Source organism: Amycolatopsis sp. NPDC028719 (assembly GCF_055565395.1).
Map to the genome: position 1 here is coordinate 1 of NZ_JBVHUL010000006.1, position 110,103 is coordinate 110,103.

Sequence of the window (110,103 nt, forward strand, 5' to 3'; positions counted from 1 at the left end):
CGTGGCCAGGGTGCGGGCCGCGGCCCGTCCGAGGCTCAGCGGTGCCTGGTCGGTGTCCACCGGGTCGGTGACAGTCACAGCGAGAACCACCCAATCATCTGTAGGTCAAGACTGGTAACGGGGATTGGTGGCGTGCCAGGTGAAGCCGCCGCCCATCCAGGAACGGACACCCACGAGGAACCGCTGCAGTTCCGGCGACGGCACCGCCATCAGGTCCCGGTGGCCGTCCTCGAACTCGTGGACGATCTTGTTGTGCAGCTCGACGGTGGCCTCGACGGCCTCCTCGACCGAGCAGCCGCGGTCCGCGGCGATCTGCAGCACCATGTTGCAGACCGGCTTCTCGTCGGCGGCGTCCTTGGCCACCGAATGCAGGTCGTTGACCAGCACCGACGCCGTCCCGGCCCGCATCATCGCCTCCCGCACGCGCGAGTCGTAGTAGAACGGGGCGGGCAGCTCGTAGCCGCCGACGGCGTCGACCAGGGTCATCGACGTGTAGAAGCTGTCGTGCTGGCGGGCCGCCAGGTACTCCCACGCGGGTGGGTAGCGGCCGGTGTGGCGCCACGCCGCGTAGGCGTCCCAGCTGACGAACATTGCGAACGTCGCGTAGCAGACCCGCTGGACCAGCACGGGGGAGCCGTGCCGGCCCAGGTGGCCGATCGCCGAGTGCAGCCCGACGAGGATCGGGTCCGCCCGCAGGGCTTCGTCGAGGGGCGCCGAGAACTCCCCGGCCGGCGCGACCGGGTCCATGGCCGCCATGACGAGCGCCAGGCGTGGCGGCAGCTCGGTCGGCGCCGCGCCCAGCGTGCTGTCGTCGGCGTAGTAGTCGTCGGCCGCCCACCACGTCGCGTTCAGCTGCGCCGCGACGAGCAGCCGGTCCGGGTCGTCGCAGTCGGGGTGGGCGAGCATCACCAGCCGGCCGAACCCGGCGTGGGCGATCTGGTCCAGGCCCGCGCCGGTGAACCCGCAGTCCCCGGCCCACGCGACCAGCCGCCGGTCGACCTCCCCGGCGAGGGCGTCGTCGATCCGCCCGGGAACTGGGCAGTACAACGGCGTCGCGCTGCCGTCACCCCACGGCAGGTGGGCGTAGGCCGGATCCTGCCCGGGCGCCGGCGCGAACTGGGTCGCGATCCGCGCCGCGGCCGTGCCGAGGCCGAACGGGCCCGCGAGCAGGCTCGCGGCGCCCCCGGTGGCCCACTGTGGACACGTGGTCCCGGTCGTCATGGTGCTCTCCCTCGGCACGCCCGCCTCAGACGCGGTCGGCGGCGATGAGCAGGTAGTGGAAGCTGCCTTCGCGGTAGGCGGTCAGGAACGGCTTCTCGACGCCGGTGGCGACCGAGGACCGCTCCCGCAGCTCCCAGTACGGGATCGTCGCGGCCGTCAGGTCGACGACGGTGATCGGGACGAACCCGTTGTCCGACAACGCCTTGAAGTAGTCGCCGCGGGCGTGGATGTTGCAGATGTAGTGCTGGTCGATCTGGCTCACCGCGCGCGACCGGCCGCCGGTGACGTCGTTGTAGCACCCGGTGATCGTCACGTACCGGCCGCCGGGCTTGAGCTGCCGCGCGTGCTCGGCGAACAGGTCGTGCAGGTCGACGTACATCGTGCTCTCGTTGTTCCAGATGCCCTGGAACACGCCGGACTCGAAGCCGGTGTCGAGCATGTTGCGCAGGTGGTAGCGCACCGAACCGTCGATCCCGCGCCGGCGGACGTGCTCGTTGGCGAAGCCGACCTGCTGCTCGGAGATGGAGATCCCGTCGACCTGGCAGCCGAAGCGCTGGTGGGCCATGACGCTGGTGCCGCCGCGGCCGCAGCCGGCGTCGAGCAGCCGGTCACCCGGGCCAATCGGGCCGAGGTGGTCGAGGAGGACGTCGGCCTGCGCGGTCTCGAGCCGGTGCATCTCGGCGATGATCGCCTGGTCGCGCTGGTCTTCCGGGGCGTCGAGGACGGCCGGGTCGTAGTCGCCGAGGCCGTAGTGGTGGTGGTACAGACCGTCGACATCGCCCAGCCGGAGGTTCACCGGGTCCTTTTCCGCGTTCCAGTAGTCGGCGACCGACTGCTGGTACGCGGTGCGGGTCACGGGCTGGTCGAGAGCCGTCATCGAGAAACTCCTCGTTCGTTTTTCCTTGGCGGGCAAGGAAACGGTCCGGACGCCCGGCATCGTCCCCTCCCCACCGACGCTAGCGAGGAAGGATTCGCGGGGACAAGGAGCTTCACTCGCGCTCGCCGGGCGTTGCCCGTCTGGCCCAGCGACACCCGTGCGCGGGGTGGCCTGACGCTTTCCCCCGCGCCCCGTTCGAGATCGGGGACAACTCGTTGGGATGACGTGGTGCGACAGTGGGTCGTCACCGCGGGTTCAGGGGAGGGGCGCGCGGCTCTCGTCGAGGCCGGCGAGCAGATCACCATACTCTTCGACGCGGTCCAGGACCTCGTCGGCGGTGAACGTCAGGTGGTTCACGTGGCGGCAGGCGCGGACCTCGTCCCACGTGACCGGCGTCGACACGGTCGGGTGGTCACGGCCGCGCAGGGAGTACGGCGCGACCGTCGTCTTGGCCGGGTTGTTCTGGCTCCAGTCGATGAAGACCCGCCCGCCGCGCTGCGCCTTGGCCATCACCGCGGTCACCGAATCGGGCGTCTCCCGGGCGAGCTGCTGCGCGAGCCGCTTGGCGTAGGCCGACGGCGCCGACGCGTCCTCGGTCCGGATGCCGCAGTACAGCTGCATTCCCTTCGACCCGGAGGTCTTCGCGTACGGCGTCAGCCCGTCGGCGGTCAGGACGTCGTGGAGGCGTTCGGCGACGCGGGCGCAGTCGACGACCGAGGTCCCCGGTCCGGGATCCAGGTCGAACACCAGGCGGTCGGGTGGTTGCCTGGTCTCCGCCTCGACGGTCCACTGTGGAACGTGGAGCTCGAGCGCCGCCATGTTCGCCGACCAGACCAGCGCCGGGAGGTCGTCGAGGAGCGGGTAGTCGATGGTGTCGCCGCTGCCGCGGGAACCCGTGCTCGGCAGCCGGACCGTGCGCAGCCACGACGGCGCGCCGTGGGCGACGTTCTTCTCGAACCACTTCTCGCCGTCGACCCCGTCGGGGTAGCGGATGAACGTCACCGGCCGGCCGGCGAGGTGCGGCAGCAGGATAGGCGCGATCCGCGAGTAGTAGTTGATCACCTCGCCCTTGGTGAACCCGTCCGCCGGGTACAGCACTTTGTCCAGATTGGACAGAGTGAGCTGCCGGTTCCCGGCCCGCACGGTGATCTTCCGGCCGATCGGCTCGGGAGGCGGCGGCGCGGCCGGCTCCGGAGTGCCGGCGCGGGGAGCGACGACGTCGTCGGGTTTCTTGTCCGCCCGCAGGCCGCGCCACGCGGTGTGGCGGACGCGCCCGGCCCGGGTGAACTGGCGGTAGACGATCTCGCCGACGAGCCGCGGCTCGACCCAGCGGGCGCGGACGGTGTCCTCGCGCGGCGGCGTCGTCGCGAACGGGTGGGTGCGACGTTCGAGCGGCTGGAGCTGCGCCACCAGGTCGGCGCGGGCGGCCTGGCTGAAGCCGGTGCCGACGTCGCCGATGTAGACGAGGGCGCCGGTGGCGGGGTCGTGCGCGCCGAGCAGGAGGCCGCCGAGGGTGCCGGTGAAGCTGCGCTGCCCGGGGCGCCAGCCGCAGACGATGACCTCCTGGGTGCGGATCAGCGGGTGCTTGAGCCAGGAGTCCGGCCGTTGCCCGGGCAGGTAGGCGGAGCTGCGCAGCTTCGCGACGACGCCTTCGTAGCCCGCGGCCGCGGCGTGGGCCAGGAAGTCCGCCGGCGTGCGGCGGTCGGCGGCGAGCTCGTCGAAGGTGACGGCGCGGACCACCGAAACGCGGTAGGGATCGGGCATCGGCAGGGCGGCCAGCAGGCGGCGGCGTTCGTCGTACGGCTCCTTCAGCAGGTCGCGCTCGCCCAGCCGCAGCAGGTCGAAGGCGAGGAACCGGACCGGGATGTCGTCGAAGAGCATGCCCTTGGGCGCGCTCTGGTGGCGGACCCAGCGGCCGCGGCGTTCCTGCATGAGCTCGAAGTCGATCCGGCCGTCGTCGCCGTAGACGACGACCTCGCCGTCGAGGTGGGCGGCCTGCCCGCCGAGGTCGAGGACTCCGGCCAGGTCGGCGAACTCGGCGGTGAAGTCGATGTTGTTGCGGCTGGTGAGGACGGTGGTGCCGTCCGGGGCGATCCGCATGGCGGCGCGGTAGCCGTCCAGTTTGTACTCGTAGGCCCACTCGGCGCCGCTGCGCAGCCGGCCGCCGTCGGCCTTGGCCAGCATCGGCTCGATCCACGCCGGAACGCGCGACGCGTCGTGAGCAGCCATGCCGGACCTCCGTCTGTGCTTCCTCGACGGTAACCCGTTCGGCCTAGTTCCGCTGGGTCTTCGCAGGTGAAAGCTGTTTGAACGCCTGTTCCCAGTCACCCGCGAGCGGCGCGCCCGGTGCGGTCGCCCAGCAGGCCGCGAGCAGGTCGTAGCCGAGGTGGACGAGCTTCGCGTGCGCGGGCCAGTGCCGCCGCGTCCAGGCGGGGTCGTTGTGGGCCGAGTCGATCGCGGCCCGGGTCGTGCCTTCCAGCTCGAACTGCAGGTCGCGCCGGTGAACGGGGGCCGCCGGGCCGTGCGCGAGCAGGGTCCGGGCCGTGGCGCGGACGCGGGCTTCGGTCCAGTGGAACGTCCCGCGGTGCGCCTTCGGGGCGAGCAGGTACTGCGACAGCACCGCGAGCGCGACACCGATCAGGGTCTCCACCAGGCGGTCGCGGATCACCGGGCCGACCGCGCCGGTCACCGCGGCGCCGCCGGCCAGCAGCGCCACCGGCGTGATGAACACGACGGCCACCGCGTAGTTGCGCGGGACGAACAGCTCGATGCAGAACTGGAGCCCGGCGATCGCGGCGACCAGGGCGAGGCCGGTGGGTTCGAGCAGGGACAGCCCGGCGAACACGCCGAGGCCGACGGCGGTCCCGGCGAAGCGCTGCAGGCCGCGCACGTTCGCGCGGACGCGGTCGGTGCCCTGCTGCAGGACGACCAGCGCGCTGAGGATCGCCCAGTGCGGGCGCGTCAGCCCGAGGGAGGCGCTGAGGCTCCCGGCGAGCGCGCAGGTGGCGCCCACGCGCAGCGCCGTCACCGTGGCGTGGGAGCGCAGCGACGCCGACCGCCGCAGCCGGTAGCCGACGCTGGGGCGGGGAAGGGGCAGCACGCCGGTTTCGCCGCCGGTCGCGTCCGCGAACCGCCGGTGGGCGGCGATGAGCGTCTTCGCCAGGTCGGAGTCCGGGCCTTGGCGGGCGTCGTGGACCGCGTTCCAGGCCGCGGAGATCGCCGAGCCCGCGGCGTGGCGGGCTTCCACGCCGGCGTCTTCGGTCACCGCGTCGACCGCCTTGACCGCCTTCTGCACGGCGATGCGCTCCGGCTTGCTCCGGCCGGCCATCGACACGATGACGGAGGACGTGCAGCCGAGCGCGGTGCAGCCGAGCAGGGTCACGGGGTCGGCGCCGGCTTCGGTCGCCACCAGCGCGCCGCCGCAGACGAGCGCGAAGAACAGCGCGCCGGGCGGCCCGAGGCGCAGGGCGTCGACGGTGTAGACGGCGAGGACGGCGACCGCGGTGACCACGACGATGATGGCCGCTGGGGACTTGATGCCGCCGACGGCCGTGCCGAGTCCCGCCGCGAGCAAGAGCAGGGCGGAGGCGGTGAGGACGACCCGGGTCCGGACGCGGTAGGGGCGGCCTTCGCCGTAGAGGACGGCGAAGGCGCCGAAGGTGACGAAGAGGGCGACGTCGGCGTGTCCGGCGAGGACGGTGCCGGCGCCGGGAATCGCGACCGCGGCCGCGGCCCGGAGCCCGGCACTCCACCGGCGTCCGGCGGCGGGCAGGGCGAAGAGCAGGGCCCGTGGCCGGACGGTGCGGGGAAGCGGGTCTTCGGGCGGCACGGCTTCATTCCAGCACGGGCGGAGGTGGTGGCCCGGGTGGGGAAGCGCGGGAGTGAGTTCGGTCGCCTCGGGACGGAGAGGCCACGGCTGCCCCCCAGGCCGTGTCGCTTCCGCCGGCTCAGGCGGGGAAGAAGTCCTCGACCGCGCGCCGGAGCGTGGCCCGCACCGTCTTCGCGTCGTCCAGTTCTCCGCCGTGGAGGGCGCCGTCGCGGAGGAGGACCAGGACCCGGGCCGCGTGGTCGGGTTCCGGGTGGCCCAGTGCCGCCGCCTCGTCGCGGAGGACCTCGAAGAACCACTGGCGGTGGTCGTCGATCACCTGACGGACCCGGGACTCGGCGTCGGGGTACTCCGCCGCCGCGTTGAGGAACTGGCAGCCGCGGAAATCCTCGCCGCACGTCGCTTCGCCCACCACCGCCAGCGCCGACGCCAGCGCTTCGCGAGGCGGCTTGCCCGCGCGGGCCTCGTCGACCGCCGCGCGGATCTGCCGGCTCGTCTCGGCGAGGTACGCCGCCACCAGGTCGTCCTTGGTGGGGTAGTGCCGGTAGAACGTCGCCCGCGTCACCGCCGCCTCGCTGACCAGGCGCTCGACGCCGACCGCGTGGATGCCCTCGGCGTAGAAGAGCCGGGACGCGGTGGCCAGCAACCGGTCCTTCGGGTGCACCTCGGCAGACCTCATCTCGCGAGCATAGAGAAAGACTGGTCGTTCTGCCAGATCGGCTACGTCACATTGCCACGGCGGTCCCGGGCGGCCAGAGTATGCAGACAGAAAGACCAGTCGTTCTCTCTGAGGAGCCAGCCATGAGCAAGCCCACCATCGTCCTGGTCCACGGCGCTTTCGCCGACTCGTCGAGCTGGACCGGCGTCGTCGCGAAGCTGCGGGAGCAGGGCTTCCCGGTCGTCGCGGTGGCCAACCCGCTGCGCGGCGTCGAGTCCGACGCGGCCTACGTCGCGGACGTCGTCAAGAACGTCGAAGGCCCGGTGGTCCTCGCCGGCCACTCCTACGGCGGAGCGCTGATCACCCGCGCGGCCACCGAGACGCCGAACGTCCGCGCCCTGGTCTACATCGCCGCGTTCCAGCCCGACGCGGGCGAGAGCGTCTTCGAGCTGTCCGGCCGTTACCCGGGCGCCAAGCTCGGCCCGGACACCACGAACGTCCTGGTCCACGGCGACGCGCCGGAGCTGTCGATCAAGCTGGAGGACTTCGCCGAGGTCTTCGCGGCCGACGTCCCGGCGGAGACCGCCGCGATCCTGGCGGTCACCCAGAGGCCGGTCGCGCAGCAGGCACTGGCGGCGCCGTTCGAGGGCACGCCCGCGTGGACGAAGCTCCCGTCGTGGACGCTGATCGCCAACCAGGACAACGCGATCCCGGCGGCGGCGCAGGAGTTCATGGCCGAGCGCGCGTCCTCGACGGTCCGCCGGATCGACGCGTCGCACGCGGTCGCGGTCTCCCAGCCGGCCACGGTGGCCGAGGTGATCACGGCGGCGGCCGACGCCACGGAGTGAGTTCGGCCGCCGTGCGGACCGGGACCGCCCCGGTCCGCACGGCGAAGCCGCGGCGGGCGCCGGCGCCCGCGTGCGTCAGGCTGCTTCGATGCCGTGCGACTCCAGTTCGGCCCGCAGGTCAGGACCCAGGAACTCCGCATTCACCACCCGGCGCAGACGGGGAACCAGAGCCAGGTCCGCCAGCGACGTGATGTCGAACAGGTCGTCCTCGCCATCCCACACCGGGGCGCACTCGTGGTACACCTGCAGACCGCCGTCGAGGACCAGCTCGTCGACGGTCGCGAGCAGCTCCGGGCTGATGTCCAGTGCCTCGAAGTACGCACGGGCCTCGGGTTGCACCTGGTAGGCGAGCCCGCGGTCGTACACGTACTGCCAGGCGTCGCCCGGAACCAGGTCGGCGAAGCGGAACGCCGGCGTCAGCACCTGGTCGTCGTACATCAGCTTTTCGACGACGACCAGCTTGAAGTTGAAGTCTCGGAACACCCCGGCAACCTAGCCGACCGGCGGGAGGCCGGCGCGGGCTTCCCCGTACTCCCGCACGATCCCGGCCACGATCCCGGCCGCCGGGAGCACCGCGTCGATCAAGCCCGCCGACTGCCCCGCCTCGAGCTTGCCCTCCGCGACGTCACCGTGGAGGGCCGCGTCCTTCAACGAAGACGCCTGGAAAGTCTTGCGCCGCAACGGCTCGTCCGCGCCGGACGCCTCCAGGGACAGCATCCGGGTGGTGAAGTCGTTGTCCAGGGCCCGGATGACGCCCAGGCCCTGGCCGACCGTCCGCGTGCCGTCGACGCCGGCCGAGAGCACCGCGTCCTTGTACGCCGGGTGCACCGACGCCTCCGTGCTGGCCAGGAACCGCGTGCCGAACTGGGCGGCGTCCGCGCCCAGGGCCAGCATCGCCGCCAATCCGAAACCGTCGGCGATGCCGCCGGAAGCGATCAGCGGCACGGAAACCGCCCGGGCCACCGCCCGCACCAAAACCGAAGTCGCGACCATCGCGGGCGGGGGGTGCCCGCCCGCCTCGGCGCCGACCACCACCAGCCCGTCCACGCCGGCGGCGGCCGCCTTCACCGCATGGTCCACTCCGGCCACCACGTGCAGGCAGCGCGTCCCGAGGTCGTGGAACCGGGCCAGGTACCGCCGCGGCCCGCCCTGCGACGCGATCAGGACCGGCGGCCGGTGGCGCAGCACCAGGTCGATCACCTCGTCGGCGCCGGCGCGGTACAGCGGGAGGTTCACCGCCCACGGCTTGTCCGTGCCCGCCGTCATTTCCTCCAGCACGCGGTCCAAATCGGGCAGCCGCATCGGGCCCGCCGCCACCACGCCGAGGCCGCCCGCGTTCGACACGGCCAGGGGCAACGCCGAACTCGACGACGCCCACGACATCCCGGCCTGCACGATCGGCAGGTCGATGCCCAGCAACCGGGTCACTGCGGTGGAAATCACGCCTCCTCCAGCAGGGAACGCGCGTGCGCGGCCAGCCGGTTCTTCTGCACCTTCGAGCTCGCCGTCATCCCGATGCCCTCGAAACCGTCGACGATCCGCAGGTGCCGCGGCACCTTGAACCCCGCCATCCGCGCCCGCGCCCAGCCCAGCAGCTCGGCCTCGGTGATCTCGGGCGACGTCAGCACGACGAACGCGAACGGCACCTCCACCAGCCGCGCGTCCGGGACGCCGACCACCGCCGCCTGCCGGACCAGCGGGTGCCGGTGCAGGGTGTCCTCGATGTCCGCGGGCGCCACGTTCTCGCCGCCGACGCGGATGATGTCCTTCGTCCGGCCGGTGAAGTGGAACCGCCCGGACTCGTCGAGCAGGCCGACGTCGCCGGTGGACAGCCAGCCGTCCGCGTCGATCGTCTCGGCCGTCTTCACCGGGTCGTCGAGGTAGCCCGCCATCACGTTCCAGCCGCGCACCAGCACCGCGCCCGGCTCGCCCGGGCCGCAGTCACGGTCGGCGTCGAACGCGCGGATCCGCACCTCGATCCCCGGCTGCACGGCCATCGCCCCGGAGGCGCGGATCTCCGGGGGCTCCCACCACGCCGACTGCGCGACGTTCGGCGACGCCTCGGAAAGCCCGTACCCCGCAACGCATTCGTGCGCGCCCAGCTCGTCGATGACCCGCCGGATCACGGTCGGCGACGCCGCCACCCACGCGCCGCGCAGCGACAACCGGCGCTGCGCGCGCGAGGGGTGGTTGAGCAGCAGCAGCGCGATGGTGTCGTTGCCGGAGAAATGCGTGCAGCGCTCGGTTTCCAGCAGCCGCAACGCTTCTTCCGGCTCGAACTTCGGCATCGTCACCAGCGTCGTCGCGTGCTGGGCCGACGCGAGCACCGACAGCGTGCTGCCGGCGACGTGGAAGAACGGCCGCGCCGAGTGGAACCGGTCGCCGGGGCGCAGTCCCATCCGCGCGCCGGAGAAGAACGCGTCCGCGCACATGCTGCGGTGGGTAAGCAGGACGCCCTTCGGCCGCGACGTCGTCCCGGAGGTGTACTGCACCAGCAGGAGGTCGTCCGGAGAACCGGCCGGCGCGGGAGCCTCCGAAGGAACGGAAAGGAACTCGTCCCACGAAGAAGCGAAAGCAGGTACATCGTCGCCGAGCACCACGACCTTCTCCAAGGAAGGAAGCGACTCGACGCCGATCTCCCGCAGCATCCCGGCGAAGTCCACATTGAGCACCCGGGAAGCGACGAACAGCGTGCGCACCCGCGCGTGCTCGAGCGTGTACCGCACCTCGTCGGCGGTGAACCGCGTGTTGACCGGCACGGCGACCGCGCCCGCCGCGCCGATCGCGTGGAACAGCGCCACCCAGTCCGGGCCGTTGCCGAGGCAGAGGCCGACGCGGTCGCCGCGGCCGATCCCGGCGGCGGCCAGCCCGGCCCGGATCCGGGTGACCCGGGCGGCCAGCTCGCCGTAGGTGATCCGCTCCGAAGCCGTGACGACGGCTTCGACGTCCGGTGCGAGCAGGGCCGCGCGGGCGAGGACCTCGTGGGTGGTGAGCGGGCAGGCGGTGCGCAGGTCGGTCATCGCGGTTCTCCGTTCCCGGCGGTGAAGCGGGCGACGCCGTCGCGCCAGCCGCCGTCGGCGAGGCACTGTTCGATGGCCGCCATTTCGATCCGGATCCCGCGGTCGAGGTCGGTTTCCGAGCCGAGGTCGACCGCTCGCTTGGTGAGCGAGATGGCCAGCGGCGGTGCCTTCGCGATGCTCGCGGCCGTCTCGTCCCCGGCCGCGCGCAACTCGTCACCCGGCACGACACGGGTGACGACGCCGAGGTCGGCGGCCTCTTCGGCGTCGAGCGCGCGGTTGGTGAACAGCAGCTCCTTGGCCCGGCGCTTGCCGATGGCGCGCTGCAGGCGCTGGGTCGCGCCGACGGTACCCCAGTGTGGCTCCGGGAACCGGAAGACGGTTCCCGAAGCGGCCAGCGCGAAGTCGGCGGCGAGGGTGATCTCGCCGCCCGAGCCGACGACCGCGCCCTGCACGAGAGCCACGACCGGCACCCGGCACTGCTCGATCGCCGAGTACGCGGCGAAGGAGGCGACGCGGCGGCGTCGGACCCAGGCGGCGTCCTTGCCGGCGCGTTCCTTGAGGTCGGCGCCCGCGCAGAACACCGGCCCGCGGCCGCTCAGCAGCACCACCCGGACGTCGTCGTCGAGCGACTCGAACGCCTCCCGCAGCTGGTGGCACATCGGCAGGTCGAGGGCGTTGCGGGCCTCGGGCCGGGCCAGCTCGACCCGGGCGATGCCGTCTTCGGAGGAGACGCACACGCGCTCGGTCATCCGATCACCCCGTCGGTCCGCAGGTCCTCGATTTCGGCAGGGGCGAGCCCCAGCTCCGCCAGGACGTCGTCGGTGTCGGCGCCGAGCAGCGGGGGCACGCCCGGCACCGGAGCCTCTCCCGCAGTCTCGCGCAACGGCGTCCGCAGCGCCGGGAACGTCCCCTCCGACGGGTGGGTGAACTCGCCGACGACCCCGCGCGCGAGGGCGTGCGGATCGGCGAGGGCTTCCCGCACCGAGCGGACCGCGCCGGCCGGGACGTCGGCCGCGCGCAGCTCCTTCACGAGCGGGTCCCGGTCGTGCTGGGCGATGGCGCCGCGCAGCGCCTTCATGACCCGCGCGCGCTGCTCGACCCGGCCGGAGTTGCCGCGCAGCGCGGGATCCGCGGCGAGGTCGTCGAGGCCGAGGACCGTGCACAGTGGACCCCAGTGCTGGTCGCTGCCGCTGATGTGCAGCCATTCGCCGTCACCGGCCTGGAACGCGGCCGACGGCACGCGGCCGGGGTGCTCGGTGCCGGTCCGCACCGGGTCCTCGCCGAGCGCGAAGAGCCGGGCGGCGTTGAGGGCGTGCAGGCTCAGCTGCACGTCCATCATGGACACGTCCAGGTGGCGGCCCCGGCTCGATGTCGTGCGCCCGGCCAGCCCGGACAGCACCGCGATGACCACCCAGAGCCCGGACGTCAGGTCCGCCACCGGGATCCCGGTCTTCGACGGCGGCCCGGCCGGCTCGCCGGTCATCGCCATCACGCCGGACAGCGCCTGGAAGACCGTGTCGTAGCCCTTGCGGTCGCGGTCCGGGCCGGTCTGCCCGAACCCGGTGGCCGAGACGTAGACCAGCCCGGGGTTCGCGGCGGAGAGGTCCGCGTACCCGAGGCCGAGACGGTCCATCGCGCCGGGCAGGAAGTTCTCGACGACGACGTCGGCGCGTGAAGCCAGCTTTCGCGCGACTTCTTGGCCGCGAGGGTTCTTGAGGTCGAGCGTCACGGACTTCTTGCCGCGGTTGAACGCGAAGAAGTACGCGCTTTCGCCGTGGGGCAGCCGAGGTTCGAAGCCGCGGGTCTCGTCGCCGGACCCCGGCCGCTCGACCTTGATCACGGTGGCGCCCAGCTCGGCGAGGACCTGGGTCGCCAGGGGAGCGGCGAGGACGCGGGAGAAGTCCAGCACGGTGATGCCGGACAGCGGGCCGGTCATGCGCGGAACCCCCGCATCAGCGCGTTGACGTCCTGGCCGGCGCGCATCGCGGCGTCGGTCGGCAGGTCGGCGACGCGGTAGAGCAGGTCCTTCGCGGCTGCGATGGCCCGCGGCTCGACCTTGGCCCACTGCTCGGCGATCTCCAGCGCGGCGGGCAGTACCTCGTCCGGTGCGACGACGCGGTTGACCAGGCCGTGCTCGAAGGCTTCGGCCGCGGTGAGCAGGCGGCCGGTGCTGACCAGCTCGAACGCGAGCTTGCGGCCCAGGTGCTGGACGAGCCCGGTCATCACCAGCGCGGGAACGATCGAGTGCTTGAGCTCGGGGTAGCCGAACTTCAGGTCGGTGCCGGCGACGACCATGTCCGCGCCGATGGCCAGCCCCGCGCCGCCGCCGACCGCGGCCCCGCGCACGGCCGCCACGACCGGGACGCGCAGTTGCCGCGCCTGGACCTGCAACTTCGCGGTGAGCGCGGCGCGCTCGAGGACGGCGTCGGCGTGCTCGGGCGTCAGGGATGAGAACTCGCCGAGGTCGGCTCCGGCGCAGAAGCCGCGGCCGGCGCCGGTGAGCACGACCGCGCGGACGTCCCGGTCGGCGTCGGCGGCGGTGAACGCTGCGCTGAGCGAGCGGGTCAGCGCCGTGTCGAGCGCGTTGAGCTTTTCGGGCCGGTTCAGGGTCAGGACGCGGACGGGTCCGTGGTCCTCGACGATGACGGTCACGGGGTCTCCTGGTTCGGGGTCGGGGTGAAGCCGGCGCGGGCCACCATGCTGTGCAGGGGACGGCCGAGCGCGTCTTCGCAGGCGGCTGACGCCTTGGCCAGCAGGTCGAGGTCGAGGCCGGTGTCGACGCCCATCGCGGCGAACAGGCTGACGAGATCTTCGGTGCAGACGTTGCCGGTGAGCCCGGCGCCGTACCGGATCGTCGACGGGTGACCGCCGACGCCGCCCATCGCGGTGTCGAAGTTCCGGCAGCCGGCCTCGAGGGCCGCGACGGCGTTGGCGATGCCGGTGCCGCGGGTGTTGTGGAAGTGCGCGACCACGGGCGGCCCGGCGTTCAGCCGGGCGAACAACGCGCGTACGGACGCCGGAGTCGCGACGCCGGTCGTGTCGCCCAGGGTGACCAGGTCGGCGCCGAGGCCGGCGAAGCGGGCGACGTCCTCGGCGACGCGGCCGGGATCGACGGCGCCCTCGAACGGGCAGCCGAACGCCACCGAGACCACGCCGACCAGCTTGAACCGGCCCCCGGCCAGCTCGACCATCTCTTCGACCCGCTCCCACTGCCCGGCTCTGGACGTGCGGAGGTTGCGCTCGGTGTGGCTTTCGCTGGCCGAGACCAGCAGGCTCAGCTCTTCGGCGCCGTGGCCGGCGTCGAGGTCGTCGAGGGCGCGCCGCACCGCGCGCGGGTTCGGGCAGGTCGCCTTGAAGGCGACGCCGGGGCGACGCCGGATCTTCGCCAAGACCTCGGAAGCGTCCGCGAAGCCGGGAACGCGGGCAGGGTGGCTGTAGCTGGTCGCCTCGATGCGCCGGAACCCCGCGTCCGCGAAGGAGTCCAGCAGCGCGACCTTCGTTGCGGTCGGCACGAACTCCGGCTCGTGCTGCAGCCCGTCGCGGGCGAAGCACTCGCAGATCGTGACGGCGTCGGGCATCGGGCCACCTCCTGTTCGGTGGCTCCAGAACTACGCGGCTCTGTTGATAAAGTCAACAGTCGACGCCGGAGGCGTGGGCGCGCTCACGGTCCTCGACGGCCAGGGCCAGGTCGGCCAGCTTGTCCAGCGCGCCGCTCAGGGTCGCCGCCTCTTCGGGGGTCAGCGCGGCGAGGAACTCCGCGTCGCGCTCGTTCGCCGCGGCGATCAGGCCCCGGTAGACGCGCGTGCCCTCGGCGGTGAGGGCGAGCTGGGACGTGCGGCCCGAGCCGGTCGTCCGGTCGACCAGCCCGCGTTCGGTCAGGCGGCTGACCACCCGGCTCATCTGCGCTTTGTCCAGCCCGGCCCGGCGGGCTAAGCGGTTGAGGGTCAGGGTGGGGTCGGCGGCGATGAGCGAGATCGCCCGCCATTCGCCGAGGCTGACGTCGAACTCCCGCCGGTAGCGCAGCGCGGCGCTGCGCGACATCGCCGACGACGTGCGGGAGAGCCGGTAGGAGAGGAGTCCGGAGATGGGCACCAGGTCCCGGCCGTCCGCGCGTTCCGCCATGGCGGTCATCGTAGCCGTTGCCGATCAGGTGTTGACAAACACAACACCGGATGCCGAGACTGGCGCCGCACGCCCCGCCTGACGAAGGAGTCGAGTAGCCGTGGCCGAACACCCCGCCGTCACCGGACGGCCACCAGCAGTCGGCGACGCCGGCCGCGCGTCCACCTACCGGACCATCGCCCTGCGGGTCATGCCGCTGCTCGTCGTCTGTTACGTCGTCAGCTTCATCGACCGGACGAACATCGGCATCGCGCAGCAGGGGCTCAAGCGCGACCTCGGCTTCGGGTCGGCGGTCTACGGGCTCGGCGTCACGCTGTTCTTCGTCGGCTTCATCCTCTTCGAAGTCCCCAGCAACGCCCTGCTGGCGAAGATCGGTGCCCGCAAGACGCTGGTCCGGATCATGGCGACCTGGGGCGTCGTCACGATCGTGACGTTGTTCGTGCGCGACGAAACCACGTTCTACATCGCCCGGTTCCTGCTCGGCGTCGCCGAAGCGGGCTTCTTCCCCGGCGCGCTCTACCTGCTGTCGCGGTGGTTCCCGTCCGCGCGCCGGACGCGGATGACCGCGGTGTTCTTCATCGGCGTCCCGGTGTCGGGCGTGCTCGGCTCGCTCGTCTCCGGCTGGATCATGCACGCGCTCGGCGGCGTCGCCGGCCTGGCCGACTGGCAGTGGCTGTTCCTCATCGAAGGGATCCCGCCGATCCTGCTCGCCGTGCTGGTGGCGTTCTTCCTCGTCGACGAGCCGGAGCAGGCGAAGTGGCTGACGCAGGCGCAGAAGGCTCTGGTCCGGGCCGACCTGGAGGCCGAGCGGCTCTCGAAGGAGGAGCCCGTCGCCCAGCACGGCGGCATGCTTTCGGCGCTGCGCGACCCGAAGGTCTGGATCCTCGGCCTGTGCGCGTGCGGGGCCTACACGCTGGCCAACGCCGTTTCGTACTGGACGCCGCGGATCATCGCCGAGGCCGGCGTCGGCGACGTGCTGAACCTCGGGTTCTTCTCGGCGATCCCGCCGCTGCTCGGCATCGCCGTGATGCTGGTGGTCGGCCGCCACTCCGACCGGACGCTCGAGCGGCGTTGGCACGCGGCGGTGAGCTGGCTGGTGGCCGCGGCGGCGATGCTGGCGCTGGCGTTCGCCGGCGGCAGTGTGCTGGTGGTGGTCATCCTGCTCGCGGTGATGGCGGCGGCGCACTATTCCGGCCTGACGGTGTTCTATTCGATCCCGTCGATCTACCTGAGCGAGCGCGCCGCGGCGACGGGGATCGCGGTGGTGACGTCGATGGGCTCGTTCGCGGCGGCGTCACCGTCGTTGCTGGGGTTCATCCAGGCGTCGACCGGCAGCCTGTCGCTGGGGCTGGTGATCAGCGCGGGGATCGTGCTGCTGGCGGTGGCGGTGCTGCTGGTGGGGGTGAAAGCCGGGGACCTCAGGGAGAAACATCACTAGCGGCGCAAGGGGGTTTCTTCGTCCAAACGCGACAGCTTCTCCGGGTTGCGCACCGCGTACAGGCCCGTGACGAGGCCGTCGTCGATGCGCAGCGCCAGGACCGTGTCGACCTCGCCGTCGCGGCGGAGGACCAGCGCCGGGTGGCCGTTGACCTGGGCCGCCGTCAGCGAGCCGCGCGCGAAGCCGGCGAGGCCGGCGGTGAGCAGGCGGGCCACCGCCGGGGAGCCGACCACCGGTTCCGGAAGGGCCGGGACCACTCCGCCGCCGTCGCCGAGGAACACCACGTCCGGGGCGAGGATGTCCAGCAGGTGCTGCAGATCGCCCGTCTCGACCGCGCGCTGGAACGCCGCCAGCGCGTCGCGGGACTCGTGGGGGAGACGGCGCCGCGCGGCCGGCGGGCGGCCACGTGGGACCGCGCGCGGTGGGCGATCTGGCGGACCGCGGCCGGGGTCTTGCCGACGGCGTCGGCGATCTCGTCGTAGCCCAGGTCGAACACCTCGCGCAGCACGAACACCGCGCGCTCGGCCGGCGTCAGCGTCTCCAGCACCAGCAGCATCGCCATCGACACGCTGTCGGCCAGCTCGACGTCCTCGGCGACGTCGGGCGCGGTCAGCAGCGGCTCGGGCAGCCACGGGCCGACGTAGGACTCCCGGCGCCGGGCACGCGTCCGCAGCCGCATCAGCGCCAGGCGCGTGGTGATCCGGACCAGGTACGCGCGCTCGTCGCGCACCGCGGCCCGGTCCACGCCCACCCAGCGCAGCCAGGTCTCCTGCAGGACGTCCTCGGCGTCGGCCGCCGAGCCGAGCATCTGGTAGGCGACGGTGAACAGCAAGTTCCGGTGGGCGAGGAACACCTCGGTGGCGGGGTCGGCCATGGTGGCTCCTCTTTCGGTCTCGCGGAGTTTCCCACCAGATGCCGGCCGCGGCCGCCGTGTGACCGTGACCGTCGTCACTGTCACGGGCCGGGGGTGGGCCGGCATCTCGTGGTCGTCCGTGCCACGAACCCGGAAGAGGAACCATGGAACCCCGTTTCAGCCTGACCGGCACCGAAGTCGGCGCCAAGTTCGCCAAGCGGTTCGGCACCGCGAGCCTGGCCGTCATCCAGTCGCCGCTGCCGAAGGTCACCCAGGAGCTGGTGTCGCTGCGCGTCAGCCAGATCAACGGCTGCGGCTGGTGCGTCGACATCCACAGCAAGGAGCTCGCCGCGGCCGGGGAGCCCGCGGTGCGGATCAACCTGGTCGCCGCCTGGCGCGAGGCCACGGTGTTCAGCGAGGCCGAGCGGGCCGCGCTGGCGCTCGCCGAAGAAGGCACGCGGATCGCCGACTCCCACCCCGGCGTCTCCGACGACACCTGGGACCGCGTGCGGAAGCACTACGACGAAGAACCGACCGCCGCGCTGGTCGCGCTCGTGGCCCAGATGAACTCGGCCAACCGGCTCGCGGTGATCCTGCACCAGAAGGGTGGCTCGTACGAGCCGGGCATGTTCGGCTGACCGCCCCCGGCCCGGGAACGCGCGCTCCCGGGCCGGTTCGTGCTTCGCTGAGGGCATGACGAAGGCGGAGCGGTGGAACCGCTACTGGGACCGCAAGTCGGCGACCTACGACGCCGAGATGGGCGTCTGGGACCGCCGCCTCTTCGGCGACTCGCGGGAGTGGGCCTGCGGGCAGGCCACCGGCGAGGTGCTGGAAGTCGCCGTCGGGACCGGGCTCAACCTGGCCTGCTACCCCGCGGAGGTGACGCTCACCGGGCTCGACCTGAGTTCCGGGATGCTCGAGCTCGCGCGGTCCCGGGCCCGCGACCTCGGCCGCGCGGTGACCTTGCGGCAGGGCAGCGCGCACGAGCTGCCGTTCGCCGAAGCGTCGTTCGACACGGTCGTGTGCACGTTCGGGCTGTGCGCGATCCCGGACCCCGCGGCGGCCGTGCGCGAGATGCGCCGCGTCCTGCGTCCCGGCGGGCGGCTGATCCTGGTCGACCACGTGGCGTCGTCGTCGGGGGTGGTGCGGGCGATGCAGTGGCTGGTGGAGCTGGCCAGCGTCCCGCTGGCGGGCGAGCACTTCCGGCGCCGCCCGCTGAAGCTGGTGGAGGCGCTCGGGCTGCCGATCGAGCGGCGCGAGCGGTTCAAGCTGGGGCTGGTCGAGCGGCTGGTGGCCCGCAAGATCAGCTGACCAGCTTGGCCAGCGGGCTCTGCTCGAGGTCGGCGAACAGCGCCGCGACGTCGTCATAGGTCGCGATGGCGCCTGCCTCTTCCAGTTCCGCCGCGCTGACCCCGCCCGACAGCACGCCGATCGTGCGCACGCCGGCCTTCGTGGCGGCTCGCACGTCCCAGACGGCGTCGCCGACGAAGATCGTGTCCTCCGGCGCCGTGCCGGCCTTCTCCAGCGCCACGAGCACCGGTTCCGGGTCGGGCTTCGTCTCTTCGACGTCGGCGCCGGCGACGATGTCCCGCACCAGGTCGTCCACGCCGAGGACGCGACGCAGCTCGTCCAGCTCGTCGGGCCCCGCCGACGTCGCCAGCACGACCCGCACGTCTTTCGCGGCCAGCGCCCGGATCAGGTCCCGGGCGTGGTCGAACGGCCGCAGCAGCTCGGCCGTCTCCAGGTAGAACCGGCTGTGCAGCTCCTTGACCTCGTCCCCGACGCGCTCGGCGTCGGCGTCACCCAGCAGGGTGCTCAGCAGCTTCCCGGAGCCCTTGCCGATCGCGCGGTGCACGCGCCACGAGTCGACGGGGCGGTCGAGCTGGTGGAACGCCCGTCCCCAGGCGTGGACGTGGAGGTAGTTGGAGTCGACGAGCGTGCCGTCGACGTCGAACAGGACCGCGGTGGCGATGGTGGGCTCCTTGGGTTTCGGCGCGCTCGGCGCGGGTATCGCCGTGGCGAGTACCCGAGCCGGAAGGGAAGTACACATGTCGACGCCGGACGACCGCGACGCCACCACCGAGCTGGACCGCGAGCTCGGCGGCACCGGTGACCTCGACCCGGACGAGCAGCGCGAAGCGGCCGAGCGCGAAGCGACCGAAGACCGTTGACCGGCCTGGTGACGGCGGGTTTCCGCGGACTGGCCGCCCTGCGCCGCGCCCGGGCCTTCCACCCCGCCGGGCTGGTGCGGCGCGGCGAGCTCCGGCCGCTCGCGGACGACCTGCCGTGGCCGTCCCGGCCCACGGCGGTCATCGCGCGGCTGTCGAAGGGCGCGGGCACGCCGGGACGGCTGCCGGACGCGCTCGGCCTCGCGGTGCGGATCCCCGGCGCGGGCCGGGACGGCGGGCCGTGGGACCTCACCCTGACGACGGCCGGCCGCGGGCACCTGGGCCGGATGCTGCCGCGCCCGGCGGCTTCCTGGACCGGCGGCGCGTACACCAGCCTGGTGCCCTACCGCCGCGCCGACCGGCTGATCTGGCTGGCGGCGTGGGCGGTGGCGCCGCGGATCGACGCGTCGCTCGAGGCGGTCGCCGCGGCGGACGACCTGCGGTTCGTGCTGCGCACCGGCCGGCAGGACGGACGCTGGTGCGACAGCGCGGAGCTCATCCTGGGGGAGACCGGCGGCGACGCGCCGGCGTTCGACCCGATGCTCAACCGCCCGGACTGCCTCGAGCCGGCCCCGGAATGGCTGGCGAGACTGCGGGAACGGGCGTACGCGGGGAGCCGGGCCGGCCGGCCGTGACGCCCTCGCCCGTTTCGCCCGCCGGTGGCCGGGTACGCCCCGGTTTCGCCCGATCGGAGGAAGTCATGAGCACTCCCGAAATCGACCCGGTGACCGCCGAGAGCATGGAACAGGACGCGGACATCGGCAGCGAGCACACCGAGCCGACGTTCCACGACCAGGAACCCCACCCGGAGGCCACCGACGAGGAAGACCCCGACCACGGCGGAATGCCCACCGGGTGAGCCGGAACCGCTCTCCGGCGTCGGTGTCGCACCCGGCATTCAGGGTGCGGACCGGAACTGAACGCAGTGAATGACTCATTCCTGGCGCCGGACGCCAGGAATGAGTCATTCACTGCACCGGAAGCGACCCGCCGTGGGTGGGCGACCGCCCTTGCCGCGGCCCTGTCGTCCGAAACCGTCGCCGGAAGCCGCCACCCGCCCGGCCGTCGTCAAGACCGGGCGCGCGGGTACGTCCGGCGTTCCCCGATCCGCCCGTCCTTCGTGTGGATGAAATGGGCCGTGCCGCGCTTGATGGCCAGCTTCCGGCCCGCGGCGACCGCGTCGGACTTCTTTTCGGCGCTGCCGGACGCCCGCGCGTTGCCGACCACCTTGTTCTTCCACGTCGAGCCGTCGTAGAAGGTCTCCACGTCGCCCTCCGCCGGCTCGAGCCCCGGTGCCTCCTCGGCGGCGTAGGTGCCGTAGAGCGCCGGGTCCGGCTTCGGCGCGGTGCCCGGGCCGCCCAGCGGTTCGGGGTCCATCAGGTAGTCGAGTTCAGTGGTCCAAGCGGTCCCCTTGGCGCCGTCGGGACCGTCGGAGAGGTGCCAGATGGTCTTGTTGTGCACCTGGTCTTCTTCGTCGAACAACGCGGTCGGGGCGATCCGGCCCTCCAGGCCGTCGGCTTCGAGTTCTTCGATCGCGGCGAGCCATTGCTTCTGGTGGACGGTGTCGCGGGCGAGGTTGAACTTGAGCATGGCTTTGACGCCGGGGTCGTCGGTCATGTTGTAGAGGCGGGCGGTCTGCAGGCGGCCTTGGGCTTCGGCGGCGGCGTTGGCGCGGAAGTCGGCGAGCAGGTTGCCGGAGGCGACGATGTACTTGCCGTTCCAGGGGTAGCCGTTGGAGTCGGCGGGCAGGGCGCCGCCGCCGGCGACGATGGCCTGTTGCGGGTCCATGCCGCCGATGACGGCGGCCATGACGGGGTCTTTGACGGCTTCGGCGGTCATGGTGGCGGGGGCGCCTTCGAGGAGGCGGGCGACCATGGTGGCGAGCATTTCGACGTGGCCGATTTCTTCGGTGGCGGTGTCCATGATGAGGTCTTTGTACTTGCCTTCGATGCGGCAGTTCCAGCCTTGGAACAGGTACTGCATCGTCACGGTCATCTCGCCGTAGGCGCCGCCGATGAGTTCTTGGAGCTTGTGGGCGTAGACGGGGTCGGGCTTTTCGGGCTTGGCTTCGAACTGCAGGAGCTTGGTGTGACGGAACAAGGTCGTCTCCCTTCCGGTCCGCGCCGGTTTCCCCCGATCGGCCCCGGCAACCGGAAATCCGTCGTTTGAGTGCTTCGCCACCGGATATCCGATCGCGAGATCCCCAGCAGGAGGTGACCCCCGGTGCTCGCCCGGCACAACTCGGTGTGGCTGGTCCCCCGGTACGGCACGACCGAGACGGTTTCCGTCGTCGGCGTGCTGGACGCGATGACCTATCCGCGGCTGCGCGACAGCCTGCTCGAATTCGCCGCCGAGTCCGAGCACGGCGTGCTCGTCGACATCGAACGCCTGGCGCTGCGCGATCGGGCGCTGGTCAAGGTGTTCTCGCTGGTCGCCCTGCGGGTCCGCGACTGGCCGGCCGTGCCCTTCGCCCTCGTCACCGGCCGGCCCGAGCAGCGCGCGGTGCTGGCCGCGAGCGCGGTCGGCCGGACCGTGCCCGTGTACGGCGAGGCCGCGGCGGCCGAAGCCGCGCTGGAGCGCCCCGCCCGGAAGCAGGCCGGGCGCCTGCTGGTCCGGTCTTCGCGCACCTCGTCGTGCGCCCGCGAGTTCGTCCGGGAGACCTGCGCCGGCTGGCGGGTGCCCGAGCTGGCCGAGGACGCCCAGCTGGTCGCGAACGAGCTCGTCGAAAACGTCCTGCGCCACACGGATTCGCCGCCCCGCCTGCGGATGGAGCTGCGGCGCGGACGGCTGGCGGTCGAGGTGGCCGACGAAAGCCCGTACCCCGCGGTCCTCCGCGAAGGGCTGGACCTGACCGAGACGGGGCTCGGCCTGCGGATGGTCGCCCAGGTCGCGAAGACCTGGGGGAGCACCCGGGGCCGCTCCGGCGGCAAGACCGTGTGGGCCGTGCTGCCCCGGCGCTGAGGTCCGGCGGGCGGTCTTCGTCTACTGTGGACGCCGCGACCGGTAGTCGCGGGCGGTTTCGACGTCGCCCTCGGGAGTGTGGACGAAGTGCCCGACGTGCCGCTTCTTCGCGATCAGCCGGCCGGACAGCACGGCGTCGGTCCGGCGCGGTGACGTGTTGGACGCCCGGCGCCCGCCTTCGACGCGGTTCTTCCAGAGCCCGTCTTCGAAGTAGGTGTGCACATCACCCTCGGCCACGCCCGTCACCTCCCGGAGAGTTCCCCGGGCGGGTGCCCGGGGACGGACCGGACAAACGTTCAGCTCAGGCCGAGCACCCGGATGGCGTTGTCCTTGAGGATCAACGGCCGCACCTCCTCCTTGAGGTCGAGGGTGGCGAAGTCGGCGAGCCAGCGGTCCGGGGTGATCACCGGGAAGTCCGAGCCGAACAGCACCTTGCGCTTGAGCAGCGAGTTCGCCGCGCGGACCAGTTGCGGCGGGAAGTACTTCGGCGACCAGCCGGACAGGTCGATGTACACGTTCGCCTTGTGCGTCGCGACCGAGATCGCCTCGTCCTGCCACGGCACCGACGGGTGCGCCAGGATGATCGTCAGCCCCGGGAAGTCCGCCGCGACGTCGTCGAGCAGCATCGGGTTCGAATAACGCAGCTTGATGCCGTGCCCACCCGGCAATCCGGCGCCGATCCCGGTCTGCCCGGTGTGGAACAGCGCCGGCACGCCCAGCTCCTGGATGGCCTCGTACAGCGGGTAGTGGCGGACGTCGTTCGGTTCGAACGCCTGCAGGCTGGGGTGGAACTTGAAGCCGCGGACGCCGTGCTCGGCGACCAGCGCCCGCGCGCGGCGCACGGCGGCCTTGCCGGCGTGCGGGTCGACCGAGCCGAACGGGATGAGCACGTCCGGGTGCTCGGCGGCGGCGTCGGCGATCTCCTCGCTCGAGAGCGCGGGGTGCCCGGTGGCGGCCGGCGCTTCGACGGTGAAGACGACGGCGGCCATGTTCCGCGCCCGGTAGTGCTCGGCGATCGCGGTCACCGTCGGCGTGCGGTCCTGATCGGCGCGGAAGTACTTCGCCGACGCGTCCAGGAGCTCCTGGTCGAGGGCGAAGCAGCCGTGACCGTCCTGCTCGACGTGGGTGTGGACGTCGATGGCGGTCAGTGCGGAAAGGTCCACGGGAGCTCCAGGTTCAGGGCAGGTCGGGCTGCGCGGCCTTGGCGGCCAGCAGGCGGTGCAGGACGGCGTCGCGGGCGGCGACGAGGGCGCGGTCGTCGGTGCCGGCCCGTTCGGCGTCGACCCCGGCGACGAGCGTTTCGGCCAGCTCCGGGGTCAGGTGGACGCGGCCGAGGTCGCGCCACCACTGTTCGGTGGGCGGGCCGAGGTGCGCCAGGACGTGCGCGAGGCCGCCCGCGCCGCCGGAGAGGTGCTGGTTGAGGAACGGGCCGAGCACGGCCCACCGCAGCCCGGGCCCGTAGGCGATCGCCGTGTCGATGTCGGCGACCGTCGCGACGCCGCGCTCGACCAGTGAATACGCCTCCTGCCACAGCGCGGCCTGGAGCCGGTTCGCGACGTGGCCGGGCAGTTCGCGCGACAACCGGATCGGCCGCTTCCCGACCGAGGTGTAGAACGCCACGGCCCGGTCGACGACCTCGGGCGCGGTCTCGCGGCCGGGCACGACCTCGACGAGCGGGATCAGGTGCGGCGGGTTGAACGGGTGCCCGATGACGACCCGCTCGGGATGGCGCGGGCAGCCGCGGGCGATGACGCTGGGCAGCAGCCCGGACGAGCTGCTCGCCAGGATCACGTCCGGCCGCGCGGCCTCGTCGAGGACGGCGAACAGCGCGTGCTTGACGTCCTCCCGCTCAGGACCGTTCTCCTGCACGAAATCCGCAGCCGCGGCCGCTTCGCCCGCGTCGGCGGCGAACCGCAGCCGGGCGATCGCCGCGTCGTCCGGCGGCAGGATGGCGGTGACGTCGGCGCGGAGCCGTTCCTCGGCGCCGGGCGCCGGATCGGTGGCGACGACGTCGAGGCCGTGGGCGAGGAAGTGGGCGGCCCAGCTCGCGCCGATCACGCCGGTGCCGACGACCGCGACGGTGCTCATGCGGACGTCCCGAAATGGTCCAGGGCGGTGGGATCGGCCAGGACGTCCCGGCCGACGACGTCCTCGGCGCGGGCGCCGAGCAGGAGTTTCTTCACGGGTAGCTCCAGCTTCTTCCCGGTGCGGTTCCGGGGGATCACCGGAACGGCGGTGATCGTGTCCGGCACGTGCCGCGGCGACAGCGCGCTCTTCAACGCCGTCGTGATCTTCTCGCGCAGCGGTGCGTCCAGGGCGCCGTCCCGGAGGACGACGTAGAGGCGGAGGTCGCCGTTGCCGCCGGCGGGGTCTTCGAGGTGCACGACGAGGGAGTCGTCGACCTCCGGCAGTTCTTCGACGACGGCGTAGAACTCGGCGGTGCCCAGCCGGACGCCGCCGCGGTTGAGGGTCGCGTCGGAGCGGCCGGCGATGACACAGCTCCCCTCGGGGGAGAACCGGATCCAGTCGCCGTGGCGCCAGACACCCGGATAGGTGTCGAAGTACGTCTCGCGGTAGCGCGAACCCGTGCCGTCGCCCCAGAACCCGACCGGCATGGACGGCATCGGCGCGGTGATGACCAGCTCGCCCAGCTCATCGACCACCGAAGCGCCGTGCTCGTCGAACGCCTTCGCGTCGACCCCCAGGCAGGGCCCGGAGATCTCGCCGGCGACCACGGGCTGCAGCGGGCCGCCCTGGACGATGCCGCTGCAGACGTCGGTGCCGCCGCTGCCGACGTTGAGCAGCACTTCCGGGCCGAAGACGTCCCGCACCCAGTGGTAGCCCTCGGCGGGCAGCGGGCTGCCCGCCGCGCCGATCTGCCGGAGCGCGGTCAGGTCGAACGACGCGGCCGGGTCGAGGCCCGCCTTCCGGCACGCCATCAGGAAGCCCGGGCTCGCGCCCATCAGCGTCGCGCGGGTCTCGGCGGCCAGGCGCCACTGCCACGCCAGGTCCGGGTGCAGCGGGTTGCCGTCTACGAGCACGATCGACGCGCCGGTGAGCAGCCCCGAGACGAGCGCGTTCCACATCATCCAGGCGGTGGTGGAGAACCACAGCAGCCGGTCGCCGGGGCGCAGGTCCCAGCTCAGGCCGTGGTTCTTCAGGTGCTCCAGGAGGATCCCGCCGTGGCCGTGCACGATCGCCTTCGGCTTGCCGGTGGTGCCGGAGGAGAACAGCACGCACAGCGGGTGCGCGAAGCCGACCGGCTCGAACCCCGGCACGCACGCCTCCGGGGGTTCCGGGTGGCTCGGGCCGAAGGCCCGGATGTCACTGCTTTCGGTGAGCAGGTCGCTCCAGGCGAGTGTGTCCGGGAGGTCGTGATCGCCGTAGGGGACGTGGACGACGTGCTCGACGGTGGGCAGGCCGGCCCGGATCTCGGCGACCTCCGCGCGGCGGTCGACGTCCTTGGCGCCGTAGCGGTAACCGGACACCGTCAGCAGCACCCGCGGCTCGATCTGGCCGAACCGGTCGACCACCGAACGCGCGCCGAACTCGGGCGCGCAGGACGCCCAGACCGCGCCGAGGCTCGCGGCCGCCAGGTAGGCGACCACGGTTTCGGGGATGTTCGGCAGGTACGCCACGACGCGGTCGCCCCGCCCGACGCCGAGCCGGGCCAGCCCCGCGCGGGCCCTCGCGACCTGGTCGCGCAGCGCACCCCACGTCAGCTCCGTGCGGTCGCGGGTCTGGGAGTACGCGATGACGGCGACCTCGTCCGCGGGACCGCCGAGGGCGTGCTCGGCGTAGTTGAGGGTCGCGCCGGGGAACCACTCGGTGCCGGGCATCCGCCGGTCCGGCACGACACCCGAAGCGGGGGAGTGGAAGCGGACGCCGAAGAAGTCCTTGACCGACGACCAGAAGCCGTCGAGGTCGGTCACCGACCAGCGGTGGAGCGCGGCGTAGTCGTCGAAGGCGTGGCCGCGCTCGGCCAGCCATCCCAGGAACCGGCCGATTTCGGTGGTTTCGCGGACGTCGGGCGCGACCGGGCGCAGGATCATCGGCCGACCTTCCCGGCGCGCTTGTCCAGGAACGCCCGCATCCGTTCCTTGGCTTCGGCGCTGCCGCCCGCCACGGCGGCCATCAGCGACTCCATGAAGTAGCCCTCGGCCGGGTTGGCCTCGGCGATGCGGGGGAGGGCCTGCAGGACGGCGAAGTTCGTGATCGGGGAGTTCGCGGCGATCTTGCGGGCCAGGCCGAGCGCGTGCTCGAAGCCGTCGTCGGCGCGGTAGTGCGACAGGCCGGCGGCGTGACCTTCGTCGGCGTCGAGGACGCGGCCGGTGAGCATCATGTCGGCCATCCGGTGCACGCCGATCAGCCGTGGCACCCGCACCGACGCCCCGCCGCCGACGAACAGGCCGCGCTGGCCCTCCGGCAGCGCGTAGAACGCCGAGGGCTCGGCGACGCGGATGTGCGCGGCCGCCGCGAGCTCCAGGCCGCCGCCGACGACCGCGCCCCGGAGCACGGCGACGACCGGGACGCGCCCGCGTTCGATCCGCTCGAAGGCGCGGTGCCACATCATCGAGTGCTCCAGGCCTTCGAACGCGTCGCGCTCGGTGAGCTCGGAAAGGTCGAGCCCGGCGGAGAAGTGCTCGCCCACGGCGTCGAGCACGACGGCCTTGATCCCGCGCGGCGGGGCGCCGAAGAACGTTTCGAGGCCGAGCACGGTGGCGTCGTCGAGGGCGTTGCGCTTTTCGGGGCGTGCCAGCCGCAGCACGGCGACGTCGTCGAGCAGCTCCAGGCGCAGCGAAGGGGGAAGGAGGGGGGTTGGGAGGGGGGGTGTCATGCGGGTCCGTTCGGGAAGGACGCGGCGGCTCGCGCGCGGAGCTCGACGCGGCGGATCTTGCCGGTGGCGTTGACCGGCAGGCTTTCGGTGAACTGCACGTGCTTGGGCACCTTGTAGCGGGCGAGGTGCCGTTCGAGGTGGGCGCGGAAGCCGGCTTCGTCGAGCTCGGCGCCGGCGCGGCGGACGACGAAGGCGGCGCCGGCCTCGCCCCAGCGTTCGTCGGGCACGCCCACGACGGCGCACGCGTCGACCTCGTCGAGCCGGACCGCGACCGCCTCGATCTCGGCGGGGTAGACGTTCTCACCACCCGAAATGATCATGTCCTTGACGCGGTCGACGACGTGGGCCCAGCCGTCGTCCTCGACGCGGACGACGTCGCCGGTGCGGAACCAGCCGTCGTCCACGAAGCTCGCCTTCGACTCTTCGGGCCGGTTCCAGTAGCCGCCGAACACGTGCGGGCCGCGGACCAGCAGCTCCGCGGGCGTCTCGCCGAGCGGCTCGGGCGTCAGGTCGGGGCCGAGGCCGGCCACGTCAGTGAAGAAGTGCGGCACGCCCGCGGCGACGGGGTGGTCGAGGGTGCCCTCGTGGGTGGCCATCGAGACGCCGGGCGAGGCTTCGGTCATGCCGTAACCCTGAAGGAGTTTCACCCCGCGGTCGAGCCACGCGCGGGCGACGCGTTCGGCGACCGGCGAGCCGCCGTAGAGCACGCACGTCAGCGAGCTCAGGTCCGTGCGGTCCCAGGACTCGTGGCGGCACAGCATCTCCAGCATGGTGGGGACCGCGGAGAAGCTCGTGATCCCGGCTTCGCCGATCCGGCCGAGGATCACGCCCGGGTCGAACTTCGCCACCGGTTCCACGCTGCCGCCCTTGAACAGGGTCGGCAGCGTGATCTGGCCCAGCCCGACGCAGTGGAACAGCGGCGCGATGCACAGCGCCTTGTCGGTGCCCAGGACGTCGAGGTGGGCGAGCTGGTTGACGGTGTTCCAGGTGAGGTTCCCGTGGGTGAGCACCGCTGCCTTCGGCCGGCCGGTGGTGCCGGAGGTGTAGAGCAGCAGGCACGGGTCGTCGAGCCGCACTTCGGCCGGCGGCGGGTCGCCGGCGGCGGCGATTTCGGTCTCGTAGCCGAGCCCGCCCGCCGGGCACGACGCCGGGTCCGTCGCGACGACGTGCCGGAGCGTGTCCGGCAGCGGCCCGGTCAGCAGGGCGTCGGTGTCCGGGCTGTGCACCAGCACCGAAGCGCCGCTGTCCGCCAGCATGTAGCGGATCTCGGTGGGGGAGAGCCGGTAGTTGAGCGGCACGAACAGCGCGCCGAGGCGGGCGGTGGCGAAGAGCGTTTCGAAGACGGTGACGTCGTTGACGCCGAGGTAGGCCACGCGGTCGCCCGGGCGCACGCCGAGCCGGGCGAGCGCGCCGGCCAGCCGTTCGACGCGGTCGGCGAGTCCGGCGTAGGTGCGCGTGCGCCCGGGCTGCACGAGCGCGGTGCGGCCGGGGGAGATCCGGGCCCGGCGCGCGGGCCAGCTGCCGAGGCCGAAGTCGGCCGGTCCGTGCGGCGATCGGGTCACGCCGGGTACCTCCGTGCTCGATATCAGGAACCCTGAGACGCTGTCGAGCATGACTGTCACCCGCACGGGCTGTCAAGAGCGCGGGTCCGAGTGCCCGATTTTGGTGCGGACGCCAGGAAGACGCGCTTTTGGCGGACAGTGGGCGACGGGCTTTTCGGCCGTTGGCGGGGTTGCGCCGTTTGGATCAAGTACTAGGCTGCGAGGGTGCGGTTCAGAGCCAGCCGCCCTCCCCCGACTTGCCGGCGTTCGAGCGGGCAGTGGACACCGCTCGGCACGTCATCCGCGACTGAAGGCGTACAGAAGATGTTAGTCGTGCAGCACCCGGCGACCGCGATCCCCATGGCGTCGCCGTCCCCCCTCATCGAACGCAGCCCGTTCGACATCACGGTGATCCGGCCGTACTTCGGCGCGGTCATGGTCCGGATCCGCGGCGCGCTCGACGCGGACAGCGCGGCCGAGCTCGCCTCGGTCCTCAGCACCTGGGCGCACCGCCGGTTCCCGACCCTGGTGCTCGACCTGTCCGAGGTCGACTTCCTGGATTCGGCCGGGCTTTCGGTGCTCGCCGACATCCACGTCCGGACGGTCCGCGAAAGCACCACCCTCCGGATCGTCACCGGCGACAACCGCGTCGTGCGCCGCGCGCTGGCCGGGAGCGGCTTGGACCACGCGCTCAACCTGAGCCCGCTGCCGTCGGGCTGGGAACGGGCGACGGAGATTCCGGGCTAGGTCTTCCCGCACCCGCGTGGTGTCTTGAATGAGTCGTTCAGGACCTCCGAAGACCTGAATGACTCATCCAAGACCTTGCCTGCTGCCGAGCCGCCCGCCGGAACCGGTTCAGGCGCGGAAGTACGCGCGGAACGTCGTGCCGTGGTCGCCGGTGTGCAGGCGGACCAGATCGGCCAGGTAGTTGACCAGCAGCAGCCCGCGGCCCCGGGGCTGCTCCGGCGTCGCGGGGCGGCGGCCGGCGAGCGGGTCCGCCAGCTTGGCGCGGTCGTGGACCTCGCAGACGAACTCGCCGCCTTCGCTCCACAGCCGGACCGTGCCGGTGCCGGCGCCGTGTTCGACGCAGTTGGACAGCAGTTCCGTGACGACCACCTGGACGTCGGCGACCTGGTCGGCGTCCAGCCCGCCGGCGGCCGCGTGGACGGCGGCCATCGCCCGGGCCGCGGCGAGGTCGGTCGTGTCCGCCAGCTCGGCCACGCGATCCGGCGCCGGGGGCAGCGGCCGGTTGTACCGGGCGAGGACGTCGTCGGGGGCGTACGCGGTGCTCGGGCGGCGGCCGGTGCCGTCGATCAGGACGGGATGGGTGGCCTCGGCGTCGGCGAGCGCGGCCGGGTCGAGGCGCACGACGTCGTACGGGCACAGGATCGTCACGTCCCGGCCGGTGAACGCCCGGTTGATGAGCGCTTCGTGCTGCACGCACGCCGGGTACTCGACGGCCGAGCGCTCCGCCCAGATCGGTTCGCCGATGATCCGCACCGGACCACCGGCGTGGGTGTCGGCGAAGGCCCGCAGCACGCGGGGGATGATCCGCCCGGGGTTGCGCCCGGCGTCGGTCATGTCCAGCAGGCGGACCCGGCCGGCGTCCGCGCCGAGCTCCCGGCGCAGCAGCTCGAGGTTCCGCCCGGGCACGGCGACGGCGACCGGCTCGCCGGCGGCGAGCCCGCTCCACACGAACGGCACGGTGCCGGCCAGGTACTCGGCGTCGTCACGGTAGAACAAGGCGGGGTGCACGAACGGTTCCGCGGGCGCGCTCAAGTCGTCTCCTCCAAGGCCGAGGACCCCACCAGTATGCGCGAGCGGCGGCGTCACCGGTTCGGGGGAACCCCGCCGGCCGGGTCGCCGTCGGCCCGGCGCAGCCGTTCCTCCTGGATGCCGCGCAGGAACGCCACCGGGTCGTCGCCCATGCGGTCGAGCGCGCGGTGGCGGATCCCGGCCGCCACGACCGCGCTGCCCACCGCCCACGCGGCGACCACGACGACCACCCCGGGTGCCGGCAGGACCCGGCCCAGGAACGCGAGGCACACCGTGGCCGCCAGCGCCGCGATCCGGGCCGGGCCGGCGTACCAGCGTGGGCTCCCGGGCGCCGAGAACACCCGGGTGCCGGCCAGGTACATCGTCAGGCCGACCGTCGTGAACCACACCGCCGCCTGGGGCGGGGACTCGTGCAGCGAGAGGTTCACGCCGGCCGCGACGAGCAACAGCGCGAAGGCCGGGAAGAGGTGCCCGACGGCGTACAGCGAATACGCGAGCGCGGGGTTGCCGCCGGAGAGGCCGAGCAGGCGCTCGTAGATCCGCGCGGCCGAGGCGAAGTACAGCCACCACAGCGCGCCCGCCATCACCAGACCGGCGACCAGGGACGCCCAGTAGGCGACGTCGTCGGCCGGGCGTTCCAGCGCCGCGGTGCCGACCGTGATCACCAGCTCGCCGAGCAGCAGGATCATGAACAGCCCGAAGCGCTCGGCCAGGTGCGCGGAATCGACCGCCAGGTTCGGGTCGCTCGGCGGCTTCAGCAGCATCCGCCACTGGTCCGCCGGTGAGGGCCGCTGCCGGGACTCGCCGCGACGCCGTCCGTGGCGGTCGCCGAGCAGCAGGAACCCCGCCTCCAGCAGCAGCGCGAACGCCCACAGCACCCACGTGTACGGGAAGACCGTCGAAACGCCGAACAGGACCGCGGAAACCACGTAGCCCCAGCTGATCCGGCTCTGGTCGAGACCCGGGCGCGCCGGCCAGCGGTGCGCGGCCGCCAGGATCAGGCGGACCCCGGCCATGGCCGCCGCGAACACCGCCGGGTGCCCCTCGAAGACGTGGTGCGCCTGGGTGGCGGCGATCCCGCAGGGGATGGTGCCGGCCAGCACGAACAGCCGGTCGGCGGCGCGGTTGTCGTCGCCGCGGCGGTTGTAGAGCACGGCGAAGCCGATCCACGTCCACCACAGCGTCGCGAACAGGCCGAGCGCGGCGGCGGCCCGCAGCCAGTGCGGGTCCGCCACCATGCCGTGCGCCACCTGGCCCACCGCGAAGACGAAGACCAGGTCGAAGTACAGCTCGACCCACCCGACCCGCTTGCCGTGGCCTGCCGTGCTTTCGCCGTCGTCCACATCGGTCACGACGGCGATTCTGCCGCCTCCCCGGACCTGCCTCCCACCCGGGCGGCAGGGGAATTAATAACGAACCATTCGAACAATGGCCGACTTCGCCACGAATTGGTCTTCGCGACTTCTGTGGGTAAATTTGCCGCCAGTGTGGCGGAACTCGTTATTTGCCTCGCGCCAGGCCTCGTAGCTGCGCGAACGCACTTGTACGGTGTACAAGCAGCGACCATCGAGGCACAATGCGTGAACTGTCGGAGCGGGCCGGAAGGAATTCATTCGCCGCGTTCCGAAACGCCGTCCTCAGGGTTGACAAGGATGGCGGGCGTGATGTCTTCTGCTGGTCGGCTCGATCAACGCCAAGTGTTCCCCAGACCCCGGGAGAGCGGCGATCGGCCCTGGGGCCCTCGTCCTGTCCGAGTTCGACGTCAGCCGTCCGCGCGGCTGGGAATCGAGCGATTCCGCCATGCACGAAAGCAGATCCACTCTCCGCCGGGCGGCGGACGCCGCGTGGTGGCCGGCGCACTGGAGCGTGCGCACCAAGATCAGCGTGGTCCTGCTGCTGCCCGTGCTGGTCGCGGTGGCGCTCGCGGAGGTCCGGATCCAGGGCGAGCTCGACCGGGCGACCGCGCTCAGCGCGGCGCGCGACCGGCTGCCGGTGCTGCGCGACACGATCGACCTGACCGCGTCGCTGGGCCAGGAGATGGTCGCGGCGGTGGCGGTCCCGGCGGGGGCGCCGGGCACCCTGACCGCCGCGGTCGACGCGAAGGTGGCCGCCGTTCAGCGCGACACCGGCTTCGCGCCGCTGGCCGCGGACACCGGCCGGGCGCTGAACACCGCGCTGGGCAAGCTCGCCGGGATCCGCGCGGCCGGCGCCGGCGGCGGCGACGTCCGCACGAAGGCCGCCGGCTACAACGACATCATCGCCACCCTCGGCGATCTCGTGCCCGCGTTCGTCCCGGCCGACGCCGGCAGCGCGACGGCCACCGGCGCCGAAACCGCCCGGCTGCTGGTGCACCTGCGGGGCGAGCTGGCCACCGAGGAGACCTACGCGCGGGCGGCGCAGAGCAGCCCGGACGACGCTTCGCTGCGCCCGGCCGTCGTGCAGGCCGCCGCCGAGCAGGAAGTGCTCGGTGAGCAGGCCGAACACCAGCTCTCGGGCGACGCGCTGAACCGGTTCAAGGCGGCGACGAGCTCCGCGGAAGGCCGCCTCGACACGCTGCAGGATTCCGGCAACGGCGCCGCCGCCGCGCTCGTGTCGTTCCTCCCCTCGATCACCGCCGAGACGGCCGGGGTGACGGCCGTGCTGACCGACGTCGCGGCGAAGCTGTCCGCCGACGTCTCGACCGCGGCCGACCGCGCCCGGTCGGACTCGCTGCGCGACACGGCCCTGGTCCTCGGCGCGCTGCTCGGCGCGCTCGCGATCGCCCTGCTGGTGGTGCGCTCGCTCGTCACGCCGGTGCGCCGGCTGCGCGCGGCCGCCCTGCGCGCGGCGAACGAACAGCTCCCGGAGACCGTCCGGCAGGTTCGCGAGGGCCACGACGTCGACTGGCGCGCGGTGCCCGACTCCGGGATCCGGACCGAGGAGGAGATCGGGCAGCTGGCCCGCGCCTTCGACGACATGCACCGCCAGGCGGTCCGGCTCGCCGTCGAACAGGCAGACCTGCGCAAGCAGGTCAGCGAGATGTTCATGACGCTCTCGCGGCGCAGCCAGTCCCTCGTCGAGCAGCAGCTGTCGATCATCGAAGACCTCGAAGCGGACGAGCAGAACCCGCGCCGGCTCGACGAGCTGTTCCGGATCGACCACATCGCGACCCGGCTGCGCCGCAACGGCGAGAACCTGCACGTCCTGGCGGGTGGCCGGCCGGTCCGGCACGGCCGGGAGCCGGTGCCCACGCGTGACCTGCTGCGCGCCGCGACGTCGGAGGTCAAGGACTACCGGCGGGTGGCGATGGGCAGCGCGCCGCGCAGTTCGGTGCAGCCCGAAGCGGCCGCGGACGTGGTGCACATCCTCGCCGAGCTGCTGGAGAACGCGACGCGGTTCTCCCCGCCCGAGCACAAGGTCGCGCTGACGGCCGACCGCGGCGCCGACGGCGGGCTGCTCATCGAGGTCGTCGACCAGGGCCTCGGGATGACCCCGGCGGAGTTCGCGTCGGTGAACGACCGGCTCGCGGCGGCGGGGACCGTCGGCCCGGAGACGACCCGCCGGATGGGGTTGTTCGTGGTCGGCCGGCTCGCCGCGCTGCACGGGGTGACGGTGCGGCTGCGCCCGACCGGGACGGGCGCGCGGCACGCAGGGGTGACGGCGAGCGTCCACGTGCCGGGCGCGCTGGTGATCGCCGACCTGGCCCGCCCGATCGGGGCCGGCCGGCTCGCGACGGCCGGAGCCGGGGTGAACGGCCGCAACGGCCACTCCCGGCCGCCGGTGGTGCCGGCGCAGGCGTCGACGCCGATCTTCGAGCAGGTCGTGACGAGCTGGTTCGTCGAGCCGGTCGCGAAGCCGCTGTCGAGGCGGGACGCGCCCGCGGAGCCGGTGGAGTGGCCGGCCGCGGCGGAAGGTACCGCGGTGGAGTGGCCGCCCGCGGTGCCGAACGGCCGGGCCATCAGGCCCGGGGCCCTGGCGGATCCGGAGCGGGCCGTGCCGGCCGACCCGGCCGACACGGCCGATCGCGTCGGCCGGAACGGAACCACCGGCGCCCACCGGGTGCCGTCGGCCGAGCCGGCTGACGCTGCCGCTGTCCCGGCCGATCGCGCTGGGCGCGACGGGACCACCGCCGCGCACCGGGCGGCGGCGGGCGACCCGGCTGCCGATCGCGCCGGCCGTACCGGGACCACGGCGGCGCACCGGGTGCCGTCGGCCGACGCCGCCGATTCCGCCGCGCAACCGGCTGCCCCGGCCGCGGCGGAAGGCTTGATCCCGGGGGCGGACCGGTCTGCCACGGCCGGAAAGCCCGTGGCCCACCCCGAACCGGCCGCCGCGCCGGTGGGGGAGTGGGAAACCACGGCCGACCGCACGCGCCAAGCCGCCGAAAGCGCTCTCAAGCCCGCGATCGCGCAGCGGCTCACCGACGCGGGGCTGCCGACCCGGCGGCCCGGGGCCCAGCTCGCCCCCGGCGCGGTCGTCGCGCGCGGACGCGAGCAGACCGGCGGCGGCGCGTTCCGCGATGCCGCCGCCGTCCGCACCAGCCTCGCCCGGCACTACCAGGGGATGCGCGCGGCCCGGCGGGAGACCGCGGCGCGCACCGAAGAATCCGGAAAGGACGAAGTGGATCCGCGATGACGGAACTTCCCGACGTGCAGCCTCGACGCTCCGGCGCCCCGCCGGCGGCCCGCGCACTGGGCTTCCCCGGTCCCGCCGCGCCGCCCGAACGGACGGCGACGCTGAACTGGCTGGTCAACGGGTTCGTCCAGGACGTCTCGGGGGTCGCGCACGCCGTGCTCGTCTCCGCCGACGGCCTGCTCGTGGCCGCCGACGAGGCGCTGCCCCGCGAGCGCGCCGACCAGCTGGCGGCCATCGCGGCCGGGCTGTCCAGCCTGTCGCTGGGCACCGCGGAGCTGTTCACCGCCGGGCGGGTGGTGCAGTCGGTGATCGAGATGGAGCAGGGGTTCCTGCTGCTGATGAGCGTGGGCGACGGCTCGAACCTCGTCGTCCTCGCCTCGACCGGCTGCGACATCGGGCTGGTCGGCTACGAGATGACGATGCTGGTCGAGCGGGTCGGGCAGAAGGTCGACGTGCCCGCACGCGAGATACCGGTGGCCCAGGACCACCGGTGATCGACGACCCGCCGCCCGGGCCGTACGGGGAGGAGCCGCGCCGCAGCCCGTCGTTGGCCCGCCCGTACTCCTGGACGGAAGGCCGGACGGCGCCGACGGTCGAGATCGCCGTCGAAGCGCTGGTCGAGTCCACGGCGGCGGGCCGGGCCGAAGGGGCGTACCTGACGTCGAGCGCGCTGGCGGAGGTCATCGAGCTGTGCCTCCGGCCGCGGTCGCTGATGGAGATCGCGGCGCTGCTGGCGCTGCCGCTCGGAGTGGTCCGCGTGCTGGTGTCGGACCTGATGCAGGACAACCTGGTGATCGTCCGCGACACGCTGTCGGACACGTCCACCTGGGACGAGCGCCACGACCTGATGGAACGCGTGCTGCACGGGCTGCGCGACCTCTAGAGAGGATCTTGCGATGGAGCACTTCGCGCTCGGGCACTGGCTGCTCGTGCTCGCGTACCTGACGTCGGTGGTGGGCTGCGCGCTCGGGCTGGCGTGCGCGGTCCAGGCCCGCCACGCGGCGAGCCCCCGCCACCGCATGCGATGGCTGGTCCTGGCGGCGATCTCGATCGGCGGCGTCGGCATCTGGCTGATGCACTTCGTGGCGATGCTCGGCTTCAGCACCCCGGGGATGCCGGTCCGCTACGACGTCTTCCGCACGGTGCTGTCGGCGATCCTGTCGGTGTCGGCGGTGTTCGCCGGTCTCGTGGTGGTGGGCGGCCGCGCGAAGTTCGGCTGGTGGCGCCTCGCGCTCGGCGGCGTCATCACGGGTCTGGCGGTGAACGTCATGCACTACACGGGAATGTCGGCCCTGCGCGTGAAGGGCGACTTCACCTACGACGGCGGCCTGGTCGCGCTGTCGGTGGTGATCGCGGTGGTGGCGGCGACGGCGGCGCTGTGGTTCGCGGTGTTCCTCGACCGGCTGTCCCTGCGGCTGCTGGCGGGGTTCGTGATGGGCGCGGCGGTGACGGGCATGCACTACACGGGCATGGCGGCGGTCCGGATGAACATGGACATGAACGCCGCGGACCCGGCGGGGGCCGAGGTGTTCTCGTTCCTGTTCCCGGTGTTCGTCCTGGCGGCGATCGCGATGGCGGTCCCACTGTGCGCGGTCCTGATGGCGCCGGCGGTTTCTGCCGAGGCTGCTTCCGCTGTCCCGGAAGAAGCCGCCGTCACGGTGTGAGCTGGTCGCGGATGGCGTCGGTGTCGATCAGTGACCAGATCTCGGCGATCTTGCCGTCTTCGTAGCGGTAGAAGACGTGCTCGGCGAAGGAGACGGTCTTGCCTTTGGTCGGCAAGCCACGGAAGTCTTCGGCGGGCGTGCAGTCGAAACGGATGCGGCAGGCGACGTGGTTGCCTTGGACTACGAGTCCTTCGATCGCGTAGCAGAGGTCGGGGATTTCTGTCGCGTCGCGCTTGAGGAGGGCTTGGAAGTCGGCGATGCCCAGGGTGCGGTTGTTGTGGACGACCGGGTCGTGCGCGAAGTTCGGCAGGTCGTCGAAGCGCCGCTCGTTCAGGCAGGTGAGATAGGCGCGGTAGCGCTCTTCGAGATCGGCCATGGTTTCCAGTGTGGCAAACGGCCCGCGGGGAAGCTCCCCGCGGGCCGCTCACCTCACCCCCCTACAGGATGCACAGCAGCGAACACGCCTTCGCCGATGACCATCCCGTGTACGACGGCGGCGTCCCCGCGGGAACGTTCGCCGGCACGTAACTCACCTTCGCCTGGTTCGTGATCGGGAACAGGTTCAGCAACGCGTAAGTCGAGCAGTGCACCTGCTTCGACTGCCCCGCCGCCAACGAGAACGGACCTGTCTGGCAGGACGGCTCCACGCTGTCCACGAGCTGCGCCGACGTGATCCCCACCGGTCCGAGGTTCGTCACCGTGATCCGCCAGTACGCCGTCGCGTTCAGCAGGCCCAGGAGACCCACCCCCGCCTGCTTCGCCCACGGTCCGGCTCCGCCCGGGCCGCACTTCGAAGCCGAGGCGGACGTGCAGATCTCCTTGTCCACCTTGACCTTCGGCGTGCACGACGCGCCCGGGGCCACCTGCAGCGTCACCGTGTTCGACGTGAACGAGCCCGTCGAGTCCGTCCCGGTCGCCGTGTTCGCCACCGACGTCACCGCGCAGTCCGTCGCGATCGTCGTGCGGAAGCACAGCTGCGGCGCGTCACCCGCGTAGTCGACCACCAGCCGGCCGCTGAAGCCGGTTCCGTCGTGCAGCACCAGTGTCGTCGTCACCGTGATCGACGGGTGCGCCGCCACCGGGACGCCGGTCAGGTCGACGGAGCCGTCCGGGGCGAAGCCCGGGGTCGGCACCGTCGCGTTGTCCTGGTCCACCACCGTCACCCGGGACGCCGCGAAGTCGACGTTCGCCGGATCCACGCCCGTCAGCCGCGCCGCCGTGTAGCCCTGGACGTGCGAGCCGCCGTCACAGTAGAAGTCGCCCGGCCGCAGCGTCACTTGGCCGCCCGAACGGACGCACGGCGTGGCCCCCGTCGCCGGGTCCATCGAGAACAGCACACCCGCGTCGCCCAGGCCGATCAGGCAGCCGGACGGCGGGTCGTACGTGTACCCGTAGTCCCGCGTGTTCCCGCCGTTCGCCGACGGGTGCGTGATCACGGCCGGCAGTCCCGCGCACGCCGCCCCCGTCGTCCAGTCGTGGCACAGCGTCGCGCCCACGTAACCACCATTCCAGAAGGGGAGGTAGCTGCGCACGTGGCCGTTCGGATCGGTGACGACCTCGGGGTTGAAGACGTAGATCCCGCCCGTCAGCGCCGCGGCCCCCGGGGGCGCCGGCAAGGCCGACCCGTCGAGCGCGAAGCACGTCGTGACGTTCGTACCGCCGGTCGTCGACGAGCACACGCCCACCGGGGCGCCGGCCGGGTCGAACGCCGTGTACGCGTTGTAGGTGAAGTTGCCGGCCGGTCCCGTCGGCCGCCAGGACGCCCAGCCGGCGCACGCCGAGGCCGTCGCGGGGTCGAAGCAGCCCAGTGACGGCTGCTGCGCGGTGCCGGGGTTCGAGGAAGACGCGAACACCTTGCCCGCCACCACGTCCAGCGCGCCGTAGACGTACGGGTTGCCGCTGATGGGCGGCGCGATCGGCGCGTACGGCTGGCCGCCGCAGGCGCTCTGGGTGGCGATGGTCCAGCAGACCACCGCGCCGGTGGTGAGCAGGCCGTAGAGGTTGCCGCCGCTCTGCACGACCCCCGTCATGCCGCTGACCGCCGGTGAGCCGCCGGTGGTGGCCAGCGGCCAGTACCCGCAGTTGGCCGAAGCGGCCATGTCGAGGCAGCCGACGCCGACCGAGGCCGCCGTGACGGCGGGGTAGTAGACCTTCGCGGGCGCCGCCGGGTCGCGCACGTACTGCTCGACCATGGTGGTGGCGATGTCCCCGGCCCCCAGGGTGCCGAGCGGGCCGGGCGCGGTGTTGAGCACCTTCGGCCACGGGCCGCCCGGGCAGCGCTGCCCGGTGGCGAGGTCGGTGCACACGACCTTCGGCGACGTCGCGCCGAGGTGGTGGTAGATGTTCCAGGCCTGGAACGTGCCGCCCGGGGTGCGGTAGAGGATCGGCGTGAAGCCGTCGCCGCCGGTCGCGGTCGTGACCGCCTGCACGGGCGGGGTGAGCGAGGCGGACAGCGACGTCGCGTCGGGCCCCGCGTCCGGGTTGCTCGCGCGCACGGCGGTGACGCCGGACGCGGGTTCGGTGCCGGTGAAGGTGCTGCCGTCGGTGGACCACGACGGCGTCCACCCGGGCGGCGCGTGCAGCGAACCGGGCTGGAAGGCCTGGCCCGCGCCGACGGCGTCGGTGATGGTGGCGGCGCCGGACGCGGTGGCCTGGTCGTCGTAGCCGATGACCCAGTTCGCGGTGGCCCCGTGATCGGCGGGGGAACCGGTGCCCTGCACGGACTTCGTGAGCCCCGAGACGGCGGCCGCCTCGGCGGTCGTGGGCAGTGCGGCGGAGGTGGCCGCGACGAGCACCAGGGGCAGCACTGCTCCCAGCATGCGTCTTCGCATGAATGGTCCTCGATTCTTTCGCAACGGTGGGTTCCGGAAAATGTTTCCCGGCCGAAGGAAAATCCTATGCCGCACCGGCAGTGCGTTGAAGCGCTCTCACCCGGGCGCCAGAAAGGCGAAGCCAACAGCGCAGTTCGTTACCGATGCGAAACAACGCGCACCTGCTCCGATAAGGGTACTTTTGGTCGCGCGTCACCCGGATGCCGTCACGGCGTCACTCTTTCGGGTAACGAGCAGACGCTAAGAAATCCGTTTCCCGCTACCCGTGAAGATTTATTTTCCGGATACGAATTCAGTGAGGATCTCGTCGAGGACGAGACGCGCGTTCGCGGCTTCCTCGCCGACCCGGGCGCTGGTCACGAGCGCTTTCCACAACGCCCAGCCGCGCCCGCGCGCCCAGGCCGGTTCGTCGACGGACAGCCGCTCGCGGAACGCCCGCCGGCCCTCGGCGGTCAGCAGCGTCCAGGCGATGGCCAGGTCGCACGACGGGTCGCCGACCCCGCACGTCCCGAAGTCGATGACCGCCGCCAGGTCCCCGCCGTCGAGCAGCAGGTTCCCGGGGGCGAGGTCACCGTGGAACCAGACGTCGGCGCCGTCCCAGCGCGCGTCCAGCGCGGTCTCCCAGATCTCGCGGGCCAAGGCGACGTCGATGGTGCCGCCCAGGGCGTCGAGCGCGCGCCGGGTTTGAGCGTCGTAGGTGCGCAGCGTGGCGCCCCGGAACCAGTTGTGCTTCCCCGGCCGGGGACCACCGGCGGCGTCGATGCCGCGCAAGGCGGCCAGGAATCCGGCCAGGTCGAGTGCGAAACGAAGCGGGTCGGCGATCCGGTCCGCGCGAGCCGGCGAACCGGCCAGCCAGGCGTAAACCGACCACGGAAACGGATAGTCCGCGCCGGGGCGCCCCTGCGCGAGCGGTACGGGAATGGGCAGCGGCAGCTGCGGAGCGAGCGCCGGAAGCCACCGTTGTTCCTTCTCCACGGCCAGGGCGTACTCGGCCGCGCTGGGCAGCCGCGCCACCATTTCGTCACCGAGGTGGAAGGTGAAGTTGTCCCAGCCGCTCGCGGACACCGGCCGCACCGGGAGACCGGCCCACCGCGGGAACTGGTCGCCGACCAGCCGGCGCACCTGGCCGGTGTCGACGGTGACGCGCTGGGGGAGGGGACCGAGGTCCGGTGTGCTGCTCAACAGCGTCAGCCCGATTCTGCGTCGAAGCGGAGTTTCGAAGTGATGCGGTACCGGTCGCCGCGGTACACCGAGCGGGTCAGCTCGACGACCTGCCCCGTCGTGTCGCGCGTGAGCCGCTCGATGTGCAGGATCGGGGCGTACACCGCGATCTCGAGCAGCTCGGCCTGCTCCGGGTTCGTCACCGCCGGCTCGATCGTCTGCACCGCGTCCTGCACCACGATCCCGAACCGCTTCCGCAGCAGGCGGTAGAAGTTGCCGGACTCCAGGTCCGCGACGGCGAGCCGGGGGACCAGGGACGCGGGCAACGCCAGCTGCTCGATCGCGATCGGCTCGTCGTCGACGTGCCGGACCCGCGTGACGCGCAGGACCGGTGTGCCCGGCTCGCGTTCCAGGTCGGCCGCCAGCGACCGCGGGGCGGGGGAGATCCCGAACGCAATCACCCGGCTCGTCCAGTGCCCCTCCGCGGGCGGGACGGCGAGGCCCGTGGCCAGCTCCTGGGTCACCTTCTGCGGGCTCGTGAACGTCCCCCGCCCGCGCTGGCGCACCAGCAGCCCGGTGCGGGTCAGCTCGTCGATGGCCGCCCGGACGGTCGGACGGGACACGCCCAGCTCCGCGGCCAGGTCGCGTTCGGACGCCAGCCCGGTGCCGGGGCCGGCGTTCTCGATCACCTTCAGCAGGTGCCGCCGGACGCGGTCGCGCTTCACGGTGGGCGGGCGGTCCGCCGGCTCGCCACCTTCTTTTCGGGGGCTCCGGGTGGCGGAGTCCCCGGCCTGGGGCGAAGCCCCGGATGGCACACCTTCTTTTCGGGGGCTTCGGGTGGCGGAGCCCCCGGCCTGGGGCGAAGCCCCGGATGGCACACCTTCTTTTCGGGGGCTCCGGGTGGCGGAGCCCCCGGCCTGGGGCGAAGCCCCGGATGGCACAGCGGTCAAGGCACCGTCTTCCCGGATACTCCGAGTGCGCCGGCGAACCGGACGCGCTCCTTCGGCAGGGCGTCGAGGGCGCGCAGCCGTTCGAGGTGACCGGGCAGGCGCTCCTGGAAGTCAGCATAACGGCGCTCCGGCGGCGACCACGCGCGCTCGGCCAGCGCGCACAGCCGCGGGAACGCCAGGTGACGCACGTGGTCGGGGGTCGGCGCGTGCTCGGTCCACAGCTGGGCCTGCGTGCCCAGCACCCCGGGCCGGGTGCCGTCGCTGACCGGCAGCCCGCCCGCCAGGGGGTCGAAGCGGTAGACGTCCCGGAGTGTCGTGACGTCGCTCCGTGGCGGCTCGCCGGGCTCTTCGCTCTGCCGGTAGTCGAAGTACGTCGACGTGTGCGGCGCCATGATCACCTGGTGACCGCGGGCCACGGCGAGCGCGCCGTGCGCCGCGTCGCGCCAGGCCGTCACGGCCATCTCCGGCGGCAGCCGGCCCGCGGCGTGGCCGGTCTCGTCCCAGCACACGGCCTGCCGTCCGAGGTCCGCCAGTACGCCGTGCAGCTCGCCCAGGAACCATGGGTGCAGCTCCGCGGTGTCCCGCAACCCTAGGCTCGCCGCCTTTTCCCGCGCGAAGGGGTTCGACGCCCACTGCGTGGTCGGGCACTCGTCACCGCCGATGTGCAGGTGCCGCGCCGGGAAGACGTCCGCCACCTGCCCGAGGACCTCCCGGCAGAACGCGAACGCGCCGTCGTGGACGCCGAGGATGTCCGGGCTGATGCCCCACTCGGTCCACACCGGCAGCGTCACCTCCGGCCGGTTGCCCAGCTCGGGGTAGGCGGCCAGCGCCGAGCGCACGTGCCCGGGCAGGTCGATCTCCGGCACGATCCGCACGCCGCGGTCGGCCGCGAAGCCGACGAGTCCGCGCAGCTCGCGCTGGGTGTAGAAGCCGCCGTGGGGGACGCCGTCGTAGACGCCGCTGCCGGCCGCCCCGACCATCGACTCGGTGCGCCACGCGCCGATCTCGGTGAGCCGCGGCCGTCCGTCGATCTCGATCCGCCAGCCCTGGTCGTCGGTGAGGTGCAGGTGCAGGACGTTGTACTTGTGCAGCGCCAGCAGGTCGACGAACTCGCGGAGGAACTCCAGCGGCAGGAAGTGCCGGGCGACGTCGAGCAGCACGCCGCGCCAGGGCAGCCGGGGCGCGTCGCGGACGTGCAGGCACGGCAGCCGCGGCGGGCCGTGCAACGGGACCAGCTGCCGGAGGGTCTGCACGCCGTTGCGCAGGCCCGCCTCGGTCGACGCCGTGAGGAGCGCGTCCGCCGGCGTGACGTCGAGTTCGTAGCCCTCCAGGCCGTGCTTCGCCGACGGCACGAGGTCGAGGCGGATCGCCGGGCCGTGGTGGATCGACGGGCGCGGCAGGTAGCCGGCCAGCAGCCGGGCCGCGCTCTCGGCGCCGCGGCTCGCGAGCACGCGCAGCCCGCCGGCGGGCGCGAAGGAACCGGCGCGGCGCGTCAGCCGCGTGGGGTGGGGGATGATCATCAGCCCTTCACCGCGCCCGCGGTCATGCCTTCGACCAGGTGGCGCTGCACGAGCGCGAAGAAGACCACGACGGGCAGCGCGAACAGCGTCGACGCGGCGATCAGGCCGCCGTAGTCGGTGCCGGTGCTGGTGCTGAACGACACCAGCCACACCGGCAGCGTGTAGCCGGAGCTGTCTTTCATGATCACGTACGCGAACAGGAAGTCGTTCCAGGCCGTGATGAACGCGAACACGCTGGTCGCGATCAGCCCGGGCAGCACCAGCGGCAGCAGGACCGAGCGCATCACGCGCCCGCGGGTCGCGCCGTCGACCATCGCCGCCTCCTCGAGTTCGACCGGGATGCCGTGCAGGAAGCCGCGCAACGTCCAGATCGTGAACGGCAGGACGAGCGCGACGTAGGTCAGGATCAGCCCGAACAGCGTGTCGAGCAGGTGCGCGCTCTTGAGGCCGAGGAACAGCGGGATGACCAGGGCGGGCACCGGCACCATCTGCAGCACCAGCACGCCGATGAGGAAGCTGCGGCGCCCGAAGAACCGGAAGCGCGTCAACGCGGTCGCGGCCAGGAACGCGACCACTATGGACAGTGCGACGACAGCGACGACGACCACGACGCTGTTGACGAGGTCCTGCACGAACCCCGGCTTGGCGAGCGCGTCGGCGAAGTTGCCCAGGGTGACGTCCACCGGCAGGAACTGCGGCGTGGGTTGCAGGATCTTGCCCGCCGGCTTGAACGCCGTGAGCACCATCCAGTAGACCGGGAAGATCCACACGAGACAGAAGATCGCGGCTGTGGCGTTGCGGCCGATCCGGCGGATCACAGGTCCTCCCCGGAGCGGACGAGGCGGCGCACGTACACGGCCGTCAGGCCGACGAGCAGCGCCACCGAGACGACGGCGATCGCGGCGCCCTGACCGAAGTCGTTGCCGCTGAACGCCTTCGTGAACGTCCAGATCCCGAGCGTCGTCGTACCGCCGCTCGGGCCGCCCTGGGTGAGGATCCAGATCTGGTTGAACACGGTGAAGTCCCAGATCACCGACAGGATGGTGACCAGGCCGAGGATCGGCTGCAGGAACGGGACCGTGATGGTGCGGTGGACCCGCCACGGCCCGGCGCCGTCGAGTGCGGCGGCCTCGTAGTAGGACCGCGGGATCTGCGCCAGGCCCGCGTAGAGCGTCAGCGCGACGAACGGCACGGACTGCCACACGACCAGCAGCCAGACGAGCGTGAACGCCGACGTCGGCGACGTCGTCCAGTCGTGCTGGGTGAGGTCGCCGAAGCCGGCCTGGGTGAGCAGCCAGTTGACCACGCCGTAGCCGGGCTGGAAGAGCCACTGCCAGACCAAGGTGGACGCGACGTTCGGCAGCGCCCACGCCGCGATGAGGCTCATCGTGACGGCGGTGCGCATGCCGCGGCCCAGCTTCTGCAGCAGCAGCGCGACGCCGAAGCCGATGACCAGGGTGCCGAGGACCAGGGCGGCGCAGAACCCGATGCTGCGCGCGAGGACCGGGAGGAGCTGGTCGTCGCCGAGGACGGCGGCGTAGTTGTCCCAGCCCGCGAAGGTCGTCGTGCCGGTGAACAGGGAGCGCAGGCCGTACCGCTGCGTCGAGATGACGACCAGGCGCACCAGCGGGTAGCCCAGGACGAGCCCGAGCAGGACCGTCGCGGGCAGGAGTAGGCCGTAGGGCAGCAGGGACCGCCGCCGGCGCGGCGTCACCGGTCTCGACGAGGCTTCGGGCGGCGCTTTCACCAGCAACATGAGGACTCCTTCGCGAAAGGGGCGGGGCGGCCCGGTTGGGGACGGCAACCGGCCGGGCCACCCCGCCGGTCAGCGGGCGTTGAGCGCCTCGGTCAGGTGGGCGTCGAAGTCCTTGGCGGCGTCGGCGATCGGCCGGCGTCCGGTGGCGATGTCGGCGAAGAAGGTGTTGATGGACTTGTCGCTCTCGATGGTCGCCCAGCCCGGGGCGGCCGGGGTCGCGACGCTCGTCTTGGCCGCGGTGGCGAAGGCGGCGTTGACCGGTGCCAAGGTGGGCGTGACCTCGTCGATCAGCTCGGTGGAGACGGGCGTCCAGCCGTCGATGCCGACGATCGCCTCGCGCTGCACCTCGGGGCTCGCGGCGGCCTTGAGGTAGGCCAGGGCGAGGTCCTGGTTGCGGCTCTTGGCCGCGACGACGAGGTCCGACCCGCCGAGGAACACCGGCTGCGTCTTGCCGGGCGTGGCGCTGGGGAAGGGGAAGGTGCCAAGGCGGTCCTTCAGCTCCGGCTTGTTCTTGACCACGGTGTTGACGCTCGTGTCGAGGATCGCCCCGGCGCCGCCGGCGGAGAAGATCGCGGCCTGGTCGGGGGCCTTGGTGTCGACGTTGCGGGACGCGGCGGAGGAGTAGGTGTTCTGGAAGTCCTTCCACGCCTGCAAGCCTTTTTGCGCCTCCGGGCTTTCGAGGGCGCCGGACCACTTGCCGTCCTTCTGGGTGGCGAGCTGGCCACCGGCCTCCCAGACGAACTGCAGCGCGCCGTACCAGTACCTGCCGGGGAAGTGGAAGGCGGAGTAGTCCGCCGCCGGGTGCTTCGCCTTGATCTTGTCGAGGTCCTGGGTGAGTTCCTGGAACGTCTTCGGCGGCGCGGTGATCCCGGCCTCGGCCCAGACCTGCTTGTCGTAGATCACCGCGCGGTTGCCCGCGAACAGCGGTGCGCCGTAGAGGTTCCCGTCCACGGTGGCCGGTCCGGCGAGGCCGGGCAGCCAGGTGTTCTTCCCGGCCAGCTCGTCGCGGTGCGGGGTGAGGTCGGTGAGCGCGCCGTTGGCGGCGAAGAGCGGGACGTTCGTGTTGCCGATCTCGATGACGTCGGGGGTGTCGTCCTGGGCCAGGGCGGTGCTGATCTTGGTGTTGATGTTGTCCCACTCCTGGATCCGCACGGTGACCTTCGCGCCGGTGGCCTTTTCGAACGCGGCGTTGATCGCCGCGGTGGCCTTCTCGGACAGGTCGCCGTTCATCAGCCAGACGGTCAGCTGTCCACCTTGACCGCCCTGGGCGGCAGGAGCGGGGGTGTCGGTGCCGCACGCGGCACTGGCGGTCACGGCGGCGACGGCCAGTGCGGCGGCGAAGGTGCGTCTGCGCACGAAAACTCCTGGAGTGGCGGCGGGGTGGGGGCGAGCGCCCCAATGTGGCGTTGGGTGCGTTGAGCGCACCCAATGTGGCCTTCGGTGCGTCAGACGCACCGAAGGCCACATTGGGGCGCATTCGGCGGAGGTGACCGCGGCCCGGGCTGGTCCCTGGGACCCGGGCCGCGGCCAGGTCGGGTCGGCGTCAGCAGTGGCCGAGGTCGGCCCACTGGGCGGTGAGCCCGGGCTCGGAGCCCTGGGTCCACCAGTTCGCCTGCCAGAGGTGGGCGCTGTGCTTCACCCGCTGGCCGCCGAGGTACACCGTGCCCCAGTCCCATTCCGCCGCCGTCGAGCAGTTCGCGGGCTGCGACGGCGTCGTCGGAGTGGTGGGCGTGGTCGGAGTCGTGGGGGTCGTCGTGGCCGGCGGGCTCGTCGGCGTCGTGCAGCCGTTCACCGTGTCCACGTGGGACGTTCCGGCGGTCCGGTACGAACCCGCGCGGGCGACGGCGTCCGAAGGCGACACCACCTGGTTGCCCGCGTAGTACGTCCAGTCGACCTGCTCGGTGTAGACGCTGTTGCCGCTCGTGTGCCCGGCCGTGTCGATGAACCACATGTTGTAGTTGATCGACATCGGCGTCCGCGGGTACACCGGGTTGCCCTGCGCGTCGGTCGTGTGGTCCGCGGTGAGCTGGCCGTCGATGTAGTACTTCACGTGCCCGCCCGACACCTGCGTCACGATGTCGTGCCAGCCGGCGAAGCTGCGGTTCTGCGCGGTGGACACGCGCAGGCCGTCCCACGTCGGGTTGTTCCAGTACGTGTTCCAGCTGGTCTGGTAGTTGGCCGTCGAGCCGCCCCAGCCGCCGTTGGGCAGGTACTCCGAGAAGTCCAGCTCGCTGTAGAGCGGGTCGCGATCGTACCTCAGCGGCGAGATCGTGAAGTACGTTTCGTTGACGTGGTCGCCGTCGGTGCCGCTGTCCGGTGCGTCGGTGAAGCGGACCCGGCTCGCGTACGTGCCTTCGAAGAACCGCAACCGGTTCTGGTACATCTCGGAATGCGTCGTGCCGGCGGCGCTCCCGTCGGTGCTGGCGGCGAGCTGGGCGACGCGTTCACCGTTCACCGTCGGGAAGCTGACGTTGCTCGTGAGCCAGCGCGCGCCGGCCACGCCGGGACTGCCGACGTCGTTGCGGGTGGTCCAGCCGGCGCCGCCGAACGCGGAGTCGGTGGGCGAGGCGTAGTGGAAGTCGTCGAACAGCACGCCGCAGTCGGCCGCCGCGGCCGAGGGGCTGGCATCGGCCCCACCGGAAAGGATCAGGGCCGTCGCCGCCGCGGTCGCGACGCTCGTCAGTGCTGCTGTGGTGGTCCGGATTCTGCGGGACATGGGTCTCCTCCTGAGGATGGCCGTCCGCCGGGAGAGCTCCCTGATTGGTCTAGACGAATCAGGTGGCGAGGACTTTCCTCCTGACCATTGGTCATGTCAAGACCGGCACAGAACTTACCTTTGGTAATCTCCGATGCCGGATTCCGGCGAGTCCGGACCCGCCTGTCGAGTTACGGTCGTCCCGTTCGTCATCCTCTTCGACCGACGCCGGACGAAGGAGCGCACGTGCTCTACATGCTGTTGATCTACAACTGCGAGCGGCCCGAGCCCGCCGACCCGGGCTTCGAGGACGCGCTGGCCGCCGTCAACGCCTTCGCCGACGAATGCCGGCGACGCGGGGTGTTCGTCTTCGGGCACCCGCTCCAGGGCGAGCACACCGCCACCACGGTGACCGTGCAGGAGGGCCGGACGCTCATCACCGACGGGCCCTTCGCCGAGACCCACGAGCACCTCGGCGGGGTGTACGTCCTCGACTGCCCCGGCCTCGACGAGGCCCTGGAGCTGGCCGCGCTGTGCCCGATGGCCGCCCAGGGCTCGATCGAGGTCCGCCCGGTCGCCGGGGTGCCCGGGCTGGACCACCGGGCCGCGCGTGGGTGATCGCGCGGCCGGCGTCGTCGAGCGCGTCTTCCGCGAGGACCGCGCCCGGCTGCTCGCCGCGCTCGTCCGGGTGCTCGGCGACTTCGAACTCGCCGAGGACGCCCTGCAGGACGCGGTCGCCCGGGCACTGCGGACGTGGGGCCCGGACATCCCGGACGACCCTGCGGCCTGGTTGCTGACCGCGGCACGCAACAGCGCCGTGGACCGGATCCGCCGCGCCCGCGTCGGGCAGGCCAAGCTCGCCCGGCTCGCGGCGGGTGAAAGCGGGGTGAGGACGTCGATGCTGCCGGACGACCGGCTCGCCGAGGTCGGCGACGACCGGCTGAGCCTGCTCTTCACCTGCTGCCACCCGGCCCTGGCCGAAGACGCGCGGGTGGCGCTGACGCTGCAGGCGGTCGCCGGCCTGACCGCCGCCCAGATCGCCCGGCTGTTCCTGGTCGCCGAGCCGGCGCTGGCGCAGCGGCTCGTGCGGGCGAAGCGGAAGATCCGCGACGCCGGTATCTCGCTGACCGTCCCGCCCGATCACCTGCTGCCCGATCGGCTTTCCGGTGTCCTCGCGGTCATCTACCTCGTCTTCACCCGCGGCTACACCTCGCCGTCGGGGCGCGACGAGCCGGCCGAACTGCGCCGCGAGGCGATCCGGCTGGCGAAGCTCCTGGCCGCGCTGATGCCGGACGAGCCGGAGGCGCTCGGCCTGGTCGCCCTGCTCCTGCTGCAGGATTCGCGCTCGGCCGCCCGCTGGACACCCGGGGGCGACGTCGTCCTGCTCGAGGACCAGGACCGCGCGCGCTGGGACCGGGCGGAGATCGCGGAAGCGCTCGGCGTGCTCGGCCGGGCCCTGCGCCGCGGCGCGGTCGGGCAGTACCAGCTGCAGGCGGCGATCGCGGCGCAGCACGCGCAGGCCCGCGTCGCGGCCGACACGGACTGGGCGCGGATCGCCGCGCTCTACGCGCGGCTGCGGACGCTCGCGCCGTCACCCGTCGTCGCGCTCAACCACGCCGTGGCGGTCGCGATGGCCGACGGCCCCGAGGCCGGGCTCGCGCTGGTGGAGGCGATCGACGGGCTCGGCCGCTACCACCTCTGGCACGCCGCCCGCGCGGACCTGCTGCGCCGCCTCGGCCGCTCCCGCGAGGCCGCCGCCGCGTACCGGCGGGCACGCGAGCTCGCCGAGGCCCCGGCCGACCTCCGCTTCCTCACCACCCGCCTGCACGAACTGGAGTCCTGATGCGACTGTCCGTTTTGGACACCGGCCACCGGCGCCGGGCCCGGCTCTTCATGGCCGTCACCGGCAAGCTCTCCGGCGTCACCAGCCCCGACATCGTCAAGCTGCTACTGTACCGGCCGGGCTTCCTGACCCGGCCGCTGCTGGAGCTGACCGCGCCCGCGATGCGCGGCGAGTCCTACTGGACCGTCGGCGAGCGCGAATACCTCGCGATGAGCACGGCCCGGGTGCACGAGTGCCCGTTCTGCGTCGTCACGCACGCCGAGCTGACGCGGATCGCCGGCCACGGTGAGATCGACCCCGACCGCCCGCTGGACGCGCGCCCGGAACTGCTTGCCGTGCAACGGTTCCTCGAGGAGGTATCGCGGAACCTCGAGCTGGTGCCGCCGCGTGACCTGCCCGCGCACGCGGTGGCGGAGGCCCTGAACGTCAACCTGGTGTGGAACATCGTCAACCGGCTCGCGAACGCGTTCGGGTTCGAGCTGCGCGACGGCCAGCTGAAGGTGGGCACGAAGGCACTGCACCGCGCGGGGTACCGGTTCCCGGGCTTCCTGCTCGCCGACAGCCCCGGCGACCTCCGGGAGAGCGTCTTCGGGCAGCCGGCGCGGACGAGCCCCGAGCTACGGCGGGCGGCCGGGACGGGGGAAGGAGTGCCGGAGCCGTGGCGGGACTACGCCGCGCTGGTCCGCGACGCGTCCCACCGCGTCACCGACGCCGACGTCCGCCGCCTGCTCGCGGCGGGGTGCACCGAGGACGAAGTCTTCGAGGTCACGGTGGCCGCGGCGGTCGGCGCGGCACTGCGCAGCTTCGACGCCGGCCACGACGCGCTGAAGGCGCGCGGCGACTAGGCCGAACCGGTTAATGCGGTAGCGGGAAAGCGTGCCCGCGGATTCACCCTGATGCCCGCGGTGAATCGCGGGCAACCAGCGGGAATGCCGGAACGGGAATGCGGCGGGGACCGGTCCCGGCGTATTCGTGGTCTTCTGGAGACCGCTGCACCCCGGTTGACCGCGTGTCATAGTGACGGTTCCGGCCGGAATCGGGTCGTATGGGGGGATGGGGGACGATGCCAGCCGACGTACCCGCTTTGTCGGGCCTCGACGCCGTCACCGGCGGGCTCGTCGAACGGCTGCTGGCTCGCGTCGACGGCGAAAGCCGTTCGCTGCCCGTGGTTGTCGCGCTCGGCGCGCGGGGCACCGGGAAGACCGCGCTGCTCGGCGCCGTCGCGGACCGCTGCCACGACATTCCGCACGCGCACCTCGACTTCGAACGGCACGACCGCGCGGACAGCCGGCCGCGGGAACTGCTGGGGCACCTCGCCTTCGACCTCAGCCGGCAGTGGAAGCAGTTCGGGAGGCTGGCGTTCCCCCGCCTTTGGCTGTGCATGCTCGTGCTCGGGGCGCCGCTGGAACTGCAGGACCGCCGCGCGGCGTTGCGCAAACTGCACGCGTTGCTGGCGAAGAACCAGCCACTCGAACAGAGCCGGGAGGCCATCGTCGACGTCGTCCGCCTCGCGGGGGGCATCGCGCCCGCCGGCGGCCTGCGCGGCTGGCCCGAGGCGACCGACCTGCTGCTGCGCGGCCTGAGCTGGTACGACCGCCGCCGGCTGATCGGCAAGATGCGGGCCCTGCCCGCCGGGGCCGGCAACCACGAGGACTTCCTCATCGAGATCGCCTGGCACGCCCAGGGCGACGACGAAGACCGGGACGCGGTCGACGCCACCTTCTGCGACGCGTTCCTCGCCGACCTGCGCCGGAACTACACCGGGCTCAACCGCTCGCGGCGGACGTTGAACAGCCTGGTCCTGCTCGACAACGCGCACACGCCGGGCGGACGGCTCTTCCTGCGCTCCCTCACCGAAGCGCGCCAGCGGGCCGGCGAGGCCGATCCGCTGGTGGTGCTCGCCACCAGCCGCACGTGGAACCCGGACTGGAACGAGAGCTGGTCCCCGCCGGCCGCGCACCGCGGCGCCCCGGAACGCCGGCCGCCGACCACGCACCGGACGAAGGGCCTGCACCGGCCCGCACCGCGGCAACCGTCCGATGTGGAGGCGGACTGGCGGCCCGGCGCCGGGGAGCCGGAACCCCACTGGCACCCGTGGTACCTGCTCGAGCTCGGCGCGTTGTCCAAGGACGACGTCGTGCACATCGCCGCGGGCAGGGAGATCCACCCCGCGTCGCGCCTGCCGCGGTTCCTGCACCGCGTCACCGACGGCCACCCCGGCGCGGTCACCGACGTCATCGCCGCCGTGGCCCACCGCTTCGACCCGCGACGCCCCGGGACGCTGCGCGCCGCGCTGCGCACCCCGGTCGCCGGGCCGGACGGCGCCGGGCCGCCGCTGGTCACCGCGATGCGCGACTACCTGCTGCAGGACTTCTCCCCGGCGAGCCGGCAGGACCTGGTCACCGCGAGCGCCGCGCTGGACGTGGAACTGCTGTTCCACAAGGAGATCCTCGACCTGCGCAACCCGGCGGGGGAGGGCGTGCTGTTCAAGGAGCTCGGCGACCACCTGTGGCTGCGCGCGGAGCCGGGCGAGGCGCCGCAGTACGTGCTGCACCCATGGCTGCGCCGGATCCTGCTGCAGGAGCTGGCTTCGCGCGCCGACGACCACCCGCTCAGCTGGACCCGGGTGCACACCCGGTGCCGCGACTTCTACGAGAAGAACGGCCGGACCGTCGCCGCGCGCTACCACGACCTGGCGCTGGAGAACGTCGCCGCGGCGGTCGCGCACCTGCGCGAGCCGTTCGCCGACGCGCGGCACGCGGAGTTCGACGTGGCGACCGCGGAGGCGTGGCTCGCCGAGCTCGACGTCGTCACCGCGGCGCCCAACCGGCTGGACAAGCACGCCGAGCCGTACGACCAGGTCCAGCACCACGCCGGGCGGGGCGACGACGACCTCGGGACGACGCTGGCCTGGCTGGTCGCCGCGCTGTGGATCGCCCGCGATCCGCTCGGCGACCCGGGCGGGACGCTGGACTCGACGATCGAAGGGGCCTTCCACCAGCTGGCCCAGGGCCGGGGGCGGGGCTCGATCCTGCTGCACGAACGGGCGGAGAGGTACCGATGAGCGCGCGCAGTGACCGGATCCGGCCGCCGCGGCCGACGTGGTCGAAGTGGCTGCTGGTGGCGGGCGGCGTGCTGCTGCTCGCCGCGGTCCTCGTCGCCGCGCTGGTCGTGGTGCCGGCGATCAGCGAGGCCGGGCGCACGTGCGGCGCCGGCGTCGAAAAGCGCGGAGACACCGGGGAATGCACCGGCGTCACCGACGGCGCTTACGTGTTCTCGCCGGGACTCGCCGACGTCGAGCAGCGCATCCGCCAGGAGAACGAGTCCGTCACGACGTCGGGGAAGCCGTACGTCACGATCGCGGCCTTCCTGCCGATGACTCTCGAAGAGCACGACATCCTGTCCGACGAGTGGGTCCGCCACCAGCTGGAAGGCGCCTACATCGCGCAGCGGCGGGCGAACACGACCCAGTCGTGGGGCAGCCTGCCGCTGATCCGCCTGCTGCTGGCCAACCCCGGCAGCAGGCTGAACCACTGGGAGCCGGTGGTGGACGACCTGGTCGGGCGGGTGACGTCGGAGCGGCTGGTCGCGGTGACCGGGATCGGGCTCAGCCTCGACACGTCCCGCGACGCGATCCGCCGGCTCTCGGAGCACCGGATCCCCGTGGTGGCCTCGCACCTGGCCGCCGACGAGTTCTCCGAGATCCCCGGCTTCATGCGGGTGTCGCCGACGAGTTCGACGTACGGCCTGGCGGCGGCGAGCTACGTCCGGCCGACCGCACACACGGCCACGATCGTGCGCGACGTCAACCCCGGCGACCTGTACCCGAAGACCCTGGCGACGGCGTTCACCCGCAAGTTCGCCGACGCGGACCACCGCATCGTCGGCCGGACCGAGGAGTACGACTCGAGCCTGCCGGGGATCGAGAACACGTTCTTGCAGATGATGCCGAACATCTGCGGCAACCAGCCCGAGGTCGTGTACTTCGCCGGCCGCGAGAACAACCTCACGTCGTTCGTCGCGGAGCTCGCCCAGCGCCCCTGCCTCGACCGGCACATCACGGTGCTGACCGGCGACCTGGCGCTGGTCGGGCCCCCGGAGGCGGACATGCGCCGCGGCCTGCAGGCCAACGTCACGGTGCTGGCTCCGGGACTGGCCCACCCGCAGGCGTGGACGAGTTCCCCGCAGGCGTTCAACCCGGCGGCGGTGGCGAGCTTCCAGGAGCCGGGGTGCACGGACTGCTTCAAGGCGGTGTTCCCGAAGGAGCGCCTGGACGACGGCATCGCGATCCTCGCGCACGACGCGGTGCTCACGGTGGTGTGGGCGATCCGCGGAATCCCGCGGGTATCGCCGGCGCAGGTGACGGCCCAGGACGTGCTGCAGGCGAAGAACCGGCTGCACGGGACGCTGGCGGTCCCGGGGGCGAGCGGGATGATCTCGTTCGACGATCGGGGTGACCCGGTGAACAAGGCGGTGCCGATCCTGCGGGTGCGGGAGGACGACACGCCGGAGTTCGTGCAGCTCTCGGCACCGGACTCCTGAGCTGCGGGGTTCGGCGACTCGCCGCTGACCTCGGTGCTGACCTCGCCGGGCGGGATCGCGCCGAGGCTTGCGGCTGAGCGGCAAGCGAGCTTGACCGCGGGTCCGCGCGGCTCGCTCGAGATGCAGTGAATGACTCATTCCTGGCGTCAGACGCCAGGAATGAGTCATTCACTGCATCGGCGACCGGCGTCGGCCCGTCACAGGCCGTCCACACGCGCCCCCAATCAGTCACAACCTCGTCACACATATTGTCAACAATTTCATCGACGATTAGTGTGCGAGTATCCAGCATGCGGAGCGACGAGGAACTGCCTTGATCATCGACTGCCACGGCCACTACACGACCGCGCCACCCGCCCTCGCGGCGTGGCGCGACCAGCAGATCGCGTCGCTGGACGATCCCGGCGTCGCGCCCTCGCGGGCCGACCTGCGGATCAGTGATGACGAACTGTGCGAGACCATCGAGCCGAACCAGCTTCGGCTCATGGACGAACGCGGCATCGACCTCACGATCTTCTCGCCGCGCGCCTCGTTCATGGCCCACCACGTCGGCGGCTTCGAAACCTCCGCCGAGTGGGCGGCGATCTGCAACGAGCTCTGCTACCGCGTCAGCACCCTCTACCCGGAGCGGTTCGCGCCGGCCGCGATGCTCCCGCAGTCTCCGGGTGTCGATCCCGCGACCTGCGTCCCGGAGCTGACCCGCTGCGTCGAGGAGTACGGCGCCGTCGCGCTCAACCTCAACCCCGACCCCAGTGGCGGCCACTGGACGGCCCCGCCGCTCACCGACCGGTCCTGGTACCCGATCTACGAAAAGATGGTCGAGTACGACATCCCGGCGATGGTGCACGTCAGCACGAGCGTCAACCCGGCGTTCCACACCACCGGCGCGCACTACCTCAACGCCGACACGACGGCGTTCATGCAGCTCGTGCAGGGTGATCTCTTCGCCGACTTCCCGACGCTGCGGCTGGTCATCCCGCACGGCGGCGGCGCGGTGCCCTACCACTGGGGCCGGTTCCGCGGCCTCGCGATGGCGCTGGGCAAGCCGGAACTGGACGAGCACGTGCTGAACAACGTCTTCTTCGACACCTGCGTCTACCACCAGCCGGGCTCGGACCTGCTCTTCGACGTCATCCCGGCGCGCAACATCCTGTTCGCCTCCGAGATGATCGGCGCCGTCCGCAGTGTCGACCCGCGCACCGGCCACCACTTCGACGACACCCGCCGGTACGCCGAAGCCGCGAAACTGTCCGAAGAGGACTGGGCCGCGGTCCGGGAGCACAACGCCCGCGCCGTCTACCCGCGCCTGGACGCCCTCCTGAAGGGACAAGGCCGATGACCAAGACGCCCGGCTGGCTGGACTGGTACGCGAATCCGTCCACACCGGACTTCGCACTGCCGTACGGCACCGTCGACGCCCACTGTCACGTCTTCGGCCCGGAGAAGGAGTTCCCGTTCGCGCCGGAGCGCAAGTACACGCCCTGCGACGCGAGCAAGGACCAGCTCTTCGCCCTGCGTGATCACCTTGGCGTCGCGCGCAACGTCATCGTGCAGGCCACCTGTCACGGCGCCGACAACTCCGCCATGCTCGACGCCGTCCGGGCGGCGGACGGCCGGGCCCGCGGTATCGCGACCGTCCGGCCGGACATCGGGGAAAAGAAACTCCGCGAACTCGACGCACAGGGCGTCCGCGGCGTGCGGTTCAACTTCGTGAAGCGGCTCGTCGACGCCTCGCCCAAAGAGGACCTCAGCAGGATCGTGAAGAAGATCGCCCCGCTCGGCTGGCACGTCGTGCTCTACTTCGAAGCCGCCGACCTGCCCGAACTCGAGGACTTCTTCGGTGAGCTCCCCGCGCCGCTCGTGATCGACCACATGGGACGCCCCGACGTCACGAAACCGGTGCACGGACCGGAGTTCGCGCGGTTCCTGGAGTTCGTGGACCGCAACGACGTGTGGGTCAAGGTGAGCTGTCCCGAGCGCCTCACCGTGACCGGCCCGCCGGCCCTCGACGGTGAACGGCACGCCTACACCGACGTCGTCCCGTTCGCGCGGCGCGTCGTGACGGAGTTCCCGGACCGCGTGCTGTGGGGCACCGACTGGCCGCACCCGAACCTGAAGAACCACATGCCCGACGACGGCCTCCTCGTCGACTACGTCCCGCAGATCGCCGAAACCACCGAGCAGCAACGGAAACTGCTCGTCGACAACCCGATGCGCCTCTACTGGCCCGGCGAAACCGCCTGAAACCCCTGAAGGGCATGCAATGCAGCACGCCAACGCGTTCAACCGGCTGAACCGCCTGCCGATCTCGCGCTTCCACAAGGTCACCCTGCTCGCCGTCTCGTTCGCCTACTTCTTCGAGTTCGCGGACATCAACAGCTTCGCCACCACCGCGCCCAAGCTGATCAAGCTGTGGGGCGTGACGGTGAACCAGGTCGCCTACGTGACCTCGTTGTCGTTCGTCGGCATGTTCTTCGGCTCGATCATCGCGAGCAAGCTCGCCGACCGCTGGGGCCGCAAGAACGCGCTCATGTGGACGACCGTCTGGTTCGGCGTCTTCTCGTTCGCGGCGGTGTTCTCGTGGGACATCGTGTCGCTGGGCGTGTTCCGCATCCTGACTTCGGCGGGCCTCTCGGCGATGACCGTCGTCGCGGTCATCTACGTCAGCGAGCTGTACCCGGCGGCCAGCCGCGGCAAGTACCAGGCGTACGCGATCGTGATCGGCATCTGCGGCACGCCGGTGACCAACCTGATCGCCAGCGCGGTGGTGCCGATCAACTCCTGGTCGTGGCGGCTGGTGTACCTGTGGGGCGCGCTCGGTGTCCTGCTCGTGCTGTTCACCCGGCACCTGAAGGAGTCGCCGCGCTGGTACGAGAGCCGCGGCGAGCACGCCAAGGCCGACGCGGTACTGCGGGAGATCGAGGAGCAGGTCGCGGCGGAGAAGGGCCCGCTGCCGGAGCCCGCGCCGCCGGTCGAGGAAGCCCCGGTGGGCAGGGCGCCGCTGCGGCTGCTGCTGCAGAAGAAGTACCTGTACCCGACGCTGCTGCTGACCGTCCTGTGGGTGACGCAGACGATCGGCTTCTTCGGCTACTCGAGCTGGGCGCCGACGCTGCTGGCCAAGGAGGGCTTCAGCGTCGAGAAGTCGGTGTTCTACGTGGCCCTCACGACGGTCGGCGCGCCGCTCGGCTCGTACCTGGCCGCCCTGGTCACCGACCGGTTCGAACGCAAGTGGTGCCTGGTCGCGTTCGGCGCGGTCATCGCGCTGTGCGGCCTCTTCTACGGGCTGACGTTCAACCCGATCCTGATCGTGGTGTTCGGCTTCCTGGTGAACCTGTTCGAGCGGGGGTACACGGCGCTCGGGTACGCGTACTCGCCGGAGCTGTTCGACACGCGCGGCCGGTCGCTCGGCACGGGGGTGTCGTACGGCCTCGGGCGGCTGTCGAACGCGGTGGGCCCGCTGATCGTCGCCGCGCTGTACAACGGGAGCGGCTACCGGAGCGTGTTCCTGTTCATCGCCGGGACCTGGCTCGTCGGCGCGGTGGTTTTGGCCATCTTCGGGCCGCGGACGCGCCAGGCAAGGCTGAGGTCCACGGCGCCGGAAGCGATCACGACGACACCGTGAACGTGTGCCGCCCCGGTCCCGCGTCGACGCTTTCCGAGCCGGGAAGCCTGACGTCGGCGCGGGTTCCGGGCGGCACGTCGACGGTGAGCCGCAGGTGGCCGCTGGTCCGTTCCCAGGCGCTGCGGATCGGGCCGTAGGGGCTGAGGTGCTCCGCTTCGGCCCGGTCGAGGCCGCCGCCGGGGCACGGCCGGACGAGGAACCGCCGGTACCCCGCTTCGGCGTGACCCGGGTGGTCCGGCAGCCGGATCCCGGCGACGTGGGTGTGCAGGAACGACATCGCCGCACCCTTGCTGTGGTGGTTCAGCGAACCGCGCACCTGATCACCCTCGACGGCGTCCCAGTGCTCCCGGAACGTCGTGGCGCCTCGGTCGAGCATCTCCAGCCAGGACGGGATTCCCGTCGACAGCAGCACCCGGTACGCGAGGTCGAGGTGCCCGGTGCCGGCCAGCGTGGGCAGCAGCAGGCCGGTGGAGAGGAAGCCCGTGCCGACACCGGCCGCGGTGACCAGGCCGGCGAGGCATCCGGCGACGACGTCCCGCAAGTGCCCGGGCACCAGCTCGAAAGCGAGCGCCCGGACGTGGTTGCCCTGCGTGGGTTCGGTGAGCACACCGCCCGGCCCGAGGTTCGCGCTGCCACGCCGAGCACGCGGGCCGAGCGGGCGAGGTAGGCGGTGGCGACGATGCCGTGGTCGGCCTCGGGATCCGGATTCGGCGGGACGCCGGGCTCGAACCATTCGCCGAAGTGCCCGCCGGTGTCCCACAGGAACCTCTCGTGCGGAGCCGCGGCGGCCACGCGTGCGGGGTGACGTCGCTCGCGGGCCGACGCGGCCGCGTACTCGACCCAGCCGGCCATCGATTCGTATTGCCCACTGAGGACTTCGAGGTCGCCGTAGGCCCGCCAGAGCTCCCAGGGCACGAGCACCGCCGCGTCACGCCAGCCCGCGGAGCCGGTCATCGCGTCCTGGAACCCGCTGCCGGACGGGCCGTCACCGGCGGGATCGGGCGTGATCGTCGGGACGCGGCCGTCGGGCCACTGGTCGGCGGCCAGGTCGCGCAGCCACTTCCGCGAGAACCCGGCGACGTCGTGGGTGCGCGCGGCGGTGGCGACGTACACCTGCCAGTCGCCGGTGAAGCCCGGGCGTTCCCGTTGCGGGCAGTCCGTCGGGACGTCGCAGGCGTTGCCGCGCAGGCTCCACACCGCCATCCGGTGCAGGGCTTCCAGCCGCGCGTCGCCGCAGCTGAACCGGCCGGTTGCGGGAAGGTCCGTGTGCACGACGACGGCGGTGACCTCGGGGTGGTGCCCATCGATTTGGACGTACCGGAAGCCGTGGGTCGTGTGTCGCGGCTCGAAGACGTCCCCGGCGCGGCCCGCGGAGACGACCGTGTCGATCTGCCCGGCGGGCAGCGGCTTTCCGGTGGCGAAGTCGAACGCCCGGAGGTGATCGGTGGTGACGCGGCCGTCGGGCGCCAGGTGTTCGCCGTGGGTGAGTGTCAGCCGGGTGCCTTCCGGCCCGAGGTCGCGCAGCCGGACCCAGCCGGTGATGTTTTGCCCGAAGTCCGCGACCACGCCGTCCGCGAGCCGGGTGACCGACACCGGCTGCAGCTCTTCGACCCGGCGGACCGGCGGCGCTTCGGTGAGCACCAGCCGGGTGGGCCGCCGGTTCGGGGCTGCGCGGGGTGCCGGCCGGGCGCGTCCAGGCCGAGCGAACCCGGTGCGGGGAGCCGGAAGTCGGTCTCCTGGCCGTCCATGAGGTCGGCGGCCGTGATCCGGCTCGGCCGCGACCACCAGCCCGGCCCGGTGACCGCGGTGGTGTCATCGATTTCCAGGACCAGCAGGGCGGCCGTGCGGGTGCCGAAGCCGTCGGCGGTGCGCCCGAAGCCGTGCCGGCCGCGGAACCAGCCGTCGGAGAGGAGGAACTCGACCGAGTTCCTTCCCGGCCGCAGCAGCTCGGTCACGTCGTGCGGTTCGACCTGGAGCCGCTTGCGGTAGGCGGTGAACCCGGGCGTCAGTTCGAGTTCGCCGACGCGGGTGCCGTTGACGAAGAGTTCGTAGATCCCGTGCGCGGTCGCCCACGCCGTCGCGGTCTCGACGGGTTCGTCGAGCGTGAATTCGTGCCGCAGTTGGTAAGCCGGCCGCCGGCCGGGTGGCGCGACGACCGGCTCGTGCGGCCCGACCCAGGCCGCCGCGCCCAGCGCGGCGGGCAGCGCGACGACGGTCCAGGGCGCCGGCTCCGACCAGCCGCTCTCGCCGAGGTCGGTCCAGACGCGGACCTGCCACGCCGTCGCCGGGCGCGCAGGCAGGTCGGCGAGCACGGACCGGTCGCTCTCACACCGTCCCGACGTCCAGTCCGGGCCGGTCAGCCGGATCTCGTACGCGTGCTGGACGGCCGACCCGGCGGGCAGCCACCAGGAACCGCGCGGCGAACCCGAAGGGCGGCCCGGCGTCAGGTGGTCGAGCCGCAACCGGGTGGGCCGCTCCGGCACTAGCGCACCTTCCGGATCGGCAGGATCAGCACCGCGCCGAGCAGTCCCGCGATCGCGCCCGCGACGAAGAGCGCCGGGAAGTTCTGCGGCACCGCGGCCGTCGCGCCGATCGCGAGGATCGCCGGGGCCAGGGCCGGCACCACGGACGTCGGCAGGTTGCCCGCCAGGTTCATCAGCCCCAGGTCCTTCGCCGTGTCGGCCGGGTCGGGGAGCACCTGGGTGATCAGCGCGATGTCCACCGCGAAGTAGACCCCCTGGCCGAGGCCGATGATGCCCATCGCGACCAGGAACAGGGGATAGGTGCTGGTGAACGTCGCGAGCAGCAGCCCGCAGCCGAAGATCACCGCCGCCGTGACGACGAACGGCTTGCGGCGCCCGGCGCGGTCCGAGAGCTTGCCCGCCAGGGGAGCGAACAGCAGGGCCGCGCCGGTGAGGACGAGCGTCGACAGGAAGACCGCGTTCGCGATGCCGGCCGGCGGGATGTGGAAGACGTTCATCAGGTAGAACGCCTGGTAGGCCTGGATCGCGGCGACCCCGAAGAAGATCAGCAGCCGGCTGAGCCAGGTGTAGCCGAAGTTGGGGTGCCGCACCGGGTTCACCCAGAACGTGCGGGGCAGGTCGCGCCAGGCGAACGCGGGCCGCTCCTCCGGTGCCGGCCGCCGGTCCCGCATGGTGACGGCGAGCAGGAGCGTCCCGAGGACCGCGAACCCGGCCGGCAGCAGGATCATCGCGGGCAGGTCCGGGGCGACGAGCTGCGCGATGAACAGGCCGAGGACCGCGCCGACCGGGAGGCTCAGCCCGACGACGGCCGACGCCGGGCCGCGGCGGTCCGGCGGCAGCTGGTCGGGGATCACCGAGGTGAACGCGACGGTGGCCGCGCTCGCGCCGACCGTCGTGCAGCTCGCCGCCAGGGTCAGCGTGAACGTCGTCGCGCCCAGCTGCAGCCCGATCGCGCCCAGCGTGAACAGCACCGCGCCGAGCACGAGGAACGGTCTGCGCCGGCCGAACCGGCCCGTCGTCCGGTCGCTGAGCCTGCCGAAGACGGGGAAGGCGACCAGGGAGCACAGGGCGCTGACGCTGGTCACGATGGACACCATCGTCGTCGCGCCCGCCGGGTCGAGCAGCGTCGCCTTCACCGACAGCGTCAGCACGGCCGGGACGAGCACCGCCATTCCCGCGCCGACCGCAGCGAAGGCGAAGAAGAACAGAAACCCGCGCCGGGGCCCGGGGAACGCCGTCCCGGCGGGTGCGGAGGCCTGGCGGAAAGAAGTACTCATCGTTGGGCACCTTTCACGTCTCGATCGCGGCTGACCTGCGGGAAGGATGAGCGCCCGGGGCCGTGTACCGTGAGAGGGATGCCAACCAATGGAACGCCGAGGTCGTCGTGACGGAGTCCGTGCGCGTGCGGGGCCGCCGTCCGCCGCACGGGGAACCGGTCGTCGACCGGGCGTTGTCGCTGCTGTCGGCGTTCGACGCGGAGCACCGGACGCTCACGCTGGCCGAGCTGAGCCGCCGGGCCGGCATCCCGCCGAGCTCGGCGTTGCGGCTCGCGAACCGCCTGGTGGACTGGGGTGCGCTGGAGCGCGACGACAGCGGCCGGTTCTGCGTCGGGCTCCGGCTCCTGGAGGTCGCGACGCTCGCCCCGCGCGGCCACGGGCTGCGGCAGGTGGCGCTGCCGTTCATGAACGACCTCGCCGAGGTGACCCACCAGCACGTCCAGCTCGCCGTCCGCGACGGGATGCAGGCGATGCTCGTCGAGCGGCTTTCCGCGCACCAGGCGACGCCGGTCGACTACCGCATCGGCGGGCGGCTTCCGTTGCACTCCACCGGAGTCGGGCTCGCGCTGCTGGCCTTCGCCCCCAAGGAAGTCCAGGAAGAGCTGCTCGCCAAGCCGGTCTACAGCGAGCCGGACAACCGCCTCATCCCCGCCGACGTCCTGCGCCGCACCCTCGCCGAGGTGCGCCGCGAGCGGCTCGCGATCTTCCGGCGCGAGGACGAGCACGAGTCGATCGTGTCCGTCGCCGCACCGGTGTTCGGCCGCGGCGACACGCTGGCGGGCGTGCTCGGGGTCCTCGTCCCGAAGCGGGTCGCCCAGCCCCGGCGCCTCGGCTTGGCCGTGCAGACGGCGGCGCGCGGCATCTCCCGGGAGCTGGCCGGCCGCTGACGGTTCGGCGCAGGAGCGTCCCGACGCGGCTCACGCGGTTGTACGAACGCCTGGCCGTCGGCTCTTCGCGGCTACCGGGTCACCGCCGCCGCGCCTGCGGGGTGCTTCGCCACCGGCGGTGCGGTTCCGGCGGTTCGGCGGACCCGGTTGGAGCGTCGGCCACCGGCGGACGGCCGTCGGCCGCGGCGAGACCGAGGACGGCGAGCAGCAGCGCGCAGTCACCGGCGTCGTGCGAAGCGGAGGCGACCACGCGAACGGCCCGGTGCCGCTGCTCTTCCGAGAGGACGAAGGGATCGGTCCGGTCCTCGGGCGGCGGCCACGACCGTGAGCCGGTCATCGGACCGGTGCTGGGCGCGCGTTCGTGCAGGAGGTGGCGTGGGCTGTCATTCCGGCCCTCCGGACGGCTTCGACCACAGGAGTGGCGCCGCCGGGGACCGGGGCGGAGTCGCCGGGGCCTGCTGGCTCCCGGACCCCCGAATGTAGTCCTCCCGGCCGCTCGCCGGGGACGGCAAACGGGTTGGAGTGATGCGATGCGGCCGACGGGCAGTCGTTGCCGGACCTGGCTTTCGGCTCGCCTGACGTCCGCCGAGACGGCGAGCACTGAGCCTATTCCGGGCGCGGACCAGCGCCCGAAGACGTCAGGCGCTCTGCGGGCCGGGAACCGGTGTCCGCCCGGCCGGTCCGGAAGCCGTGGCGCTGTTCGTCTTCTGCCGCACCAGGGCGACCATCGCCGCGCCCAGGAGACCCGCGATCGCGAACACCACGAAGCCGAGCGACGACAGCCCGCCCGCGACGAGGACACCGCCCAGCCACGGCCCGGACACCGCGCCCGTCCGGCCGACGCCGGAACTCAGTCGAGAGCCGTGGCCGGCTGGCGGCGGGGTAGTAGGCGCCGGCCGCCGCGTAGATCAGCGTCTGCGCGCTGAACCAGCCAGGCGAGATAGTGGCCACAAGAGTTGCGTCAAGATTGTTTACAATCCTGTGAATCAGCTATGGACGCAAGTTGGTCACGAGCGGCGGACGCGACGTCGGCGCGCACGTTCAGCTCGCCGAGCATCTCCGCGGCCGCCGCCATCTCGTGGGTCCGTCGGACGGCGTGCTTGAAAGAGCCGTCGACGAGCCGGTCCACGGTGGCCGCGTTCGCCGAGGTGAGCTCGTCGACGATGATCTTCCGCAGCCAGTCCTCGCAGCCCGCGGCGCGTGCGGCCGTCAGAGCTTCGACCACGGCGGCCGACATGCCCTTGAAGAACACGCTGCGGAGCAGTTTGCGTTCGGCGGCGAGTCCGGCGTCGCCGGTCATGACCTCGATCGCGGCGCCGAATGTGGTGAGAGAATCGGCGACAATCTCGGCGGCGACACCGGTGGCGAGCATCGGGACACGCAGGCCGCGGCCCGGCACCGGCGCCATGATCGCGATGTCGGCGAACGGCACGCCGTGTCCGGCGGCGATGTCCGCCAGCTTGCGCTTGGTGCCGGGGGAGGCGGTGTTCAGGTCGGCCCAGGCGGCGCCCGCCTTCAGGCCGGTCATGCCGGCTTCGAGCGCGCCGACGGCCGCGGCCGCGCTGTTCACGCTGAGCACCAGATCGGCGCCCTCGGCGGCTTCGGCCTCGGAGCCGGCCGCGACGACACCCTCGACGGCGGCGACGGCCGGGTCGTAGCCGCGCACGACGGCTCCGGCGGCGGCCAGGTCGCGAGCGAGCGCGCTGCCCGCTTCGCCGAGACCCAGTACCGCGATGGTTCCGGTCATAGCAAAATCCTCTCTACAAGCTACGATTGAGTACACGATGTTCTCGACAAAATTGTCAACAAGCGGAGCCGGGGTATGACGGAGAGTGCGGCGGGCGGGCAGCCGGGGGAGCGTTCCGTGGTGGCGGCCATCCGCGACGCGATCGTCCAGGGTGAGTTCGTGCCCAACCAGAGGCTGGTGGAGGCGGACCTGTCCGGCCAGTTCGCCGCGAGCCGCGCGACGGTGCGCGCGGCGCTGATCGAGCTGACGAACGAGGGGCTCGTCGAGCGTGTGCAGAACCGCGGTGCCCGGGTGCGCGCGGTGTCGCTGGAAGAGGCCGTCGAGATTTCCGAAGTCCGGATGATGCTGGAGTCGCTGTGCGCGGCGAAGGCGGCGGAGCGCATTTCCGACGCGGAGGTCGGCGAGCTGCGCGAGCTGGGTGAACTGATGCACCAGGCCGTGGCGGGCGGGGACGTGGTCGGGTATTCGGGTCTCAACCAGCGGCTGCACCGCCGGGTCCGCGAGATCAGCGGCCAGCGCACGGCGGCGCAGGTACTGGAGAGGCTGCGCGGGCAGAGCGTGCGCCACCAGTTCCGGCTGGCGATGCGCCCGGGCCGGCCGCAGGTATCGCTGCCGGAGCACTTGGCGATCATCGACGCGATCTGCGCAAACGACCCGGCCCGCGCAGCCGAGGCGGCGCGGGCCCACTTGGGAAGCGTGATCGAGGCCCTCAAGGCGGCTGACGCCGCGGAGGTTTCGCCGCTCCACCGCTGATCTCCGGCCGGTTCGGAGCGCCCCAATGTGGCATTGGGTGCGTGGGATGCACCGAACGCCACTTTGGGTGCGTGGGATGCACCGAACGCCACTTTGGGTGCGTGGGGCGCACTGAACGCCGCATTGGGTGCGCGGCGCCCCGGGTGCAGAGGCGCACCCACCTTCGTCACCCCTTTCGCGCCCATGACCGCGCCGACTGCTCACCAAAATTGTTGACAATTTCGTCAACCGAACCGTACCGTGAACCGTATGAAGCCCGTCATCGTCACCGATCCGCCGCGCGCCGATCCCGAGCAAGTCGCGCGCCTGGCCGACTACGGCGTTGCCACCGTGCACGAGGCCCTCGGGCGCTCCGGGCTGCTCGGCCCGGACCTGCGCCCCATCCAGGAGGGCGCGCGCATCGGCGGCACCGCCGTCACCGCGCTCTGCTGGCCCGGCGACAACCTCATGATCCACGCGGCCGTCGAGCAGTGCCGCGAAGGCGACGTCCTCGTCGTCACCACCACCTCGCCGTGCCGCGACGGGCTCTTCGGCGAACTGTTCGCCACCGCGCTGCGGTACCGCGAAGTCCGCGGCCTCGTCATCAACACCGGCGTCCGCGACGTCGCCGAGCTGCGCGCCCTCGGCTTTCCCGTGTGGTCGGCCGCCGTCAGCGCGCAGGGGACCGTCAAGGCGACCGCCGGTGCCGTCAACGTGCCCGTCGTCATCGGCGGCCAGGTGATCCGCCCCGGCGATGCCATCCTCGCCGACGACGACGGCGTCATGCGGGTCCGCCGCGAGGACGTCCGAAGTGGACTCGAAGCTTCGCAGGCGCGGCTGGAAAAGGAAGCCGCCGCAAGGGAAGCGTTCGCCCAGGGGCAGCTCGGCCTGGACCGTTACGGCCTGCGCGAGAAGCTGGATGCCCTCGGCGTCCGCTACCTGACCGCCGAGGAGTACGAGAAGGAGCAGGCATGACCGGCGTGCGCTGCATGCTCCTGCGCGGGGGCACCTCCAAGGGCGCCTACTTCCTCGCCGAAGACCTCCCCGCCGACCCGGAAACCCGCGACGACCTGCTGATGCGGATCATGGGCACCCCCGACCCGCGCCAGATCGACGGCGTCGGCGGGGCCCAGCCCGTCACCAGCAAGGTCGCCATCGTCTCGAAGGCGAGCGAGCCCGGGCACGACATCGACTACCTGTTCCTGCAGCTCGGCGTCGAAGAACCCACTGTCTCCGACCGGCAGACCTGCGGCAACCTGCTGGCCGGCGTCGGGCAGTTCGCCGTCGAGCGAGGCCTCGTCCCCGCCGGCGAAGACCGCACCACCGTGCGCGTGCGGCTGGTCAACACCGGCACCATCGCCGTCTCGACCTTCGCCACCCCCGGCGGCGAAGTCGACTACAGCGGTGGCACCGCCATCTCCGGCGTGCCCGGCACCGCCGCCCCCGTCGAGCTCGACTTCACCGAGACCGAAGGGTCCGTCTGCGGCAGCCTCCTGCCCACCGGCAACGTCCGCGACGACATCGGCGGCATCCCGGTGTCCTGTGTGGACAACGGGATGCCGGTCGTCGTCGCGCGCGCCGAAGACCTCGGCATCACCGGGTACGAAGATGCTGCCGAGCTCGGCGCGAACACCGCTCTCGCCGAGCGGGTCGACGCGCTGCGCGTAGAGGCCGGGAAACTGATGGGCCTCGGCGACGTCCGCGGCAGCTCGGTCCCCAAGACCACGCTCGTCGCCGCGCCCCGCGACGGCGGCGCGATCTGCACCCGGACGTTCATCCCGGTCAAGCCGCACCCCTCGATCGGCGTGCTCGGCGGCGTCAGCGTCGTCACGGCGCTGCTGCTCGACGGTGCCGTCGGCCACGAGCTGCTCGAAACCGACGGCGGTCCCGTGCAGATCGAGCACCCGAGCGGCAAGCTCGCGGTGGCGATCGAGTTCGACGGGTCCCGCGTCCGCCGGTCGACGGTGATCCGCACCGCGCGGAAGCTGTTCGACGGCACCGTCTTCCCCCGCCCCTGAGGAGCCCTCGATGCCCCAGCCCTCGCCCCGCCACGAGATCGCGCACCTCGGTCACGTCGAGCTGCTCACCCCGGAGCCGGAGAAGAGCCTGGACTTCTTCGTCCGCGTGCTCGGGCTGACCGAGAACGGCGGCGAAGGCGACTCCGTCTACCTGCGCACCTGGGACGACTACGAGCACCACAGCCTGAAGCTCACCGCCGCGAAGACGTCCGGGGTCGGGCGGACCGCGGTGCGCGCGTCCAGCGAAGAGGCCCTCAAGCGCCGCGTGGTCGCCCTCGAAGAGCGCGGGCTCGGCGTCGGCTGGGTCGACGGCGACACCGGGATCGGCCCCACCTACCTGTTCCGCGACCCGGACGGCCACGAGCTCGAGGTCTACTGGGAGACCGAGCGGTACCGGCCGCCGGAGCACCTGCGGCCCGCGCTGAAGAACCAGGCGCAGGCCTACCCGGGGCGCGGGGTCGGCGTCCGGCGTCTCGACCACGTCAACTACCTGGCTCGCGAGGCCGAGGTGAACGGCCGGTTCATCTGCGACGCGCTGGGCGGCCGGGTCACCGAGCAGATCCAGCTCGACAGCGGCGTGATTTCGGGGCAGTGGACGCACTTCGCGCAGAAGTCCTACGACATCGTCTACACGACCGACTGGACGAAGTCGAACGGGCGCCTGCACCACATCGCTTTCGCGACCGACACGCGCGAGGACATCCTGCGGGCGGCTGACATCGCGCTCGACAACGACGTCCACATCGAGACCGGCCCGCACAAGCACGCGATCCAGCAGACGTTCTTCCTCTACCTCTACGAGCCCGGCGGCAACCGCATCGAGCTGTGCAACCCGACCGGGCGGCTGATCTTCGCGCCGGACTGGGAACCGGTCACGTGGACCGAGGCCGAGCGGGCGAAGGGGCAGGCGTGGGGGCTGAAGACGATCGAGTCGTTCCACACGCACGGCACGCCGCCGGTGGAGTGATCAGGAGACGTCCGCGGTGGGCCGCCGGCTGATTTCCCGGAAGGCGTCGGCGACGCGGCAGAGGTACTCGGTGTCGCTGCCGAGGTCCTGTCCACCTTGGACGGTCGTCTCGGGAGCGAGCGGGGGCAGGCCGTCCTCGCGGGCGCGCAGGGCGGCCAGGATCTCGGCGGCTTCTTGGTGTTCCCCGGCGCCGGACCCGCTGCGGTACGGGCGGATCACGAGCAGGCCGTCGCGGATCTCGATGACCCGCCGGTAGAGCTGCAGGCGGGTCGGGAACACGGTGGTGCGCGGGGGTTCCAGCGCGATCGCGGGCTCGGCCCGGTAGAGGGCCAGCCAGAGCGGGCCGAGCCGGCGGTACTGCCGGTGGCGGCGTAGCCAGCCGGCGGCCGCGGGCACGCCGACGCCGACGAGCACGAGCAGGTGCGCCGTCGTGGGGAGGGCCTTGCTCAGCAGGAAACCCCGGCCGTAGTCGAAGTCGAACGGCGCGCGGGCGGAGATCGCGATGACGGTCCGGATCACCATGTACGCGGCCGCGGCGACGATCCCGGCGACGACCAGGCCGAGCCCGGTGCGCAGGATCCGGTCCGGCGCCTTGCGCGCGTCCTGCAGGCACAGCCGCCCGATGACCGCGAACTCGGGCAGGAGCGCCACCGCGTAGGCGATGCAGTACTCCATGACGAACGGCGACTGCGGCATGACGTCGGGGGCCAGCGTGAAGGTGACGACCATCGCGGCGCCGCCGGCGAGGGCCCAGGCGGTGTGGCGGCGGGCGCTCGCCGGAAGCCCGTGCAGGCGCAGGAGGACCTGGGCGCCGGCCCAGACCGCGCCGACCATGGCGAGGTGGGCGACGAGCAGTTCGACGCTGGGCACGCCGAGGGCGCGGGTGAGGTCGCGGACGGCCGGGATCAGCGCGGTCTGCGAGACGGCGAGACCCAGCACGCAGAACCGCACGAGCCGGCGGCCGGCGGCGGGGCCGGGACGCAGGACCAGCAGCAGGACCCAGGCCAGGGCGGCGGGGCCGTAGCGGCGGAGGACTTCACCCACGGTCGCCGCCGTCCTCCAGGGCCGAGCGCAGCCGGTCCGCAACCGAATCGCCGCGCTGTGCCAGTCCCGTGTGCTGTCCCAGCATCGAAGCGAAGAACTCCGCCTCACGCTCCTCCACGCTCGTGTACCCCGCCCGTCCCAGTACCCGCCGCACCATGGCCGGGTCCAGGCTGGGCAGCAGCAGCCGCATCTGCTCGGCCGGGGTGAGCGACGCCGGGTAGTGGTCGCACAGCATGTGGCCGATCTCGTGCAGCACGATGTGGTCCTGGTGCGGCGCGCTCGTGTGGCGCTCGTACGCGATCAGGTCGGTCGTGTCCGTCGCGATCCACAGCCCGCACACCTCCGAAAGGCCCGGCAGCGGCAGCAACCGGATCGGCCGGCCGCGCCGCTCGCCCAGGGCCGCGCACAACGCCGGCACGTCGAAGGAGGCCGGCAGGTCCAGGTCCCGCAGCACCGCGGAGAAGCGGTGACGCAGCTGCCGTCGCCCGCGCGAGCTCATCGTTCGGCGTCGCTCGCCGGTTCGGGCAGGCCCTCGAGCTCGCGGACGCGATCGACCATGTCGCTGATCGCTTCGAGGCTCTTCGCCGACAACCCGCGCGCACGAAGCGCGATCTGCCGGACCGGCGCGTCGCGGAACGCGCTGAGCAGCGTCAGCTCGGCGTCGATGCGCTCGGCTTCCGCGTCGTCGAAGAAGTACGCCGGGGGCACGCCGAAGAACCCCGCGAGCGCTTCGAGGTGCCGTTTGGTCGGGTTGTCGCGCAGGCCTTTGCGCAGCTGCCACAGGTAGGTCGCGGAAATGGTCGGGCCGCCCTGGGTGCGGATCGACTCGGCGACCTCGTCGAAGGTGTACTCGTCGCCGTCGGCGGGGCGCACGACGCCGAACAGGTGGTTCAGCTTCGCGGAGAGGGTTCCCGCGGCGATCTCCTCCGGCATGTCCGGAGTTTAGCGCGGCGCCAGCTGCGGTGAGGCCGGTTCACGGTCACCGGTCCACCTCAGTTGACCGCGCCGGTCACGTCAGTTTACGATCGCCGCCGAGTTCACCAACTGATGTGAATGGGCGAGGGGGCGGTTCACATTCCGAGGAAGACGGTCCGAGCGAGGACGATTCCGGGACGGCTGGCCGTGGTGGGCGCTGCCGGACTGCTCTACGCCCACTGCATCGGAGGCGCCGGCTGCCCTGCGGGGCAGCGAACCTGAAGCGAAGACGCTTCACCCGACGTCGTGCTCGTCGCGGCGTCCAGCTGCGAGACGACACCGATCGTCCACCTGACCCGTATAACGGTCTATACGACGGTGCTCACCGGATCCGGTCCGCCGGTTCCGGTGCCGGTGACGCGCATCGTCCCCGTCCGGCACCCCGGGCCGGCGGACGCCCGCTGCACCGGTTCCAGCCGCTAGTCCTCTTTTGCGGCATGTCCATCGGGTTCGGGGACGCCGCAGCCGAATTCTCCCGGATCGGCCGGGTGCCGCTCGGCGGGCCCGGTCTGGCTCGGCGTCACGGCGTCGGCGGTGGCTGTAGCGGCGCCGGCCGCGGTCGTGACCGGAGTCGATAAATCGGCTAGCGGAACGCCGTGAGGAGTTTGGCCCCGGGTAGCGGCCGGAGCCGACGAGCCGATCCACCCGAGTCCCCCAACCGACGTCGCCTTGTCGGGAATCCGATCCTACGGTGATCCCATGGTGCTGATCCGCCCTGCTTCGCGCTTCGAAGACGTCGCCGCGATCCTCAACCCCGGCGGCAACGAACGCGCCTGCTGGTGCCTCGCGTACCGCGCCACGTCGGCCGAGTACAGCGCGCTGCGCGGCGAAGCGCGAGCTGACCGGGTCCGGGGCCTCTGCGCCGGCGAGCCCGCGCCGGGCGTGCTCGCCTACGACGGGGACACCCCGGTCGGCTGGTGCGGTGTCTCGCCGCGGTCGAGCATGGAACGGCTGAAGCGCTCCCGCACGATGCCCCCGCTCGACGACCTGCCGGTGTGGAGCGTGGTGTGCTTCGTGGTGCGCTCGCCCTACCGCCGCCGCGGGGTGTCCGCAGCATTGCTGGCCGGGGCGGTCGACTACGCGCGTTCGCACGGCGCGCCGGCGGTGGAGGGCTACCCGGTGGACCCGGAGGGCGCCCGCATCAGTTCGAGCGCCGCCCACGTCGGCACGACGTCGCTGTTCGAAGCGGCGGGCTTCGAGCGGGTCCGGCCGACCGAAGCGCGGGCGGATCGCCGGGTCCGCTGGCTCATGCGGCTCGACCTCCGCTGATCGCGGCCGCCGGGCACACGCGACAGCCGGTCTTCAGCGGTTCAGGACGCGGCGGAGCCCGGCCCGCGATTCGGTCCCGAGGAGCTCGTGGACGCCGAGTTCGAGCTTGCGGACGGTGTCGAGGTCGAGCACGGTCTTGTGCGCGATCTCGGCTTCCGAGTGCCCGTCGGCGGCGAGCTCCGCGATCCGCCGCGAACGGGGCGGAAGGGCGTTGACCCGCGGCGGCCGGGCGACGGTGACCCCCAGCTCGCCGAGTTCGCCCTCGAGGTCCTTCCGCAGGGCGGCCGTGCCGCACTCGTCGGCCAGCGCGACGGCCTCGGCGAACGTGCGCCGGGCGTCTCCGGTGTGCCCGGACCGGACGAAGGCCGCGCCGAGCCGGGCGAGAGTGCGCAGGTACTCCCCGCGCTCCGGCGCGTTCCGCAGGAGGTCGGCGGATTCCGCCAGCAGCGCCGGGCGATCCGCGTCGACCGCCGCGAGTGTCCGGAGCGCCTGGCCGCGGGTGGCGGGGTCGGCGAACTCGTCGGCCAGCCGCACCGCTTCGGCCGCCACTTCTCGCGCCTCCTCCGGCGCCGAGTGCCGCACCGCCTCGACGAGGTCGAAGCGCCACCCGCAGACCGCGGGGTTGACCACCGGGGCGGCGTCGAGCCGGCGTCCCACCTCGCGCAGGGCCGCGGCGGCCCGGTCGTGGCCGCCCTGCGCGAGGAGCAGCTTTCCCTCGACCGCCTCGGGCACGGGCATGACGACCGCGTCCGGCCGGCGGTCGCGATATCCCCGGTCCGCGCAGATCTTCGCCGCCGCACCGGTTTCCCCGCGGGCCAGCAGGGTCTCCACGAGCGTGCCGGTGGCGAACCACTCGGCGGGCGTCCCGGTACCGCTGCGGATGGCCAGGCGCAGGGCGATGTCCGTGTCGGCGACGGCGTCGTGGAGCCGGCCGAGCCGGAGCGCCGAGTGCCCGCGGTTGGCGTAGGCGAACGCCAGGTGCGTGCCCCGCCAGCCGTTGCGCTCGAACTCGTCGACCGCCTGGTCGAACAGGCCGTGGGAGACGTCGGCGGCGCCGGAGTAGAGGTGCACGAAAGCGGACACGGTGGCGATCTCCATGCCCTGGTCCACGTCGGCGAAGACCACCCCGGCCCGGGTGACCCGCTCGACCGCCGCGAACGCCTCGGCGCGCGGCCGGCCGCGCAGGACGAGGCTCCACGCGTGCAGCGCGATCAGCAGCCGTTCGACGTCGGTGGCGCCGGGCAGCGGGGGCGCGATCCGGTCCAGCACGGCCATCCGGTCGGCGCGGCGCGGATCGTCGGCCCACCAGGTCGCCCAGAGCAGTTGTTCGGCGAGCAGCCGCTGCCGCTGCCGTTCGTCCGAGCAGCGCTCGAGCGCCGCGTCGAGCAGGCGGACGCCGTCGCCGAGCTGGTCGGCGTAGCCGTGGGTCTTGGCCAGCGCCACGGCCGCGTCGGTGCGCAGCAGGTCGTCGGGGGCCAGCCGGTAGGCCGCGCGCAGTTCGGGCAGCGCCGCCGCCACCTGCTCCAACGCGAGGGCTTGGCCGTGCCGGAGCCGCACGCGGCCCTGCCGGGGCAGAGGCGGCGGTTCTTCGATCGCCCGCTTGAGGTAGCGCGCCGCCGTGGCGGCGAGCCCCGCCCCGAGCGCGTCCTCGGCGGCGGCGGTCATCCGGTCGACCACCCACGGGTCACCGGCGGCGTGGACGTTCAGCAGGTGCGCCGCGACGGCGTCGGGCGCGGCGTCCCGTTCCTGCAGCAGCCGGGCGGCGGCCAGGTGGAGATCGCTGCGGGGGGACGGGTCGATGTCGTCGTAGACGGCGCTGTGGATGATCGGGTGGCGGAACTCGACCGTCGATCCGGGGACGAGGATCGCCTCGTCGCAGAGCCGGTCGTACTCGCGTTTCGCCTCGGCCGTCGCCAGCCCGGCCAGCCGGGCGGTGTCCCCGAGCGGGTGTCCCGGGCCCAGGACCGCGATGGCCCGGGCCAGCCGCCGCGCCGCCGGGCCGAGCTGGACCAGCCGTTCGGACAGGTAGCCCACGACGTGTCGCGGGGTGAGCGTGCCGACCCGGTCCGCGCCGGAGGCCGTGGGTTTCAGGTCGCGTTCCCTCGCCGTGTCGAGCATCCACCTCAGGTAGAACGGATTGCCGCCGCTGCGGTCGAGCAGCGCCGCGCAGAAGCGGTCGTCGGGTTCGTCGCCCCGGCCCCGGGTCGCGAGCGAGCCGCGGTGGACCAGCGTCCGCACCGCCGCCAGGCCGAGGGGCCGCGGCCGCACGACCTCCGTCGCCCGCACCGCGATGCGCGCGAGTGCGGCCCGTTCGTGCGGCCGGTGCGCCAGCAGCAGCACGACGGGCAGCCCGGTGAGCCGGTCGGCGAGGAACTCCAGCCACCGCAACGACTCCTCGTCCAGCCAGTGCGCGTCGTCGACCGCGAGCAGCAGTCCCTCCTCGTCTCCGCCGGCGCCAAGGAGGGACGTCGCGTTGACCACCAGCCAGTACAGTGCCTCGGTCAGCCCGATCATCGAATCCGGGCCGCGGTGCCGGGCCTGGGGTACGCCGAGCGGCACGCGGGCGAAATCGGCCGCCCCGGCGAACAGCGCGCGCCGCTCCCGCTCGCCGCGGCCGGCGACCCAGCGGGCCAGCAAGGTGCGGGCCGCGCCGAACGCCATCGTCTGGTCACGCTGGTTGCCCCGCACCGCCAGCGGCACGATCCCGCGCACCGCCGCTTCCGTGCACACCTGGGCCACGAGGTGCGACTTGCCGATCCCGGCCGGGCCCTCGATCACCACCGTCCCGCCGACCCGGTCCCGCACCGCCTCCAGCACTGCCGAGCAGCGGTCCAGGTCGTCGTCGCGCTCCAGGAGCCCGCTGTCGGCCGCGGTGTGCCCGGGCAGCCGCAACGCGTGCAGGACCCGCCGCACGTCCATCGGGGCCTGGCCGTTCACCCGGGCCGACACCACGCACCCGGCGACCACCTTGGCGACGAACTCTTCGCGCGGGCTCCGCTTGCCCGACATCACCTCGGAGAACGTGGCCGCGGACAGCCCGCTGCGCCGGGCCAGGACGGCGTCGCTCGGACCGCCCACCGCGCGCTGCAGAGTGCGCAGCCGCCGCCGGACGCGGTCATCGGGATCAGCCATTTCCGCCTCCACCCCGGTTCAGGGCCGCCGGCGGAGAGGTGCCGGTGTGTCTCCAGGTTATCCCCGGGGGCGAAAACCGTTCGGTTCTTCGAATCGCGTGCCGGGCCGGGGGACGGTGGCCACGCTGGTGTGAAAGGCCACTTTTCCCCGAATCGGAGGGCGGAAACACCATGGGCACTTGTGCCGACCTCGAGCGGTTGTTCACCTCGTTGCGAGGAGACGGGACTTACCGGCTCACCGTCGTTTCGAACCAGCCCGACGGCATCGCCGGGTTCTGCGGCCGGTTCCCCGGGAACTTCACGCTGAACGCCCGGCTGTCCGGCCCGGGCGAGCTGACGGCATCGTCCGACCACTACTTGTTCAGCGATCGTACGTTCGCCACTCCTTCGGACGGTCCCTTCACCGGCCCCGCACAAGGGTTCTCGATCTACGCGCGCGAACCGGTCACCGTTTCGGTGCGGTCGGCGGGCGCCGGGCAGTACGGGGTGATCCTGAACTTCACCGGGGCGATCAACCGCCGCTTCGAGTTTCCCTGCCAATGCGTCGGCGAAGCCATCGTCGGCTACAGCAACGCGATCGGCGCCACCGAATACGCCGACCACGCCACCTACGTCGTCACCGTCGGCCCGTTCACCGCGGACCCGAGGTGAACGGGCGGTGCGCGCGAACATCCGACCTCACGAAAGGAAACCGCCGACCATGAAAATCCTGTTCACCCCGGTTTCGATCGTCAAGATCTGCGGCTTCTGCCTGCTGGTGGGCTTTCTCGCCAGCCTGCTCCTCTGACGCGAGAGGCGTCAGAGGTCCAGGACGACGTCCTCCCGCGGCCGGGCGCAGCAGACGAGCGCCTCGCCGCCGGCCGGGGGCTCCAGCGGGTCCGGGTCGTACTCCACCCGGCCCGAGAGCACCGGGGTCACGCACGTGTGGCACACCCCGGTCCGGCACGACCAGCGCGTCGGCACGTCGCACGCCTCCGCGAGCTCCAAGAGGCTCGGGTACCGCTCGCTCCACGGCACCGTGAGCCCGCTGCGCGCGAACGTCACCGCCGGGCCGGTTCCCGCCGCGCCCGGCGGGACGTGCGGGGTCTTCCGGACGACGCCGGTGAGTCCCGGGTTGATCGCGGACACCCCGCCGAACAGTTCACTGTGGACACGGGAAGCGTCGAAGCCCAGGGACACCAGGGCTTCCCGCATCGCCGTCATGAACGCGTCCGGGCCGCAGAGGTACGCGGTGGCGTCCGGCGGGAGGCCCAGCGCGGACAACGTCTCGAGGGTCAGCCGGCCACTCTCGGCCGAGTAGTGGACGTGTTCGCGGCCGTGGGGAAGGGCGGCGATCAGCCGGTGCGCCTCGTCCGTGAACGCCTGCTCGGCCGCGGTCCGGGTGGTGTGCAGCCACCAGACCTCCCGCGTGGTCCGGGCCGCGGCGAGGGCGTGCAGCATCGCCAGCACCGGCGTCACGCCGATGCCCGCGGACACCAGCACCACGGGACGGTCGTCGTCGGCCAGGACGAAGTCGCCGCGGGGTGCCGCCACGTCCACCAGCGCGCCGGCCGTCAGCCGGGTGCCGAGGTAGCTGCTGACGACTCCGTCCCGCTTGACGCTGATGCGGTACTCGTGGTCCGACGGCGCCGCCGACAGCGAGTAGCTGCGGACCGGCGCGGGGTCGCCGGCGCCGGGGACGCGCAGGGTGAGGTACTGGCCGGGCTCGGGCCGGGGGAGCGGCGCGCCGTCGTCGGCGGCCAGGTGGATCGAGGACACCGCGGGGCTCTCGGCCACCACCCGGGCGACGCGCATCGGGCGGAAGCCGCTCCACCCGCCCGGTGCGGGGGCCGGCTTCGCCTCCTCCGCCAGGAGGCCGCGGAACGACCCCTGCCAGCCGGGGCTGAGCGCGGGGATGTCGACGGCCTTGCGGAGGGCGCCGGCGTCGCGGCCCGGCAGGTAGAGGAGGGCGTCGATGTCCGCGACGCTCATCTCGTGGCGGCCGGTGCGGGTGCGGACGATCTCGTCGCCGGCTCCGACGTGGCCTTCGGTGATGACGCGCAGGTAGAAGCCGGGCCGGTGGTGCGCGACCAGCAGCGCCGGCATCCGCGGTTCGCCCAGGCGCATCCCGACGCGGAAGCAGGTGACGCGCGGCTGGGTGACCTCGAACTCGGCCTCGCCGATCCGGTACCGGTCGCCGATGTGCACCTCGTCGTCGGGGAGGCCGTCGACGGTGAAGTTCTCGCCGAACTGGCCGTCTTCGAGGTCGTCGCGGCCGAGGAACCGCCGCCAGTGCTCGTAGGACTCGCGCTGGTAGACGAGCACCGCGCGGTTCTCGCCGCCGTGGCCGCCCAGGTCGCCTTGGCCGTCGCCGTCGACGTTGAGCCGGCGGACCAGCCGCCTGCCCTCGACCGGGTACTTGAAGATTCCCGTGTGGACGGTCCGCCCCTGCCAGGGCACGTCCTGGGGCATGCCGACGTTCAGTGACACCAAGCGGGCCATGGTGGTCGTCTCCTTCAGTCCGCCGCGGTACGGGAGCGCTGGTAGTGCCGCCGGGCCTTCATGCGGTTGCCGCACACGGCCATCGAACACCAGCGGGCGCTGTTGGGCTTGCTGTGGTCGATCAGGAACAGCCGGCACTCCGGGTTGGCGCACGGGCGCAGCCGGCCGGGGCTCGACTTGGCGAGCGCGTCCCAGGCGAGCACGGCCCGCGCGGCGGCGGACCGGCCGGCGGGGACGTCGAGGACCCACTCGACGCCGTCGTCGCCGAAGGACGCCCGGTAGGTCACGTCGTCGACGAACCGCGCCGCGGCGGCGGGCGCCTCCTGGCCCCGCACGATCGCCTGCAGCACCGACCGCGCTTCGAGCACCGCGCGGTGCTCGTCATCGGTGGCCGGCTGCCCGTGCTCGGCGAGCCACTGGCGCGCCGCCTTCGCGTCGGCGAGGTCGTCCCCGGGGGTGCCGTCGCGCACCGGGGTGGTGTTCAGCAGATCCAGGAGCAGCATCTCGTCGGTCATCGTCTACCTAACCTCCAAACTCACCCTTGACAGGTTACCCTACCGGTGGTTTCGTGTCTAACCATCAAAGGTATTCAAAGGGGTTAGGAGGAGGTCATGGGACTGGCCTGGCAGCAGGGACCACTCGCGACGCGGGCGGTGGGGCACTTCCTGGTCGAGCAGCCGCTGCCCGAGCGGATGCTGTTCGCCGAGCCGCTGCGGCGGCGGATGCGCGTGCGGTTCGGCGGGGAATGGGTGGCCGACAGCGAGGACGTCGTCCTGCTGCACGAACCCGGCCGCTACCCGGTGGCGTACTTCCCCCTCGCCGACGTCCGCGAAGACGCGCTCGTCGCCGAGAACCGGACGACGGCGCACCGCGAGCTCGGCGCCACCGAGTGGTATTCGGTTCAGGCGGCGGGCAAGACCGCCCCGCGCGCGGCGTGGCGCTACACCGGCCCCCCGGGCCACGCGGACGTCCTGCGCGACCGCGTCGCCTTCGCCTGGCGGGCGATGGACGCGTTCTACGAGGAGGACGAGCGGATCGTCGGCCACGCGGCCGACCCGTACCACCGCATCGACATCCGGCAGACCTCGCGCCACCTGGTCGTGCGCGACGGCGACCGCGTCGTCGCCGAGACCCGGCGCCCGGTCGTGCTCTACGAATCGGGCTTCGCGCCGCGCTGGTACGTGCCGCGCGAGGACATCGACCTGAACGCGCTGACGCCGGTCGACGGCGAGACCTTCTGCCCGTACAAGGGGCTGGCCGGCTACTTCGACATCGGCGCGGGCAAGCGCGCCGCCTGGTCGTACCCGGAGGCGTGGCCCGAGGTCGAGCGGGTGTCCGGGTTCGTGTCGTTCGAGCCGGACGCCGTCGACGTGACCCTCGACGGCCGCAAGCTCGCCCTCGAACCGGGCCAGGGCGTCACCCCGCACGGCATCGACCGGGGCCTGGACCCCGGCGAACTGCTCGCCTCGAAAGGAAACTGAGATGACTTCGCTTCAGGATCGCCGCGTGCTCGTCGTGGGCCGCGGCAGCGGGATCGCCCGGGCGGTGGCGCTCGCCGTCCGAGCGGCCGGGGCCGCGGTCGTCGTCGCCGGGCGCGACGAGGAGGCGTTGGCCAAGGCTTACGACGACCCGGACGTCACGGCGGCCGCCGTCGACCTGACCGACGAGGACTCCGTCGCCGCGCTGGCCGAACGGCTCGGCCGGGTCGACCACGTCGTCTCGACGGGGTCGGCCCGGGCCCGCGGCGCCGTGGGCGAACTCGCCCACGACGTCGTGCTCCGGTCGTTCGACGTCAAGGTGCTCGGCCCGCTGCTGCTGGCGAAGCACTTCGCGCCGCGCATGCCCGAGGACGGCTCGTTCGTCTTCTTCTCGGGATCGTCGGCGCGCAAGCCCGCCGCCGGCCTGCTCGCCGTCGGCGCCACGAACGCCGCGGTGGACGCGCTGACCCGCGGGCTTGCGGTGGAGCTGGCGCCGATCCGGGTGAACGCGATTTCGCCCGGCACGATCGACACCGGCGCCTACGACGCGCTCGGGGAAGAGAAGAAGGCGGAGTTGTTCGCGTCTCGCGCGGCCACCAGTCCGGCGCGCCGCGTCGGACGTCCTGAAGAAATCGCCGAAGCCGTGGTCTTCGCGCTGGGCAACACCTTCCTGACCGGTGTCTCGCTCGGCGTCGACGGCGGCGAACCCCTCGTGTGATGGGAGCGGTCATGAGCACTCGCAAGATTTCGCGCCCGGCCGGCGCGCTCACGCCGGAGGCCGGGTTCGTCCCGGCGATCTACGTACCGCGCCGGGTCGTCCGCCGCCCGGCCCGGCGGGGGCGTGCGTGATGGAGTTCCGCATCGAGGTCCTCACCCTGCCCGTCGCCGACGTCGACCGGGCGGTCCGGTTCTACACCGCGCAGGCCGGCTTCGCCCTCGACGTCGATTACGCGCCGCACGACGGTTTCCGGGTCGCGCAGCTGACCCCGCCCGGCTCGGCGGCGTCGATCCAGCTCGGGACCGGCCTGACCGGCGCGGCCCCCGGCTCGGCCCGGGACCACTACCTCGTGGTGACCGACATCGAAGCCGCCCACCGGGAACTGGCGGAGCGTGGCGTCGCGGTCAGCGCGGTGCGGCACAAGAAGTCCGTGGACTGGCAAGGGGATTTCGCGCCGGGAGCCGACCCGGACCGGCGTGACTACGCGAGCTTCTTCGGCTTCGCCGACCTGGACGGCAACACGTGGATCGTCCAGGAACGCGGCTACACCGCGCGGTAGGCGACGCCGCTCGCGTTGGGTGCCGTGCCGGAGTAGAGGCCCGTCGGGGACGTCGACGTCGACAGCGAGAACCACGCGTACCGCTCCACGAACGACAGCCCGTCGAGCATCGCGGTGGACCGCTGCACGAAGTCGACCTGCTGGGCCGACGACGGATAGCGCGGAGCCGAGCCCGAGAAGTCGATCAGCGCGTACTCCGTCAGCCAGATCGGGAGGTGGTAGCGGTCGTGGACCTTCTGCAGGTAGGACTGCAACTGACCGCTGGCCGCGCTCGAGAAGTCCCCGCCGTACCAGTGCAGGGGGATGAAGTCGACGCGGTACCCGCGCGCCGCGGCGCCGCTCATGAACCGGTCCAGCCAGCCGCCCGCGACGTCGCCGCCGTACGCCACGGCCGGCGCGCCGAGCCGCATGCCGGTGGACTGCAGCCGCGGCCACAGGTCCAGTGCCGTCTCGACGGGCATGCTCGCCTGGCCCGCCAGGTCCGGCTCGTTGAAGGCCAGCAGGGTGCGGCCGGCCGCCTTGGCCCGGTCGAGCTGGTCCTGCGTCACGGAGTCCCGTCCCCAGATCATCGGCACGAACTCGGTGCCGGCCGGCGCGGCGATGCCCTGGGGGTCGGCTGCCCAGGTGTAGAACCACTTCGCCCCGACGTCCTGCAGCGCGGTCGCGGCCCCGGCATAGGGGTTGGCGCTGACGCCTTTCTTGCTGCTCGCCCCGGCGGCGGGACTGGCGAGGCCGCCGAGAGCGAGGAGAACGACGGCCACGATGGCGAGCATTTTCTTCACGAGCCGCTCCTCGGAGGAAGTCGCGCTGGTCCTCCACCGGGGTAACGCACTCCCGGGAGCCGCGGCAAGAACGCGGGCCCGCCTGAGGTGCGAACGGGAACCGTCGTTGCCCGATCGGCGGTCAGGGCACGGGGAACGTGGTGCCGATGCCCATGCCGGTGATCCATTCGGGCACCGGCTCGTAGCCGGTCCAGACGAGGGGTGCCCCGGCGGCGACCTGGCCGATGAGCCAGCAGCGCACCTCGTGGCCACCCCGGCCGGCCGACGCCTCGAGCGCCTCGTGGCCGAGGCCGGCCACCGCGCCGGCGTCGCCGGTGCTCAGGCGGTCGAGGAACCACCGGTCCCACTCCGTGTTCACCCGGGCGCCCGGGTCGCCGCCCATGGCGCGGACGCGGGGTTCGCGGGCCGCGGCGAAGGCGCGGACGTCCGAGCGCCCGTGGATCAGCGACTCACGGCGCTCGCCCGCCACGTCGCGGGGGTCGTTCGACGGCAGCCAGTGCGACAGCCCGCCGCTCGCCGCCACCAGGACCCGCCCGGGGAAGCTCGCCGAACGCAGGGCCGCCCCCAGCGCCCGGCCCAAGGCGAGGCACCGCTCCAGGGTGGGCAGCGGCGGCGCGGCCGTGTTGACGACGAGGGGGACCATCGGCAGCGTGGTGCCGCCGGTCAGCATCTCGTAGGTCTGCACGATGCCGTGGTCGACGGTGAGGGAATACGACAGCGACACGTCGAAGCCCGCCGTCGTCAGTCCGTCGTGGACCGACCACGCCAGCTCCCCGGCGACCGGCAGCGGACCTTCGGTGCTGCCGAAGTCGCCGAACCCCACCGCGTGTTCGACCCCGAGCACGAACGGCGGCATCACGTCGTAGAAGTTGCCGTGGAAGTGGTCGGGCCCGATCACGACGACCGCGTCGGGGGCGCGGGCCTCGACCGCGCGGCGGACCCGGTCGGCGTCGGCGAGGAACTTCGCGCCCGGCCCGCCGTCGGACGGTGGCGGCAGCAGCGTCGCGAACGGGCTGTGGGACATGCCGGCGAACCCGGCGATCGCGGCCATCAGGACGGGTCCTGTTCGGCCAGCAGCCAGTCGCGGTGGACGTCGAGGAACTCGGCGACCTTCTCCCACTGCGGCCAGTGCCCGGCGTCGTCGATGACGTGCAGCCGCGCGTCGGGCAGCCAGCCGAGCAGCAGCTCGGCCTCGTCGAGCCCGCCGGTGGGGTCGTGGCTGGTCCACAGCAGCAGCGTCGGCGCCTTGACCTTCGCCACCCACGCCGGGTCCCACGCGAAGTCCTTGCGCACCTCGGGGTCCTGCAGCACGAGCGTGTTCGTGATCGCCTGGACGAACCCGGGGCGGGAGTAGACCCGGCGGCGCAGGTTCACCAGCTCGTCGGTCACCATCTCCTTGTGGTGGAACAGGAACTCGACCCGCCGGCGCACGGTTTCGTCGCTCGGGTCGAGCACGGCCGCCATCGTGCTGTCGCGCATCCGCGCCATCACCTCGGGCTTGTTCGCGATGTTGCCCGGGGTGTTGAGCACGAGCTTCTCGACGCGGTCCGGGTGGTGGGCGGCGGTCCAGGCGACCACCCAGCCGCCGAGCGATTCGCCCGAGAGGTGGGCCCGCCCGATGCCGAGAACGTCCAAAAGGGACACGAGGTGCGCGGACAGGACGTCGATCGTGTAGGGCCGGTCGGGCAGGTCCGACCAGCCGTGGCCGATCATGTCGTAGGCCGTGACGCGGAAGTCGCGGGCGAGGCCGGCCAGGTCGCGGGCGTAGGCCTCGAGGTGCCCGCCGGTCCCGTGGAGCAGGACCAGGTCGGGCCCGGTGCCCGCCTGCAGCACCCGCGTCCGCACGGGACGTCCGTCGAGCGGGACGTCGACGTGGCGCAGGGTGTGGTCGAGCTCGCCCAGCTCGCCCCAGATGCCGACGTGGTCGGGGATCGGCTCGGTCACAGGTCCTCCCGGTGGTCGAAGCGGGCGCGGGCTTCGGCGAGGGTCGCCGTTCCCGCGCTCTGACGGCGGTTCAGCCCGAGCGGGCCGAGCAGCCGCGAGTTCTCGATGGTCAGGAACTCGACCGGGTGCTCGGCCGAGTCGTTGTGGTGGCGGTGCCAGGTCCACGGCGGGGTGTAGACGAACGACCCGGCCGTCCAGCCCACGGTCTCGTCCTCGATCTCGCTGTGGCCGTCGCCGGTCAGGACGAAGTGGACGGTCTCGTGGTGGTGGCGCTGCAGGTCCGAGCTCTCGCCGGCCGGGATGACCTGCCGGAAGATCTCGAACGTCGCGGTCGGCAGCGTGCCGGCGATCCGCAGCGACGTCGGGTTCGGGACGGCGCCCGGCGGGATCTCTTCGAGGTCTCCGTCGTGCACCACGAGCGGCCGCCGGCCGTCGGGGCGGACGGCGTGGCTGATGCTCGCGAGGAAGTCGGTCATGGCGAAACCGGGTCCGGAGGTGGTCATGGCGTACCTTCCGCTCAGGCGGGACATTCCGTGCGGCCGCCGTCGACGGTCAGCACGGATCCGTTGACATAGCCTGCTTCGGACGAGGCCAGGAACGCCACCGCGGCCGCGACCTCGCGCGGCGCGGCGGCCCGCCCGGCCGGGATGGCGGCGAGGTCTTCGGCCAGCGCGGTCGCGACGTCGACGCCCGCCGCGCCGGCCCGGCTGCGCACGATCTCCATGCGCCGCGGGGTGAGGGTCGCGCCGACCGCTACGCAGTTGACCGTGACGCCGCGATCGGCGTACTCGAGGGCGGCCAGTTTCGCCGCCGACGTCGTCGCCGAGCGCAGCACCGTCGAGGCGGCGAGCTCCGGCTGCGGCTGCCGCACCGCCGTCGAGCTGATCACGACGACGCGGCCGAACCCGCGCTCGGCCATCGCGGGCAGCGCGGCGCGCAGGAGGGACAGCGGGCCGAGGACCAGCAGGTCGAGGTCGTGGTGCCACTGCTCGGCGGGCACGTCGAACACGCGGCCCGGCGCGGGTCCGCCGGCGTTGGCCACGACGACGTCGAGCGAGCCGTGCCGCTCGTGCACCCGGACCACGGCCTCGGCGGCGGCGGCCGGGTCGGCGAGGTCGCACACGACGTAATCGACACTGCCGACGCCCTCGCAGAGGGACGACGCGGTTCCGGCCAGCGTCTCTTCCGTGCGCCCGGCGAGGACCACGCGGTGCCCGGCCGCCAGGAGCGCGGCCGCGCAGGCCGAGCCGATGCCGCCGGCACCGCCGCCGACGAGCGCGACGCGGCGGCGTTTCCCGAAGGACTGGTTGCTCTCCATGATGTGACCTACATTCGCGTCATGACCGCCGACGGGCCAAGGACGGGTCCCACTGCCCGGGACTCCGGTGACTCCCGTGACGTCGCGGCGTCGGGGGCGCTCGAACGCGCCGCCGCCCTGCTGGACGCCTTCGACGCGACCCACCGCGAGCTCACCTTGTCCCGGCTCGTCGAGCGCTCGGGCCTGCCGCGCTCGACCGTGCACCGCACCGCGGCCCGGATGATCGAGCTGGGCTGGCTGGACAAACCCGGCGAGAAGTACCGGATCGGGAACCGCCTGTTCGAGCTGTCCGGCCTGGTGCCGGTGCGCCACGAACTGCGCGAGGCCGTCCTGCCGTACCTGCAGGACCTCTACGCGGCGGCCAAGACGACCGTGCAGCTCGGCGTCCTCGAAGGCACCCGGGTGCTCGTCGTCGAGAAGATCAGCGGGCACCGTCAGCTGCCGATGCTCGACCAGGTCGGCGGGTTCATCCCGGCACACTGCTCCGGGCTGGGCCGGGCCATCCTCGCCTGGTCGGACGCCGAAACGGTCGGCGCGGTCGTGGCCGGCGGGCTCTCCCGGCGCACCCCGCGCACGATCACCGGTGCCGCCGCGCTCGAGCGGGAGCTCGCCGTCGTGCACGAGCAGGGCTGGGCCTACGACCGCGAGGAGGGCAACGCCGGCATCAGCTGCGTCGCGGCGCCGATCTTCGACTTCACCGGCGGCGTGACCGCCGCGCTGTCGGTCACCGGGCCCAGCGCCGCGGTGCAGCCCGACCGGATCGGCCCGGCCGTCCGGATGGCGGCCGCGGCGGCCAGCCGGGCCTACTCCGCGCGGCGGTGGGCGGTGCCGCGGCCCGAGCTGCCGTCCCAGTGACCAGGACTCGCAGTTGGTTCGCGGTCTCCGCCTGATCCACGCTGTGGCGCACGCCGAGCCGGACCACCGGTCCCGGCCGCGCCGACGAGGAGGACCAGGCAATGCGCGTCGCGATCATCGGGGCCGGACTGGCCGGGCTGACCACGGCCAAGGTGCTGCTGCAGGCCGGCCACGACGTCGAGGTCTTCGACCGGACCCCGGACGTGGGCGGGGTGTGGAGCCGGACCCGGCGCTACCCGGGGCTGACCACCCAGAGCCCCAAGGCGCAGTACTCGTTCTCGGACTTCCCGATGCCGGGGCACTTCCCGGAGTGGCCGACGGGTGCCCAGGTCCAGGAGTACCTCGCGGACTACGCCGACGAGTTCGGCGTCACGCCCCACCTGCGACTCGGGACCACCGTCGAGTCGGTGGTCCCGGACGGCGCGCGGTGGGCGGTGACCACCGGGGCGCAGGGGGCCTCGGTGGTCGACCGTGTCGTCGTCGCGAACGGCGTGTTCTGCGAGCCCGCGCTGCCGGACTACCCGGGCCGCGCGGAGTTCGAAGCGGCAGGCGGGCGGCTGCTGGCCGGGTCGGACTTCCACGACGTCTCCGAGGCGCGGGGCAAGCACGTGCTCGTCGTCGGGTACGGCAAGTCGGCCTGCGACGTGACCGTGGCGATCAGCGAAGTCGCCGAGACGACCGACGTCATCGCCCGCCAGCTGCTGTGGAAGGTGCCGCGCAAGATCGCCGGCGTGCTGAACTTCAAGATGCTGCTGCTGACCCGGCTGGGCGAGGCCCTGTTCCGCTACCGGTGGCTGCGCGGGTTCGAGAAGTTCCTGCACGGCCCGGGAAACCGGCTGCGGCGCGCGATGCTCAACTCGATCGGAAGCGTGTCGGTGCGGCAGTTCGGGCTCGCGAAGCACGACCTGGTGCCGCGCGGGCGGATGGAGGACATCATCAAGAACGCGATCGGCCTGGCCACCGAGGGGTTCTTCGAAGGCGTGGCCGACGGCGCGATCCGCGTCCGCCGCGACCAGGTGATCCGGCGGCTGTTCGCCGACGGCGGCCGGCCTCGGGCCGAACTCGCCGACGGGACGGTGCTGCCGGCCGACCTGGTGGTCTGCGCGACCGGGTTCACCCAAGGCGTCCCGTTCCTGCCGGAAACCGTCCGAAAAGGATTGCTCGACGAGCGCGGGAACTTCCTGCTGTACCGGCAGATCCAGCCCCTGGCCGCGCCGGGCCTCTACTTCAACGGGTACAACTCGTCGTTCTTCAGCCCGCTCAACGCCGAGATGGCGGCGCTGTGGATCGCGGCCGACCTCGCGGGCGCGCTCGCCCTGCCCGACGAGGCGACCCGGCGCGCGGACGTCGTCGCCCAGGTGGCCTTCCTCGACGAAGCGACCGGCGCGCACCACTGCCGCGGCACCAAGATCATCCCGTTCTCCGTCCACAACGTCGACGAGGTGCTCGGCGACCTCGGCGTGCAGATCGGCCGCTTCACCCGGTTCACGCACTGGCTGAACCCGGTCGTCCCCGCGGCCTACCGGTCGCTCACGCCCGCCGTCCTGAGCCGGCTGAAGGACGCCCCCGAACCCGCGAAGACCCCGCTGGAGCAAAGGAGTTCCCGATGAGCACCGCGACCGGCCACCACGTCATCCACCCGGGCGACGGCACCAACCTCGGCGCGATCGGGCTGGGCATCCACGCCCGGCTGACCGGCGCCGACACGAACGGCGCGTACTCGCTGTTCGAATACGTGGTGCCGCCGGGCCTCGGCGGGCCGCCGACCCACGTCCACACCCGGGAGGACGAGCTGTTCACGTGCGTCCAGGGCCGCGTCGAGGTGGAGCTCGACGGCGAGCGGCACGTCCTCGGCCAGGGCGATTCGCTGCTGCTGCCGCGCGGGGTGCCGCACGTGTTCCGCAACCCGTTCGAGGAGGAGACCCGCGTCATCGCCGTGGTTTCCCCGCCGGGCCTGGAGAACTACTACCGGGAGCTGTCGCAGCTGCCGCCCGGGCGGGACATGAAGCTGGTCGCGGAAGTGATGACCCGCTACGGGCTGGAGCTGCGGAAGTGAACCGTGAGCGGATGGTCCGCGCGATGTGCGCGGCGGTCGACGCGGGGGACGCTCCGGCGTTCGCCTCGTGGTTCGCCGACGACGCGACGTACGTGTTCGCGAACGGCGAGCCGCTGACCGGCCGCGCCGCGATCACCGAGGCGACGGCCGGCGCGGCGGGCGCGCTGCCGTGGGTCCACCACGTCGTCGAGCAGGTCGCGGAAGTGGGGGAGGACCAGCTGTTCTGCCGGTTCACGATCGAAACGGCGGCCCCGGACGGCACCCCGCTGGCCCTGCCGTGCGTGACGGTCCTCCGGCTGGCGGGGGACCGGGTGACCGACTACCGCGTCCACATGGACATCAGCCCGGCCTTCGCCCCGGTCGGTGCACCGTCCTGATGGCACACTCGTGGCGCGCACCGGCTGCGCACCACCGAGAGGACCTTCATGGACGTCGAAACCCTGATGGCCAGGCTCGCGCGGGCCGGGGTCACCGCCCTGATCAAAGCCGACGACGAACGCATGAGCGTGGGCGGGGAACCGTGGACCGTGGTGTTCTCGGGTGCGGCTCTGGGCGCGGAAGGCGGAGTCCGGTCCGAAGCGACCGAGTTGCGTTCGGCACTGGCGGAAGCGCTTGACCGCCTCGCGGCACGACCTGGGGATTGGTCGTGGCTCGACGAGTTCCGGACGCCGCGTCCGGCCAGTGTGCCGGACCCGCCCGCGCGGGCCCGGCACTCCGGTCAGGCGCCGGGGCCCGAGTAGATCTCCGACGCCTTGGGGGCCGTGACCGTCGTCGGCTTGTCCCAGTCGGAGAACTCCAGCGTGCCTTCCTTGGGGGCCTGCATGCGCAGCAGGTAGTGCGGGTCCGCGGCGGCCACCGTCGCGGTGCCGTCGACGCTGGTGAACGTCAAGGCCGGGACGCCGCCGGCGGTGGTCTCCCCGCCGGCCTTGAAGGTCTCCGACGCCAGCTGGCCGACCGTGTTGTCGGTGAAGGTCTTGTAGTCGAGGAACTGCTTGAACGACTCGCCGATCCCCGCGCCGATCTGCGACTTCGAGGACACCCACTTGTCCTTGAGCTGCTTGCCCACCGACGCCGGGATCCCGGCCTTGTCGATCAGCGACTGGCTGAACCGGAAGTAGTACTTGTCCCCGTCGCGCAGGACCGGGATCTCGAGTCCGTCCTGCACCACGGTGCCGCTGGCGCTGCTCGGGTTGAGCTGCAGGTCGAGGTTGACGCCACCCTCGGAGACGGTGCCGCGGACGTGGACCGCTTTGGCCTGCTTCGCGGCGTCGGCGACGGCGGAGCCGGCCTTCGAGCCGTCGAGCGAGGCGGCCGCGGCGCTCGCGGACGTCGTGGTGCCGGTGGACGCGGCGGCCGGCGCCGCCGTCCCGGAGGTGGTCGAGCAGCCGGTGCAGATGAGGGCCGCCGCGGCCCCGGTGGCGATGAGTGCTCCCAGGTGGAGACGAAGCATGGTCAGAGGTCCCCTCGTGAAGGCCCGGGCCGTCCGGACACGAACGGGATATCGACCATTCGGGTGATCCGTTACGCCGGGAGCTCGCGGACTCTCGTTCCGCGGAACGCGTACTCCGTACGAGTGAACTTGAAGTTTCAATCTCTAACCCTGGGTAACGATGGTGGGCGAGTCACGCACCGCAGCCACCTGCGGAAATGATCGAGGATCGCTCGGGCCGAGTCCACTTCGTGACCAAGAGTGTGATTCGGGTCCTGTTACACCCACGGCTCGGGCGGCGACGAACGGCCCAGAACGTGACCGCATCCGGTCCTGCCGTCGCTGCGCTGAAAGAGGCATCCATGTCCTACGCCCCCGTGCCACCCGTGTCCGCTCCGGTCCAGTACAAGAACGGGCTCGGCACCGCCGGGTTCGTCCTCGGCCTGGTCGGCCTGATCTTCGCGTTCATCCCGCTCATCGGGGTCGTCGCGTGGCCGCTGGTGATCCTCGGGCTGATCTTCGGCATCGTCGGCACGCTGCGCACGAGCCGCGGCCAGGCGAGCAACAAGGGGCTGGCCATCACCGCGGTCGTGCTTTCCGCGCTGGGGCTGGTCATCTGCATCATCTGGACCGCGGCGTTCGGCAAGGCCGTCAGCGACACCGCGAACGGCCTGCCCGCCGCAGCGGCGCCGGCGGCGGTCGCCGACGCGGGGGCGGCACCGGCCAACGCGGCCCCGACCGCGGCGGCGTCGGCCAAGCACACCATCGTCCTCGAGGTCACGACGGCGGCGAAGTCGAACGTCCAGTGGAACAGCGGGTTCACCGCGAACTCCCAGGAGGTCCTGGAGAAGGGCAAGACCTGGCGCCAGACCCTGTCGATGGACGACCTGGCGTTCACCTCGGTCACCGTCACCCCGGTCGACTTCAAGCTGGGGGACAAGGACAACACCTGCAAGATCACCGTCGACGGCAAGACCGTCGTCGAGCAGTCCAACAGCGTCGGCGCCTTGTGCACCTACCAGCCCTGAGCCGGCCCGGCGCTCAGCGCGCCAGGTGCTTCCGGACGTCGTCGGCGACGGCCCCGCGTCCGCTCATCCGGTACTTCGCCAGGATGGTGCGGACGGGGGTCTTGACGGTCTGGAGGCTGATCCCCGGCTCGCGCGATCCGCTCGTCCCGGGGAACGATCTTGCTCATGACGGCGCGGGCGTAGCCGTAGTGGTCGCTGCGGTAGTGGGCGTCGATCTTGTGGAAGGCCTCGCGCAGGATCAGCGTCGTCTCGGCGTCGACCCGGGAAACGGGGGAATTCCGACGGAGACCCACACGCGCTCGTGACGCCTCGGGCGAGGGGGAGGACCGCCCGGCCGCGGATGTTTCGGCGGCCGGGAATCCGGGTACGCGTCCAGCGGGGCGGCTTCGGCCGAGCTGGGCGCCGTCGCGCGCTCGGTCGGCTCGGAGCTGCCCGAACGGTCGAGGAAACCGGAGGTGAAGGTGACCGCTGACGGGAGTCGGGTGCGGCCCCAGGATCTGTTGCGCGTGACGGAGCGCCGGGTCGATGCCGCCGAGGTGCTGGAGGTGTCGGGCGAAGTCGACCTGCTCAGCGCCGAGGTCCTGGAAAACGCGCTCATGGCGGCCGTGAGCCGGGAGCCGGCGGTGCTGGTGGTCGATCTGACCGGGGTGTCCTTCCTCGCTTCCGTCGGGATGACCGTCCTGCTCAAAGCCCACCGCGACGTCGGGAAGACCACCCGCATCCGGGTCGTGAGCCCCGAGCGCAGCACCGTCGGGCGGGCCTTGAAGCTGACCGGCCTGACCGAGGCGCTGGCCGTCGTCGACACCCGGGCCGAGGCTCTTTCGGCCGCCTGATCGCGGACGTGCGGAGCCGGTCGGCTCCTAGACGTGCGCGGTCTTCTGCCCCGAGCTGCCGACGACGTCGAAGTCGCGTGCCTTTCCCGTCGTGTTGAGGTGCGCGATGTCGGCCTGCTCGAAGTCGACGTCCAGCACCGGCGAGTCCTTCTCCAGGTCGCGCCGGTGCTCACTCGGGATGCCCCAGTCGTAGCGCTTCTGGATCTCGACGTGGTAGGTGACCTCGTCGCCGTGCTTCTCGCCGACCAGCCGGTACTGGAAGTGGTTGAACGAGTAGTACCAGTCCTGGCCGCCCTTGCCGTCCCGCTCCAGGTCCGGCGCGGTCGTCTTCCAGTCGGTCGTGAACGGGCCGTCCGGGCCCTTTCCGGCCTCGGCGACCGACTTGTCGACCTGTTCCCGGAAGGACGGCAGGTCGTCGAGCATGTCCTGGACGGGCGCTTCGACCGTTTTGCCGTCACCGTCGAGGTAGTGCTGCAGCAGCCAGGCCGCGTGGTCGTTGCCCTGCTTCACCAAACCCAGCAGGACGACGTTGTGCAGCTGGTTCCAGACCCGGCGGTCGTGTTCGGTGGGCGGGAGGACGCCGTAGCGGCGGTCTTCGGTCTCGAAGTTGTCCTGCGTGCCGAAGACGACCTTGAGGTTGCGGGCGAGCTCCTCGTCGATTTCGGTGGCCTGCTTCAGGTGCGCTTGGATCTGCTTCTCCAGGCCGTCCGCGATGTCGGCCTGCTCGCCGAGCGCGTCGAAGTACCCCGGCGAGACGCCCGGGGTGTCGTCCCAGGTGACCTTGCCGGCGGCGGTGACCGTCATGCCCTGTTCACGCGCCTGCCGCTGCAGGTCCAGCACGGCCCGCTGGTGGCCTTCGAGGCCCTTGAGGCCGCCGGTGCCCTCGCTGCCGTCGGCTTCCACGTCGATGTACTTCCGCAGCGCCTTCACTTCGGCGTCGACCGCGTCGAAGTCCCAGCGGATGCGAGCGCAGTACTGGGTCGCCGCGTCCCCGCCCTTTCCGGTCCACTCGCCGTCCTCCAGCGGTGTCACGACGGCGGATTCGTAGGCGTCGCGGATCCGGTGGAGTCTCCGGTGGACCAGGGCCCACTGCTCGGCGAACGTCTCCAGCCCGGCGACGTCCAGTTCGGTGAGCTGCTTGAAATCAACCACGGAGCCGCTCCCCGCCCGCCGAGTCGGTCTTGGTGTACGCGTCGGCGCTCAGCCGGAAGTTCTCCGCGGCCTGGGTCAGCCGGCGGTGCAGGAGGTCGTTGAGCCCGTCCCAGCGGGACTGCATGTCGTCGACGCTGCCGGCGAAGTCCCAGCCCGGCGCGGCGCGCGCCAGCGGCTCGAAGGTGTCGTCGGCCGCCCCGCGCAGGGCGTTCACGGCGACGGCGGTCTCGTCACAGGCGTCGGCGCGTTGCCGCAGCCAGGGTGGCGTGACGCCGATGTCCGGCCCGCTGCCCCACGGCGGTTTCGGCTCCGGCTTCGGCCCGGGAGAGGGCGACGGAGTGGGTTCGGGCTCGGGTTTCGAGTCGTGGTCGCCCGGGGACGGCGGTGGCGGGGTCACTCCCGGCGTCGGCTCGGACACCACTCGCCAGTTCGCTGCCACCACGGGGCTCCCTCCAAAAGATCTTCGGTCAGGCTACGAGGTCCGGCGATCCGCCGGCCGCGGGCGTTCCCCGGTGCCCATCGTTTCGGCGTCGGCCGAAACGATCGGCGAACCGGTCCAGTGCGGCGGGGCGGAAGTGGACCAGCCGGTCGCGCCGTGCTCTGCCTAGGGTGGAAACCATGACTGACTCCATCCTCGCCTTGGCGGCTTCGCTGACTCCGTCCATTCCGGACTGAGCGGGAGAGAACGACATGCGGATCTTCCTCGCCGGCGCGTCCGGCGCCGTGGGCCGCCGGGTGGTGCCCGCGCTGGTCGCTTCGGGCCACTCGGTGGTGGGCCTGACCCGGAATCCGGCCTCGGCAGGCAAGATCGAGGCACTGGGAGCGGCGGCCGTCGTCGGCGACGTGTACGACGCGGCGGGTTTGGCGGAGGCCGTGGCGGCCGCGCGGCCCGACGTCGTCATGCACCAGCTCACCGACCTCGGCGCCGGCGACCGTGCCGCCAACGCGAAGGTCCGGGTGGTCGGCACGCGCAACCTGGTCGACGCCGCGAAGGCGGCGGGCGTGCGGCGGATCGTCGCGCAGAGCATCTCCTGGGCCTACGAGCCGGGCGACGCGCCGGCCATCGAGGACACGCCGTTGGATCTGCACGGCGCGCCCGACCGGGTCGCGACGGTCGGAGGTGTCGCGTCGTTGGAAAGGGCCGTCGCGGAGCTGCCCGAGTGGGTCGTGCTGCGCTACGGACTGTTGTACGGCCCCGGTACGTGGTACGAGCGTGGGGCGCTGATGGCGCGGCAGGCCGAGGCGGGGAACCTGCCCGCGAACGCGGACGTGTCGAGTTTCGTGCACGTCGACGACGCGGCTTCGGCGGCGGTCGCGGCCTTGGAGTGGTCGACGGGAGCGGTCAACGTGTGTGACGACGAGCCCGCGGCCGGTCACGAGTGGGTCCCGGTGTTCTGCGCCGCGGTCGGTGCGCCCCAGCCGGCCCGGGTGGCGGGGGAACGCACGGGCTGGGCCCGCGGAGCGGACAACACCCGGGCGCGCAAGGAGCTGGGCTGGGCGCCGGGCATCGCCTCGTGGCGAGACGGCTTCGCCAGCTTGTGACGCCCACCGCCGCGTTCCGGAGTCCGCGCTCCGCATCACTTTCACGTGAAAGTGCGGGCTCTGGCCACCGAAGCGGCACTTTCCCATGAAAGTGGCGCCCTCGGGGCGTGCCGGATGGTTCACTCAGCGTGACCCCGCGCTGCGGGGCCATCTTCCGGAGTCCGCGCTCCGGAACACTTTCCCTATGAAAGTGCGGCTTTGAGCGCCCAAAAATGGCACTTTCCCTATGAAAGTGGCGTTTTTGGGCGGGGCGGGGGGTTCACCAACGGGTGATTGCCGCGCCGCGGAGTACCTCCGTGAGCGCGTCGAGGGCGGGGCGCCACGCGTGCTGCGGTGGTGTCGCGTAGCCGATGATCAGCCCGGCCTTCGCCCGCCGAGCGGAGTGCCAGTACCCCGCCGCGTGCAGGCCCGTGAGCTGGAGACCGGCGTCGAGACCCGCGTCGACGAGCCGTCGCTCCTCCTTCGCCGAGGCGAGCGGGAGGAGTGCGTGCAAGCCGGCCGGGACGCCGTCGAGCGGGACCTCCGTCAGCGACGCCAGCCGGGCGGCCAGTTCTGCCCGCCGCTTGCGGTAAACCCCCCGCGTGCGGCGGACGTGCCGGTCGTAGTCGCCGCGGCCGAGCAGGTCGGCCAATGCGAGCTGGCCCGGCACGCCGACCGTGGCGCCGGTCGCCGCCAGCGCGTCGAGCACCGGGAGCCGGAGCCGCGGCGGCACCACCAGCCAGCCGAGCCGCAGACCGGGCGCCAGTGCCTTGCTCGTGCTCCCCGCGAAGATCACTCGATCGGGGTCGAGGGCCTGCAACGCTCCGACCGGCTGCTCGTCGTAGCGGAACTCGCCGTCGTAGTCGTCCTCGATGACGTACCCGTCGCGGTCTCGGGCCCACGCGACGAACCCGGCACGCGCCTCGCGGCTCAGCACGACCCCGCGTGGGTGCTGGTGGGCGGGTGTCAGCAGCACCGCCCCGGCGTGCGCGGGGATGTCCGCCGGGTCGGCGCCGTCCGGGCCGACGCACAGCGGCGCGGTCTCCAGCCCGGCGTCGTGGATGAGCTTCCGGTGGTGGGCGAGCCCGGGGTCTTCCGTGGCGATCGCTCCCGCACCGCGCAATGCCCGGGCCAGCACGGCGAGAGCGTGCGTGAAGCCGCTCGTGATCACCACGGCGGGGGCTTCGGCACGCACGCCCCGCGCCCGGGAGACGTACGTCGCCACCGCTTCGCGCAGCGCCCGCGAGCCCGCCGGGTCGCCGTAGTCCAAGCCGGCGGCGTCCAGCGAACGCCGCATCGCGGCCGACCACCGGGCGTGCGGGAAGAGGCTCAGGTCCGGGCGGCCGGGGCGCAGGTCGACGACCCGCCGCACCGGGGTGTCGCGCGGGGCACGGGGGAGCGTGACGTCGGCGACCCGGGTGCCCGACCCGGTCGTGCTGACCAGCCACCCCTCGGCGACCAGCTGGGCGTAGGCCGCGACGACGGTCCCCCGGGCGATCCCCAGGTCCCCGGCCAGCGAGCGGGTGCCGGGCAGCCGGGTGCCGGCGGGCAGCCGGCCGGTGGTGACGGCCTCGCGCAGCGCCGACTCGATCGACCGCGCCCGCGGTTCGCCGACATCGAGGTGCAGGTCGAAGCCCGGCTTGTCCACCGTCGTCACCTCCGTGTCCGATTCTGCTGCACCGAATGTCCGAAGAGGACTCGTGGCCGATCTGTTGCGTCCTCCGCATCACCCCCTAGGGATGCCTAGGGGTGCGCGAAACACGGCAGAGCCGGAGGTACGATCTGCCGATTCGCAGCTACTCCGAAGGGTAAGTCCGTTGACCGAAACCACCGCGCAGCGGGTGAAGTCGATCCGCATCGTCAACGGCCTGCGCCATCCGCTCCTGGCGGTCGTCGCCCGGTACCCGGCGGAGTTCCTGGTCCGGCCGGGTGGTGAGCTCGAAATCCGCGAATCGGCCCCGCGCGGCGGGTTCGTCGAGCTCACCCTCGACAACGAGGTCCAGACCGGTCTGCAGATCGACACGGGCGAGTCCGGGCGGATGGAGGTGCTCCTCGACGGGGAGCCGCAGCCACTGCCGTCCGTCGTCCTCGGCGGTCCGCGTCAGTGGCCGGACCTCGAGGCCGCTTTCGGGAGCCTGCACGTGTTCGACACCCGATCGGGCCCCCGGACGGTGCGGCTCGAGGAGAAGAACGGCACCACGACGCTGGTGGGCGCCGGCCGTGAGCCGTTCCGGTTCGCCGGTGTGGGTGTGAACGACTGCCCGACCGAACTGATCATCGAGTCGGACGGGCTGCGCATCCGCGGCTCCCACGGTTCGGCTCGCTGACGGCTCGCACCCCGAGCGGACTCCCGATCCGGACCGAGCGGCTGGTCGTGCGGCGGTTCGCCGCGGGTGACGTGGCCGCGTTCGCGGCGTACCGCTCGGATCCCGAGGTGGCGCGCTACCAGGGGTGGACCGCGCCGGTTCCGGAGGCGGCCGCCCGGCGGCTCGTGGGCGGGTTCGCGACGGCCGACGAAGGCAAGCCGGGGTGGTTCCAGTACGCCGTCGAGCGCGACGGCGTCCTGATCGGCGACGTCGGGATCTGCTTGTCCGGCAACCGGAAGCAGGCCGAGGTGGGGTTCACGATCGCCCGGGCCCACCAGGGGAACGGCTACGCGACCGAAGCGGTGCGGTGCGTGCTGGACCGGGTGTTCGGCACGGGAGTCCGCCGGGTGTCCGCGGAGTGCGACGCGCGGAACACGGCGTCGGCGCGGCTGCTGGAGCGGCTCGGGTTCAGCCTGGAGGGTCGTCGCCGGCGGCACACGTGGCTCAAGGCGGAGCGAACGGACGACCTCCTGTTCGGCCTGCTCGCCGAAAGCCGTTGGGGCGCAACGGACAACCCATCGGACGGCGCGCCCGCGTAAACGCACCGGCGATCGGCCTCTTGACACCCGCGTCCACTCATTCATACATTCGTCGTCAGTTTGTATGATTCGACGTGGGGAGTTGATCCGCATGCGGCTCGGCAAGACCGCCGTCGTCCTCGGGGGCAGTGCCGCCGGTCTGTGCTCGGCCGGTGCGCTCGCTCCGCACTTCGACCGAGTCCTGGTCCTCGAACGCGACCGGCTTCCCGCCGAAGCCGAGCACCGCCGCGGGGTGCCGCAGAGCAAGCACCCGCACTTCCTGCTCAACTCGGGCCGGCGCGCGATCGGGGCGTTGTTCGACGGCTTCGAAGAAGACCTCATCGCCGCCGGCGGCCTGCACCTGATGCCGTCCATGGACGCCGCCTACCTCGACGGCGAAGGCTGGTCGGCCCGCAAACGCAGCGCGATGACCATGGTCTACAGCTCGCGGATCCTCATCGAACGCGTCCTGCGCGACAAAGTGCGTGAGCTCCCCGACGTCGAGATCCGCGAAGGAGCCGCGGTCACCGGCCTGACGACGCGGGACGGCAGGATCACCGGCGTCGGCTTCACCACCGCCGGCGGCGACGAGCACGTCGACGCGGACCTCGTCGTCGACGCGATGGGTCGCGGCTCCTCCGTCAGCGCCTGGCTCGTGGCCGCGGGCTGGCCCGAGCCGGAGACCAGGACGCTCGACGCCAAGGTCACCTACACCTCGCGCTGGTACGAACTGCCGGCACCGCGGCCCGCGACCTGGTGGTGGCGGCACCTGGTGATCATGCCGACGCCGGACAAGGGCGAGCACCCCGCCGAACACGAGTACCTGGTCAACTTCTTCCCCGTCGAGGGCAACCGCGTCATCGCCTGCATGGGCTCGTGGGGCCTGGACATGCCGCGCACGACCGACGCGTTCGTCGAGACGGCCCGCCGGGTCCGGACGCCGATGTTCGCCGCCGCGATGGACCGGTGCGAACCCACCTCGGAAGTCCACCTCACCCGCTCGACCGGCAACAAGTGGCGCCGCTACGACCGCCTGCGCACCCCGCCCGAAGGGCTGGTCTTCGTCGGCGACTCGATCTGCGCGTTCAACCCGTTCTACGCCCAGGGCATCAGTTCCGCGGCCGGCTCGGCGCTGCTGCTGCGCGAACACCTCGCCCGCGCCGGCCGGCTCGACGCGAAGTTCTCCGCGAAGTTCCTTGCCGCGCAACGCAAGCTGCTGAACGTGCCGTGGAGCCTGGCGATGGCCCGCGACCAGGGCTACGCCTGCGCCGAGGGCACCGAGAAGCCGCGCGAGTGGAAGCGCCGGCTCCTCGCGGCCGTCTCCGCCCCCGCGTTCAGCCTCATCGTCGGGGCCGCCCGGGAGGACGCGGTCGTCGACGAGCACTTCGCCAAGGTGTTCAACCTCGACGAGTCGCTGGGGGACATGCTGCGCACCCCACGCGTGATCGCGGGGCTCGTGCGTTACCGCGTCCGCGCGGCGCTGGGCCGGCACCGCGTGCCGTTCGGGTTCGACCCGCAGGCCGAACCACCGGCCACGGACTACACCTCGGCGACAGCGACAGCGACCGCGCGATGACCGCGGCGTGCGGGCCGGACGCCGCGGCCCTCACCCGCGGGCTGGGCTTCGACTGCCACGACGTCGCCCCGGTCGTCTCGGTCCGCTTTCCGTGGGAGCTCGCCCACTGGACGATGCCACTGCTCGAACTGCTCGTCGTCGGTGGTGCGATCTTCGCCCTGGTGCACGCCGTTCGCCGCCACCGCGCGGGCGATCCGGTCAACCTGGCGCTGTGGTGGGCGTCGCTGGTGTACCTCTTCGTCACCGAGCCGCCGCTGTACTTCCCGGAGTGGTTCGGCCTGGACCGGATCTACGGCTTCATCTTCGCCCACAACCAGTTCACCGTGCAGTTCATGGCGGACCGGCTGCCGCTCTACATCGTCGCGTTCTACCCGGCGTTCAGCCAGCTCGCCTACGAACTCGTGCGGGCGCTCGGGATCTTCCGGAGCCGGGGCCCGCTCGCCGGTTCGGTGGCCGTCGCCTTCGTCTGCCAGGTGTTCTACGAGGTCTTCGACCAGCTCGGCCCGAAGCTCGAGTGGTGGGCCTGGAACCCGGGCAACCGCATCGTCAACCACCCGGCGCTGGCGTCGGTGCCGATGACGAGCATGCTGCTGTTCGCGTCCGTCTCGTTCGGGGCCCTGACCTACCTGGTGGTGCGGCCGGCCGGTGGCCCTCGGCGCGGCCGGTCACTCGGGTGGCGGACCCTGGTGGCCGGTATCCTCACCCCGCCGACGATGGCGATCGCCGGTCTCCCGTCGAGCCTCTTCGACGGCAACACCACCGCGCAAGCCTGGATTCTCGGCGTCGAGCTGGCACTCGTCTGGGTGGCCGGCGCCGGGATCATCGTCACGACCCGGGCGGAATGCCTGGCCCTGTCCGCCTTCGTGCGGATCTACCCCGCCGTCTACCTGGGCGCGCTGGCGGTGTTCTGGATCGCCGCGGACGGCGGCGGCCCGGCCGGCAACCTGCCCTACGCGCTCGCCTGTTTCGCCGCGGCCGGGCTGGTGCTGGTCGCGCTGTACCGGAAGGCCCGGGCCCCTGCCCCGGTCTGAGCCCACCCGGTCGGGGAAGATGGGGCGCATGGGGCACCACGGATGGCGGGGCAACCCGCCCGGCACGGAAGACGAGGCCCGCCGCCGGATCGTCGAAGCGGCGACGGCGTGCCTCGACCGGGCCGGGCTCGCGAAGACCAGCCTGTCCGACGTCGCCGCCGAGGCCGGGGTGACGCGGCAGACCGTCTACCGCTACTTCCCGAGCCTCAACGACATCCTGCGCGCCGTCGCCCTGGCCGGCGTCGAAGAGTTCGCCGGGCGGATGGAACGTCACCTGGCTTCTTTCGGCAGTGCCGCCGAGGTCGCCGTCGAGTCCGTGGTGTTCGCCGTCCGGACGCTGCCCGGCGAGCGTCATCTGGGGCTGCTGCTGCAGGCCGGCGAAGCCGACTTCTTCACGGTCGGCGTGCTCTCGCCGCTCGCTTTCTCCTACGGCGCAAGGATTCTCCGCAACGTCCCGGTGGCCTGGGCCGCCGTCGGGATCGCCACCGACGACGACCTCCAGGGTCTCGCCGAAATCCTGATGCGGCTCTTCCTGTCCTTCCTGCAGTACCCGTCGACCCCGGCGCTCACCGACGACGGGATCCGGGCGCTCGTCCGCCGCTGGGTCGGCCCCGCCCTGCGCGGCTGATCACCCGAGCGCGCTTTCCCTTGGCCTGGCTCATTTTCGCACCACGGTCGTGTCGCTGGTCAGCGGTGCCCCGTCCGGGGCGGTGGGCACGAGGGTGGGGACGACGGCGCCGCGTTCGTCGACCAGGACCGAATGCGGCTCGCCGGCTTCGAAGGCGTGCCGCTCACCCCATTGCCGCAGGGTGACGATCACGGCGAAGAGGTCTCGGCCGGCCGCGGTGAGCGCGTACTGCCGGCGTTTGCCCGACGGCGCCTCGACCTGCTCGATCACGTCGTGGGCGGCGAGCTTGCGGAGCCGGTCGGCGAGGATGTTGCGGGCGATGCCCGTGCGCTGCTGGAAGTCGGTGAACGAGCGGGCGCCGTCCATCGCGTCCCGGATGATCAGCAGGCTCCAGCGGTCGCCGATCAGGTCCACCGCCCGCGCGACCGGGCAGCTCGGGTCCGTCCACATCACTCCTCCAGTGAGTTGCGTAATGAAACCATTCTGACCTACGCTCCGAAGAGTTGCAAATCGCAACCAATCGGGAGGTGTGGTGGGACGCGGGTCGAGACTGCTGCTGGCGACCGTGTGCGGGGTCGCGGTCGCGGGTGTCTACGCCGGGCAGCCGGTCCTCGGCCCGATGGGCGACGACCTGGGCGTTCCCCGCGGCTCCGCCGGCTGGTTCGTGGCGGTGGGCCAGCTCGGCTACCTGGCCGGGCTGGTGCTGCTGGTGCCTCTGGGTGACCGCCTCGACCGGCGGCGCCTGATCGCCGCGCACCTGGGTCTGGTGGCGGCGGGCTCGGCCGTCACGGCGGCGGCGCCGACGGCCGCGGTGGCGTTCGGCGGCCTCGCGATCACGGGACTGTTCGCGGTGGTGGTGCAGACGACCGTCGCCTACACGGCGTCGCTGTCGCCGCCGGGCGAGCGAGGACGCGACCTCGGCGTCGTGACGTCCGGAGTGGTGGCCGGCATCCTCGGCGCGCGGGTGGTCACGGGCACGCTGGCGGACCTCTGGGGCTGGCGCGGCGGCTATTTCGCCTTGGCCGCCCTGGCTTCGGTTCTGTGTGCGCTCTGTCTCGTCGCGCTGCCGGCGGACCACCGGACCGGCGCCGAGCCCTACGGGCGGATCCTCCGGTCCTTCTTCGGGCTGTTCACGCAGCCGCTCTTCCTCGGCCGCGGACTGATCGCGTTCTTCCTCTTCGCCTCCTTCGGCACCCTGTGGAGCGGCCTGGCTCTGCCGCTGGCCGGCGAGCCGTGGCACCTGAGCGAGACGCAGATCGGGCTGTTCGGCATCGCCGGCCTCGCGGGCGCGTGGGGAGCGGCCCGGGCCGGCCGCTGGGGCGACGCCGGCCACGCGAGGCGGGTCACCGGCATCGCGCTGGTCCTCCTCCTAGGCTCGTGGCTGGCGATCGGCGGTCTCGGCTGGTCCCTGGTGCCGCTGGTCGCCGGCGTGGTGGTGCTCGACTTCGCGGTCCAGGTCGTGCACGTGGGCAACCAGCACGCCCTGACGACGGCGTTCGCCGAGCGCACCAGCACCACGATCGGCGCGTACATGGTGTTCTACTCGCTGGGCTCGGCGTTCGGTGCCGCGGCGACCACGAGGGCGTTCGCCTCGGCGGGCTGGCCGGGCTCGACCGTCCTGGGCGCGGCCCTGGCCTTCGGCGCCCTGGCCGTCCGGTTCACCACCACGGCGTATCACCGGGCTCCCTCGCGGCTCCGAACGCCGAGGAGGTACCGCGATGAACCTGTTCCGCACCAGCAGTCTCGCCCTGGTCGCCGTGCTCGCCGTCGGCTGCTCGGATCCCGCCGGTCCGAGCGCTCCCGACTCCGGCGCCGCGGAGTCACCGCCACCGGAGTCACCGCCGCCGGCGTCGGTCCCGAGCATGGAGCCGACCGGGCCGGAGGCACCGAGGTCCGGTGACGACGGTGTCGCGATCTCGATCCCGCAGCTGCCGATCGGGGGCGGGGCCGGCCCCGAAGGCGCCGCGGAGCAGTGCGTCACCGTCAGCTGGCTGCAGTCCGGCCTCTCGCTCGGCTCGGGCGTGCAGGTCACCGCGGTCGGGTTCGACGACCCGGGTGTCTTCCGTGCGGGCGGCGGCTGCGGTGGGGCGGACGCCTGCACGCGATTCACCTTCCACGCGAACGGCGACACCTGTTCGGTCGCGGTGACAGCGCTCGGGACCGGCCGCGAGACACGGCTGAAGGTCGCGGGCAAGGCCGCCTGCTCCTGCCCCGACCTCCGCAGCCGGGTGGAGCCGAACTCGATACCCCTGAGGCAACCGGACGGGCCCTCCGAGCCGGAATCGCCGACGCCCGAGACCCCGACGTCCGAAACCACCGCGTCGGGGTGACCTCGGTGCCCGACGAGAAGCCGGGCCGGTTCGAGCGCTTCGTCGAGGCCGGCAAGTCCGTCGTCCCGCCGCTGACCCTGCTCGGTGCGCTGCTGTTCTACTTCGGGTACGTCTCCGCGCGCTCGCAGTACGAGTACTTCGGCGTCGACGTCGACACGATCGGGCTGGGGACGCAGGACTACATCATGCGCAGCCCGCAGCCGCTGCTGACGCCGCTGCTGGTGTTCGCCGCGGTGGGCGCCGGCGCGGTCGCGGTGCACGCCGCCGTCCGCCGGCGGACCCGGGACGCGGCCACCGCCCGGACGGCGGCCCGGCTGGGCCGCGCCGGCCAGGTGACGGGCGTGGTCGCGCTGGGCGCCGGGCTCCTCCTGCTGTCCGGGTACCCGTTCCTGCGCGACTGGCGGCTGTACGGATTGGTGACCCCGCTGCTGATCGCCGCCGGCAGCACGCTGTTCCGGTTCGGCTCGTTCGTCCGGCGGCTCGCCCGGTCGCCGGCGGACCCGGCGCCGCCGCACCGGGTCTCGACGGCCCTCGGGTACGTCGCGATCGCCGTCAGCGCGTTCTGGCTGACGGCGACCGTGGCGCAGTGGTCCGGCCGCGGGCTCGCGATGTACGAGGCGAGCCGCCTGGACAAGCGGCCCAGCGTCATCCTCGACACCAAGGAAAGCCTGTTCCTGCGCAGCCCCGGCGTCCAGGAGACCAAGCTGCCGGCCGCCGACGGGCAGACCTTCCGCTACCGCTACCGGAACCTGCGCCTGCTGATCCACGGCAAGGACCGGATGTTCCTGGTGGCCGACCGGTGGTCGGCGAGCGGCGCGACGATCGTCGTCCCGCTCGACGGCTCGGTGCGCGTCCAGTTCCAGTTCCAGAACCAGCGCCCGTGAGCCCGCCTCGGCCTTGGGCATCCGGGGCCGGCCGGGCACCCGGCGTATCAAGCGGCTCCCCGGGTGCTCCGGAGAGCATGACCACCGGAGTCGCACGGTTCGTCGGCGAGCAGCGCCGCGATCGCCGGCGTGCGCCGCACCCGGGCCAGGCACCGCGCCCGCGACGGGCCGATCGAGCCGACCGGGATGCCGAGCGTCGCGCTGATCTCCCGATAGGACTTGGGCGGGTCGCAGAACAGCAGCGCGAGCAGCTCCCGGTCCCGCGCCGGCAGCCCGGCGCACGCGCGGCGGGCGGCGGTCCGGCGTTCGGTCCCGATCAGCCCGGCGTCGAACGCGGGCTCGGTCAGCTCGCCGAGCAGCGGGTCGTCGGTCGGGACCTGCCGGTTCTGGTGGCGCAGCAGCCGCAGGCATTCGTGCCGGGTGGTGGTGCGCAGCCAGCCGGGCAGCGCCTCCGGTTCGCGGATCCGCGCCAGGTTCGCCACCAGCCGCAGCCACACCGCACCGCTGACGTCCTGGGTGTCGGCACTGCCGAGCCGGAACTGCGCGCACACCGACCAGACCAGCGAGGAATATCGGTCGACGATATCCCGCCAAGCCCATTCCGCACCTCGGGCGGCATTTTCCAGCAATGGCACCGGCGAGTCGTGCATGGCCCCTCCTCGGATTGGGATGTTCCCGGGTTCACGATTTCGCCACGCCCTGCTCGCCGACCTTGCAGAGACCTTGCGGGGCGAGCAGCATCGACGTGGCCGGTCGGGACGCGTCGAGCACGGGGAGTCCGCCGCATGGAGTTCCTGCTGTTCGGGGAGGTACAGCTACGCGTCGCGGGACAGCCGCTGGACGTCGGGACGCCGCGGCAGCAAGCCGTCCTCGCGGCGCTCGCGGTCGACGCCGGGCGCCCCGTTCCGATCGAGACGCTGATCGACCGCGTGTGGGGTGACGAGCCACCGGGGGAAGCGCGCAATGTGGTGTATTCCCACCTGAGCCGAATTCGGCAGGTGCTCGGCGAGGTCACCGAGCTGACCGGCACAAAGACCGGCGTAACCCGGCGAAGCGCGGGATACGTGCTGGAAATCGATCCCGGTGCGGTTGACCTGAACCGGTTCGCTCATTTGGTCGAGCGCGGAAATGACGTCCGCGAAACCGACGACGACCGGGCCGCGGCGCTGCACGAAGCATTGCTCAGCTGGCGGGGTGCGCCGCTGGCCGGCCTTCAGGGCGAATGGGCCGACGGGGTTCGCGCGACTTGGCACCGGCGCCGGCTCGACGCGGCCGTGCACTGGGGCGAGCTCGAACTGCGGCTCGGCCGGCCCGACGCGGTGATCGCCGCGCTGGCCGACCTCGCCGCGGAGTACCCGCTCGTGGAGCCCCTCGAAGTCCTGCTCATGCGTGCCCTGCACGCCGCGGGGCGCGACGCCGAAGCCGTCGACCGCTACGCCGTCGTGCGGCACCGGCTCGCCGACGCGCTCGGCACCGACCCCGGGCCCGAACTGCGTGCGCTGCACGAGTCGATCCTGCGGGGCGAGCTGCCGGCCACGGCTCCGGCGGCACCGCCACCACCGTCGTCGCCCGCTCAGCTGCCGCCGGACACCCCGGGGTTCGCGGGGCGCGAGAGCGCGTTGCGGCGGCTCGGCGAGGTGACCGGCGGACCGTCACCGGCCGCCCGGGTCGTCGTCCTCTCCGGGACCGCCGGGGTCGGCAAGACCACGCTGGCCGTCCACTGGGCACACTCGGTCGCCCGCGCCTTCCCCGGCGGGCAGCTCTACGTGAACCTGCGCGGATTCGACCCGACCGGGTCGCCGATGACGCCGGCCGCGGCGGTGCGCGGGTTCCTCGAAGCGCTGGAGGTGCCGGGCGAACGGATCCCGACCACCTTGGACGCGCAGGTCGGCCTGTACCGGACGCTGCTGGCGAACCGGCGGGTCCTGGTCGTGCTGGACAACGCCCGCGACGCCGGGCAGGTGCGTCCGCTGCTGCCCGGCGCGCGGGCCTGCGTGGTCGTCGTGACCAGCCGCGACCAGCTCGCCGGCCTGGTCACGGAGGGAGCGCACCCGCTCGTCGTCGACCTCCTCGACGACGCCGAGGCACACGCCGTGCTGCGCCGCCGGATCGGCGACGGCCGGATCGCGGCCGACCCCGCCGCGGCCGAGGAGATCATCGGGCTGTGCGCGCACCTCCCGCTGGCGCTGGCCGTGGTGGCGGCGCGCGCGGCGACGTATCCCGCGTTCAGCCTGGCGGCGCTGGCCGGGCAGCTGCGGGACGCGCGCGGCGGCCTCGACGAGTTCGCCGGCGCCGACCCCGCGACCGACGCCCGCGCGGTGTTCTCCTGGTCGTACCTGCTGCTGGACCCCGCGGCCGCCCGCCTGTTCCGGCTCCTGGGGCTCCACCTCGGCCCGGACATCGGCACCCGCGCGGCGGCGAGCCTCGCGGGCCTGCCCGCCACCCGGGTGCGGCCGCTGCTGTCCGAGCTCGCGAACGCGCACCTGGTCGCCGAGCACGCCCCCGGCCGCTACACCATGCACGACCTCCTGCGCGCGTACGCCGACGAGCTGGTGCACGCATCGGACTCGTACGGCGACCGGGAAACCGCCGTCCACCGCCTGCTCGGCCACTACGCCCACACGGCTTACCACGCCGACGGCTTCCTCGATCCGCGCCTCGAGGTGCCGCCCGCACTGACCCCGTTGCCGGCGGGTGCGGAGGCCGAACGGATCCTCGACCGCCGGCGGGCCCTGACCTGGTTCGAGACCGAGCACCGGGTCCTGCTCCAGGCCGTCGACGTCGGCGCCGAGTTCGACGCGCGGGTGTGGGAGCTGGCCTGGGCGATCCAGCGGTTCCTCGCGATGCGGGGCCACTGGCACGACGAAAGCGACGTCCTGTCGGCGGCTTTGGCCAGCGCGCGCCGCTTGGGCGACCAGCGCAAGCAGGCGTTCGCGCACCTGCACCTGGGCGGCACGCACGTCCGGTTCGGCAGGCAGGCCGAAGGGGCCGGCCACCTCCAAGCTGCCCTGACCTTGTATCGCGCCGGCGAAGACATCGTCGGGCAGGCCTACGCGCACCGGCAGTTCGCCTGGCTGCTCGATCGGCGAGGGGAGATCACCGACGCGCTCACGCATGCCGAGCAGGCGCTGGAGCTGTTCCGCGGTGCCGAGCACCAAGCCGGGCAGGCGACGGCGCTCAATGCGGTCGGCTGGTTCCACACCTTGCTCGGCAAGCACGCTTCGGCCATCGAGCACTGCCAGCAGGCCTTGGACCTGCAGACGCAGCTCGGCGACCTCATGGGCGCGACCCAGAGCTGGCACAGCATCGGCTACGCCCACCAGCAGCTCGGCGACCACGCCCGGGCGATCGCCTGCTACGAGAAGGCGCTGGAACTGGTGCACCGCAACGGAAACCTGGTGATCGAGGCGCGGATGCTCATCGACCTGGCGAACCTCCGCCGCGATCTCGGCGATCTCGAGTCGGCCCGCGCCGGGTGGCAGCGAGCCCACGGCATCCTGGCCCGCCTCGCCCACCCGGAAGCCGACGAAGTGCGGACGAGGCTGGCGAAAGTACACAAAGGATAGTCAACTGACAGAGGGAGTACCATGTCCAAGGACAAATCGGCGAAGTACGCCACCTTCCTGCGCGATGTCCAGAGAGCCACGAAGGACCTGCCGAAGTCGCAGCGGGAGCTGCTGTTCGCCAGCCTGTTCCTCGCCTGGATTTCGGCGGCGAAAGAAGAGGAACTCCAAGATGGGTTTTCGGGCGCCTTCACGCCGGAACAGGCGGCGCTACTCGTGAAGTACGCCGACGGAAGCCCGCTGGTCCACCTGACGCCCCGGTTGGTCGACAACTCCATCCAGTCGACCGCCAGCTACTTCAAGTCCATCAGGTCCTGAGCATGAGCGCGCCGCCGGTGGTGCTCGTTTCCATGCCGTTCCTCGAAGCCGATCGGCCGTCCATCCAGCTCGGGCTGCTCAAGGCGATCGCGCGGCAGCACGGCTTTCCCGTGCGGACCCTGCACGCCAACCTCGACTTCGCGGTCCGGATCGGGCTCGACCACTACCGGCGGCTCGCCGACCACCGGGGCCGGCAGATCGGTGACTGGCTGTTCTCCGTCGCGGCGTTCGGCGACGCCGCGCCGGACCCGGACGGGAAGCTGCTCGACGAGCTCGGTGAAGAACTGTCCTACCTGGACGGTCCGGAGCGGTTGCTCGCCACGCGCGAGCACGAGGTGCCCGCGTACCTCGATGCCCTCGCCGAGGAGCTCGCGGGCGTCCGCGTCGCCTGCTTCAGCTCGACGTTCCAGCAGAACACGGCGTCGTTCGCGCTCGCCCGGCGGCTCAAGGAGCGGGATCCGACCATCATCACCGTGTTCGGCGGGGCCAACTTCGAGGGGGAGATGGGCCTGGAGCTGGTGCGGTCCGTGGGCTGCGTCGACCTCGCCGTGCTCGGCGAGGGTGACGTCGCCTTCCCCCGCCTGCTCGACGCCCTCGCCACCGGCGCGGATCCGGGCGCGATCCCCGGCGTCGCCCGGCGGGTCGGCGACGAGGTCGTCGCCACCCCCGCCGCACCGCCGCACGAGCGGCTCGACGAGCTGCCCGTGCCGGACTACGGCGAGTATTTCGAGCGGGCGACGCGGCTCGGCCTGCCGACCGAGCACGTCGCGCTCCCGTTCGAGTCGGCCCGTGGGTGCTGGTGGGGTGCCAAGCACCACTGCACGTTCTGCGGGCTCAACGGCACCACGATGCGCTTCCGCGCCAAGTCGCCGGAGCGGGTGCTCGGGGAGCTGGACGCGCAGGCGCGCCGGCACCGCACCTTCCGGTTCGACGCCGTCGACAACATCCTCGAACCGGGCTACCTCAAGGAGCTGCTGCCCGCGCTCGCCGACGGGCGGCGGGACTACCAAATCTTCTACGAGGTCAAGGCGAACCTGACCCGCGCACAGCTGAAGCACCTCGCCGAGGCGGGCGTCACGCAGCTGCAGCCGGGCCTGGAGTCGCTGAGCTCCGCGGTGCTCCGGTTGATGGACAAGGGCGTCCGCGCCGCGCAGAACGTCAACTTCCTGCGCTGGGCCCGCTACTACGGCATCGGCGTCGGCTGGAACATCCTGTGGGGGTTCCCGGGGGAGCCGGCCGAGGAGTACGCCGCGCAGGCGGCGGCCGTCCCGCACCTGGTCCACCTCCAGCCGCCGGCCGGCGCGGACCGGCTGTGGCTCGAGCGGTTCAGCCCGCTGTTCACCCAGCCCGCCCGGTTCCCCCTGCGGGCGCGCGAGCCCGAGGCCAGCTACCGCCACGTCTACCCGTCCACAGTGGACCTCGACCGGGTCGCGTACTTCTTCGACTACGCCCCGGAAGACGAGCTGCCGCCCGGCGTCTACGCGCCTCTGAGGGACGCGGTGTCGGCGTGGTCCGCCGCCTGGGAGGAGAAGCAGCCGCCGGTGCTCGTGTACCGGTGCGCCCCCGGGTTCCTGCAGATCTACGACGGCCGGCACCCCGCAGACCATGGCACCTACACCTTCCGCGACACGCTCGCCGACGTCTACCTGGCCTGTGTGGACCGTCCGCGGACCGCCCGGGCCGTGCACCGGGAACTCGGTCTCACCGTGCCGGTTCCGGCCGTGGAGAAGGCTTTCCGGGAGTTCGGGGACCGCGGGCTGATGTTCCTCGACGAGACCTTGGCCCTGTCGCTCGCGCTGCCCGCGACACCCGGCCGCTGACGCGTATCAGGCCCGCCGCCGGAGCCTCCGTCCATCGCCAGGTGCGAGTTCGACGAAAGGCGCGTGACATGGACCCGTCGGTCATCGTGGCGACGGCGAACGCCGCGGCGGAGCGGCTCACCGGCCGGGCGCCGTGGGCGTTCACCTGGGGGCCGCTCGAGCGGGGGAACTGCACGATGGTCGCGGGAGCCCGGTGGACGCTCTTCCCCGACGGGACCGCCACCTTCGACGGCACCGTGGCCGGCGGGCCCGGCCGCACCTGGGTGATCTGGCACGTCGACCTGCTCGACGCGCACGGGACCGTCCTGGGCTCGCTGGCCACCGAGCACCCGGTCGAGGGCGACTGGCGCAAGTTCGTCCGGACCACGCCGGGCGGTGCGGGACCCCTCCGGTTCCGCGCCCGGGCGAGCTTCGACGCCGGCCTGTGGGACGACCTCGCCGCGGTGCGGATGCACTGGAGCTGCTGACCGAAATGCCCTGGTAAGAGGCATGTTCGAGCGAGAAAGATCACGTCGTGGCGGACAGTCCCGCCGCCGTCACGCATGATGCACGGACATGGTCGAAGAGTTCCGCTTGCGCTCGGTCGCCGCGGCGGCGTACGGGCCGGCCGCCCTGTTCGGGCTGTCCGAGGGAGCCGTGCTGCCGGTCATCGCGCTGAGCGCGATCGACCGCGGGGCGAGCACCCCGGCGGCCGCGCTGATCGCCGCGTTGCTCGGGGTCGGCTCGCTGGCCGCGAACATCCCGGCCGGCATGCTGGCGACGCGGGTCGGGGAACGCCGGTCGATGCTCCTGGCGGCGGCCGTCATGGTCGCCGGCCTGCTGATCTGCCTGGTCGACCTGGGGCACGGACCGTGGTCGCTGCTGCTCTACGGCAGCGGGGTCGTGCTGATCGGCGCGGCGAGCGCGGTCTACGGCCTCGCCCGGCAGACGTACCTGACCGAGATCGTCCCCGAGCACATGCGCGCCCGGGCGTTGTCGACGCTGGGCGGGAGCATGCGGATCGGCGTGTTCCTCGGGCCGTTCGCGGGCGCCGCGGCGATGCGCTTCGCCGGGCTGCCCGGCGCGTACTACGTGAGCCTGGCCGCGATCTTCGCGGCGGGTGCCCTGGTGCTGCGGGTGCCCGACCTGGTCGTGACCGCGGACGACCGGGCGGCCGCGTCCGCGGTCACGACGCGGGGGATGCTCAAGCGGCAGTGGCGGGTCTACGCGACGCTGGGCGCCGGAATCCTGCTGCTGTCGGCGATCCGCCAGACCCGCCAGACGGTGGTGCCGCTGTGGGCCGCGCACATCGGCCTGTCGCCGACGACCAGTTCGATCATCTACGGCGTCGCCGGCGCCGTCGACGCGCTGACGTTCTACCCGGCCGGAAAGGTGATGGACCGCTACGGCCGGCGCTGGGTGGCCGTGCCGGCGACGCTCGTGCTGGGCGTGTCGTTCCTGCTGATGCCGCTCGCCGGCGGCGCCGCGCCGCTGACGGTGGCGGCCATGGTGATGGGCTTCGGCAACGGGATCGGCTCGGGCATCGTGATGACGCTCGGCGCCGACGTGTCACCGAAGGTGGGACGGCCGACGCACATCGGCATCTGGAACGAGCTGGCGGACATCGGCACCGGGGTGGGCCCGCTGATCCTCTCGGCGGTGACCGCGCTGGCCGGTCTGGGCGCGGGGATCGTGGCGAGCGGCCTGGTGGGTTTCGCGGCGGCCGGAGCGTTGTGGAAGTGGATCCCGAGACGCCGTCGTGCCGGCGCGGACTGCCCGGCGCGCTGATCCCAGTTCGTCGAACGCGTGTTCGGCAAGGCCGAGCGAGTGGCATGACCTCCGGAACAAGTCGGCCGCGACTGCAACGGATCGCCCGGGCAGCGGCATCTTGAGGGGTGTGCGGTTCGAAGAGTTCTCCCGTGAGCAGCTGCCCGGACTGGTGCGGTTCGCCGCCGTGCTGACCGGTGACCGTGAGCTGGCTCAGGACGTCGTGCAGGACGCACTCGTGCGGGCTCACCAGAGCTGGCGGCGGATCGCGACGGTGGACCGGCCCGACCTGTACCTGCGGAAGATGGTGGTCAACGGCTACCTCGGGTGGCGCCGCCGCTGGTACCAGCGATCCGTGCACCCCACCGCCGATGTCACCCGGTTCGGCGAGCCGGCCGCGCCCGATCCGGCGTGGCGGATCACCGACGCCGACCAGCTCGCCGGGCCGCTCGCACGGCTGAGCCGCGCCCAACGCGCGTCGATCGTGCTGCGGTTCTACGAGGACCGCGACGACGCCGAGATCGCCGCGGTCCTCGGCTGCGCCTCCGGGACGGTGCGCAGCCACATCTCGCGCGGCTTGAGCGCCCTGCGTGTCGAGCTCAAAGAAGGCAAGGAGAGTGTGTGATGACCGACCTCGACGAACTGCGCCGCGCGCTGCGCGCCCAGGAGTCCCTGGCGCCCGATCCCGAGCGGGTGCTCGCCGCCGCCACCCGCCGGATCCGGCGGCGCCGCACGACCAGCGTCGTCGCGGTGGCGCTCACGGTGGCCGCCCTCGGTGCGGGAGCCGTCTGGGTGCAGGGCCGGGGTGCCGCGGTGGTGCAGCCGGCCGCGAGCGTGAGTGGGTCGTCCGCTCCGGCGGCCGCCCCGTCGGCCACCGTGCCCCCGAACGCGCCGGCGATCAGCCTCGAGGACGGGTCCTGGGACTTGTTCATGTGGGCCATCCAGCCGCACTTCGCCGCCCTGCACTACGGGCAGGGCCATCAGTACGCGTTCGAGGTCGAAGTCCGCGACGGTGCCGCGCCCGAAAGCGCACTGACCGCGAAGCCCTCGGCCGCCGGTCAGCTCCAGAACCCGCGGTCGGTGATGTGGCAGGACGGACCGGATCGCTGGATCTGGGCGAAGACCACGAAGCCGGTGACGGCCGCGGAAATGCTGGTCCTGCTGGGAAAGATCGGCACCAAGCCGCCGGCGATCGACTCGCCGCTCAAGTCGGTGCGGGTTCCCGACGGGCAGAAGGTCGCCACGTTCACCAGCGAGCCCGAGACCAACACCCTGGTGCTCTGCCCCGACCCCGA

110 protein-coding genes and 3 pseudogenes (1 of these 113 only partly in view) are annotated in these 110,103 nt (G+C 72.4%); 55 read left to right on the forward strand and 58 right to left on the reverse strand.

Annotated elements, in window-relative coordinates; genetic code table 11:
• Positions 1-105: 105 nt before the first annotated feature.
• From ACZ4TR_RS27845 to ACZ4TR_RS27865, 5 genes are all read right to left on the reverse strand, one after another.
• Positions 106-1,221 carry a family 2 encapsulin nanocompartment cargo protein terpene cyclase gene (locus tag ACZ4TR_RS27845; RefSeq protein WP_465289804.1) on the reverse strand — a complete coding sequence of 372 codons (1,116 nt, stop codon included), beginning with the start codon at positions 1,219-1,221 and terminating at the stop codon, positions 106-108.
• Positions 1,222-1,246: 25 nt separating this feature from the next.
• A complete protein-coding gene (locus ACZ4TR_RS27850) occupies positions 1,247-2,098 on the reverse strand; it encodes a geranyl diphosphate 2-C-methyltransferase (RefSeq protein WP_364527630.1) in 852 nt (283 codons plus the stop codon).
• 255 nt (positions 2,099-2,353) lie between these two features.
• A complete protein-coding gene (gene ligD, locus ACZ4TR_RS27855) occupies positions 2,354-4,327 on the reverse strand; it encodes a DNA ligase D (RefSeq protein ID WP_465289806.1) in 1,974 nt (657 codons plus the stop codon).
• 43 nt (positions 4,328-4,370) lie between these two features.
• Complete coding sequence (locus ACZ4TR_RS27860; protein ID WP_465289808.1) at positions 4,371-5,927, reverse strand: FUSC family protein; 1,557 nt, start codon at positions 5,925-5,927, stop codon at positions 4,371-4,373.
• A gap of 118 nt (positions 5,928-6,045) precedes the next feature.
• Complete coding sequence (locus tag ACZ4TR_RS27865; RefSeq protein ID WP_465289810.1) at positions 6,046-6,603, reverse strand: TetR/AcrR family transcriptional regulator; 558 nt, start codon at positions 6,601-6,603, stop codon at positions 6,046-6,048.
• Between the two features lie 122 nt (positions 6,604-6,725).
• On the opposite strand from ACZ4TR_RS27865, the gene ACZ4TR_RS27870 reads away from it, so the two are divergent.
• Complete coding sequence (locus ACZ4TR_RS27870) at positions 6,726-7,430, forward strand: alpha/beta fold hydrolase (RefSeq protein WP_465289812.1); 705 nt, start codon at positions 6,726-6,728, stop codon at positions 7,428-7,430.
• A gap of 75 nt (positions 7,431-7,505) precedes the next feature.
• On the opposite strand, the gene ACZ4TR_RS27875 is transcribed toward ACZ4TR_RS27870, so the two are convergent.
• The 8 genes from ACZ4TR_RS27875 to ACZ4TR_RS27910 are packed head-to-tail and all read right to left on the reverse strand — an operon-like array spanning position 7,506 to position 14,572.
• Positions 7,506-7,913, reverse strand: coding sequence for a DUF6892 domain-containing protein (locus ACZ4TR_RS27875; RefSeq protein WP_465289814.1), 408 nt, complete (start codon positions 7,911-7,913; stop codon positions 7,506-7,508).
• Positions 7,914-7,922: 9 nt separating this feature from the next.
• Positions 7,923-8,873: an NAD(P)H-dependent flavin oxidoreductase gene (locus ACZ4TR_RS27880; protein WP_465289816.1), complete on the reverse strand. Its 951-nt coding sequence runs from the start codon at positions 8,871-8,873 to the stop codon at positions 7,923-7,925.
• Positions 8,870-10,450 (reverse strand): AMP-binding protein, encoded by a 1,581-nt coding sequence (locus tag ACZ4TR_RS27885; protein ID WP_465289818.1) that lies wholly within the window; start codon positions 10,448-10,450, stop codon positions 8,870-8,872. The genes ACZ4TR_RS27880 and ACZ4TR_RS27885 overlap by 4 nt, the downstream gene beginning before the upstream one ends.
• The gene (locus ACZ4TR_RS27890; RefSeq protein ID WP_465289820.1) at positions 10,447-11,199 is read right to left on the reverse strand and encodes an enoyl-CoA hydratase/isomerase family protein; all 753 of its coding nucleotides are present in this window, start codon (positions 11,197-11,199) and stop codon (positions 10,447-10,449) included. Before ACZ4TR_RS27890 ends, ACZ4TR_RS27885 begins: the two co-directional genes overlap by 4 nt.
• A complete protein-coding gene (locus ACZ4TR_RS27895) occupies positions 11,196-12,386 on the reverse strand; it encodes a CaiB/BaiF CoA transferase family protein (RefSeq protein ID WP_465289822.1) in 1,191 nt (396 codons plus the stop codon). The genes ACZ4TR_RS27890 and ACZ4TR_RS27895 overlap by 4 nt, the downstream gene beginning before the upstream one ends.
• Entirely contained in the window at positions 12,383-13,102 is a 720-nt protein-coding gene (locus ACZ4TR_RS27900; RefSeq protein ID WP_465289824.1) for an enoyl-CoA hydratase/isomerase family protein, read from the reverse strand. Before ACZ4TR_RS27900 ends, ACZ4TR_RS27895 begins: the two co-directional genes overlap by 4 nt.
• Positions 13,099-14,028, reverse strand: a complete 930-nt coding sequence (locus ACZ4TR_RS27905; protein ID WP_465289826.1) for a hydroxymethylglutaryl-CoA lyase — start codon at positions 14,026-14,028, stop codon at positions 13,099-13,101. The genes ACZ4TR_RS27900 and ACZ4TR_RS27905 overlap by 4 nt, the downstream gene beginning before the upstream one ends.
• A gap of 52 nt (positions 14,029-14,080) precedes the next feature.
• Positions 14,081-14,572, reverse strand: a complete 492-nt coding sequence (locus ACZ4TR_RS27910; RefSeq protein ID WP_465289828.1) for a MarR family winged helix-turn-helix transcriptional regulator — start codon at positions 14,570-14,572, stop codon at positions 14,081-14,083.
• Positions 14,573-14,672: 100 nt separating this feature from the next.
• On the opposite strand from ACZ4TR_RS27910, the gene ACZ4TR_RS27915 reads away from it, so the two are divergent.
• Positions 14,673-16,010: an MFS transporter gene (locus ACZ4TR_RS27915; protein WP_465289830.1), complete on the forward strand. Its 1,338-nt coding sequence runs from the start codon at positions 14,673-14,675 to the stop codon at positions 16,008-16,010.
• Here ACZ4TR_RS27915 and ACZ4TR_RS27920 read toward each other — a convergent pair.
• Positions 16,007-16,884 (reverse strand): annotated as a pseudogene (locus tag ACZ4TR_RS27920) (RNA polymerase sigma-70 factor). The gene ACZ4TR_RS27915 and the pseudogene ACZ4TR_RS27920 overlap by 4 nt on opposite strands.
• Positions 16,885-17,027: 143 nt before the next feature.
• Here ACZ4TR_RS27920 and ACZ4TR_RS27925 point away from each other — a divergent pair.
• Both ACZ4TR_RS27925 and ACZ4TR_RS27930 read left to right on the forward strand, forming a co-directional pair.
• Entirely contained in the window at positions 17,028-17,501 is a 474-nt protein-coding gene (locus tag ACZ4TR_RS27925) for a carboxymuconolactone decarboxylase family protein (RefSeq protein WP_465289831.1), read from the forward strand.
• Positions 17,502-17,556: 55 nt separating this feature from the next.
• Positions 17,557-18,174: a class I SAM-dependent methyltransferase gene (locus tag ACZ4TR_RS27930; RefSeq protein ID WP_465289832.1), complete on the forward strand. Its 618-nt coding sequence runs from the start codon at positions 17,557-17,559 to the stop codon at positions 18,172-18,174.
• On the opposite strand, the gene ACZ4TR_RS27935 is transcribed toward ACZ4TR_RS27930, so the two are convergent.
• Positions 18,167-18,913 (reverse strand): HAD family hydrolase, encoded by a 747-nt coding sequence (locus tag ACZ4TR_RS27935; RefSeq protein ID WP_465289833.1) that lies wholly within the window; start codon positions 18,911-18,913, stop codon positions 18,167-18,169. The genes ACZ4TR_RS27930 and ACZ4TR_RS27935 overlap by 8 nt on opposite strands.
• Here ACZ4TR_RS27935 and ACZ4TR_RS27940 point away from each other — a divergent pair.
• The 3 genes from ACZ4TR_RS27940 (at position 18,912) to ACZ4TR_RS27950 (ending at position 19,890) form a co-directional block, all read left to right on the forward strand.
• Positions 18,912-19,034 (forward strand): hypothetical protein, encoded by a 123-nt coding sequence (locus ACZ4TR_RS27940; protein ID WP_364527683.1) that lies wholly within the window; start codon positions 18,912-18,914, stop codon positions 19,032-19,034. The genes ACZ4TR_RS27935 and ACZ4TR_RS27940 overlap by 2 nt on opposite strands.
• A complete protein-coding gene (locus tag ACZ4TR_RS27945; protein WP_364527686.1) occupies positions 19,031-19,666 on the forward strand; it encodes a hypothetical protein in 636 nt (211 codons plus the stop codon). Before ACZ4TR_RS27940 ends, ACZ4TR_RS27945 begins: the two co-directional genes overlap by 4 nt.
• Before the next feature lie 65 nt (positions 19,667-19,731).
• Positions 19,732-19,890 (forward strand): hypothetical protein, encoded by a 159-nt coding sequence (locus ACZ4TR_RS27950; RefSeq protein WP_465289835.1) that lies wholly within the window; start codon positions 19,732-19,734, stop codon positions 19,888-19,890.
• A 209-nt stretch (positions 19,891-20,099) separates the two neighbouring features.
• Here ACZ4TR_RS27950 and ACZ4TR_RS27955 read toward each other — a convergent pair whose 3' ends face one another.
• Positions 20,100-20,297 (reverse strand): DUF2188 domain-containing protein, encoded by a 198-nt coding sequence (locus ACZ4TR_RS27955; RefSeq protein WP_465290699.1) that lies wholly within the window; start codon positions 20,295-20,297, stop codon positions 20,100-20,102.
• A gap of 39 nt (positions 20,298-20,336) precedes the next feature.
• Positions 20,337-21,131, reverse strand: a pseudogene (locus tag ACZ4TR_RS27960) (manganese catalase); the annotation flags it as partial.
• Between the two features lie 123 nt (positions 21,132-21,254).
• On the opposite strand from ACZ4TR_RS27960, the gene ACZ4TR_RS27965 reads away from it, so the two are divergent.
• On the forward strand, positions 21,255-21,992 hold the full coding sequence (locus ACZ4TR_RS27965) for an ATP-binding protein (protein WP_465289836.1): 738 nt from the start codon (positions 21,255-21,257) through the stop codon (positions 21,990-21,992).
• Between the two features lie 21 nt (positions 21,993-22,013).
• Here the strand turns inward: ACZ4TR_RS27965 and ACZ4TR_RS27970 are convergent, their stop codons facing one another.
• The 6 genes from ACZ4TR_RS27970 to ACZ4TR_RS27995 are packed head-to-tail and all read right to left on the reverse strand — an operon-like array spanning position 22,014 to position 28,391.
• On the reverse strand, positions 22,014-22,229 hold the full coding sequence (locus tag ACZ4TR_RS27970) for a DUF2188 domain-containing protein (protein ID WP_364528539.1): 216 nt from the start codon (positions 22,227-22,229) through the stop codon (positions 22,014-22,016).
• A gap of 59 nt (positions 22,230-22,288) precedes the next feature.
• The gene (couO, locus tag ACZ4TR_RS27975; RefSeq protein ID WP_364528541.1) at positions 22,289-23,155 is read right to left on the reverse strand and encodes a 4-hydroxyphenyl-beta-ketoacyl-CoA hydrolase; all 867 of its coding nucleotides are present in this window, start codon (positions 23,153-23,155) and stop codon (positions 22,289-22,291) included.
• A 13-nt stretch (positions 23,156-23,168) separates the two neighbouring features.
• The gene (locus ACZ4TR_RS27980) at positions 23,169-24,080 is read right to left on the reverse strand and encodes a 3-hydroxyacyl-CoA dehydrogenase NAD-binding domain-containing protein (RefSeq protein WP_465289838.1); all 912 of its coding nucleotides are present in this window, start codon (positions 24,078-24,080) and stop codon (positions 23,169-23,171) included.
• The gene (locus ACZ4TR_RS27985) at positions 24,077-26,044 is read right to left on the reverse strand and encodes an acetoacetate--CoA ligase (RefSeq protein ID WP_465289840.1); all 1,968 of its coding nucleotides are present in this window, start codon (positions 26,042-26,044) and stop codon (positions 24,077-24,079) included. Before ACZ4TR_RS27985 ends, ACZ4TR_RS27980 begins: the two co-directional genes overlap by 4 nt.
• On the reverse strand, positions 26,041-26,829 hold the full coding sequence (locus ACZ4TR_RS27990) for a crotonase/enoyl-CoA hydratase family protein (RefSeq protein WP_465289842.1): 789 nt from the start codon (positions 26,827-26,829) through the stop codon (positions 26,041-26,043). The genes ACZ4TR_RS27985 and ACZ4TR_RS27990 overlap by 4 nt, the downstream gene beginning before the upstream one ends.
• Positions 26,826-28,391 (reverse strand): acyl-CoA synthetase, encoded by a 1,566-nt coding sequence (locus tag ACZ4TR_RS27995; RefSeq protein ID WP_465289844.1) that lies wholly within the window; start codon positions 28,389-28,391, stop codon positions 26,826-26,828. Before ACZ4TR_RS27995 ends, ACZ4TR_RS27990 begins: the two co-directional genes overlap by 4 nt.
• Before the next feature lie 303 nt (positions 28,392-28,694).
• On the opposite strand from ACZ4TR_RS27995, the gene ACZ4TR_RS28000 reads away from it, so the two are divergent.
• The gene (locus tag ACZ4TR_RS28000) at positions 28,695-29,117 is read left to right on the forward strand and encodes an STAS domain-containing protein (protein ID WP_364528556.1); all 423 of its coding nucleotides are present in this window, start codon (positions 28,695-28,697) and stop codon (positions 29,115-29,117) included.
• Positions 29,118-29,225: 108 nt separating this feature from the next.
• On the opposite strand, the gene ACZ4TR_RS28005 is transcribed toward ACZ4TR_RS28000, so the two are convergent.
• Both ACZ4TR_RS28005 and ACZ4TR_RS28010 read right to left on the reverse strand, forming a co-directional pair.
• On the reverse strand, positions 29,226-30,149 hold the full coding sequence (locus ACZ4TR_RS28005; protein ID WP_465289846.1) for an anti-sigma factor RsbA family regulatory protein: 924 nt from the start codon (positions 30,147-30,149) through the stop codon (positions 29,226-29,228).
• Positions 30,150-30,199: 50 nt separating this feature from the next.
• Positions 30,200-31,498, reverse strand: coding sequence for a low temperature requirement protein A (locus tag ACZ4TR_RS28010; RefSeq protein WP_465289848.1), 1,299 nt, complete (start codon positions 31,496-31,498; stop codon positions 30,200-30,202).
• Between the two features lie 448 nt (positions 31,499-31,946).
• On the opposite strand from ACZ4TR_RS28010, the gene ACZ4TR_RS28015 reads away from it, so the two are divergent.
• Genes ACZ4TR_RS28015 through ACZ4TR_RS28030 form a run of 4 tightly spaced genes read left to right on the forward strand, consistent with a single transcriptional unit; the run spans position 31,947 to position 36,424 of the window.
• Complete coding sequence (locus ACZ4TR_RS28015) at positions 31,947-34,760, forward strand: sensor histidine kinase (protein ID WP_465289850.1); 2,814 nt, start codon at positions 31,947-31,949, stop codon at positions 34,758-34,760.
• On the forward strand, positions 34,757-35,254 hold the full coding sequence (locus tag ACZ4TR_RS28020) for a roadblock/LC7 domain-containing protein (RefSeq protein ID WP_465289851.1): 498 nt from the start codon (positions 34,757-34,759) through the stop codon (positions 35,252-35,254). The genes ACZ4TR_RS28015 and ACZ4TR_RS28020 overlap by 4 nt, the downstream gene beginning before the upstream one ends.
• Positions 35,251-35,643: a DUF742 domain-containing protein gene (locus tag ACZ4TR_RS28025; RefSeq protein WP_364527842.1), complete on the forward strand. Its 393-nt coding sequence runs from the start codon at positions 35,251-35,253 to the stop codon at positions 35,641-35,643. The genes ACZ4TR_RS28020 and ACZ4TR_RS28025 overlap by 4 nt, the downstream gene beginning before the upstream one ends.
• A 13-nt stretch (positions 35,644-35,656) precedes the next feature.
• Positions 35,657-36,424 (forward strand): MHYT domain-containing protein, encoded by a 768-nt coding sequence (locus tag ACZ4TR_RS28030; protein ID WP_465289853.1) that lies wholly within the window; start codon positions 35,657-35,659, stop codon positions 36,422-36,424.
• Here the strand turns inward: ACZ4TR_RS28030 and ACZ4TR_RS28035 are convergent.
• The 9 genes from ACZ4TR_RS28035 to ACZ4TR_RS28075 form a co-directional block, all read right to left on the reverse strand.
• Entirely contained in the window at positions 36,414-36,800 is a 387-nt protein-coding gene (locus ACZ4TR_RS28035) for an ester cyclase (protein WP_465289855.1), read from the reverse strand. The two genes, ACZ4TR_RS28030 and ACZ4TR_RS28035, sit on opposite strands and share 11 nt — an antisense overlap.
• A 61-nt stretch (positions 36,801-36,861) precedes the next feature.
• Positions 36,862-39,255, reverse strand: a complete 2,394-nt coding sequence (locus ACZ4TR_RS28040; RefSeq protein WP_465289856.1) for a DUF7617 domain-containing protein — start codon at positions 39,253-39,255, stop codon at positions 36,862-36,864.
• 273 nt (positions 39,256-39,528) lie between these two features.
• Positions 39,529-40,437: an aminoglycoside phosphotransferase family protein gene (locus ACZ4TR_RS28045; RefSeq protein ID WP_465289858.1), complete on the reverse strand. Its 909-nt coding sequence runs from the start codon at positions 40,435-40,437 to the stop codon at positions 39,529-39,531.
• Positions 40,438-40,442: 5 nt separating this feature from the next.
• Complete coding sequence (locus ACZ4TR_RS28050) at positions 40,443-41,141, reverse strand: GntR family transcriptional regulator (RefSeq protein ID WP_364527857.1); 699 nt, start codon at positions 41,139-41,141, stop codon at positions 40,443-40,445.
• A 221-nt stretch (positions 41,142-41,362) separates the two neighbouring features.
• Entirely contained in the window at positions 41,363-42,886 is a 1,524-nt protein-coding gene (locus tag ACZ4TR_RS28055) for a beta-N-acetylhexosaminidase (protein ID WP_465289860.1), read from the reverse strand.
• The gene (locus ACZ4TR_RS28060) at positions 42,886-43,704 is read right to left on the reverse strand and encodes a carbohydrate ABC transporter permease (protein WP_465289862.1); all 819 of its coding nucleotides are present in this window, start codon (positions 43,702-43,704) and stop codon (positions 42,886-42,888) included. Before ACZ4TR_RS28060 ends, ACZ4TR_RS28055 begins: the two co-directional genes overlap by 1 nt.
• Positions 43,701-44,642: a carbohydrate ABC transporter permease gene (locus ACZ4TR_RS28065; RefSeq protein WP_465289864.1), complete on the reverse strand. Its 942-nt coding sequence runs from the start codon at positions 44,640-44,642 to the stop codon at positions 43,701-43,703. The genes ACZ4TR_RS28060 and ACZ4TR_RS28065 overlap by 4 nt, the downstream gene beginning before the upstream one ends.
• A gap of 69 nt (positions 44,643-44,711) precedes the next feature.
• Positions 44,712-45,998 (reverse strand): extracellular solute-binding protein, encoded by a 1,287-nt coding sequence (locus tag ACZ4TR_RS28070; RefSeq protein ID WP_465289865.1) that lies wholly within the window; start codon positions 45,996-45,998, stop codon positions 44,712-44,714.
• 187 nt (positions 45,999-46,185) lie between these two features.
• A complete protein-coding gene (locus ACZ4TR_RS28075; protein ID WP_465289866.1) occupies positions 46,186-47,358 on the reverse strand; it encodes a carbohydrate-binding protein in 1,173 nt (390 codons plus the stop codon).
• A gap of 225 nt (positions 47,359-47,583) precedes the next feature.
• Here ACZ4TR_RS28075 and ACZ4TR_RS28080 point away from each other — a divergent pair, with 225 nt between their 5' ends.
• The 8 genes from ACZ4TR_RS28080 to ACZ4TR_RS28115 all read left to right on the forward strand — a co-directional run bounded on the left by ACZ4TR_RS28080 (position 47,584) and on the right by ACZ4TR_RS28115 (position 57,344).
• Positions 47,584-47,955 (forward strand): YciI family protein, encoded by a 372-nt coding sequence (locus tag ACZ4TR_RS28080; RefSeq protein ID WP_465289867.1) that lies wholly within the window; start codon positions 47,584-47,586, stop codon positions 47,953-47,955.
• Positions 47,948-49,180, forward strand: coding sequence for an RNA polymerase sigma factor (locus ACZ4TR_RS28085; protein ID WP_465289869.1), 1,233 nt, complete (start codon positions 47,948-47,950; stop codon positions 49,178-49,180). The genes ACZ4TR_RS28080 and ACZ4TR_RS28085 overlap by 8 nt, the downstream gene beginning before the upstream one ends.
• Complete coding sequence (locus ACZ4TR_RS28090) at positions 49,180-50,025, forward strand: carboxymuconolactone decarboxylase family protein (protein ID WP_465289871.1); 846 nt, start codon at positions 49,180-49,182, stop codon at positions 50,023-50,025. The genes ACZ4TR_RS28085 and ACZ4TR_RS28090 overlap by 1 nt, the downstream gene beginning before the upstream one ends.
• A 218-nt stretch (positions 50,026-50,243) precedes the next feature.
• Complete coding sequence (locus ACZ4TR_RS28095) at positions 50,244-52,244, forward strand: hypothetical protein (RefSeq protein ID WP_465289873.1); 2,001 nt, start codon at positions 50,244-50,246, stop codon at positions 52,242-52,244.
• Positions 52,241-53,722 carry a type 1 periplasmic-binding domain-containing protein gene (locus ACZ4TR_RS28100; protein WP_465289875.1) on the forward strand — a complete coding sequence of 494 codons (1,482 nt, stop codon included), beginning with the start codon at positions 52,241-52,243 and terminating at the stop codon, positions 53,720-53,722. The genes ACZ4TR_RS28095 and ACZ4TR_RS28100 overlap by 4 nt, the downstream gene beginning before the upstream one ends.
• Before the next feature lie 313 nt (positions 53,723-54,035).
• Positions 54,036-55,061 (forward strand): amidohydrolase family protein, encoded by a 1,026-nt coding sequence (locus ACZ4TR_RS28105; protein WP_465289877.1) that lies wholly within the window; start codon positions 54,036-54,038, stop codon positions 55,059-55,061.
• Complete coding sequence (locus ACZ4TR_RS28110) at positions 55,058-55,966, forward strand: amidohydrolase family protein (protein WP_465289879.1); 909 nt, start codon at positions 55,058-55,060, stop codon at positions 55,964-55,966. Before ACZ4TR_RS28105 ends, ACZ4TR_RS28110 begins: the two co-directional genes overlap by 4 nt.
• Before the next feature lie 19 nt (positions 55,967-55,985).
• Entirely contained in the window at positions 55,986-57,344 is a 1,359-nt protein-coding gene (locus ACZ4TR_RS28115; protein ID WP_465289881.1) for an MFS transporter, read from the forward strand.
• Here the strand turns inward: ACZ4TR_RS28115 and ACZ4TR_RS28120 are convergent.
• From ACZ4TR_RS28120 to ACZ4TR_RS28135, 4 genes and pseudogenes are all read right to left on the reverse strand, one after another.
• Positions 57,328-58,077 carry an alpha-L-rhamnosidase C-terminal domain-containing protein gene (locus ACZ4TR_RS28120; RefSeq protein WP_465289882.1) on the reverse strand — a complete coding sequence of 250 codons (750 nt, stop codon included), beginning with the start codon at positions 58,075-58,077 and terminating at the stop codon, positions 57,328-57,330. The genes ACZ4TR_RS28115 and ACZ4TR_RS28120 overlap by 17 nt on opposite strands.
• A pseudogene (locus ACZ4TR_RS28125) lies at positions 57,969-58,937 on the reverse strand (family 78 glycoside hydrolase catalytic domain); the annotation flags it as partial. The gene ACZ4TR_RS28120 and the pseudogene ACZ4TR_RS28125, both read right to left, overlap by 109 nt.
• Positions 58,835-59,827: an alpha-L-rhamnosidase N-terminal domain-containing protein gene (locus ACZ4TR_RS28130; RefSeq protein ID WP_465289884.1), complete on the reverse strand. Its 993-nt coding sequence runs from the start codon at positions 59,825-59,827 to the stop codon at positions 58,835-58,837. The pseudogene ACZ4TR_RS28125 and the gene ACZ4TR_RS28130, both read right to left, overlap by 103 nt.
• Complete coding sequence (locus ACZ4TR_RS28135) at positions 59,827-61,104, reverse strand: MFS transporter (protein WP_465289886.1); 1,278 nt, start codon at positions 61,102-61,104, stop codon at positions 59,827-59,829. The genes ACZ4TR_RS28130 and ACZ4TR_RS28135 overlap by 1 nt, the downstream gene beginning before the upstream one ends.
• A gap of 107 nt (positions 61,105-61,211) precedes the next feature.
• Here ACZ4TR_RS28135 and ACZ4TR_RS28140 point away from each other — a divergent pair, with 107 nt between their 5' ends.
• Positions 61,212-61,991 carry an IclR family transcriptional regulator gene (locus tag ACZ4TR_RS28140; RefSeq protein WP_465289888.1) on the forward strand — a complete coding sequence of 260 codons (780 nt, stop codon included), beginning with the start codon at positions 61,212-61,214 and terminating at the stop codon, positions 61,989-61,991.
• A gap of 79 nt (positions 61,992-62,070) precedes the next feature.
• Here ACZ4TR_RS28140 and ACZ4TR_RS28145 read toward each other — a convergent pair whose 3' ends face one another.
• The 3 genes from ACZ4TR_RS28145 to ACZ4TR_RS28155 form a co-directional block, all read right to left on the reverse strand.
• Positions 62,071-62,328: a hypothetical protein gene (locus ACZ4TR_RS28145; RefSeq protein ID WP_465289890.1), complete on the reverse strand. Its 258-nt coding sequence runs from the start codon at positions 62,326-62,328 to the stop codon at positions 62,071-62,073.
• Positions 62,329-62,629: 301 nt separating this feature from the next.
• Positions 62,630-62,815, reverse strand: a complete 186-nt coding sequence (locus tag ACZ4TR_RS28150; protein ID WP_465289892.1) for a hypothetical protein — start codon at positions 62,813-62,815, stop codon at positions 62,630-62,632.
• 137 nt (positions 62,816-62,952) lie between these two features.
• A complete protein-coding gene (locus ACZ4TR_RS28155; RefSeq protein WP_465289894.1) occupies positions 62,953-63,738 on the reverse strand; it encodes an NAD(P)-dependent oxidoreductase in 786 nt (261 codons plus the stop codon).
• A 75-nt stretch (positions 63,739-63,813) separates the two neighbouring features.
• Here ACZ4TR_RS28155 and ACZ4TR_RS28160 point away from each other — a divergent pair, with 75 nt between their 5' ends.
• The 4 genes from ACZ4TR_RS28160 to ACZ4TR_RS28175 all read left to right on the forward strand — a co-directional run bounded on the left by ACZ4TR_RS28160 (position 63,814) and on the right by ACZ4TR_RS28175 (position 67,455).
• The gene (locus ACZ4TR_RS28160) at positions 63,814-64,491 is read left to right on the forward strand and encodes a GntR family transcriptional regulator (RefSeq protein WP_465289896.1); all 678 of its coding nucleotides are present in this window, start codon (positions 63,814-63,816) and stop codon (positions 64,489-64,491) included.
• 249 nt (positions 64,492-64,740) lie between these two features.
• A complete protein-coding gene (locus ACZ4TR_RS28165) occupies positions 64,741-65,445 on the forward strand; it encodes a 4-carboxy-4-hydroxy-2-oxoadipate aldolase/oxaloacetate decarboxylase (protein ID WP_465289898.1) in 705 nt (234 codons plus the stop codon).
• Complete coding sequence (locus ACZ4TR_RS28170; RefSeq protein WP_465289900.1) at positions 65,442-66,488, forward strand: 4-oxalomesaconate tautomerase; 1,047 nt, start codon at positions 65,442-65,444, stop codon at positions 66,486-66,488. Before ACZ4TR_RS28165 ends, ACZ4TR_RS28170 begins: the two co-directional genes overlap by 4 nt.
• A gap of 10 nt (positions 66,489-66,498) precedes the next feature.
• Complete coding sequence (locus ACZ4TR_RS28175; protein WP_465289902.1) at positions 66,499-67,455, forward strand: catechol 2,3-dioxygenase; 957 nt, start codon at positions 66,499-66,501, stop codon at positions 67,453-67,455.
• Here the strand turns inward: ACZ4TR_RS28175 and ACZ4TR_RS28180 are convergent, their stop codons facing one another.
• Genes ACZ4TR_RS28180 through ACZ4TR_RS28190 form a run of 3 tightly spaced genes read right to left on the reverse strand, consistent with a single transcriptional unit; the run spans position 67,456 to position 69,432 of the window.
• The gene (locus tag ACZ4TR_RS28180; protein WP_364524668.1) at positions 67,456-68,499 is read right to left on the reverse strand and encodes an MAB_1171c family putative transporter; all 1,044 of its coding nucleotides are present in this window, start codon (positions 68,497-68,499) and stop codon (positions 67,456-67,458) included.
• Positions 68,492-68,998, reverse strand: a complete 507-nt coding sequence (locus ACZ4TR_RS28185) for a hypothetical protein (RefSeq protein WP_364524666.1) — start codon at positions 68,996-68,998, stop codon at positions 68,492-68,494. Before ACZ4TR_RS28185 ends, ACZ4TR_RS28180 begins: the two co-directional genes overlap by 8 nt.
• Positions 68,995-69,432, reverse strand: coding sequence for a helix-turn-helix domain-containing protein (locus tag ACZ4TR_RS28190; RefSeq protein WP_364524664.1), 438 nt, complete (start codon positions 69,430-69,432; stop codon positions 68,995-68,997). Before ACZ4TR_RS28190 ends, ACZ4TR_RS28185 begins: the two co-directional genes overlap by 4 nt.
• Before the next feature lie 741 nt (positions 69,433-70,173).
• Here ACZ4TR_RS28190 and ACZ4TR_RS28195 point away from each other — a divergent pair.
• A complete protein-coding gene (locus ACZ4TR_RS28195; RefSeq protein ID WP_465289904.1) occupies positions 70,174-70,743 on the forward strand; it encodes a GNAT family N-acetyltransferase in 570 nt (189 codons plus the stop codon).
• Between the two features lie 33 nt (positions 70,744-70,776).
• Here the strand turns inward: ACZ4TR_RS28195 and ACZ4TR_RS28200 are convergent, their stop codons facing one another.
• Positions 70,777-73,875, reverse strand: coding sequence for an ATP-binding protein (locus ACZ4TR_RS28200; RefSeq protein WP_465289906.1), 3,099 nt, complete (start codon positions 73,873-73,875; stop codon positions 70,777-70,779).
• Between the two features lie 170 nt (positions 73,876-74,045).
• Between ACZ4TR_RS28200 and ACZ4TR_RS28205 the strand changes: the two genes are divergently transcribed.
• Both ACZ4TR_RS28205 and ACZ4TR_RS28210 read left to right on the forward strand, forming a co-directional pair.
• Complete coding sequence (locus ACZ4TR_RS28205; protein ID WP_465289908.1) at positions 74,046-74,525, forward strand: hypothetical protein; 480 nt, start codon at positions 74,046-74,048, stop codon at positions 74,523-74,525.
• A gap of 7 nt (positions 74,526-74,532) precedes the next feature.
• Positions 74,533-74,661 carry a hypothetical protein gene (locus ACZ4TR_RS28210; protein WP_465289910.1) on the forward strand — a complete coding sequence of 43 codons (129 nt, stop codon included), beginning with the start codon at positions 74,533-74,535 and terminating at the stop codon, positions 74,659-74,661.
• Between the two features lie 11 nt (positions 74,662-74,672).
• Here the strand turns inward: ACZ4TR_RS28210 and ACZ4TR_RS28215 are convergent, their stop codons facing one another.
• On the reverse strand, positions 74,673-76,355 hold the full coding sequence (locus tag ACZ4TR_RS28215; RefSeq protein ID WP_465289912.1) for an MOSC domain-containing protein: 1,683 nt from the start codon (positions 76,353-76,355) through the stop codon (positions 74,673-74,675).
• A gap of 14 nt (positions 76,356-76,369) precedes the next feature.
• Entirely contained in the window at positions 76,370-76,870 is a 501-nt protein-coding gene (locus ACZ4TR_RS28220) for a CGNR zinc finger domain-containing protein (RefSeq protein ID WP_465289913.1), read from the reverse strand.
• Positions 76,871-76,966: 96 nt separating this feature from the next.
• Here ACZ4TR_RS28220 and ACZ4TR_RS28225 point away from each other — a divergent pair, with 96 nt between their 5' ends.
• The 3 genes from ACZ4TR_RS28225 to ACZ4TR_RS28235 all read left to right on the forward strand — a co-directional run bounded on the left by ACZ4TR_RS28225 (position 76,967) and on the right by ACZ4TR_RS28235 (position 79,110).
• Positions 76,967-77,836 (forward strand): DUF427 domain-containing protein, encoded by an 870-nt coding sequence (locus ACZ4TR_RS28225; RefSeq protein WP_465289915.1) that lies wholly within the window; start codon positions 76,967-76,969, stop codon positions 77,834-77,836.
• Position 77,837: 1 nt separating this feature from the next.
• Positions 77,838-78,551, forward strand: a complete 714-nt coding sequence (locus ACZ4TR_RS28230; RefSeq protein WP_465289917.1) for an SDR family oxidoreductase — start codon at positions 77,838-77,840, stop codon at positions 78,549-78,551.
• A 130-nt stretch (positions 78,552-78,681) separates the two neighbouring features.
• Entirely contained in the window at positions 78,682-79,110 is a 429-nt protein-coding gene (locus ACZ4TR_RS28235; RefSeq protein ID WP_465289919.1) for a VOC family protein, read from the forward strand.
• Here the strand turns inward: ACZ4TR_RS28235 and ACZ4TR_RS28240 are convergent.
• From ACZ4TR_RS28240 to ACZ4TR_RS28260, 5 genes are all read right to left on the reverse strand, one after another.
• Entirely contained in the window at positions 79,095-79,883 is a 789-nt protein-coding gene (locus ACZ4TR_RS28240; protein WP_465290701.1) for a glycoside hydrolase family protein, read from the reverse strand. The genes ACZ4TR_RS28235 and ACZ4TR_RS28240 overlap by 16 nt on opposite strands.
• A 130-nt stretch (positions 79,884-80,013) precedes the next feature.
• A complete protein-coding gene (locus ACZ4TR_RS28245; RefSeq protein WP_465289920.1) occupies positions 80,014-80,943 on the reverse strand; it encodes a DODA-type extradiol aromatic ring-opening family dioxygenase in 930 nt (309 codons plus the stop codon).
• Positions 80,943-81,836 (reverse strand): alpha/beta fold hydrolase, encoded by an 894-nt coding sequence (locus tag ACZ4TR_RS28250; protein ID WP_465289922.1) that lies wholly within the window; start codon positions 81,834-81,836, stop codon positions 80,943-80,945. Before ACZ4TR_RS28250 ends, ACZ4TR_RS28245 begins: the two co-directional genes overlap by 1 nt.
• Positions 81,833-82,339, reverse strand: a complete 507-nt coding sequence (locus ACZ4TR_RS28255) for a cupin domain-containing protein (RefSeq protein ID WP_465289924.1) — start codon at positions 82,337-82,339, stop codon at positions 81,833-81,835. Before ACZ4TR_RS28255 ends, ACZ4TR_RS28250 begins: the two co-directional genes overlap by 4 nt.
• Positions 82,340-82,353: 14 nt before the next feature.
• Positions 82,354-83,154 (reverse strand): SDR family oxidoreductase, encoded by an 801-nt coding sequence (locus tag ACZ4TR_RS28260; protein ID WP_465289925.1) that lies wholly within the window; start codon positions 83,152-83,154, stop codon positions 82,354-82,356.
• A gap of 21 nt (positions 83,155-83,175) precedes the next feature.
• Between ACZ4TR_RS28260 and ACZ4TR_RS28265 the strand changes: the two genes are divergently transcribed.
• The 5 genes from ACZ4TR_RS28265 (at position 83,176) to ACZ4TR_RS28285 (ending at position 86,805) form a co-directional block, all read left to right on the forward strand.
• Positions 83,176-84,009: an IclR family transcriptional regulator gene (locus ACZ4TR_RS28265; RefSeq protein WP_465289927.1), complete on the forward strand. Its 834-nt coding sequence runs from the start codon at positions 83,176-83,178 to the stop codon at positions 84,007-84,009.
• A gap of 101 nt (positions 84,010-84,110) precedes the next feature.
• Complete coding sequence (locus ACZ4TR_RS28270; RefSeq protein WP_465289929.1) at positions 84,111-85,619, forward strand: flavin-containing monooxygenase; 1,509 nt, start codon at positions 84,111-84,113, stop codon at positions 85,617-85,619.
• Positions 85,616-86,065, forward strand: coding sequence for a cupin domain-containing protein (locus ACZ4TR_RS28275; RefSeq protein WP_364524634.1), 450 nt, complete (start codon positions 85,616-85,618; stop codon positions 86,063-86,065). The genes ACZ4TR_RS28270 and ACZ4TR_RS28275 overlap by 4 nt, the downstream gene beginning before the upstream one ends.
• Positions 86,062-86,442, forward strand: coding sequence for a nuclear transport factor 2 family protein (locus ACZ4TR_RS28280; RefSeq protein ID WP_465289931.1), 381 nt, complete (start codon positions 86,062-86,064; stop codon positions 86,440-86,442). Before ACZ4TR_RS28275 ends, ACZ4TR_RS28280 begins: the two co-directional genes overlap by 4 nt.
• Positions 86,443-86,490: 48 nt before the next feature.
• On the forward strand, positions 86,491-86,805 hold the full coding sequence (locus ACZ4TR_RS28285) for a hypothetical protein (RefSeq protein WP_465289933.1): 315 nt from the start codon (positions 86,491-86,493) through the stop codon (positions 86,803-86,805).
• Here ACZ4TR_RS28285 and ACZ4TR_RS28290 read toward each other — a convergent pair.
• Positions 86,784-87,515 carry a hypothetical protein gene (locus ACZ4TR_RS28290; RefSeq protein WP_364524629.1) on the reverse strand — a complete coding sequence of 244 codons (732 nt, stop codon included), beginning with the start codon at positions 87,513-87,515 and terminating at the stop codon, positions 86,784-86,786. The two genes, ACZ4TR_RS28285 and ACZ4TR_RS28290, sit on opposite strands and share 22 nt — an antisense overlap.
• A gap of 341 nt (positions 87,516-87,856) precedes the next feature.
• On the opposite strand from ACZ4TR_RS28290, the gene ACZ4TR_RS28295 reads away from it, so the two are divergent.
• Both ACZ4TR_RS28295 and ACZ4TR_RS28300 read left to right on the forward strand, forming a co-directional pair.
• Complete coding sequence (locus tag ACZ4TR_RS28295) at positions 87,857-88,522, forward strand: DUF4190 domain-containing protein (RefSeq protein WP_465289935.1); 666 nt, start codon at positions 87,857-87,859, stop codon at positions 88,520-88,522.
• A 506-nt stretch (positions 88,523-89,028) separates the two neighbouring features.
• Positions 89,029-89,355, forward strand: a complete 327-nt coding sequence (locus tag ACZ4TR_RS28300) for an STAS domain-containing protein (protein WP_465289937.1) — start codon at positions 89,029-89,031, stop codon at positions 89,353-89,355.
• 27 nt (positions 89,356-89,382) lie between these two features.
• On the opposite strand, the gene ACZ4TR_RS28305 is transcribed toward ACZ4TR_RS28300, so the two are convergent.
• Both ACZ4TR_RS28305 and ACZ4TR_RS28310 read right to left on the reverse strand, forming a co-directional pair.
• Complete coding sequence (locus ACZ4TR_RS28305) at positions 89,383-90,507, reverse strand: hypothetical protein (RefSeq protein ID WP_465289939.1); 1,125 nt, start codon at positions 90,505-90,507, stop codon at positions 89,383-89,385.
• Entirely contained in the window at positions 90,500-90,946 is a 447-nt protein-coding gene (locus tag ACZ4TR_RS28310) for a hypothetical protein (protein WP_465289941.1), read from the reverse strand. Before ACZ4TR_RS28310 ends, ACZ4TR_RS28305 begins: the two co-directional genes overlap by 8 nt.
• A gap of 251 nt (positions 90,947-91,197) precedes the next feature.
• Between ACZ4TR_RS28310 and ACZ4TR_RS28315 the strand changes: the two genes are divergently transcribed.
• Positions 91,198-92,049 (forward strand): NAD-dependent epimerase/dehydratase family protein, encoded by an 852-nt coding sequence (locus ACZ4TR_RS28315; protein ID WP_465289943.1) that lies wholly within the window; start codon positions 91,198-91,200, stop codon positions 92,047-92,049.
• 259 nt (positions 92,050-92,308) lie between these two features.
• On the opposite strand, the gene pdxR is transcribed toward ACZ4TR_RS28315, so the two are convergent.
• Positions 92,309-93,676, reverse strand: a complete 1,368-nt coding sequence (gene pdxR / locus ACZ4TR_RS28320) for a MocR-like pyridoxine biosynthesis transcription factor PdxR (protein ID WP_465289945.1) — start codon at positions 93,674-93,676, stop codon at positions 92,309-92,311.
• Between the two features lie 169 nt (positions 93,677-93,845).
• On the opposite strand from pdxR, the gene ACZ4TR_RS28325 reads away from it, so the two are divergent.
• The 5 genes from ACZ4TR_RS28325 to ACZ4TR_RS28345 all read left to right on the forward strand — a co-directional run bounded on the left by ACZ4TR_RS28325 (position 93,846) and on the right by ACZ4TR_RS28345 (position 98,147).
• The gene (locus ACZ4TR_RS28325) at positions 93,846-94,355 is read left to right on the forward strand and encodes a hypothetical protein (protein ID WP_364527506.1); all 510 of its coding nucleotides are present in this window, start codon (positions 93,846-93,848) and stop codon (positions 94,353-94,355) included.
• 47 nt (positions 94,356-94,402) lie between these two features.
• Entirely contained in the window at positions 94,403-94,933 is a 531-nt protein-coding gene (locus ACZ4TR_RS28330) for a GNAT family N-acetyltransferase (protein WP_465289947.1), read from the forward strand.
• 91 nt (positions 94,934-95,024) lie between these two features.
• The gene (locus ACZ4TR_RS28335) at positions 95,025-96,488 is read left to right on the forward strand and encodes an FAD-dependent oxidoreductase (protein ID WP_465289949.1); all 1,464 of its coding nucleotides are present in this window, start codon (positions 95,025-95,027) and stop codon (positions 96,486-96,488) included.
• On the forward strand, positions 96,485-97,519 hold the full coding sequence (locus ACZ4TR_RS28340) for a hypothetical protein (protein WP_465289951.1): 1,035 nt from the start codon (positions 96,485-96,487) through the stop codon (positions 97,517-97,519). The genes ACZ4TR_RS28335 and ACZ4TR_RS28340 overlap by 4 nt, the downstream gene beginning before the upstream one ends.
• Positions 97,520-97,547: 28 nt before the next feature.
• A complete protein-coding gene (locus ACZ4TR_RS28345) occupies positions 97,548-98,147 on the forward strand; it encodes a TetR/AcrR family transcriptional regulator (RefSeq protein WP_465289953.1) in 600 nt (199 codons plus the stop codon).
• Positions 98,148-98,177: 30 nt separating this feature from the next.
• Here the strand turns inward: ACZ4TR_RS28345 and ACZ4TR_RS28350 are convergent, their stop codons facing one another.
• Complete coding sequence (locus ACZ4TR_RS28350; RefSeq protein WP_465289954.1) at positions 98,178-98,597, reverse strand: winged helix-turn-helix transcriptional regulator; 420 nt, start codon at positions 98,595-98,597, stop codon at positions 98,178-98,180.
• Positions 98,598-98,679: 82 nt separating this feature from the next.
• On the opposite strand from ACZ4TR_RS28350, the gene ACZ4TR_RS28355 reads away from it, so the two are divergent.
• From ACZ4TR_RS28355 to ACZ4TR_RS28365, 3 genes are read left to right on the forward strand one after another with little or no spacing between them, the layout of a single operon-like run.
• Positions 98,680-100,047 carry an MFS transporter gene (locus ACZ4TR_RS28355; protein ID WP_465289956.1) on the forward strand — a complete coding sequence of 456 codons (1,368 nt, stop codon included), beginning with the start codon at positions 98,680-98,682 and terminating at the stop codon, positions 100,045-100,047.
• Positions 100,010-100,477, forward strand: a complete 468-nt coding sequence (locus tag ACZ4TR_RS28360) for a hypothetical protein (RefSeq protein WP_465289958.1) — start codon at positions 100,010-100,012, stop codon at positions 100,475-100,477. The genes ACZ4TR_RS28355 and ACZ4TR_RS28360 overlap by 38 nt, the downstream gene beginning before the upstream one ends.
• Positions 100,478-100,482: 5 nt before the next feature.
• Positions 100,483-101,361 carry a hypothetical protein gene (locus ACZ4TR_RS28365; RefSeq protein ID WP_465289959.1) on the forward strand — a complete coding sequence of 293 codons (879 nt, stop codon included), beginning with the start codon at positions 100,483-100,485 and terminating at the stop codon, positions 101,359-101,361.
• A gap of 47 nt (positions 101,362-101,408) precedes the next feature.
• Here ACZ4TR_RS28365 and ACZ4TR_RS28370 read toward each other — a convergent pair whose 3' ends face one another.
• Complete coding sequence (locus tag ACZ4TR_RS28370) at positions 101,409-102,011, reverse strand: RNA polymerase sigma factor (protein WP_364527480.1); 603 nt, start codon at positions 102,009-102,011, stop codon at positions 101,409-101,411.
• A 135-nt stretch (positions 102,012-102,146) separates the two neighbouring features.
• On the opposite strand from ACZ4TR_RS28370, the gene ACZ4TR_RS28375 reads away from it, so the two are divergent.
• From ACZ4TR_RS28375 to ACZ4TR_RS28405, 7 genes are all read left to right on the forward strand, one after another.
• A complete protein-coding gene (locus ACZ4TR_RS28375; protein ID WP_465289961.1) occupies positions 102,147-104,927 on the forward strand; it encodes an AfsR/SARP family transcriptional regulator in 2,781 nt (926 codons plus the stop codon).
• Between the two features lie 21 nt (positions 104,928-104,948).
• Positions 104,949-105,242 (forward strand): hypothetical protein, encoded by a 294-nt coding sequence (locus tag ACZ4TR_RS28380; protein WP_465289963.1) that lies wholly within the window; start codon positions 104,949-104,951, stop codon positions 105,240-105,242.
• A gap of 2 nt (positions 105,243-105,244) precedes the next feature.
• Positions 105,245-107,062, forward strand: a complete 1,818-nt coding sequence (locus ACZ4TR_RS28385; protein WP_465289965.1) for a RiPP maturation radical SAM C-methyltransferase — start codon at positions 105,245-105,247, stop codon at positions 107,060-107,062.
• A 68-nt stretch (positions 107,063-107,130) separates the two neighbouring features.
• Entirely contained in the window at positions 107,131-107,529 is a 399-nt protein-coding gene (locus tag ACZ4TR_RS28390) for a DUF6294 family protein (protein ID WP_465289967.1), read from the forward strand.
• Positions 107,530-107,617: 88 nt separating this feature from the next.
• Positions 107,618-108,829 carry an MFS transporter gene (locus ACZ4TR_RS28395; protein ID WP_465289969.1) on the forward strand — a complete coding sequence of 404 codons (1,212 nt, stop codon included), beginning with the start codon at positions 107,618-107,620 and terminating at the stop codon, positions 108,827-108,829.
• A 109-nt stretch (positions 108,830-108,938) separates the two neighbouring features.
• The gene (locus ACZ4TR_RS28400; RefSeq protein ID WP_465289971.1) at positions 108,939-109,433 is read left to right on the forward strand and encodes a SigE family RNA polymerase sigma factor; all 495 of its coding nucleotides are present in this window, start codon (positions 108,939-108,941) and stop codon (positions 109,431-109,433) included.
• Positions 109,433-110,103, forward strand: partial view of a hypothetical protein gene (locus tag ACZ4TR_RS28405; protein WP_465289973.1) — the 5' portion only. Its footprint extends 205 nt past the window's final position; 671 of the gene's 876 nt are visible here — the first part of the coding sequence; its start codon is at positions 109,433-109,435; its stop codon lies off the right edge, out of view. The genes ACZ4TR_RS28400 and ACZ4TR_RS28405 overlap by 1 nt, the downstream gene beginning before the upstream one ends.

Bases quoted from the DNA above. Each gene is read 5' to 3' on its own strand.
- ACZ4TR_RS28260 (WP_465289925.1), bottom strand. From the start codon at position 83,154: ATGGAGAGCAACCAGTCCTTCGGGAAACGCCGCCGCGTCGCGCTCGTC.
- ACZ4TR_RS28380 (WP_465289963.1), top strand. From the start codon at position 104,949: ATGTCCAAGGACAAATCGGCGAAGTACGCCACCTTCCTGCGCGATGTC.
- ACZ4TR_RS28185 (WP_364524666.1), bottom strand. From the start codon at position 68,998: ATGAGCTCGCGCGGGCGACGGCAGCTGCGTCACCGCTTCTCCGCGGTG.
- ACZ4TR_RS28335 (WP_465289949.1), top strand. From the start codon at position 95,025: ATGCGGCTCGGCAAGACCGCCGTCGTCCTCGGGGGCAGTGCCGCCGGT.
- ACZ4TR_RS28015 (WP_465289850.1), top strand. From the start codon at position 31,947: ATGCACGAAAGCAGATCCACTCTCCGCCGGGCGGCGGACGCCGCGTGG.
- ACZ4TR_RS28270 (WP_465289929.1), top strand. From the start codon at position 84,111: ATGCGCGTCGCGATCATCGGGGCCGGACTGGCCGGGCTGACCACGGCC.
- ACZ4TR_RS28315 (WP_465289943.1), top strand. From the start codon at position 91,198: ATGCGGATCTTCCTCGCCGGCGCGTCCGGCGCCGTGGGCCGCCGGGTG.
- ACZ4TR_RS28375 (WP_465289961.1), top strand. From the start codon at position 102,147: ATGGAGTTCCTGCTGTTCGGGGAGGTACAGCTACGCGTCGCGGGACAG.
- ACZ4TR_RS28265 (WP_465289927.1), top strand. From the start codon at position 83,176: ATGACCGCCGACGGGCCAAGGACGGGTCCCACTGCCCGGGACTCCGGT.
- ACZ4TR_RS28235 (WP_465289919.1), top strand. From the start codon at position 78,682: ATGGAGTTCCGCATCGAGGTCCTCACCCTGCCCGTCGCCGACGTCGAC.
- ACZ4TR_RS28170 (WP_465289900.1), top strand. From the start codon at position 65,442: ATGACCGGCGTGCGCTGCATGCTCCTGCGCGGGGGCACCTCCAAGGGC.
- ACZ4TR_RS28035 (WP_465289855.1), bottom strand. From the start codon at position 36,800: ATGGCCGATCTCGAAGAGCGCTACCGCGCCTATCTCACCTGCCTGAAC.
- ligD (WP_465289806.1), bottom strand. From the start codon at position 4,327: ATGGCTGCTCACGACGCGTCGCGCGTTCCGGCGTGGATCGAGCCGATG.
- ACZ4TR_RS27950 (WP_465289835.1), top strand. From the start codon at position 19,732: ATGAGCACTCCCGAAATCGACCCGGTGACCGCCGAGAGCATGGAACAG.
- ACZ4TR_RS28165 (WP_465289898.1), top strand. From the start codon at position 64,741: ATGAAGCCCGTCATCGTCACCGATCCGCCGCGCGCCGATCCCGAGCAA.
- ACZ4TR_RS28360 (WP_465289958.1), top strand. From the start codon at position 100,010: ATGGAGCCGACCGGGCCGGAGGCACCGAGGTCCGGTGACGACGGTGTC.
- ACZ4TR_RS28225 (WP_465289915.1), top strand. From the start codon at position 76,967: ATGGGACTGGCCTGGCAGCAGGGACCACTCGCGACGCGGGCGGTGGGG.
- ACZ4TR_RS27850 (WP_364527630.1), bottom strand. From the start codon at position 2,098: ATGACGGCTCTCGACCAGCCCGTGACCCGCACCGCGTACCAGCAGTCG.
- ACZ4TR_RS27980 (WP_465289838.1), bottom strand. From the start codon at position 24,080: ATGAGCACCGTCGCGGTCGTCGGCACCGGCGTGATCGGCGCGAGCTGG.
- ACZ4TR_RS28275 (WP_364524634.1), top strand. From the start codon at position 85,616: ATGAGCACCGCGACCGGCCACCACGTCATCCACCCGGGCGACGGCACC.
- ACZ4TR_RS28095 (WP_465289873.1), top strand. From the start codon at position 50,244: ATGCCAGCCGACGTACCCGCTTTGTCGGGCCTCGACGCCGTCACCGGC.
- ACZ4TR_RS27895 (WP_465289822.1), bottom strand. From the start codon at position 12,386: ATGACCGGCCCGCTGTCCGGCATCACCGTGCTGGACTTCTCCCGCGTC.
- ACZ4TR_RS28110 (WP_465289879.1), top strand. From the start codon at position 55,058: ATGACCAAGACGCCCGGCTGGCTGGACTGGTACGCGAATCCGTCCACA.
- ACZ4TR_RS28240 (WP_465290701.1), bottom strand. From the start codon at position 79,883: ATGCTCGCCATCGTGGCCGTCGTTCTCCTCGCTCTCGGCGGCCTCGCC.
- ACZ4TR_RS28255 (WP_465289924.1), bottom strand. From the start codon at position 82,339: ATGACCACCTCCGGACCCGGTTTCGCCATGACCGACTTCCTCGCGAGC.
- ACZ4TR_RS28245 (WP_465289920.1), bottom strand. From the start codon at position 80,943: ATGGCCGCGATCGCCGGGTTCGCCGGCATGTCCCACAGCCCGTTCGCG.
- ACZ4TR_RS27865 (WP_465289810.1), bottom strand. From the start codon at position 6,603: ATGAGGTCTGCCGAGGTGCACCCGAAGGACCGGTTGCTGGCCACCGCG.
- ACZ4TR_RS28220 (WP_465289913.1), bottom strand. From the start codon at position 76,870: ATGACCGACGAGATGCTGCTCCTGGATCTGCTGAACACCACCCCGGTG.
- ACZ4TR_RS27990 (WP_465289842.1), bottom strand. From the start codon at position 26,829: ATGACACCCCCCCTCCCAACCCCCCTCCTTCCCCCTTCGCTGCGCCTG.
- ACZ4TR_RS28065 (WP_465289864.1), bottom strand. From the start codon at position 44,642: ATGTTGCTGGTGAAAGCGCCGCCCGAAGCCTCGTCGAGACCGGTGACG.
- ACZ4TR_RS28370 (WP_364527480.1), bottom strand. From the start codon at position 102,011: ATGCACGACTCGCCGGTGCCATTGCTGGAAAATGCCGCCCGAGGTGCG.
- ACZ4TR_RS28075 (WP_465289866.1), bottom strand. From the start codon at position 47,358: ATGTCCCGCAGAATCCGGACCACCACAGCAGCACTGACGAGCGTCGCG.
- ACZ4TR_RS28040 (WP_465289856.1), bottom strand. From the start codon at position 39,255: ATGCGAAGACGCATGCTGGGAGCAGTGCTGCCCCTGGTGCTCGTCGCG.
- ACZ4TR_RS28190 (WP_364524664.1), bottom strand. From the start codon at position 69,432: ATGCCGGAGGAGATCGCCGCGGGAACCCTCTCCGCGAAGCTGAACCAC.
- ACZ4TR_RS28295 (WP_465289935.1), top strand. From the start codon at position 87,857: ATGTCCTACGCCCCCGTGCCACCCGTGTCCGCTCCGGTCCAGTACAAG.
- ACZ4TR_RS27935 (WP_465289833.1), bottom strand. From the start codon at position 18,913: ATGTGTACTTCCCTTCCGGCTCGGGTACTCGCCACGGCGATACCCGCG.
- ACZ4TR_RS28200 (WP_465289906.1), bottom strand. From the start codon at position 73,875: ATGGCTGATCCCGATGACCGCGTCCGGCGGCGGCTGCGCACTCTGCAG.
- ACZ4TR_RS28135 (WP_465289886.1), bottom strand. From the start codon at position 61,104: ATGAGTACTTCTTTCCGCCAGGCCTCCGCACCCGCCGGGACGGCGTTC.
- ACZ4TR_RS27985 (WP_465289840.1), bottom strand. From the start codon at position 26,044: ATGATCCTGCGCCCGGTCGCGCCCGACGTCCGCGAAACCACCGAAATC.
- ACZ4TR_RS28090 (WP_465289871.1), top strand. From the start codon at position 49,180: ATGCGACTGTCCGTTTTGGACACCGGCCACCGGCGCCGGGCCCGGCTC.
- ACZ4TR_RS28020 (WP_465289851.1), top strand. From the start codon at position 34,757: ATGACGGAACTTCCCGACGTGCAGCCTCGACGCTCCGGCGCCCCGCCG.
- ACZ4TR_RS28195 (WP_465289904.1), top strand. From the start codon at position 70,174: ATGGTGCTGATCCGCCCTGCTTCGCGCTTCGAAGACGTCGCCGCGATC.
- ACZ4TR_RS28345 (WP_465289953.1), top strand. From the start codon at position 97,548: ATGGGGCACCACGGATGGCGGGGCAACCCGCCCGGCACGGAAGACGAG.
- ACZ4TR_RS28285 (WP_465289933.1), top strand. From the start codon at position 86,491: ATGGACGTCGAAACCCTGATGGCCAGGCTCGCGCGGGCCGGGGTCACC.
- ACZ4TR_RS28175 (WP_465289902.1), top strand. From the start codon at position 66,499: ATGCCCCAGCCCTCGCCCCGCCACGAGATCGCGCACCTCGGTCACGTC.
- ACZ4TR_RS28115 (WP_465289881.1), top strand. From the start codon at position 55,986: ATGCAGCACGCCAACGCGTTCAACCGGCTGAACCGCCTGCCGATCTCG.
- ACZ4TR_RS27905 (WP_465289826.1), bottom strand. From the start codon at position 14,028: ATGCCCGACGCCGTCACGATCTGCGAGTGCTTCGCCCGCGACGGGCTG.
- ACZ4TR_RS28385 (WP_465289965.1), top strand. From the start codon at position 105,245: ATGAGCGCGCCGCCGGTGGTGCTCGTTTCCATGCCGTTCCTCGAAGCC.
- ACZ4TR_RS28205 (WP_465289908.1), top strand. From the start codon at position 74,046: ATGGGCACTTGTGCCGACCTCGAGCGGTTGTTCACCTCGTTGCGAGGA.
- ACZ4TR_RS27870 (WP_465289812.1), top strand. From the start codon at position 6,726: ATGAGCAAGCCCACCATCGTCCTGGTCCACGGCGCTTTCGCCGACTCG.
- ACZ4TR_RS27925 (WP_465289831.1), top strand. From the start codon at position 17,028: ATGGAACCCCGTTTCAGCCTGACCGGCACCGAAGTCGGCGCCAAGTTC.
- ACZ4TR_RS27910 (WP_465289828.1), bottom strand. From the start codon at position 14,572: ATGGCGGAACGCGCGGACGGCCGGGACCTGGTGCCCATCTCCGGACTC.
- ACZ4TR_RS28350 (WP_465289954.1), bottom strand. From the start codon at position 98,597: ATGTGGACGGACCCGAGCTGCCCGGTCGCGCGGGCGGTGGACCTGATC.
- ACZ4TR_RS27940 (WP_364527683.1), top strand. From the start codon at position 18,912: ATGTCGACGCCGGACGACCGCGACGCCACCACCGAGCTGGACCGCGAG.
- ACZ4TR_RS28160 (WP_465289896.1), top strand. From the start codon at position 63,814: ATGACGGAGAGTGCGGCGGGCGGGCAGCCGGGGGAGCGTTCCGTGGTG.
- ACZ4TR_RS27930 (WP_465289832.1), top strand. From the start codon at position 17,557: ATGACGAAGGCGGAGCGGTGGAACCGCTACTGGGACCGCAAGTCGGCG.
- ACZ4TR_RS27845 (WP_465289804.1), bottom strand. From the start codon at position 1,221: ATGACGACCGGGACCACGTGTCCACAGTGGGCCACCGGGGGCGCCGCG.
- ACZ4TR_RS28100 (WP_465289875.1), top strand. From the start codon at position 52,241: ATGAGCGCGCGCAGTGACCGGATCCGGCCGCCGCGGCCGACGTGGTCG.
- ACZ4TR_RS28120 (WP_465289882.1), bottom strand. From the start codon at position 58,077: ATGGTTCGAGCCCGGCGTCCCGCCGAATCCGGATCCCGAGGCCGACCA.
- ACZ4TR_RS28340 (WP_465289951.1), top strand. From the start codon at position 96,485: ATGACCGCGGCGTGCGGGCCGGACGCCGCGGCCCTCACCCGCGGGCTG.
- ACZ4TR_RS27890 (WP_465289820.1), bottom strand. From the start codon at position 11,199: ATGACCGAGCGCGTGTGCGTCTCCTCCGAAGACGGCATCGCCCGGGTC.
- ACZ4TR_RS28290 (WP_364524629.1), bottom strand. From the start codon at position 87,515: ATGCTTCGTCTCCACCTGGGAGCACTCATCGCCACCGGGGCCGCGGCG.
- ACZ4TR_RS28215 (WP_465289912.1), bottom strand. From the start codon at position 76,355: ATGGCCCGCTTGGTGTCACTGAACGTCGGCATGCCCCAGGACGTGCCC.
- ACZ4TR_RS28230 (WP_465289917.1), top strand. From the start codon at position 77,838: ATGACTTCGCTTCAGGATCGCCGCGTGCTCGTCGTGGGCCGCGGCAGC.
- ACZ4TR_RS27885 (WP_465289818.1), bottom strand. From the start codon at position 10,450: ATGACCGACCTGCGCACCGCCTGCCCGCTCACCACCCACGAGGTCCTC.
- ACZ4TR_RS28155 (WP_465289894.1), bottom strand. From the start codon at position 63,738: ATGACCGGAACCATCGCGGTACTGGGTCTCGGCGAAGCGGGCAGCGCG.
- ACZ4TR_RS28390 (WP_465289967.1), top strand. From the start codon at position 107,131: ATGGACCCGTCGGTCATCGTGGCGACGGCGAACGCCGCGGCGGAGCGG.
- ACZ4TR_RS28055 (WP_465289860.1), bottom strand. From the start codon at position 42,886: ATGATCATCCCCCACCCCACGCGGCTGACGCGCCGCGCCGGTTCCTTC.
- ACZ4TR_RS28145 (WP_465289890.1), bottom strand. From the start codon at position 62,328: ATGACCGGCTCACGGTCGTGGCCGCCGCCCGAGGACCGGACCGATCCC.
- ACZ4TR_RS28000 (WP_364528556.1), top strand. From the start codon at position 28,695: ATGTTAGTCGTGCAGCACCCGGCGACCGCGATCCCCATGGCGTCGCCG.
- ACZ4TR_RS28030 (WP_465289853.1), top strand. From the start codon at position 35,657: ATGGAGCACTTCGCGCTCGGGCACTGGCTGCTCGTGCTCGCGTACCTG.
- ACZ4TR_RS28395 (WP_465289969.1), top strand. From the start codon at position 107,618: ATGGTCGAAGAGTTCCGCTTGCGCTCGGTCGCCGCGGCGGCGTACGGG.